General features: G+C 57.4%; 103 protein-coding genes, 3 tRNA genes and 1 rRNA gene (1 of these 107 running past the window's edge). 39 read left to right on the top strand and 68 right to left on the bottom strand.

Features of this window, described 5'->3' with window-relative positions; genetic code table 11:
• Window positions 1-1,080, bottom strand: the 5' portion of a protein-coding gene (gene gyrA / locus FO268_RS17375) for a DNA gyrase subunit A (protein WP_150994503.1). Its footprint begins 1,554 nt before the window's first position; only the first 1,080 of its 2,634 coding nucleotides appear in the window; the start codon lies at window positions 1,078-1,080; the stop codon falls past the left edge of the window.
• 127 nt (window positions 1,081-1,207) lie between these two features.
• Window positions 1,208-2,062: a formyltetrahydrofolate deformylase gene (gene purU / locus FO268_RS17370; RefSeq protein WP_150994502.1), complete on the bottom strand. Its 855-nt coding sequence runs from the start codon at window positions 2,060-2,062 to the stop codon at window positions 1,208-1,210.
• 174 nt (window positions 2,063-2,236) lie between these two features.
• Here purU and ggt point away from each other — a divergent pair, with 174 nt between their 5' ends.
• Both ggt and FO268_RS17360 read left to right on the top strand, forming a co-directional pair.
• Window positions 2,237-3,934: a gamma-glutamyltransferase gene (gene ggt, locus FO268_RS17365; RefSeq protein ID WP_191966990.1), complete on the top strand. Its 1,698-nt coding sequence runs from the start codon at window positions 2,237-2,239 to the stop codon at window positions 3,932-3,934.
• A 13-nt stretch (window positions 3,935-3,947) separates the two neighbouring features.
• Window positions 3,948-4,196, top strand: coding sequence for a YkoF family thiamine/hydroxymethylpyrimidine-binding protein (locus FO268_RS17360; RefSeq protein ID WP_150994500.1), 249 nt, complete (start codon window positions 3,948-3,950; stop codon window positions 4,194-4,196).
• Between the two features lie 38 nt (window positions 4,197-4,234).
• On the opposite strand, the gene FO268_RS17355 is transcribed toward FO268_RS17360, so the two are convergent.
• The 8 genes from FO268_RS17355 to FO268_RS17320 form a co-directional block, all read right to left on the bottom strand.
• The gene (locus FO268_RS17355) at window positions 4,235-4,606 is read right to left on the bottom strand and encodes a YidH family protein (protein WP_150994499.1); all 372 of its coding nucleotides are present in this window, start codon (window positions 4,604-4,606) and stop codon (window positions 4,235-4,237) included.
• Between the two features lie 11 nt (window positions 4,607-4,617).
• Window positions 4,618-6,201: a PQQ-dependent sugar dehydrogenase gene (locus FO268_RS17350; protein ID WP_150994498.1), complete on the bottom strand. Its 1,584-nt coding sequence runs from the start codon at window positions 6,199-6,201 to the stop codon at window positions 4,618-4,620.
• The gene (gene yghU, locus FO268_RS17345) at window positions 6,201-7,079 is read right to left on the bottom strand and encodes a glutathione-dependent disulfide-bond oxidoreductase (RefSeq protein WP_150994497.1); all 879 of its coding nucleotides are present in this window, start codon (window positions 7,077-7,079) and stop codon (window positions 6,201-6,203) included. The genes FO268_RS17350 and yghU overlap by 1 nt, the downstream gene beginning before the upstream one ends.
• Window positions 7,080-7,122: 43 nt before the next feature.
• Window positions 7,123-7,452: a hypothetical protein gene (locus FO268_RS17340; protein WP_150994496.1), complete on the bottom strand. Its 330-nt coding sequence runs from the start codon at window positions 7,450-7,452 to the stop codon at window positions 7,123-7,125.
• A gap of 25 nt (window positions 7,453-7,477) precedes the next feature.
• Window positions 7,478-9,655: an OsmC domain/YcaO domain-containing protein gene (locus tag FO268_RS17335; RefSeq protein ID WP_150994495.1), complete on the bottom strand. Its 2,178-nt coding sequence runs from the start codon at window positions 9,653-9,655 to the stop codon at window positions 7,478-7,480.
• A 127-nt stretch (window positions 9,656-9,782) separates the two neighbouring features.
• On the bottom strand, window positions 9,783-11,216 hold the full coding sequence (locus tag FO268_RS17330) for an AsmA family protein (RefSeq protein WP_150994494.1): 1,434 nt from the start codon (window positions 11,214-11,216) through the stop codon (window positions 9,783-9,785).
• 96 nt (window positions 11,217-11,312) lie between these two features.
• Window positions 11,313-11,690 carry a nuclear transport factor 2-like protein gene (locus tag FO268_RS17325; protein ID WP_150994493.1) on the bottom strand — a complete coding sequence of 126 codons (378 nt, stop codon included), beginning with the start codon at window positions 11,688-11,690 and terminating at the stop codon, window positions 11,313-11,315.
• A 168-nt stretch (window positions 11,691-11,858) separates the two neighbouring features.
• Window positions 11,859-12,893 carry a GlxA family transcriptional regulator gene (locus FO268_RS17320; RefSeq protein ID WP_202336678.1) on the bottom strand — a complete coding sequence of 345 codons (1,035 nt, stop codon included), beginning with the start codon at window positions 12,891-12,893 and terminating at the stop codon, window positions 11,859-11,861.
• Window positions 12,894-13,052: 159 nt separating this feature from the next.
• On the opposite strand from FO268_RS17320, the gene FO268_RS17315 reads away from it, so the two are divergent.
• Both FO268_RS17315 and FO268_RS17310 read left to right on the top strand, forming a co-directional pair.
• A complete protein-coding gene (locus tag FO268_RS17315) occupies window positions 13,053-14,153 on the top strand; it encodes a class I SAM-dependent methyltransferase (protein ID WP_202336676.1) in 1,101 nt (366 codons plus the stop codon).
• On the top strand, window positions 14,150-14,911 hold the full coding sequence (locus FO268_RS17310; RefSeq protein ID WP_150994491.1) for a methyltransferase family protein: 762 nt from the start codon (window positions 14,150-14,152) through the stop codon (window positions 14,909-14,911). The genes FO268_RS17315 and FO268_RS17310 overlap by 4 nt, the downstream gene beginning before the upstream one ends.
• A 163-nt stretch (window positions 14,912-15,074) precedes the next feature.
• On the opposite strand, the gene FO268_RS17305 is transcribed toward FO268_RS17310, so the two are convergent.
• Both FO268_RS17305 and FO268_RS17300 read right to left on the bottom strand, forming a co-directional pair.
• Entirely contained in the window at window positions 15,075-15,563 is a 489-nt protein-coding gene (locus FO268_RS17305; RefSeq protein ID WP_150994490.1) for a GNAT family N-acetyltransferase, read from the bottom strand.
• A 115-nt stretch (window positions 15,564-15,678) separates the two neighbouring features.
• On the bottom strand, window positions 15,679-16,032 hold the full coding sequence (locus FO268_RS17300) for a hypothetical protein (protein WP_150994489.1): 354 nt from the start codon (window positions 16,030-16,032) through the stop codon (window positions 15,679-15,681).
• 110 nt (window positions 16,033-16,142) lie between these two features.
• Here FO268_RS17300 and FO268_RS17295 point away from each other — a divergent pair, with 110 nt between their 5' ends.
• The gene (locus tag FO268_RS17295) at window positions 16,143-16,334 is read left to right on the top strand and encodes a hypothetical protein (RefSeq protein WP_225316819.1); all 192 of its coding nucleotides are present in this window, start codon (window positions 16,143-16,145) and stop codon (window positions 16,332-16,334) included.
• 62 nt (window positions 16,335-16,396) lie between these two features.
• Here FO268_RS17295 and FO268_RS17290 read toward each other — a convergent pair whose 3' ends face one another.
• From FO268_RS17290 to FO268_RS17280, 3 genes are all read right to left on the bottom strand, one after another.
• The gene (locus FO268_RS17290; RefSeq protein WP_150994488.1) at window positions 16,397-16,945 is read right to left on the bottom strand and encodes a type 1 glutamine amidotransferase domain-containing protein; all 549 of its coding nucleotides are present in this window, start codon (window positions 16,943-16,945) and stop codon (window positions 16,397-16,399) included.
• A gap of 58 nt (window positions 16,946-17,003) precedes the next feature.
• The gene (locus tag FO268_RS17285; RefSeq protein WP_150994487.1) at window positions 17,004-17,444 is read right to left on the bottom strand and encodes a hemerythrin domain-containing protein; all 441 of its coding nucleotides are present in this window, start codon (window positions 17,442-17,444) and stop codon (window positions 17,004-17,006) included.
• Between the two features lie 163 nt (window positions 17,445-17,607).
• A complete protein-coding gene (locus FO268_RS17280; RefSeq protein ID WP_150994486.1) occupies window positions 17,608-17,955 on the bottom strand; it encodes a 4a-hydroxytetrahydrobiopterin dehydratase in 348 nt (115 codons plus the stop codon).
• Between the two features lie 127 nt (window positions 17,956-18,082).
• Between FO268_RS17280 and imuA the strand changes: the two genes are divergently transcribed.
• The 3 genes from imuA to FO268_RS17265 are packed head-to-tail and all read left to right on the top strand — an operon-like array spanning window position 18,083 to window position 23,320.
• On the top strand, window positions 18,083-18,772 hold the full coding sequence (imuA, locus tag FO268_RS17275) for a translesion DNA synthesis-associated protein ImuA (protein WP_150994485.1): 690 nt from the start codon (window positions 18,083-18,085) through the stop codon (window positions 18,770-18,772).
• Between the two features lie 7 nt (window positions 18,773-18,779).
• Window positions 18,780-20,198, top strand: a complete 1,419-nt coding sequence (locus FO268_RS17270; protein ID WP_150994484.1) for a Y-family DNA polymerase — start codon at window positions 18,780-18,782, stop codon at window positions 20,196-20,198.
• A complete protein-coding gene (locus FO268_RS17265) occupies window positions 20,198-23,320 on the top strand; it encodes an error-prone DNA polymerase (RefSeq protein ID WP_150994483.1) in 3,123 nt (1,040 codons plus the stop codon). Before FO268_RS17270 ends, FO268_RS17265 begins: the two co-directional genes overlap by 1 nt.
• 265 nt (window positions 23,321-23,585) lie before the next feature.
• On the opposite strand, the gene FO268_RS17260 is transcribed toward FO268_RS17265, so the two are convergent.
• The 4 genes from FO268_RS17260 to dbpA all read right to left on the bottom strand — a co-directional run bounded on the left by FO268_RS17260 (window position 23,586) and on the right by dbpA (window position 28,602).
• Entirely contained in the window at window positions 23,586-24,908 is a 1,323-nt protein-coding gene (locus tag FO268_RS17260; RefSeq protein ID WP_150994482.1) for a sodium ion-translocating decarboxylase subunit beta, read from the bottom strand.
• Between the two features lie 13 nt (window positions 24,909-24,921).
• Complete coding sequence (gene oadA / locus FO268_RS17255) at window positions 24,922-26,715, bottom strand: sodium-extruding oxaloacetate decarboxylase subunit alpha (protein WP_150994481.1); 1,794 nt, start codon at window positions 26,713-26,715, stop codon at window positions 24,922-24,924.
• A 42-nt stretch (window positions 26,716-26,757) separates the two neighbouring features.
• A complete protein-coding gene (locus FO268_RS17250; protein ID WP_150994480.1) occupies window positions 26,758-27,015 on the bottom strand; it encodes an OadG family protein in 258 nt (85 codons plus the stop codon).
• Between the two features lie 213 nt (window positions 27,016-27,228).
• On the bottom strand, window positions 27,229-28,602 hold the full coding sequence (gene dbpA / locus FO268_RS17245; protein WP_150994479.1) for an ATP-dependent RNA helicase DbpA: 1,374 nt from the start codon (window positions 28,600-28,602) through the stop codon (window positions 27,229-27,231).
• Between the two features lie 103 nt (window positions 28,603-28,705).
• Here dbpA and FO268_RS17240 point away from each other — a divergent pair, with 103 nt between their 5' ends.
• A complete protein-coding gene (locus tag FO268_RS17240; protein WP_150994478.1) occupies window positions 28,706-29,242 on the top strand; it encodes a DUF2058 domain-containing protein in 537 nt (178 codons plus the stop codon).
• 247 nt (window positions 29,243-29,489) lie between these two features.
• Window positions 29,490-31,346, top strand: a complete 1,857-nt coding sequence (locus tag FO268_RS17235) for a methyl-accepting chemotaxis protein (protein ID WP_150994477.1) — start codon at window positions 29,490-29,492, stop codon at window positions 31,344-31,346.
• A gap of 54 nt (window positions 31,347-31,400) precedes the next feature.
• Here FO268_RS17235 and FO268_RS17230 read toward each other — a convergent pair whose 3' ends face one another.
• From FO268_RS17230 to alaS, 7 genes are all read right to left on the bottom strand, one after another.
• Window positions 31,401-32,852, bottom strand: a complete 1,452-nt coding sequence (locus tag FO268_RS17230) for an alpha/beta hydrolase (RefSeq protein ID WP_150994476.1) — start codon at window positions 32,850-32,852, stop codon at window positions 31,401-31,403.
• Between the two features lie 360 nt (window positions 32,853-33,212).
• A tRNA-Arg gene (locus FO268_RS17225) sits at window positions 33,213-33,289 on the bottom strand.
• 212 nt (window positions 33,290-33,501) lie between these two features.
• A tRNA-Arg gene (locus FO268_RS17220) sits at window positions 33,502-33,578 on the bottom strand.
• 50 nt (window positions 33,579-33,628) lie between these two features.
• Window positions 33,629-33,718, bottom strand: a tRNA-Ser gene (locus FO268_RS17215).
• A 126-nt stretch (window positions 33,719-33,844) separates the two neighbouring features.
• The gene (gene csrA / locus FO268_RS17210; protein ID WP_135956501.1) at window positions 33,845-34,042 is read right to left on the bottom strand and encodes a carbon storage regulator CsrA; all 198 of its coding nucleotides are present in this window, start codon (window positions 34,040-34,042) and stop codon (window positions 33,845-33,847) included.
• 187 nt (window positions 34,043-34,229) lie between these two features.
• A complete protein-coding gene (locus FO268_RS17205; protein WP_150994475.1) occupies window positions 34,230-35,465 on the bottom strand; it encodes an aspartate kinase in 1,236 nt (411 codons plus the stop codon).
• Between the two features lie 103 nt (window positions 35,466-35,568).
• Complete coding sequence (gene alaS, locus FO268_RS17200; protein ID WP_150994474.1) at window positions 35,569-38,199, bottom strand: alanine--tRNA ligase; 2,631 nt, start codon at window positions 38,197-38,199, stop codon at window positions 35,569-35,571.
• A gap of 131 nt (window positions 38,200-38,330) precedes the next feature.
• Between alaS and FO268_RS17195 the strand changes: the two genes are divergently transcribed.
• Window positions 38,331-38,867, top strand: coding sequence for an RDD family protein (locus FO268_RS17195; RefSeq protein ID WP_150994473.1), 537 nt, complete (start codon window positions 38,331-38,333; stop codon window positions 38,865-38,867).
• Here the strand turns inward: FO268_RS17195 and lptG are convergent, their stop codons facing one another.
• Together lptG and lptF are read right to left on the bottom strand one after the other, a co-directional pair.
• Window positions 38,868-39,929 (bottom strand): LPS export ABC transporter permease LptG, encoded by a 1,062-nt coding sequence (lptG, locus tag FO268_RS17190; RefSeq protein ID WP_150994472.1) that lies wholly within the window; start codon window positions 39,927-39,929, stop codon window positions 38,868-38,870. It abuts the gene before it with no gap.
• Window positions 39,922-41,025, bottom strand: coding sequence for an LPS export ABC transporter permease LptF (lptF, locus tag FO268_RS17185; protein ID WP_150994471.1), 1,104 nt, complete (start codon window positions 41,023-41,025; stop codon window positions 39,922-39,924). The genes lptG and lptF overlap by 8 nt, the downstream gene beginning before the upstream one ends.
• 220 nt (window positions 41,026-41,245) lie before the next feature.
• Here lptF and FO268_RS17180 point away from each other — a divergent pair, with 220 nt between their 5' ends.
• The 4 genes from FO268_RS17180 to FO268_RS17165 all read left to right on the top strand — a co-directional run bounded on the left by FO268_RS17180 (window position 41,246) and on the right by FO268_RS17165 (window position 47,479).
• Window positions 41,246-42,739, top strand: coding sequence for a leucyl aminopeptidase (locus FO268_RS17180; protein ID WP_150994470.1), 1,494 nt, complete (start codon window positions 41,246-41,248; stop codon window positions 42,737-42,739).
• Complete coding sequence (locus FO268_RS17175; protein ID WP_150994469.1) at window positions 42,726-43,199, top strand: DNA polymerase III subunit chi; 474 nt, start codon at window positions 42,726-42,728, stop codon at window positions 43,197-43,199. Before FO268_RS17180 ends, FO268_RS17175 begins: the two co-directional genes overlap by 14 nt.
• A 454-nt stretch (window positions 43,200-43,653) precedes the next feature.
• Window positions 43,654-46,524 carry a valine--tRNA ligase gene (locus FO268_RS17170; protein ID WP_150994468.1) on the top strand — a complete coding sequence of 957 codons (2,871 nt, stop codon included), beginning with the start codon at window positions 43,654-43,656 and terminating at the stop codon, window positions 46,522-46,524.
• Between the two features lie 4 nt (window positions 46,525-46,528).
• Entirely contained in the window at window positions 46,529-47,479 is a 951-nt protein-coding gene (locus FO268_RS17165) for a ketopantoate reductase family protein (RefSeq protein ID WP_150994467.1), read from the top strand.
• A 1-nt stretch (window position 47,480) separates the two neighbouring features.
• On the opposite strand, the gene FO268_RS17160 is transcribed toward FO268_RS17165, so the two are convergent.
• The 4 genes from FO268_RS17160 to FO268_RS17145 all read right to left on the bottom strand — a co-directional run bounded on the left by FO268_RS17160 (window position 47,481) and on the right by FO268_RS17145 (window position 53,550).
• A complete protein-coding gene (locus FO268_RS17160) occupies window positions 47,481-49,511 on the bottom strand; it encodes a methyl-accepting chemotaxis protein (protein WP_150994466.1) in 2,031 nt (676 codons plus the stop codon).
• A gap of 125 nt (window positions 49,512-49,636) precedes the next feature.
• Entirely contained in the window at window positions 49,637-50,524 is an 888-nt protein-coding gene (gene ampE / locus FO268_RS17155; protein WP_150994465.1) for a regulatory signaling modulator protein AmpE, read from the bottom strand.
• Complete coding sequence (ampD, locus tag FO268_RS17150; protein WP_191966989.1) at window positions 50,524-51,072, bottom strand: 1,6-anhydro-N-acetylmuramyl-L-alanine amidase AmpD; 549 nt, start codon at window positions 51,070-51,072, stop codon at window positions 50,524-50,526. Before ampD ends, ampE begins: the two co-directional genes overlap by 1 nt.
• 189 nt (window positions 51,073-51,261) lie before the next feature.
• Window positions 51,262-53,550, bottom strand: coding sequence for a DUF1631 domain-containing protein (locus tag FO268_RS17145; RefSeq protein WP_150994463.1), 2,289 nt, complete (start codon window positions 53,548-53,550; stop codon window positions 51,262-51,264).
• Between the two features lie 225 nt (window positions 53,551-53,775).
• Here FO268_RS17145 and nadC point away from each other — a divergent pair, with 225 nt between their 5' ends.
• Window positions 53,776-54,624 (top strand): carboxylating nicotinate-nucleotide diphosphorylase, encoded by an 849-nt coding sequence (gene nadC / locus FO268_RS17140; RefSeq protein WP_150994462.1) that lies wholly within the window; start codon window positions 53,776-53,778, stop codon window positions 54,622-54,624.
• Between the two features lie 4 nt (window positions 54,625-54,628).
• Here the strand turns inward: nadC and FO268_RS17135 are convergent, their stop codons facing one another.
• Genes FO268_RS17135 through FO268_RS17115 form a run of 5 tightly spaced genes read right to left on the bottom strand, consistent with a single transcriptional unit; the run spans window position 54,629 to window position 58,392 of the window.
• Window positions 54,629-54,967: a YqcC family protein gene (locus tag FO268_RS17135; protein ID WP_150994461.1), complete on the bottom strand. Its 339-nt coding sequence runs from the start codon at window positions 54,965-54,967 to the stop codon at window positions 54,629-54,631.
• Between the two features lie 9 nt (window positions 54,968-54,976).
• Window positions 54,977-55,774 (bottom strand): ParA family protein, encoded by a 798-nt coding sequence (locus FO268_RS17130; RefSeq protein WP_150994460.1) that lies wholly within the window; start codon window positions 55,772-55,774, stop codon window positions 54,977-54,979.
• Window positions 55,775-55,810: 36 nt separating this feature from the next.
• Window positions 55,811-56,509 (bottom strand): DnaA regulatory inactivator Hda, encoded by a 699-nt coding sequence (gene hda / locus FO268_RS17125; RefSeq protein WP_150994459.1) that lies wholly within the window; start codon window positions 56,507-56,509, stop codon window positions 55,811-55,813.
• A complete protein-coding gene (locus FO268_RS17120) occupies window positions 56,506-57,066 on the bottom strand; it encodes a CDP-alcohol phosphatidyltransferase family protein (protein ID WP_150994458.1) in 561 nt (186 codons plus the stop codon). The genes hda and FO268_RS17120 overlap by 4 nt, the downstream gene beginning before the upstream one ends.
• A 33-nt stretch (window positions 57,067-57,099) precedes the next feature.
• Window positions 57,100-58,392 (bottom strand): DUF2066 domain-containing protein, encoded by a 1,293-nt coding sequence (locus FO268_RS17115; RefSeq protein ID WP_150994457.1) that lies wholly within the window; start codon window positions 58,390-58,392, stop codon window positions 57,100-57,102.
• Window positions 58,393-58,614: 222 nt separating this feature from the next.
• Here FO268_RS17115 and purM point away from each other — a divergent pair, with 222 nt between their 5' ends.
• The 3 genes from purM (at window position 58,615) to FO268_RS17100 (ending at window position 61,188) form a co-directional block, all read left to right on the top strand.
• Complete coding sequence (gene purM, locus FO268_RS17110) at window positions 58,615-59,679, top strand: phosphoribosylformylglycinamidine cyclo-ligase (RefSeq protein ID WP_150994456.1); 1,065 nt, start codon at window positions 58,615-58,617, stop codon at window positions 59,677-59,679.
• Complete coding sequence (gene purN / locus FO268_RS17105) at window positions 59,676-60,359, top strand: phosphoribosylglycinamide formyltransferase (RefSeq protein WP_150994455.1); 684 nt, start codon at window positions 59,676-59,678, stop codon at window positions 60,357-60,359. Before purM ends, purN begins: the two co-directional genes overlap by 4 nt.
• An 85-nt stretch (window positions 60,360-60,444) precedes the next feature.
• Entirely contained in the window at window positions 60,445-61,188 is a 744-nt protein-coding gene (locus tag FO268_RS17100; protein WP_150994454.1) for a DUF3108 domain-containing protein, read from the top strand.
• A 5-nt stretch (window positions 61,189-61,193) separates the two neighbouring features.
• Here the strand turns inward: FO268_RS17100 and FO268_RS17095 are convergent, their stop codons facing one another.
• The 4 genes from FO268_RS17095 to apbC all read right to left on the bottom strand — a co-directional run bounded on the left by FO268_RS17095 (window position 61,194) and on the right by apbC (window position 65,097).
• Window positions 61,194-62,471, bottom strand: coding sequence for a valine--pyruvate transaminase (locus FO268_RS17095; RefSeq protein WP_150994453.1), 1,278 nt, complete (start codon window positions 62,469-62,471; stop codon window positions 61,194-61,196).
• Between the two features lie 69 nt (window positions 62,472-62,540).
• On the bottom strand, window positions 62,541-63,140 hold the full coding sequence (locus FO268_RS17090; protein WP_150994452.1) for a YjaG family protein: 600 nt from the start codon (window positions 63,138-63,140) through the stop codon (window positions 62,541-62,543).
• Window positions 63,141-63,168: 28 nt separating this feature from the next.
• A complete protein-coding gene (gene dcd / locus FO268_RS17085; RefSeq protein WP_027831667.1) occupies window positions 63,169-63,735 on the bottom strand; it encodes a dCTP deaminase in 567 nt (188 codons plus the stop codon).
• Between the two features lie 261 nt (window positions 63,736-63,996).
• Window positions 63,997-65,097 carry an iron-sulfur cluster carrier protein ApbC gene (gene apbC / locus FO268_RS17080; protein ID WP_150994451.1) on the bottom strand — a complete coding sequence of 367 codons (1,101 nt, stop codon included), beginning with the start codon at window positions 65,095-65,097 and terminating at the stop codon, window positions 63,997-63,999.
• Between the two features lie 163 nt (window positions 65,098-65,260).
• Between apbC and metG the strand changes: the two genes are divergently transcribed.
• Genes metG through nth form a run of 8 tightly spaced genes read left to right on the top strand, consistent with a single transcriptional unit; the run spans window position 65,261 to window position 73,512 of the window.
• Window positions 65,261-67,294 (top strand): methionine--tRNA ligase, encoded by a 2,034-nt coding sequence (gene metG, locus FO268_RS17075; protein ID WP_150994450.1) that lies wholly within the window; start codon window positions 65,261-65,263, stop codon window positions 67,292-67,294.
• Window positions 67,295-67,306: 12 nt separating this feature from the next.
• Window positions 67,307-67,888 carry an electron transport complex subunit RsxA gene (gene rsxA / locus FO268_RS17070; RefSeq protein WP_027831664.1) on the top strand — a complete coding sequence of 194 codons (582 nt, stop codon included), beginning with the start codon at window positions 67,307-67,309 and terminating at the stop codon, window positions 67,886-67,888.
• A gap of 15 nt (window positions 67,889-67,903) precedes the next feature.
• Entirely contained in the window at window positions 67,904-68,482 is a 579-nt protein-coding gene (gene rsxB, locus FO268_RS17065; RefSeq protein ID WP_150994449.1) for an electron transport complex subunit RsxB, read from the top strand.
• Complete coding sequence (rsxC, locus tag FO268_RS17060; protein ID WP_150994448.1) at window positions 68,482-70,326, top strand: electron transport complex subunit RsxC; 1,845 nt, start codon at window positions 68,482-68,484, stop codon at window positions 70,324-70,326. Before rsxB ends, rsxC begins: the two co-directional genes overlap by 1 nt.
• A gap of 19 nt (window positions 70,327-70,345) precedes the next feature.
• Entirely contained in the window at window positions 70,346-71,398 is a 1,053-nt protein-coding gene (gene rsxD, locus FO268_RS17055) for an electron transport complex subunit RsxD (protein ID WP_150994447.1), read from the top strand.
• 3 nt (window positions 71,399-71,401) lie between these two features.
• Window positions 71,402-72,103 (top strand): electron transport complex subunit RsxG, encoded by a 702-nt coding sequence (rsxG, locus tag FO268_RS17050; protein WP_150994446.1) that lies wholly within the window; start codon window positions 71,402-71,404, stop codon window positions 72,101-72,103.
• 1 nt (window position 72,104) lies between these two features.
• Window positions 72,105-72,815 (top strand): electron transport complex subunit E, encoded by a 711-nt coding sequence (locus FO268_RS17045; protein ID WP_150994445.1) that lies wholly within the window; start codon window positions 72,105-72,107, stop codon window positions 72,813-72,815.
• 55 nt (window positions 72,816-72,870) lie between these two features.
• A complete protein-coding gene (gene nth, locus FO268_RS17040) occupies window positions 72,871-73,512 on the top strand; it encodes an endonuclease III (RefSeq protein ID WP_150994444.1) in 642 nt (213 codons plus the stop codon).
• A gap of 41 nt (window positions 73,513-73,553) precedes the next feature.
• On the opposite strand, the gene FO268_RS17035 is transcribed toward nth, so the two are convergent.
• The 17 genes from FO268_RS17035 to FO268_RS16955 all read right to left on the bottom strand — a co-directional run bounded on the left by FO268_RS17035 (window position 73,554) and on the right by FO268_RS16955 (window position 92,445).
• Window positions 73,554-74,129 (bottom strand): chalcone isomerase family protein, encoded by a 576-nt coding sequence (locus FO268_RS17035; protein ID WP_150994443.1) that lies wholly within the window; start codon window positions 74,127-74,129, stop codon window positions 73,554-73,556.
• Window positions 74,130-74,324: 195 nt separating this feature from the next.
• Window positions 74,325-75,326 (bottom strand): RNA polymerase sigma factor RpoS, encoded by a 1,002-nt coding sequence (rpoS, locus tag FO268_RS17030; protein WP_150994442.1) that lies wholly within the window; start codon window positions 75,324-75,326, stop codon window positions 74,325-74,327.
• Window positions 75,327-75,517: 191 nt separating this feature from the next.
• Entirely contained in the window at window positions 75,518-76,318 is an 801-nt protein-coding gene (locus FO268_RS17025) for a peptidoglycan DD-metalloendopeptidase family protein (RefSeq protein WP_191966984.1), read from the bottom strand.
• A 342-nt stretch (window positions 76,319-76,660) separates the two neighbouring features.
• Entirely contained in the window at window positions 76,661-77,551 is an 891-nt protein-coding gene (locus FO268_RS17020; protein WP_225316828.1) for a DUF368 domain-containing protein, read from the bottom strand.
• Between the two features lie 74 nt (window positions 77,552-77,625).
• Window positions 77,626-78,282 carry a protein-L-isoaspartate(D-aspartate) O-methyltransferase gene (locus FO268_RS17015; protein WP_150994440.1) on the bottom strand — a complete coding sequence of 219 codons (657 nt, stop codon included), beginning with the start codon at window positions 78,280-78,282 and terminating at the stop codon, window positions 77,626-77,628.
• On the bottom strand, window positions 78,282-79,046 hold the full coding sequence (gene surE, locus FO268_RS17010; protein ID WP_150994439.1) for a 5'/3'-nucleotidase SurE: 765 nt from the start codon (window positions 79,044-79,046) through the stop codon (window positions 78,282-78,284). Before surE ends, FO268_RS17015 begins: the two co-directional genes overlap by 1 nt.
• Window positions 79,047-79,154: 108 nt before the next feature.
• A complete protein-coding gene (truD, locus tag FO268_RS17005; RefSeq protein WP_191966983.1) occupies window positions 79,155-80,243 on the bottom strand; it encodes a tRNA pseudouridine(13) synthase TruD in 1,089 nt (362 codons plus the stop codon).
• Entirely contained in the window at window positions 80,240-80,719 is a 480-nt protein-coding gene (gene ispF / locus FO268_RS17000) for a 2-C-methyl-D-erythritol 2,4-cyclodiphosphate synthase (protein WP_150994438.1), read from the bottom strand. The genes truD and ispF overlap by 4 nt, the downstream gene beginning before the upstream one ends.
• A gap of 4 nt (window positions 80,720-80,723) precedes the next feature.
• On the bottom strand, window positions 80,724-81,422 hold the full coding sequence (gene ispD, locus FO268_RS16995; protein ID WP_150994437.1) for a 2-C-methyl-D-erythritol 4-phosphate cytidylyltransferase: 699 nt from the start codon (window positions 81,420-81,422) through the stop codon (window positions 80,724-80,726).
• 38 nt (window positions 81,423-81,460) lie between these two features.
• A complete protein-coding gene (locus tag FO268_RS16990; protein ID WP_150994436.1) occupies window positions 81,461-81,733 on the bottom strand; it encodes a septum formation initiator family protein in 273 nt (90 codons plus the stop codon).
• Window positions 81,734-81,920: 187 nt separating this feature from the next.
• On the bottom strand, window positions 81,921-83,216 hold the full coding sequence (gene eno / locus FO268_RS16985; protein WP_150994435.1) for a phosphopyruvate hydratase: 1,296 nt from the start codon (window positions 83,214-83,216) through the stop codon (window positions 81,921-81,923).
• 182 nt (window positions 83,217-83,398) lie between these two features.
• Window positions 83,399-84,244 carry a 3-deoxy-8-phosphooctulonate synthase gene (gene kdsA, locus FO268_RS16980; RefSeq protein ID WP_150994434.1) on the bottom strand — a complete coding sequence of 282 codons (846 nt, stop codon included), beginning with the start codon at window positions 84,242-84,244 and terminating at the stop codon, window positions 83,399-83,401.
• Window positions 84,245-84,246: 2 nt separating this feature from the next.
• Window positions 84,247-85,875, bottom strand: a complete 1,629-nt coding sequence (locus FO268_RS16975; protein ID WP_150994433.1) for a CTP synthase — start codon at window positions 85,873-85,875, stop codon at window positions 84,247-84,249.
• Between the two features lie 88 nt (window positions 85,876-85,963).
• Window positions 85,964-87,325, bottom strand: coding sequence for a tRNA lysidine(34) synthetase TilS (gene tilS, locus FO268_RS16970; protein ID WP_150994432.1), 1,362 nt, complete (start codon window positions 87,323-87,325; stop codon window positions 85,964-85,966).
• Window positions 87,309-88,262, bottom strand: coding sequence for an acetyl-CoA carboxylase carboxyl transferase subunit alpha (gene accA / locus FO268_RS16965; protein ID WP_150994431.1), 954 nt, complete (start codon window positions 88,260-88,262; stop codon window positions 87,309-87,311). Before accA ends, tilS begins: the two co-directional genes overlap by 17 nt.
• 176 nt (window positions 88,263-88,438) lie before the next feature.
• A complete protein-coding gene (dnaE, locus tag FO268_RS16960) occupies window positions 88,439-91,921 on the bottom strand; it encodes a DNA polymerase III subunit alpha (RefSeq protein ID WP_150994430.1) in 3,483 nt (1,160 codons plus the stop codon).
• Between the two features lie 44 nt (window positions 91,922-91,965).
• Window positions 91,966-92,445: a TlpA family protein disulfide reductase gene (locus FO268_RS16955; protein ID WP_225316814.1), complete on the bottom strand. Its 480-nt coding sequence runs from the start codon at window positions 92,443-92,445 to the stop codon at window positions 91,966-91,968.
• A gap of 72 nt (window positions 92,446-92,517) precedes the next feature.
• Here FO268_RS16955 and arsC point away from each other — a divergent pair, with 72 nt between their 5' ends.
• Genes arsC through FO268_RS16935 form a run of 4 tightly spaced genes read left to right on the top strand, consistent with a single transcriptional unit; the run spans window position 92,518 to window position 95,705 of the window.
• Window positions 92,518-92,871 (top strand): arsenate reductase (glutaredoxin), encoded by a 354-nt coding sequence (gene arsC / locus FO268_RS16950; protein ID WP_150994428.1) that lies wholly within the window; start codon window positions 92,518-92,520, stop codon window positions 92,869-92,871.
• Window positions 92,872-92,884: 13 nt separating this feature from the next.
• Complete coding sequence (gene wrbA, locus FO268_RS16945) at window positions 92,885-93,490, top strand: NAD(P)H:quinone oxidoreductase (protein ID WP_150994427.1); 606 nt, start codon at window positions 92,885-92,887, stop codon at window positions 93,488-93,490.
• A 29-nt stretch (window positions 93,491-93,519) separates the two neighbouring features.
• Complete coding sequence (locus tag FO268_RS16940; protein WP_150994426.1) at window positions 93,520-93,888, top strand: DUF2069 domain-containing protein; 369 nt, start codon at window positions 93,520-93,522, stop codon at window positions 93,886-93,888.
• 14 nt (window positions 93,889-93,902) lie between these two features.
• Entirely contained in the window at window positions 93,903-95,705 is a 1,803-nt protein-coding gene (locus FO268_RS16935; RefSeq protein WP_150994425.1) for a GspE/PulE family protein, read from the top strand.
• A gap of 13 nt (window positions 95,706-95,718) precedes the next feature.
• Here FO268_RS16935 and FO268_RS16930 read toward each other — a convergent pair whose 3' ends face one another.
• The 9 genes from FO268_RS16930 to smrA form a co-directional block, all read right to left on the bottom strand.
• On the bottom strand, window positions 95,719-96,768 hold the full coding sequence (locus FO268_RS16930; protein ID WP_225316812.1) for a DUF3080 family protein: 1,050 nt from the start codon (window positions 96,766-96,768) through the stop codon (window positions 95,719-95,721).
• Window positions 96,769-96,818: 50 nt separating this feature from the next.
• Window positions 96,819-97,511: an acireductone synthase gene (gene mtnC, locus FO268_RS16925; protein ID WP_150994424.1), complete on the bottom strand. Its 693-nt coding sequence runs from the start codon at window positions 97,509-97,511 to the stop codon at window positions 96,819-96,821.
• Complete coding sequence (locus FO268_RS16920; RefSeq protein WP_150994423.1) at window positions 97,508-98,068, bottom strand: 1,2-dihydroxy-3-keto-5-methylthiopentene dioxygenase; 561 nt, start codon at window positions 98,066-98,068, stop codon at window positions 97,508-97,510. Before FO268_RS16920 ends, mtnC begins: the two co-directional genes overlap by 4 nt.
• Entirely contained in the window at window positions 98,065-98,691 is a 627-nt protein-coding gene (locus tag FO268_RS16915) for a methylthioribulose 1-phosphate dehydratase (protein ID WP_150994422.1), read from the bottom strand. The genes FO268_RS16920 and FO268_RS16915 overlap by 4 nt, the downstream gene beginning before the upstream one ends.
• A 47-nt stretch (window positions 98,692-98,738) precedes the next feature.
• Window positions 98,739-99,710 (bottom strand): XdhC family protein, encoded by a 972-nt coding sequence (locus FO268_RS16910; RefSeq protein ID WP_150994421.1) that lies wholly within the window; start codon window positions 99,708-99,710, stop codon window positions 98,739-98,741.
• A 7-nt stretch (window positions 99,711-99,717) separates the two neighbouring features.
• Window positions 99,718-101,922 carry a xanthine dehydrogenase family protein molybdopterin-binding subunit gene (locus FO268_RS16905; RefSeq protein ID WP_150994420.1) on the bottom strand — a complete coding sequence of 735 codons (2,205 nt, stop codon included), beginning with the start codon at window positions 101,920-101,922 and terminating at the stop codon, window positions 99,718-99,720.
• Window position 101,923: 1 nt separating this feature from the next.
• Entirely contained in the window at window positions 101,924-102,409 is a 486-nt protein-coding gene (locus tag FO268_RS16900) for a (2Fe-2S)-binding protein (RefSeq protein ID WP_150994419.1), read from the bottom strand.
• Window positions 102,410-102,480: 71 nt separating this feature from the next.
• Entirely contained in the window at window positions 102,481-102,672 is a 192-nt protein-coding gene (locus FO268_RS16895; RefSeq protein ID WP_150994418.1) for a hypothetical protein, read from the bottom strand.
• 42 nt (window positions 102,673-102,714) lie between these two features.
• Window positions 102,715-103,293, bottom strand: coding sequence for a DNA endonuclease SmrA (gene smrA, locus FO268_RS16890; RefSeq protein WP_150994417.1), 579 nt, complete (start codon window positions 103,291-103,293; stop codon window positions 102,715-102,717).
• 183 nt (window positions 103,294-103,476) lie between these two features.
• Here smrA and FO268_RS16885 point away from each other — a divergent pair, with 183 nt between their 5' ends.
• From FO268_RS16885 to FO268_RS16850, 8 genes are all read left to right on the top strand, one after another.
• Window positions 103,477-105,393 carry a putative nucleotidyltransferase substrate binding domain-containing protein gene (locus FO268_RS16885; protein ID WP_150994416.1) on the top strand — a complete coding sequence of 639 codons (1,917 nt, stop codon included), beginning with the start codon at window positions 103,477-103,479 and terminating at the stop codon, window positions 105,391-105,393.
• A 17-nt stretch (window positions 105,394-105,410) separates the two neighbouring features.
• Entirely contained in the window at window positions 105,411-106,121 is a 711-nt protein-coding gene (locus tag FO268_RS16880) for a 3'-5' exonuclease (protein WP_150994415.1), read from the top strand.
• 209 nt (window positions 106,122-106,330) lie between these two features.
• Window positions 106,331-106,594: a DUF4212 domain-containing protein gene (locus tag FO268_RS16875; protein ID WP_007154785.1), complete on the top strand. Its 264-nt coding sequence runs from the start codon at window positions 106,331-106,333 to the stop codon at window positions 106,592-106,594.
• A 6-nt stretch (window positions 106,595-106,600) separates the two neighbouring features.
• Window positions 106,601-108,370 (top strand): sodium:solute symporter family protein, encoded by a 1,770-nt coding sequence (locus FO268_RS16870; RefSeq protein ID WP_150994414.1) that lies wholly within the window; start codon window positions 106,601-106,603, stop codon window positions 108,368-108,370.
• A gap of 97 nt (window positions 108,371-108,467) precedes the next feature.
• A complete protein-coding gene (locus FO268_RS16865; RefSeq protein ID WP_150994413.1) occupies window positions 108,468-108,974 on the top strand; it encodes a hypothetical protein in 507 nt (168 codons plus the stop codon).
• Window positions 108,975-109,026: 52 nt separating this feature from the next.
• Window positions 109,027-112,545 (top strand): hybrid sensor histidine kinase/response regulator, encoded by a 3,519-nt coding sequence (locus FO268_RS16860; protein WP_150994412.1) that lies wholly within the window; start codon window positions 109,027-109,029, stop codon window positions 112,543-112,545.
• Window positions 112,542-114,185, top strand: coding sequence for a tetratricopeptide repeat-containing response regulator (locus FO268_RS16855; protein ID WP_150994411.1), 1,644 nt, complete (start codon window positions 112,542-112,544; stop codon window positions 114,183-114,185). The genes FO268_RS16860 and FO268_RS16855 overlap by 4 nt, the downstream gene beginning before the upstream one ends.
• On the top strand, window positions 114,182-114,898 hold the full coding sequence (locus FO268_RS16850; RefSeq protein ID WP_150994410.1) for a sensor histidine kinase: 717 nt from the start codon (window positions 114,182-114,184) through the stop codon (window positions 114,896-114,898). Before FO268_RS16855 ends, FO268_RS16850 begins: the two co-directional genes overlap by 4 nt.
• A 252-nt stretch (window positions 114,899-115,150) precedes the next feature.
• On the opposite strand, the gene rrf is transcribed toward FO268_RS16850, so the two are convergent.
• Window positions 115,151-115,266: ribosomal RNA gene (gene rrf, locus FO268_RS16845) — 5S ribosomal RNA — on the bottom strand.
• Window positions 115,267-115,343 lie beyond the last annotated feature (77 nt).

Genomic DNA, 115,343 nt, shown 5'->3' with positions numbered 1-115,343 from the left:
TTCCCGACGGTGGCGCACAAATGCGTCCAGCATCTGCTTCAGGTTCAGGATCTTCGGCTCGCCGTTGATCAGGGCAACCATGTTGATGCCGAATACCGTCTGCAGCTGGGTATGCGTGAACAGGTTGTTGACGATCACGTCCGGGTTTTCCCCGCGACGCAGCTCTATCACCACCCGGATGCCTTCCTTGTTGGATTCATCCCGCAGCTCGGTAATACCTTCCAGGCGCTTCTCTTTAACCAGCTCCGCAATCTTCTCAATCAGCCGGGCCTTGTTCAGCTGGTAAGGCAGCTCGGTAATAATGATGGCGTCGCGGTTGGTTTTCTTGTCGTGCTCGATTTCATGGCGGGCACGAATATAGATGCGCCCACGGCCGGTGCGGTAAGCCTCAACAATGCCGGCGCGGCCGTTGATAATACCCTCGGTGGGGAAGTCCGGCCCCGGAATGTGCTCCATCAGCTCGTCAATGGTCATGTCCGGGTTGTCGATCAGCGCCAGGCAGCCATTCACGATTTCCGTGAGGTTATGGGGCGGAATATTGGTTGCCATGCCCACGGCAATACCGGAGGAGCCGTTGACCAGCAGGTTCGGAACCCGGGTGGGCAGTACTTCCGGGATCTGCTCGGTGCCGTCGTAGTTGGGGACGAAATCCACCGTTTCCTTTTCCAGATCCGCCAGCAGGGAGTGGGCAATCTTCTCCATGCGGATCTCGGTGTAACGCATGGCAGCCGCGTTGTCACCATCAATGGAACCGAAGTTACCCTGGCCATCCACCAGCGGATACCGCAGGGAGAAAGGCTGGGCCATACGGACAATAGTGTCGTAAACAGCGGAATCGCCATGGGGATGGTATTTACCGATAACGTCACCCACCACACGGGCGGACTTCTTGTAAGACTTGTTCCAGTCGTTGTTCAGCTCGGACATGGCGAACAATACGCGGCGATGCACCGGCTTGAGGCCATCCCGCACGTCCGGAAGCGCCCGCCCGACGATAACGCTCATGGCGTAATCGAGGTAGGACTGTTTCAGCTCGTCTTCAATATTTACCGGCAGGATCTCTTTGGCTAACTCACCCATCGAGAAAGGTTCCTTTGCATTTGCTGGAAGTCGTTTCAGGGCCCTTCAGAGCACCCCATAGTTATTCTTTAACAAGCGGCCAATACTACCACATTCAACCCTTTAGCGGGGCATATGGCAGTGTCCGTCAGTCAAAAACCACGGTCTTGTTTTCGTAGGTGATCACACGGTCTTCAATGTGTGCCCTCAGTCCCCGGGACAGGGCATTTTTCTCCACATCCTTGCCCAGGCGCACCATATCCTCAATCGAGTCACTGTGGCTGATGCGGATGACCTCCTGCTCGATAATGGGGCCCTCATCCAGATCCTGCGTCACGTAGTGGCAGGTGGCACCTATCAGCTTCACACCCCGGCTGTAGGCCTGGTGGTAGGGTCGCGCGCCTGCGAAGGACGGCAGGAAGCTGTGGTGGATATTGATCACCTTGCCTGCGTATTTTTCGCACAGGCTTGCGGGCAATATTTGCATGTACCGGGCCAGAACAACCACATCGGCCTCGTAGCCTTCAATCAGGCCATCCACTTCGCCAAAGGCTTCGTCGCGGTTGGTCTTGTCCACAGGGATATGGTGATAGGGTATTTCGTGCCATTCCACCATGCGCCTGAGGTCTTCATGGTTGGAGATAACAGCAACAATCTCGGCATTGATTTCCTTGCTGTGCCAGCGATGAAGCAGGTCCGCCACGCAGTGGGATTCCTTGCTGCACATAAGGATGACTTTCTTGGGCCGGGCCGAATCAGCAATATGCCAGTTCATATCGAACTCGCGGGCGATGGGCTCAAAAGCGATGCGGAACTGCTCAAGCCCGAACGGAATCGAGTCGGCCTTGATTTCATGCCGCATGAAGAACCAGCCTGTCTGGGTATCCGAGTGGTGGCTCGCCTCGGTAATCCAGCCATTGTAGGTCGACAAAAAATTACTGACCTTGGCAACGATTCCCACCCGGTCCGGGCAGGAAATCACAAGACGATAGGTATGCTCCATGGAAGCCTTTCCTTAATCTGATCCGGGAAAGTGGGTGTGCAGGTTCACACCCTTAAAAATGACCGGCTATGATAGCCTATCTGAGCATCAGAAACGAGGCGCACTGACATGGACAGACACCCCCTACAGGTACGTATGAGAAATGCCGTGCCGGGCCGTTCACTGGCCGCAAAAATGATCGTTACCCTTGTATTGCTTTTACCCCTGCAACCGGCTGGAGCCGATGCCATTCTCGAGGGCGAAAGGCACCATCCGGTCAAAGCAAAGAACGGAATGGTCGCTACCAGCCACACACTGGCCACTGAAGTTGCGCTGGACGTTCTCAGAAACGGCGGCAATGCGATAGACGCGGCTGTCACGGCCGGCTTTGCCCTGGCGGTCACCCAACCTCGCTCCGGTAATATTGGCGGGGGCGGTTTCATGCTCTATGCGCCGGGAAACGGTGATGCCGTTGAAGCCATCGACTACCGGGAGAAGGCACCAGCCGCGGCTACGGAAACGATGTTCCAGAATGAAGATGGCGAGGTGGTGCCAGACCGCAGCCGGTTCACCCACAAGGCAGCCGGGGTGCCCGGCACCGTCGCCGGTCTTGCCATGGCCCTGGAACGGCATGGCACGCTTTCCCTGAAACAGGCGTTGGCACCAGCAATAAAGCTGGCACGGGAAGGCTTTATAGTACCCGACCGCTTTACAGAAGGCCTGGAGCAGGCCCGTGAGCGGCTGCAGCGATGGCCCGCCACCCGTGAAACTTTCTACAAAGAGGATGGTGAGGCCTGGCAGCCGGGCGAACGCTTCCGGCAACCGGAACTGGCAGAGACCCTGCAGCGCATTGCCGACCAGGGTATCGAGGATTTCTATGAGGGCAAAACTGCCCAACTCATCGTGGAGGAAATGAACCGCCACGACGGCCTGATCACACTGGACGACCTGAAAAATTATCAGCCCCGGGTTCGCCAGCCCGTTCATGGCAGCTACCGGGGTCACGACATTTATTCCATGTCGCCGCCCTCCTCCGGTGGCATCCACATCGTGCAGATCCTTAATATCCTTGAGGGTTACCCACTCGCAGACTTTGGCCACAATTCCGCCGCCAGCATCCACCATATGGCTGAAGCCATGAAACTTGCGTATGCCGACCGTGCCGAGTTTCTGGGCGATACGGATTTCGTGGACGTTCCCCTGCAAGGGCTGACCAGCAAAGCGTATGGCGAGTCTTTACGAAAAACCATCGACCCGGACAAAGCCCGCCCTTCGTCCGACATCGGCGCCGGCAACCCGGGCGCCTATGAAAGCCCGGAAACCACCCACTTTTCTATTGTCGACCGCTGGGGCAATGCGGTTTCCAACACCTACACCATTAACTTCAGCTACGGTTCCGGCATTACGGTGGCCGGCGCAGGCTTCCTGCTGAACAATGAAATGGACGATTTCAGCGCCAAGCCTGGTGAACCGAACGCCTATGGGCTGATCGGTGGCGAAGCCAACAAAGTGGAACCGGACAAACGCATGCTGAGTTCCATGTCACCAACTATTATCAGGCGGGATGGCAAGAATTACCTGGTGACGGGCAGCCCCGGTGGCTCGCGGATCATCACCACCACCTTGCAGGTTGTACTCAACGTAATTGACCATAATATGAACATACAGTCTGCGGTCAGTGCGCCGAGGGTTCACCATCAGTGGCTGCCCGATGAGATACGCATCGAGCAGGGGATCAGCCCCGACACCGTGCAACTGCTGGAAGACAAAGGCCACAAGGTGGTAACGGGTAGCGCAATGGGCGCTATCCAGAGCATACTGATCGACAGTGACGGAACCCTGTACGGCGGTGCGGACCCGCGCCGCAGCACATCGTCAGCCATGGGTTACTGACCCGGGAGGTTTTATGTATCTATCAGTGCAATTGAGTTGCTATCCGCTCGCCGACGACTATAAGCCACCCATTCGGGCACTTATTAAGCGGCTGGAGAAAAGCGGCCTGGAGGTTCACCCCGGACGTATGAGCACGGAAATATTCGGGGAGTACGATGAGGTGATGCGTGTGCTTTCAGACACCATGAAATGGTCGTTCGAGGAGTACGGAAAAGCGGTATTTGTGGCCAAGATCATGGAAGGTGACCGCAGGCCTCGATAATTATACTTCCGCAGAAAAGGCCGTGGGTGACGTGCGCCCTACCCGCGGCCAATAAACAGCGCGCCTACCAGGACAAGCCCCAGAAATGCCACAACCATATTGACCGCAAGCCCCCAACGGAATCCATACCCGGCGGGAAATTCGGCAGGGCTCAGAGTGCGTAACAGGGCACGGAACTGGCGCGAGGACCACACCGCAGCAAAGGCCCCAAGCAGTATAAACAGGATACCAATCCAGAACCCCAACATGGCATTCATCACGCCCACGCTATCCGGCGCCAGCACATGCAGAAGCAGGCCCGCACGTTCAATCAGGAAGCCGAATGCAATGAACGACAGGCTGGTGCGGTTCCAGGCCAGTAAGGTACGTTCGGCGGCAAACAGAACTCTTGGGTCTTTCAGATCAGACATGGGATTCCTTTCTACTCTGGCGTTACTCTCAAAACACGACCATCGGCGCTGTCGGTGAGCAGATAAACGGCACCCTCCGGGCCGACTCGCACATCCCGGATGCGCTCGTCCAGCTTGCCAAACAGAGTACCAACCTCTTTTGCCTGACCGCTTTCCAGGCTTACACGATGCACCTGCCTGGTTACCAACCCGCCTACCAGCAAGTCGCCCTGCCACCGGGGGAACAGATTACCACGGTAAAGAGCCATACCTGACGGTGCTATGGACGGCGTCCAGTGCAACAGGGGTGGCTCAATACCCTCACGTTCTTCAAACGGACTTACCCGGGCACCCGTATAATCCAGTCCGTGGGTAGTAATGGGCCAGCCATAGTTGGCACCCGGGCGAATCACATTGATTTCGTCGCCGCCACGGGGACCATGCTCGTGGGCAATGAGACGGTCCTGTTCCTGATCATAGATCAGGCCCTGCACATTGCGATGGCCATAGCTGTAGATTTCTCCCCGATAGACATCACTGCCGGCATACGGGTTGTCCTCCGGCACAGTGCCGTCGGGGTTCAGCCGGACAATGCTGCCAATGTGGTTTTCACGCCGCTGGGCGTCTTCCCGGTAATCAAAGCCATCGCCCAGGGTGAGCACCAGCGTATTGTCCGGTAGCCAGGCCAGGCGCGCCCCGTAATGGGCATTACCTGCTTTGGCCGGCTGCACCCGGAAAATTTCGCTCACATTGTCCAGGCCTTGCTCGCCAAGCTCGCCCCTGGCCAGGCAAGTATGATTGGCCTGCACGGTTCCGCAGGCATAGCTCAGATAAATCTGGCGGCTCTGCTCGAAATCCCTGGCAGGTAACACCTCGAACAGGCCGGCCTGAGCAGACGCAAATACTTCCGGCACTCCATCAAGCGCATCCGGTAGCAATTTGCCTTCGGCTGTAATCACTCGCAGCCTCCCTGGCCGCTCGGTCACAAGCATTCGGCCATCAGGCAGAAAGGCCAGCGACCAGGGATGCTCAAGTCCCTGCGCCACAGTCTTTATTTCGTAACCGGGCTGTTCCTCTGCCATAGCATCTGACTCTGGCAGTGCCAGGCTGCCAGCCACCGTAAGCGCCATCACCGCCATGGTTGGGTACCCCCCGGTCCGCCGCGTCGGGCGGCCACCCAGTGCAGCAAACAGCCAGCCGGAAATTGCCGCTGTCACAAGCATGGCCAATAAACCTCCGGTCGACCGTGTGGCGGCGATCAGTGTGGGCATGGGAGCCAGGGTATCCACAATCTTCAGTGTCACCCAAAGCCCCACCGCCGCAGCAAGCGGGTACAACCATGCGCGGCGCAGGTTACCGGCCAGCCTGGCCACCAGCGAAGCGACACCCAGGGAGAACAGGAGGCTGACGCCAAAAAGAATGGCATAAAGAGGAGCGAAATTGACGAGGTCCTGAATACTGGTTTCCAGCCGTGTTCCCATGGTGATCCCAACCTCCAGAGCTTCAAGAGCCTGCAGGTTGAAGTGAGTCTGCACGAGGCTACCCAGCACAGAGCCCACCACAAGCGCGATCACAAAAGCGAGAACCACTTTCCACCAGCTGACAGACGCCGCCATTATTTCTCTCCGGAAGGCTCCAGCTTGTCCTGGGTGCGCAGCTCAAAGTCACTGGCATCGTGCCGTTCGTGCAACTGCTTGCTCTCGTCACCCCAGGTGCGGTTGACCATCAGCCCGCGCTTCACGGCCGGGCGTGCACCGACTTCATCGGCCCAGCGCACGACGTTTGTGTAGGTGTGGGCTTCAAGGAATTCCGCCGCTTCGTAGACCTTGTTCTTCACCAGTGCGCCGTACCAGGGCCAGATCGCCATATCGGCGATGGTATATTCATCCCCTGCGATGTAACGGTTATCGGCCAGCTGACGGTCCAACACATCCAGTTGCCGTTTCACTTCCATGGTGTAACGGTTAATCGGGTACTCATACCTTTCCGGCGCATAGGCGTAGAAATGACCAAACCCGCCACCGAGGAAAGGTGCGCTGCCCATCTGCCAGAATAACCAGTTCATGGTTTCCGTGCGGGCAACGATATCCGTTGGCAGGAATTCACCAAACTTCTCCGCCAGATAAAGGAGAATAGATCCGGACTCGAATACCCGCACGGCAGGCTGATGGGTGTGGTCCATCATGGCCGGAATCTTGGAGTTAGGATTTGCTTTTACAAACCCACTGCCAAACTGCTCTCCCTCGGTAATGCGGATCGGCCAGGCATCGTACTCCGCTTCCCTGATGCCCTTCTCCAGCAATTCCTCGAACATAATGGTGGCTTTCACGCCATTGGGGGTTGCCAGGGAATACACCTGGAACGGGTGCTTCCCCACTGGCAGTTCCCTCTCGTGGGTGGCCCCGGCAATCGGCCGGTTGATTTTGGAGAAAGCTCCACCGCTCTCTGCGTCCCACTTCCAGACTTTCGGCGGCGTGTAGGTATCGTCGGTCATTCAATCATCCTCACCTTTTTGGGGGCTGCGAGTTTCAAACCATTCAGGAACCGGGCAAACAAACTTCTCTGCTGCGGGAAGTCAGCCTGTCCCATTTCCCTTTGTTGTTATTACGGACAGTTTTCAGGTAGCGGCTCACATCGGAAAAATGCGTGTCAGTCGCGCCCATTTTCCTGGCCTCGTCACCATGGGTGTCTGACATGAATACCAGAGCTTTATAGTCATCACCCTTTTCGGTGAGCGAGTCACCCAGCAGAGCCAGGTGGCTTGCGCAGAATATGTGCATGTTGCGCTTGTCGTAATCCACTTCCTGGGCCCAGCCGTTAAGGCTGAATACCGCCAGCAGCGTCGACACGATCATCGTTTTCTTCATAAAGACTGACTCCGAAGAATGCGTTCTACCTCGCTGCACGGGCCGCGTGCAGTTTCTTGTAGCTTTCGATCAGGCGCAGGTGCTTATCCAGACCTTCCAGTTGCATGTTGGTGGGCGTCAAACCATGGAAGCGAACACTGCCATCGACCGAGCCTACCACGGCTGCCATGGTTTCCTCACCAAACATACGCTGGAGGTTGACCAGATAGTCATCGAGCTCCAGCTCGTCATCCAGGGTAATTTCCAGCACTGCGTTTACCGCCCGGTAGAACAGATTGCGCTCCACGGTGTTGTCGTTGAACTGCAGGAACGCCTCCACCCTTTCGAGAGCGTCCTCGTGCTGCTGCAGAGCCAGGTAGATAAGCAGCTTGAGTTCCAGAATGGTCAGTTGTCCCCAGACCGTATTTTCGTCGAACTCGATACCGATCAGGGTAATGATGTCCGTATAGTCATCCATCTGGCTTTCTTCCAGGCGCTCCACCAGAGCCGCCAGCTGATCGTCACTCAGGGAGTGAAGGTTCAGGATATCTTCCCGGTAGTCCAGAGCCTTGTTGGTGTTATCCCAGATCAGATCATCGGCGGGGTAAACCTCGGAATACCCGGGTACAAGAATACGGCATACCGGCGCGCCCAGTTCTTCGTGGACCGCGACATAGACCTCTTTTCCCATATCCTTGAGGATATTGAACAGGCAGGCTGCCTCTTCCTGGTTGGAGCCCGAGAAATCCCACTCGCAGAAATCGTAATCCGATTTCGCGCTGAAGAAACGCCAGGAGACCACGCCGGTGGAATCAATAAAGTGTTCCACAAAGTTGTTGGGTTCGGTCACCGCAAGGCTATTGAACGTCGGCGGAGGCACATCATTCAGGCCCTCGAAGCTCCGTCCCTGCAGCAATTCGGTGAGACTACGCTCCAGAGCCACTTCCAGGCTGGGGTGTGCGCCGAAGGACGCAAACACGCCACCGGTGCGCGGATTCATCAGAGTGACGCACATCACCGGGAACTGGCCACCCAGGGATGCGTCCTTGACCAGGGTGGGGAAGCCCTGCGCTTCCAGCGCTTCCACACCTTCGAGGATGTCCGGGTATTTCTCCAGTACCTCCCGGGGCACATCCGGAAGAGCTATCTCTTCTTCAATAATCTGCTTCTTCACCGCGCGCTCGAAGATCTCCGACAGGCACTGTACCTGGGCTTCATGCAGCGTATTCCCCGCACTCATGCCGTTGCTGAGATACAGGTTTTCAATCAGGTTCGATGGGAAATAAACCACCTCACCGTCTGACTGACGTACGAACGGGAGGGAGACAATCCCACGCTCAGTCTTGCCGGAGTTGGTATCGATGAGATTGGAACCATACAACTCACCATCCGGGTTGTAGATGGCCAGGCAGTGGTCGTCGAGAATGCCTTCAGGCAGCTCGTCATCCGGGCCAGGCTTGAACCAGCGCTCGTTCGGGTAGTGAACAAATTCGCTGTTGGCGATTTCTTCCCCGAAAAACTGATCGTTGTAGAAGAAGTTGCAGTTCAGCCGCTCGATGAATTCGCCCAGTGCGGAACAAAGCGCGCTCTCCTTGGTGGCGCCCTTGCCGTTGGTAAAACACATGGGCGAGGCCGCATCGCGAATATGCAGTGACCACACATGGGGCACAATGTTGCGCCAGGAGGCAATCTCGATCTTCATACCCAGATTCTCAAGGATCCGGGTCATGTTGGCGATCGTCTGCTCCAGTGGAAGATCCTTGCCTTCGATATAAGTGCTTGCGCCGCCCTCCGGTCTGGTCATCAACAAAGCCTGGGCATCTGACCCCAGGTTTTCGACAGGTTCAATCTCGAACGTCGGGCCGGTTTGCACCACCTTCTTGACCGTACAGCGGTCAATGGAGCGAAGGATGCCCTGCCTGTCCTTGTCGGAAATGTCTTCGGGCAGCTCTACCTGAATCTTGAAGATCTGGTTGTAGCGGTTTTCAGGGTCCACGATATTGTTCTGGGACAGACGGATATTCTCGGTGGGGATATCCCGTGCCAGGCAGTAGACGCGAACAAAGTAAGCCGCACACAGAGCCGAGGATGCCAAAAAATAATCGAAGGGACTGGGTGCCGACCCGTCGCCCTTGTAGCGGATAGGCTGGTCGGTAACGACGGTGAAATCGTCAAACTTGGCTTCAAGTCTGAGGTTGTCGAGAAAGTTGACGTTGATTTCCATGACGAAGTATCCGGATTGGAGAATTTTGACGAGCCGTAGCCTTGGATGGCGGCCATTATCCAGTTTTTGATGCCCTTCGTCTCGGTCAGTAACTCTCCCGGTACTGCATGCGCACCTTATTTCAGCATCAAGGATGTTCAACGGATCCGGCGTAGAAAGTTTCGCACTCCTCGTTCGTAATGGCCTGCACTCCACGCTCGACCAGGTCAAGCATCGGTCCTGTCACAGCCACCAGAACGTTGGGACGCTCAATCTCGGGTTCGTGGAATGGGCCAGTGATCTGTTGTTCAACCACGGCACAGCCTTCAGAGTCGACGACGGCCACACGCAAATCCTTGAAGCTGTAATTGCTGAAGCTCAGGGCACCGCTCAGGGCGAGGCGGTTTTCAGGTGTGCGGAAGGCCACATCGCTCGCCTGCGCCACGCCATCCTCAATGGTCCATTCCGAGACCATCTGATCAATGGTGGTGCTGCCCCCACTGCCTTCCAGTAAGCCTGTAAATTCATAGCCTCGGGTAACAACAAGACCTACCGGCCCGGCGAGGAAAATGGCACCAACATCAATCAGGTTAAAGCGCTGGGTGTCGGTATAGTCCTCCAGCTCATCATCCAGATCAAACCCATCAAAGCTGAGTTCTCCGGAGCTCAAATCCAGCCTGCCGCTGGCGCTTTGCCGGAGTTCCTGCCAGCTGCTGCCTTTCGCATTCAGAGCCAGATCAAGGTCGATTTTGCCGGCAGCGACCTGATCCGGATTCAGCATGCTCATGAACGCGCCAAAATCGAATCCCGTAAGTTTGTTTTCAAGCTGGATGGCAGGCGTCTGAGACGAAACATCAACTTCTGCCCGCCCCGAGAGCTTCCCCTCCAAGGCCTGTGCAGTCACCGGATCCAGCTCGAAAACACCCTTTTCGCCACGCGCTGTCACCGACAGTTCGGACATACTGAAGCGCTCCTGACTAACCGCATGGCACTGCAACTCGCCCCCGGCAGCAAGCGTTTCAAGCACTTGCGCCAGCTCACCACCCTTATGGCGGATATTGCGCAGGTCCAGATTGCACTTCTCCCCCTGCCATTTCATCTCCGTGGTCTGATCACGATAGGTAAGCTGGGCGTCAGAGACCCGCAACCGTTGCAGCGTAAGTTCGTTGAGCTCCCCGGGTTGAGGCTTGTAGACGTTAAATTCACCGGACGGGGTACGTTCAACCAACAGTTCCGGCCGTTTGATGTGAAGGTCAGTCGGGTGTATGTCGCCAACCAGCAGGCGGGAGGCAGAAAACCCTACTCTGACGCTTTCAGCGGTGGCCACTACCTGCCCGTCCCGGCTCACTTCGAGACCCGGGATGGTGACGCTCGGCCCCTGAACAATGCCGAACTGCAGCGCCTGGCCGATTTCCACATCCAGGCCAAGGGTTTCGGTAAGCTCCGCTTCAAGCCGCTTTCTGGCCTGCTCAGTATCAACCAGCCACCACAGTGCCAACGTTGCTACCACGGCCAGCGCGGCCACCACCAAGACAACCACAAGTCCGATTCGTAATCGTCTTTCCCTCACTCCGCCAACCATAGTAGAGCCTCTTCCACCGTTCTCTTTTCAGATGAGCATAGCTCCGGCGTTATGGGTCGGCAACACAGCTCCGTTGGCGTTTCGCTGTTGGAGGGTTCAGCTGGCTGAAGGCAGGTTGCCTCCCAGCATGTTTTCAACCACTGCTGCGTTATAGAAGGCTTCAACGGTCTGTATTTTGTCGTTCCGGACACGAAACCAGACTGCCAGCCGCACGTCTCCAATCGGTTCAAAGTTGGTCCGGTAGTCCAGCACCGCGAATACATGCTCCCCTTCCGCACTGAGTTGACGGAGGATCAGATCTTTCTGAATAGCGGCCATACCGAACTGGTAAGACAACATGTCGTCCGGCCGAAGGAAGCGCATATTCGGTCCCACGTACTCGAATCCCTCATCAACCAACAAGGCCTTTGCCTCTTCAAAGCGTTGGGCATGGATATCAGCAATAAACTGCGCCACGATGTCTTTTGGCTGCATGAAAAGCTCCGCTTACAAGATGGGAAGGTTTGAATGCCTCTATGGCGTCTCTGCCATAGAAAAATGGCCTACTGAACTCACCTGTATACCAAAAATCGGGCGATGACAAATAAGTTTAGGTCACTATTTCCCGGCACCCTGGTTCATCTATCAGGTCGGGTCCAATAGCTACAAGCGACCCAGGCCCCCGAATTTTCTCCGGTACTGGGCAGGCGTAAGGCCAACTCGCTGCCGGAATTTACGGCTGAAAAAGGCCGCATCCTGATAACCCACCATCTCTGCGACAACCTCCACAGATACGTTGCTGGTCTCCAGAATCTGCTTGGCCTCTTCAAGCCGGAGGGTTAACACGTACTCGATGGGCGCCATACCGGTTGCCTGCCGGAACCGGCGAGTGAAGGAACGCTCACTCAGCCCACTCAGTGCCATCATCCCCGCCACCGGCGAAGACCGATCATAATGGTGGGCAACCCACTGCTGGCAGCGGGCAATAACCGCATCATCCGACTGCCTCTGGTGACTGACGGAAGCAAAGGGTTGCTGCCCGGTTTGATGCCACTCAATCAGGTGAACCTTGGCAACCCGAACGGCCTCAGCCTGGCTGCAGAACCTGGCTATCAGATACAGCCCGAGATCCATCCACGAGGTGCCGCCTCCGGACATGATAAGTCGTTGGCCAATGCCGGAGGCAACCAAGGCTCTCTCCGGATGCATCCGCACTCCGGGGTAGCGCCTTGCCATGAATTCGCAGAAGCCCCAATGTGTAGTGGCATCCTCGCCGGCCAGCAACCCCGCCTCTCCAAGTAGAACCGCGCCCGTACAGGCGGTCGCTATCAATCCGCCCTTCCGCCAGTATTCTTTCAGCCACCGGGTTTCCCTGGCAAAGAGTTCCCCGGGGCCGGCAAGGGGGTCGAACACCACCTCCAGAATACAGATCGCATCGGGACAATAATGCTCGTCCAGGGTTTTTGTCGGCCTGATCCAGCCTCCGTTCGCCAATTCCATCGGTTCGCCATCCCATGAAACAATGGAGGCATCAATCAACCCCTTCCCCGGTACCCCCTGCATCAGGAAGTCCCAATCCCGTCCCGCGGAGCCCAGTAGTTCCTGCATGCCATAGATCGGTGAGGCCGTTGCCTGGGGAACGGCAAGTATGCCCACCTCAACGGGCCTGCGGCTCAAATCCGGGGTTTTATCTGACACTCTGTGCTCTCCCTTACAGCCCCGATCATAAGACCTTCCCCCAACAATGGCCACCTGGCCGATTCGACCATTAATTGACAGTTTTCGCGCAAGGGTCCGGGCGCCAAACCGTTCAACATAGACGTGCATCAACCAGACAATCCTTAACAGGGAGAACGAATGATGAACGCACCAGTCTCGGCACCGACCTCGGCTCGCAGCCCTGAGCTGTTCGGGGAACACTTCGCTCAAATGTTAAACCATGCTGCCATCGTGGCCATGACGTCTCTCGGTCACCGGCTTGGGCTGTTTGACACCCTGGCCAGCTTGCCACCATCCACCAGCCACCAAATATCTGACGCCAGCGGACTGAACGAGCGATACATCAGGGAATGGCTATCAGTAATGGTCACCGGCGGAATCATTGATTATCAACCCACCCCTAAAACCTTCTCGCTGGACTCTGCTCATGCAGCCTGTCTGACCCGCAGCGCCAGCCCCGACAACCTGGCGGTAACAGCCCGCTTCATTCCTCTGATCAGCAGCATGGAAACAGCTCTTATGACTTGCTTCCGCACTGGCGAAGGGCTGCCCTACAACGCCTATCCGTGCTTTCATGAAGTCATGGCGGAAGACAGCCACCAGACCGTGGTGAGCGCCCTGTTCAATCACATACTCCCACTGGCGCCCGGACTGCAGGAGCGTCTTGAGCGCGGCATATCGGTGCTTGACGCAGGGTGCGGACGAGGGCTGGCTCTGCTGGCTCTGGCACAGGCGTTTCCTAACAGCCGGTTTACCGGCTATGACTTGTGTGAGGAGGCCTTCGAACCGACCCGGGAGAAAGCCCGTGCCAGGAGGCTGACCAATCTGTTTTTTGACGCCCGGGACCTTCGGAACTTCCGCGACCCGGCCAGCTACGACCTGATTACCTCTTTTGATGCAGTTCATGATCAGGCGGATCCCGCAGCCCTCTTACGGGGTATTTCGGAAGCATTACGTCCCGGTGGAATGTACCTGATGCAGGACATTGCTGGCTCCAGCTTCCTGGAGAACAACCTTGAGCACCCCCTCGGCCCACTGCTCTACACCATATCCTGCGCCCACTGCACACCGGTTTCACTCGCCCAGGGCGGGCCGGGACTAGGCACCCTATGGGGCGAAGAAAAAGCTGAACTGATGCTTCGCCAGGCAGGCTTTCATCATATTGAGTCCCATCGGCTGGAGCACGATCCCTTTAATGTTTACTTCATCGCTCGCAACGAAGAGGGCAAGACGCCATGAAAAACATTTTCTTCGGGCTTTATGCCCTGGCCGCCTATGGCATTGGCTTTGCCTCATTGCTGGCATTGATGGCTTTCCTGCTGAACCTGACGCCCTGGGGTATCGACGGGGGTGCACCCGCCGATTCGCTGCTTGCAGTTGGTGCCAACAGCCTGCTTCTTGGCGGCTATTTTGCACTACATTCCATAATGGCGCGGCCTGCTTTCAAGGAGCGCTGGACAGCGATCGTGCCACAACCACTGGAACGCAGCACCTACGTTCTGGTATCCGGCTTGACCCTGGGAGCCCTGATAACCCTCTGGCACCCTTTGCCCGGAATAATATGGAAGACAGAAACTGCCAGCCTGGCGGGCCTGTTTTATGGACTACATGCTATGGGTTGGACGGTAATGGTGTTGGCCACCTTCAACATAAACCACTTTGACTTTTTTGGGCTCGGCCCTGTCTGGCGGTTTATTCGCCGCCAACCGAACCGTGAGACTCCTTTCTCAGCACGCTATCTTTACGGATTAATACGCCACCCAATCAGCCTTGGCTGGATGATAGTGTTCTGGGCGACTCCTGAAATGACCGTCGGCCACGCGTTAATGGCTATTCTGGCCACAAGCTACATTCTGGTGATCACTCCGCGGGAAGAAAAAGATCTGGAACAGGCTATTGGCCAACCCTATCGCGATTACCAGAAACAGGTGCCGGCATTTGTACCTTTGCGCCGTGCTGGCCCGAGGGAATCAACTTCCAGAAAAGCCGGGGCCTGATACGACCGCAAATTCAGGCCTTCACGGCCGACAACTACTTCGATTGGTTATGCAGGTTCAGCGGAGGGGCCATTACCTGGTCAACTTCCTCCTCTGAACTTACATTGTGCGCCAGACTGAATCCAGCGAAGCCTTCGGGAACTCCAATCCATGATCGTGTTTTTTACGCACCTTGATCCACAGCTTGGTGGCGAAGATCAAATGCGTAGAACTTGGTTTCAGGCACCGGATTGTGGAAGTAGGGCTCAATTTCAGTAAACCCCATTCTCTCGTACAAGGCTTGGGCTTTTCTCGTGGGAGGTACTGCGTCCAAAACGAGCCGGCTATAGCCTAAGCTCTTGAGCTTTAGAAAGAGGTTTTCCATAAGCGACCGACCGATACCTTTCCCTTGCTGGTCCGGACGGACGTACAGGCGTTTTACCTCTGCTGTATGCTCGTCAATTCTCCTGAAGCCAACACCTCCTGCAACGCAAGAACCTACCATTGCGAACGTGTATTGCCCGCTTGGCAAAGAAAAGAGTGCTTCAAGATTGGCCATCTCTCCCTCAAAATCCTGATAAGAGAGGTCAATGCCGAGCCAATCAGCGTACTCATGAATTAGCCGTCGGAGTTCCCTGCTATCCGAGGGAAAGCACACATCTCTGATTACCATCGACTACTCCCTGTCTTCGATTAGCGCTTAAGCTTGCAGCATGCCCGCCTACGGAATGGAGGTGAAGCCGCAGTGCGGTAGGCCTCGCGCGCCTGTTCTTGTTAACAGTGTCCACTTACCCCAACGGCAGAAGACTTGCCCCACACCAAAAGCAATTTCGTCGTGTTTTCTTAACTTGCCGCCCGCAATCCGGACAATCTGCCCCCATGACAGGGTCATATTTCCCGTCCTCCCTGCCATCTCGGAGATCAATTTGCGTCATTTTCTCTTTGAGCTTCGCTTCCGAAAAGCCTGTAGCCCGCTCTAACTCTTCAAATAACGCATGGCAGAGTAAAGACAGCCGATCTACTTTTTCTTCAAGATCTTTGATTGAGCGGAGTGCGGTTTTGGCGTCTATTTGTGCATCGCCACTTTTTCTTCGATTTTGTGCTATTTCCAGGTGTTGGAAAGCATCCCAAAAACGAGACATCTTTGATCTCCCTATCAGTTAACGAATGATATGGACTCCCCTGCTCCCACGGCATCCATGTGCCACATTGAAGGTGTCGACCTCTTCAATCAAAAGCAGGAGGAGTCATCGTGAATGTTACAACCATCGGTATCGATCTGCCGAAAACTGTGTTCAGTATTCATGGCACCGACCACCACGGCAAGGTCGTGGTTCGCAAACGACTGAATCGACCCAAGCTGTTGCCGTTTTTCGCCCAATTAGCTCCTTACCTGATTGGCACGGAAACCTGCTCGGGCGCTCACTACTGCTATCAGCGCTAACAGTTCCTGGGCTTTTGGTTTGAGGCCGCTGGAGGCCAACTTCAGACAGCCCCCACTCACGGTTATCCGGCGGCCGGCGACAGCGCCTCGATGATGGCGGCGCAAAAGTCGTCCAGGTCATCCGGAACTCGGCTGGTAATCAAACCATTGTCATTGTGTACTGGCTCGTCAACCCAGGTTCCGCCGGCGTTTTGAATATCGGTTTTCAGACTGGGGAACGACGTCAGTGTGCGGCCGCGAACCTTATCCGCTTCGATTAGCGTCCAGGGGGCATGGCAGATGGCGGCCACCAGTTTATGCTTGTTGCAGAATTGCTTGATTAACGAAACCGCAGCTTCGCCCGTTCTCAGTTCGTCCGGATTTGCGACACCCCCAGGCAGAATCAGCGCATCGTAGTCGTTCGCATCGGTGTTTGCTGCCGTTTTGTCCACCGGAAAGGTGTGCGCTTTATCCAGGTGGTGGTAACCCTGAATTTCACCTTCTTTCAGCGAAATAAGATGCAGCTCTGCACCTGCGCCCTGGAGATCTTTCCAAGGACGAGTCAATTCGATTTGTTCAACACCATTTGTCGCAAGAAACGCGATTTTCTTTCCATTTAGCGGCGCACTCATATACATCCTCCTTCTGTTTCAACGTTCGCATGCTTTCTTTGCGGCGTTTGCTTCATACTCAGGGAGACGTTCGTTTCTCCATCTCGCGCCGGTAATCCGATCCTAGCGAGGTTTTCTCGTTTTCTCCGAGCACCTTGCCGGCGCTGGGAAACACTTCCTGCTCTTCTTCTTCGAGATGATGCAGTAACTTATGGGCAAGATTTTTTGCGTGAGCAAGCCAGGCTGACGAATCCTGCCCGGTACCGGATACGGCTTCAATCAACTCATCAAGCTCGTGATGCTCGGCAACGCTGTGCCGGGCCTTTTCTTGAGTGGCATCAAACTGCATCAAGGGCACGTAGAAATACCTCTCCTCTGCCAGCGCATGGTCCTCGAGCTGCTTTTTCAGGTTCAAAAACAAGCGATCACGCTCATCAGTGGCGCCACTGGTTGCGAGTAGCTGATCGACTAGCTCTCGTTGCCTGTCATGGTCTGCCCGAAGCTCCTCAAAAATAGTCATCTCAGATATCCTTTCTCAAGCTGAATTAAGCCCTGCCATCCGGCGGGCGGCTCTGACCAACGAAACTCTTATCCGGTCGATATTTATTTGCTACGCCGCTAATGCCTCATTGGTTCAACACCGATGACGACAGTCGAAAGCACTTCCCTGAAGATGGGTTGAATCACTGCATCTCTTCGTAGGCTGCATCGGTTCGTGCCGCCATGATGTAATCGTTTTTGTGCAGGCCACCGATCTTGTGGGTCCACCAGCGTACCGTCACTTTGCCGTATTCCAACAGGATGGCGGGATGGTGGTTCTCGGCTTCGGCCAGGTCGCCCACCTTGTTGGTAAACGCCTGCGCCTGGGCGAAGTTCTTGAGTTTGAACACTCGCTGTAGCTGTTCTTCTCCATCCAGTTCAACAACCTGCCAGTCTGGCACCTCTTTTCCCAAGGCCTGTTTTTCCTCAGCAGTCACTCTTGGTGCGTCTGCACTGCAGGCTTCGCAGTTCTGTTTCGTCAACTCACTCATTTTCCACCTCCCTGGTTGATGGGTGTACTACAAGCGTGGGTGGGTTCCAGCAGATTATCAACCCGGTCCTTGAAATCGGCCGCCTTTCAGAATACTGTATATTTAAACAGTATATTGAGAGTTTTCCATGAGCGAGATTCTGAACACGCTGATGCAGGATGCCCGTGTCTGGCAGGGGCACCAGCATATCCGCACCAATCAGTCGGCAGAGCCAACCGGTTACCAGATGCTGGACAACCAGCTCGGGGGCATCGGCTGGCCCAGGGGCGCATTGAGCGAGTGTTTGCTGAATGCGCCAGGCATCGGGGAATTGCAGCTGTTATTGCCTTTAATGCAACGGCTGTCTCACAGTGGCAAAACTGTATTCTGGATAAACCCGCCCCACACCCCGTACGCGCCCGCCTTCGCTCGGGAGGGGGTCAACCTGGATCAGGTGATACTCATCCACACCGAAGACGAGGGCGACCTCCTGTGGACACTGGAAAACTGTCTGCGCTCTCCGGTAACCGGCCTGGTCATGGTCTGGCCCGGGAAACTGGCCGCCCGGGAAATACGGCGCCTGCAACTGGCAGCCGAGGCCGGCAGCAATGTGTGTGTGCTGTTCCGTGAACGCCGCTACGCCGAACAGAATTCCCCGGCGGCCCTGCGCCTGGAACTGGCTCCCGGAGAGCATCAGGATCTCAGGGTGAATGTGCTGAAACGCCGCGGCAGCTGGCCGGGGCAATGCTGTTCGCTGGCAATGCACCACCGGGCCGATCTGGCTTTCCAGGAGGCACCCCGGATAGTACAGGGCCCCTGGTCTGGCCAGGCCGGGTAAGGTCATCATGCTCTGGTTGTACCTGCACTTCCCTCACCTGTTGCTGGACCATATTCGCCGTTCCCGTGAAAACGAGGGGGCGTTGGCCGTAGTGGAAGGCTCCGGCCAGAAAGTCATCCAGGCCTGCCCGAAAGCGCGGGCTCAGGGGGTGCGGGCTGGCATGCGCCTGAAAACTGCCATCAGCCTAGTGCCGGAGCTCGGTATGGTAAGGGCAGACCACCAACAGGAAGCGCGGATCCTCGAAGACCAGGCACGCTGGCTGTACCGTTATGCGGCCCATATCGTACTGGTGCCCCCTGATGGCCTGCTAGCGGAAGTAGGCAGCCTGCAGCGGCTTTACGGAGGGCTGCCCGCCGTCTGGCAGACTGTAGAGCAGGGGCTGAACGAACGCCAGCTTAACGCCTGGATTGGTATCGGCCATACACCTCTCTCGGCCCGGCTGATTGCCCGCACGGGCAAGGGTGAATGCACGGCAGACAAGGGCCATATTCTGCGTGCGCTGGGGCAGATGTCCCTGATGGCGGCAGAGTTTGAGGACAAAACCCGTACCCGGCTACAACGTATCGGCCTGAACACCCTTGGGGAGGTGCTTGCCCTACCCTCCAATGAGTTGGCCCGCCGCCTTTCGCCGGAAACCCTGGCCTATGTCCAGAAAATCCAGGGGAACCGGGCAGACCCCAAAACGCCCTGGCATCCCCCTCACTACTTTCGCCAGCAGATAGACTTTGTACAGGAAGTTGAACAGTCCCAGGGCCTGCTGTTTTCCCTCCAACGCATTCTCTCTGAACTGGAGGAAGACCTGTGCTGGCGCCAGCAGGATACCGACAGCCTGCTGCTGGTTCTGCAGCACCGGCACGAAGAACCTACCCGCCTGCGGGTTCGTACCTCCGGCCCGGAGCACCGCTCTGAAACGTTCCTGAACCTGATTCGCTTGCGGCTTGAGCAGCAGCCGCTGAGAGCGCCGGTGTTATCGCTGGTACTGTCGATCAGGCGGTTCCTGGGGCGGGAAGCCGGCGCTGGCCGGGATCTTCTGGGTGAAACCCAGGATCTGAATGAAGCCTGGCATACCCTGATCAGCCGTTTGCAGGCACGGCTTGGCGAGGCCGCCCTGCAGCAGTTATCGCCACAGGCGGATCACCGGCCGGAGCGGGCGTGGTCTGCCTCCGAAGTGCTGCGCAGGCCTGGCACCCGGCTGCCGGATTACACCCAACTGCCCCGTCGTCCGTTATGGTTGCTCAGGGGCCCGCAACCGCTTACCGCAGCCCCGTCCCGATGGTTCTCGGGGCCGGAACGTATCAGCGGTGGCTGGTGGGATGGCCAGAGGGTTCACAGGGATTATTACATTGCGCAACTGGACAGCGGCCAGCTCGCCTGGGTATTCAGGGATGTGCGGGATGGCTGGTTCGTCCACGGATGGTTCGGTTGATGAGCGAGTTTATCTACGCAGAGCTGTTCTGCTTCAGCAATTTTACCTTTCTGACCGGGGCTTCTCACCCTCAGGAACTGGCAGAGCGCGCTTTGGAAATGGGCTATTCCGCCCTGGCAATCACTGACGCCTGTTCGGTAGCCGGTATTCCCCGGGCCTGGGCCGCACTGAAAGACAGTCCGGTAAAGCTGATTACCGGCAGTTGGTTTGAACTGGAAGATGCCCCGCCTGGCGCTACCGTTCCCCGTTTTATTCTGCTGGCCCGCACCCGCAAAGGGTATGGACAGCTCTGCCAGTTAATCACCACCGGGCGGCGGCGGGCTGAAAAAGGCCAATACCAGCTATTTTTCCGGGACATTGAAACCCACACTCTGGATGACTGCCTGTGCCTGTGGCTGCCCCCCTCACCTGGCGAGGCGGATGCCGATCAGGCCCTGGCCTGTGGTGAATGGCTGCAGCGCCTGTTTGACCCTGCCCTGTGGATAGCCACCACCCGCACCCTTGAGGCCGGGGAAGAACTGCAACTGGCCCGTGTACGCTGGCTGGCTGACCACATACGGTGCCCGGTGGTTGCCACCGGCGAAGTGCACATGCACACCCGCGATCGTCAGCCCTTGCAAGATGTGCTCACTGCCCTGCGCAACCACACCACCCTGGAGAATGCCGGCCACTGCCTGTTCCAGAACGGCGAGCGCTACCTGCGGCCATTGCCGGTCCTGCAACGTCTGTTTCCCGCCACCTGGCTGCGGGAGACCCTGGTTATTGCCCAACAATGCACCTTCGAGCCCGGCAGCCTGCGTTATGAATACCCGCCAGACCTGGTACCGGAAGGAGAATCCCCGGCGGCCTATCTGAAACGGCTGACCCGCGAAGGCGAACGCCGGCGATACCCCGACGGCACACCATTAAGTGTTCAGGGCCTGATCCGCAAAGAGCTGGCCCTGATCTCGGAGATGGCATACGAGCACTACTTCCTCACCATTCAGGATATTGTTGCCTTTGCCCGCAGCAAAGGCATCCTCTGCCAGGGGCGGGGCTCCGCCGCCAACTCCGCCGTGTGTTACTGCCTGGGCATCACCGAGGTGAACCCGGCACGGGTGGAATTACTGTTCGAGCGCTTCATCTCCAAAGACCGTGACGAGCCACCAGACATCGACGTGGACTTTGAGCATGAACGACGGGAAGAGGTCATCCAGTACATTTACCGGCGCTATAGCCGCGAACGGGCCGCCCTGGCAGCCACTGTGATCCGCTACCGGCCACGCAGTGCCATTCGCGATGTGGGCAAGGCCCTGGGCTTTGACCCGGCCATGGTGGAACAGCTGCTGGAAGGCATCGACTGGCGGGACAAGGCCAGCAACTGGCGCCAGCAGATTCTCGACAAACACCTCACCCGCAACCCGAAAGTGGCTGACCAGTTCTTTTCCCTGGTGAATACCCTGCTCGGCTTCCCGCGCCACCTGTCCCAGCATGTGGGAGGGTTTGTCATCAGCGCGGGCCCGCTGGCCGAACTTGTACCGGTAGAAAACGCCGCCATGGCCGACCGGACCGTCATACAGTGGGACAAGGACGACCTGGAAAGCCTGGGCCTGATGAAAGTGGACGTACTTGCCCTCGGCATGCTGACAGCGATTCGCAAGGCCCTGGCCCTGATCAGTGAGGAAAAGGGCGCCCCCTTTACCATGCAGGATATTCCCCAGGAAGACCCGGCCACCTACGCCATGCTGCAGAAAGGCGACAGTATCGGTGTCTTCCAGGTGGAATCCCGCGCCCAGATCAATATGCTGCCGCGCCTGAAACCGACCACCTATTACGACCTGGTGATCGAAGTTGCCATTGTCCGCCCCGGCCCCATCCAGGGCGATATGGTGCACCCCTACCTGCGCCGTAAACATGGGCTGGAACCGGTGGACTACCCCAACGACGCCGTACGCAAAGTCCTTGAGCGCACCCTGGGTGTGCCCATTTTTCAGGAACAGGTGATCAAACTGGCCATGGTGGCCGCTGGTTTCTCCGCCGGGGAGGCCGACCAGCTCCGCCGCGCCATGGCCGCCTGGAAGTCCCACGGCGACCTGACCCCCTTTCGGGACAAGCTCATCAACGGCATGCTCGAAAGAGGTCACGATGCCGATTTTGCCGAACGACTGTACCTTCAGATCTGCGGCTTTGGCGGCTACGGTTTCCCGGAATCCCACGCCGCCAGTTTTGCGTTGCTGGTGTATGTGTCCTCGTGGATAAAGCGCCACTACCCTGCAGCTTTCTACTGCGCACTGCTCAACAGCCAGCCCATGGGCTTCTACTCGCCCTCCCAGCTGGTTCAGGACGCCCGCCGCCATAACGTCACCGTACTGCCACCGGATGTAAATCACAGCCAGTGGGACCACACCCTCGAAGGCCCTGATCGCCATCTACGCCTGGGCCTGAGGTTGATACAGGGTTTGTCCACCAGCGGTGGTGAGCAGCTTTGCCGGCTTCGCCCCCAACAGGGTTACCGAACCACCGCCGAACTCCGCCGCCTGGCCGGGCTGAACCAGCGGGATATGGAACTCCTGGCCGGCGCCAACGCCATGCCCGACTTCACCGCCAACCGTCATCAGGCCTACTGGCACCTCCTCGGCCACGAACAACCCGCTAAACTCTTTGCCGCTGACACAAGCGCGGAATACCTGCCGGACACCACCTGTGTACACCTGCCCGAACCCACGGAAGGCCAGAACGTACTCGCCGACTACGCCAGCCAGGGCCTTACCCTGCAGCGCCACCCTCTGGCGCTGCTCCGCGAACAGGGCCACCTGAAATTCTGCCTCAGCGCCGAACAGCTCAAGGCCATCCAACCGGGCCGCCCTGTCCAGGTGGCCGGCCTGGTCACCGGCCGCCAACGCCCCGGCTCAGCCTCCGGTGTAACCTTCGTTACCCTGGAGGATGAAACCGGCAACGTGAATGTGGTGGTGTGGCTGGAAACAGCGCGTCGACAGCGAAAGCCGCTGATAACGGCGCGGTTGTTACATGTGAAGGGTGTGTTGGAGCGTGAGGGGGATATTGTTCATGTGATGGCGGGAAGGTTGTCGGATTTGAGCCACTTGATTGAGGCTTTGCCGGTTAGTTCGCGGGATTTTCATTGATTTTGTCGGATTACGCCTTCGGCTAATCCGACCTACGGGAGAGAAAAGAAGCATTGAGCGATAACTGTGAAGCTTGCAGAGCCGGTGTGGGGCCTCCTTTCAGGAATGTCTCCGGCCAAGGACGGCCGGAGTCAAGCGCACATGGATGTGCTCGTAGCGTTTCCTGAAAGGAGGCCCCACACCGGCTCACCCCCCCAGTCCACAGGCTACAAAACGAGAAAACCCCGCACGAAGCGGGGTCTCCTTATTCACTAAAGTGAAACGATCAGCCCAGAAGCTTGATCATTACACCCGCAGCCACCGCAGAGCCGATAACGCCGGCCACGTTCGGGCCCATGGCGTGCATCAGCAGGAAGTTATGCGGATTGGCCTCAAGACCAACCTTGTTGGACACCCGTGCTGCCATCGGCACCGCGGATACACCCGCGGAACCGATCAGCGGGTTGATGGGCTCTTTTACGAAGGCATTCATCAGCTTCGCCATCAGAACACCACACGCCGTACCAACACCGAAGGCCACAATACCCAGCCCCAGGATGCCCAGAGTCTGGCCATCCAGGAACTTGTCCGCCATCAGCTTGGAGCCAACCGACAGCCCCAGGAAAATGGTCACGATATTGATAAGTGCGTTCTGGGCAGTGTCGCTCAGACGCTCAACCACGCCACACTCCCGCATGAGGTTACCAAAGCAGAACATACCCAGCAGCGGAGCGGCATCGGGCAGGAACAGTGCAACAGCAACCAGCACTACGATCGGGAATACGATCTTTTCTTTCTTGGTGACCGGGCGCAGCTGAGACATCTTGATGGCCCGCTCTTTCTGCGTTGTCAGCGCCTTCATGATTGGCGGCTGAATCATCGGAACCAGCGCCATGTAAGCGTAGGCTGAAACCGCGATCGCACCAATCAGGTGGGGAGCCAGTACGCTGGACACATAGATGGATGTGGGGCCGTCCGCACCACCGATGATACCAATGGCAGCGGCTTCCAGAATGGTGAAGTCAAGAATGCCCAACCAGTCCAGCAGAGCAGCGCCCAGCACCGTACCAAAGATACCGAACTGGGCAGCAGCGCCCAGCAGCAATGTCTTCGGGTTCGCCAGCAGCGGGCCAAAGTCCGTCATCGCACCTACACCCATGAAGATCAGCAACGGGCCAACGGTGCTGCCAATAACAATGGTGTAGAAGTTGTAGAGCATGCCGTTGCCATAGCCGTAGTCAGACGCAATGGCATTAGCCGCGCTAACGGTAGAATACCCTGCATCCTTGAAGGCGAGCTTGAACGCCTCTTTTACCTCAGGGGTCACAGCCTGCCCCGCCTGATAGCCAACATCCAGAGTGCTGGCCAGAGCGGCCAGGACTTCTGGCTTGGCAAAATGAAGAGCATTCTCAGCCGCAGACAGGGCAAGCCCTGCCTCCGGAATATTCGCCAGAATGCCACCGAAGCCAATCGGCACCAGCAGCAAAGGCTCGAACTTCTTGCGAATCGCAAGATACAGAAGCAGCAGGCCGATGACGATCATCACCACCTGGCCAATTTCTATGTTGAACAGGCCACTGCCCGTCCACAACGTCATTAATTTATCCATGGAATGCTGGCCCTTATGCGATTGTCAGCATTTCATCATCAACGGCAACGGCATCACCGACCTTGATGAAGACTTCGCCGATGGTACCGGCCTTGGGTGCACGCACCTCGGTTTCCATTTTCATGGCTTCGAGGATAATCAGCACATCGCCTTCTTCAACAGCGTCACCCGGAGAAACCAGTACCTTGAAGATGTTGCCACCCAACGGTGCCGGAACCGGCTCGCCACCGCCGGCAGGAGCTGGCGCAGATGGGGAAGCCGCAGGCGCCGATGCGCCGGCACCGCCCTTGCCTTCAATCTGGCTGATTTCCCCACCTTCGTTAACGGCTACGACATACTCCTTGCCGTTAACTTCCACGGTATAGGTTTCGGGCCCGCCCTTCTTCGCAGGGGCCGCGGCTACATCTTCCTTGGTCGGAACCGGTTCGAACGCATCCGGGTTACCGCGGTTCTCAAGGAACTTGAGACCAATCTGCGGGAACAGGGCGTAGGTGAGAACGTCATCCACTTCCTGCTCGGCCAGCTTAATGTCTTTCTCTTTCGCGATATTCCTGAGCTCTTCGGTCAGCTTGTCCATTTCCGGCTCGATCAGGTCGGCCGGACGGCACGTCACTGGCTCCTTTCCGTCCAGTACACGCTCCTGCAGTTCCTTGTTCATTGGCGCCGGTGCAGCACCGTACTCGCCCTTGAGAATCGCGGAGGTTTCCTTGGAGATGGACTTGTAACGCTCACCGGTCAGTACGTTCAGTACCGCCTGGGTGCCGACGATCTGAGACGTCGGTGTTACCAGCGGGATGAAGCCCAGATCTTCACGTACCTTGGGAATTTCATCCAGAACCTGGTCGAATTTGTCGGCCGCGTTCTGCTCTTTGAGCTGATTTTCCATGTTGGTCAGCATGCCCCCCGGAACCTGAGCAATCAGGATTCGGGAATCGGTGCCCCTGAGGCTGCCTTCAAATCTGGCATACTTCTTACGCACTTCACGGAAGTAACTGGCAATCTCTTCAAGCAGGTTCAGATCGAGGCCTGTGTCACGATCGGTTCCTTCCAGAATCGCAACCACCGCTTCGGTGGGTGAATGACCATAGGTCATGCTCATAGAGGAGATGGCAGTATCCACGTTATCGATGCCGGCTTCCGCTGCCTTGATGGCGGTTGCGGTAGACATACCGGTCGTGGCGTGGCACTGCATGTGAATCGGGATATCCAGCTCTTTCTTCAGACGGCTGACCAGGTCAAAAGCAACATAAGGCTTGAGAATGCCGGCCATGTCCTTGATGGCGATGGAGTCCGCGCCCATGTCCGCGACTTCCTTCGCCAGCTCTACCCACATTTCGATGGTGTGCACCGGGCTGGTGGTATATGCAATGGTGCCCTGGGCGTGCTTGCCGGTCTTACGAACGGCCTTGATGGCGCGATCCAGGTTACGGGGGTCGTTCATCGCATCGAAAATACGGAACACATCTACGCCGTTTTCGGCAGCGCGCTCACAGAAACGATCCACCACGTCATCCGCATAATGCCGGTAGCCCAGCAGGTTCTGGCCGCGCAGAAGCATTTGCTGTTGAGTATTGGGCATGGCTTTTTTCAGCTCACGGATGCGCTCCCACGGGTCCTCGCCCAGATAGCGGATACAGGAGTCAAAGGTAGCTCCACCCCAGGATTCCAGAGACCAGAAGCCTACTTTGTCCAGCTTCTCGGCGATGGGCAGCATATCGTCAAGCCGCATGCGGGTGGCCAGCAGGGACTGGTGGGCGTCACGCAGAATAACGTCCGTAATCCCCAGCGGTTTCTTTGTGTCAGTCATCGTGTCAGCCTTCTGTTTAAAGGTTCTAATCTGTCTGCCAGGTCACTTCTTGTGGCGTGACCGGTATTGTGCAATCGCTTTTTTAATAGCTTCAGCGGTGTCAGGATCGACTGGCGACGGCGCTGAGGGCTTTGCACGTGAATTACGGGCCGGAGTGGCAGGTTCAGGCTCAGCTGGACCAAACCGGAGCACCAGTTTTGACATGAGCAGGGTTGCAAACACCAGGATGATCAGGAATGCGAAAACAAACCCCATGCCTGCGACCATCAGATCGATGGCTTGTGACATCAGCTCATTCATAACGAATAGCTACCTGTATTGAGTTGTTGATTTTCCCGAGCTGCCTGTTATCCAGTGAAGAACCTCCAAGGGCAGGCCAATTCGGGGGGCAAAATCCCGCGTAATTTACCGTTTTCCGACCCACTGAGCAACCTAATTGCAGGTTTCAATAGGTGGTTTCCGAGCACCCTGGCCCATAGTGACGGGCCTCAGGCAGGTAAAACTGATTCTCATTCATGCATAACGTACACGCATTTTACGCCCCTTTATGCGACCTTGTTCCAGCCTTTTCAGGGCTGTGGCCGCTGATTCCTTTTCAACCGCCACAAAACACTGGAAATCAAACAGGTCTATCTTCCCCACCACTTTGCCCGGAAGCCCGGCCTCACCGGTTATCGCGCCCAGAACATCGCCCGGCCTGACCTTGTCTTTTCGGCCACCTGCAATACACAGTGTTCTCATAGCGGGCTCGGCGGGCTTCAAAGGCGTGGCCAAGAGGTCTGGAGTGCTTCCCCACTCCACCGGCTGCTGGCGCCCGGCCTCCAGGCGGTTGATCTTGTGCGCCTGCGCCGGTGTGCAGAATGTCACGGCCAGCCCCTGCTCTCCCGCGCGCCCCGTCCTTCCAACCCGGTGGGTATGCACTTCCGGATCCCGGGCAGGCTCTACATTGACCACCAACGGCAGCGACTTGATATCAAGCCCACGGGCGGCAACATCAGTCGCAACCAGTACAGAACAGCTCTGATTGCCAAAGCGCACGAGCACACTGTCACGGTCTCGCTGCTCCAGGTCTCCGTGCAGAGGCAAGGCCGCAAATCCCAGGCCATTCAGTTCACTGGCCACCTCATCGCACTGCTGCTTACGGGTGCAGAAGGCAATACACGATGCAGGCTGATGCAGCGACAACAACGCAGCCAGTGCCTGAACCTGCTGCCCCGGCGCAATTTCATAGAAGCGCTCGGTGATGTCAGACTCAAGAGACTGGCTGTCGATTCTCACATCCACCGGATTGCTCTGGTACTGTTCACTGAGCTTGCGGATATTCTCCGGCCAGGTGGCGGAAAACATCAGCGTCTGCCTTTTTGTCGGCGCCTGACTGATGATGTCCTCAACCGCCTCCTGAAAGCCCATATCCAGCATCCGGTCTGCTTCATCCAGAACCAGAGTTGTAAGCTGGTCCAGCTTTAACGTCCCTTTGCACAGATGATCCTGAATCCGCCCCGGGGTTCCAACCACAATGTGAGCGCCATGACTGAGCGAACCGATCTGAGGGCCAATGGATACCCCGCCACATAGCGACAGGATTTTTACGTTATCCCTCGCCACAGCCAGTTCCCGCAAGGATTTGGCCACCTGGTCCGCCAGTTCCCGCGTGGGGCAAAGCACCAGTCCCTGGACCTGGAACCGGCGCGGGTTCAGCTTCTCCACCAGCGGAATACCGAAAGCAGCCGTCTTGCCACTGCCGGTCTGAGCCATGGCGATCAGGTCGCTGCCCCTTAGCGCGGGAGGCAAGGCGCCGATCTGGATGGGGGTCGGGCTTTCAAAGCCAAGTCTCGACAGGTTTTCGAGCATTGGCCGGGAAAGACCCAGCTCACTGAATGACGGCATAAAAATTCCTGGAATAGCAATAGAGGGTGGGTTCGACCGGGAGCATTCCGGGCGTATACTGCAAGCAGTTTACCAGAAATAGCAAACCGCCACGGAGCATTGAATGCCATCACTACAGGATCAGCTTTTAAAGGCCGGCCTGGCCGATGAGAAAAAGGCCAAGGCCATCCGCCACGAGAAACACAAAAAGCGCAAGCAACAGCCCAAAGGCACTGTCGAGGTCAATGAAGCTGAAGCCCGCGCCCGTCAGGCCCGGGAAGAGAAAGCCGAGCGGGACCGGCAACTGAACCTTCAGCGCCAGAAAGAAGCCGAGAAAAAGGCCGTCCAGGCCCAGATCCGGCAACTGGTGGAAACCAACCGACTCGATCGGTCCAGGGGTGAAACTTCCTACCAGTTCGTACACGAGAAGAAGATCAAGAAGATCTTCGTGGACGACACAATGGTTGACCAGCTGTCCCGCGGCCGGCTGGCCATCGTGTTTGTGAACGAAGCCTATGAAGTTGTTGCAGAGGGTGTGGCGCGGAAAATCATGGAGCGGGACGAGCGTGCTGTTGTTGTCCTTCATGACCGCAAGAGAGATGACGCCGGGGATGATGACCCCTATGCAGGTTATGAGATCCCGGATGACCTGATGTGGTGAACAATCAATCTCGTTCTGATAGCGATTACATCCTACAATCCGAGATTCCGTATCAGGTCAAAAACCCGCAGTAATCTTCTGTAACTGTAAAGTTCTGGAATATAGGGCCGTAAACCGACTTAATATATATCAAATAACAACCACCTTTGATCCTCACTGCGTATCAGGAAAGCCTGCCGGCCTTTGACTCGGGCGCACGGATCAAAAGGTGGAGTCGGTAAAACCTATCCTCCAGAGAATACTAACAATGCGCATTCCAGAGCTTTTCACCAACATGACCATCCGCACCAGATTGGCGGGCGGCTTTACCATCTTGCTGTTACTGACCATTCTGGTGGGGGTCGTTGGTGACCAGGCTCTGGACAGCTTTAGCCAGAGATCAAGTATCGTTGCGATGCTCGGGCAGGTGAACACCAGCCTTACGGAAGCACGCGTAGAAGAAAAAAACTTTCTTCTGACAGGCGAAGCTGACGCTGTCACGCAAACCCGGGCTCAGGGTGACCGTGTTCTTGAACTGACCAATGACATCAAACCGCTGGTGGCCAATACCGAAGACCTAGACAGCCTGGGCCGCATCCAGTCAGACGTAAAGCAGTATCAGCGATTGATGGGAGAGGTCGAGAAAAACATCAGTGAACGGGATGAGGCCCTGGAACGTCTGGAGACCGCCGCGCGTATCTTCGGCTCCTCCCTGAAGGCCCATAGCTCCCTGTTTTTCGCCTCTGCAATGTTTGAGGACATGCGTCGCTCGGAACGCAAGTTTCTTATCGAGAGCGACGAAGCCAGCGTCAAGGCCTACCTCGACGACGCGAAGCGAATACAGGCCCCACTGAAATCCGCCGGCCTCAGCGATGAAGAAAAGGCCGGGATCAACCAGGCACTGACCACCTACGTCAATAATTTCCAGACGGTGGTAACACTGACCGACTCCGGGAATCGGCTCTCAGACGAAATGGTCAGTACTGCCCGAGATGCCATCGCAGCAGCAGACCGACTGCGAATACGGCAGGCTGAAAAAATGGAATCTGAGCGCCAGCAGGCCTCCGGACTGATCATCGGCGCCACCGGGATCGCCCTGGCCCTCGGTATACTGATGGCTTATATGATTACCCGTGCCATCGTCGCCCCGATCAATCAGGCAGTTGCAGCAGCATCAGAGGTTGCGTCCGGCAATTTGACGGTCGATATCCACGCTACCGGAACCAATGAAATCGGCCGCCTGATGGCAGCCCTCGCCACTATGGTGACCAGCCTGCGGGAGCTGGTCAGGAGCATCGAATCCGGTGCGTCCAACATCGCGGCTTCGGCAGAAGAGCTCTCAACCGTCACCAACCAGGCCAGCGATGGCATCAATCGCCAGAAACAGGAAACGGATCAGGTCGCGACGGCCATGAATGAAATGACAGCCACGGTTGCCGAAATTGCAAAAAGCGCCGAGCAAGCCCTTGAAGTGGCAACGGATGCTGCCAGCCAGGCAACCGATGGTGAACGCGAGGTGAGAGAAACCGTCGACCAGGTCACCAGTCTCGCCAGAGAAGTCAGCCAGAGCATGGAAACGATTGAGGGACTGCAGAATGAAACGGCAAACATAGGAACGGTCCTGGACGTGATCAAGTCTGTTGCCGAGCAAACGAACCTGCTGGCATTGAACGCAGCCATCGAGGCCGCCAGAGCCGGCGAGCAAGGCCGGGGATTCGCTGTGGTGGCCGATGAAGTCCGCTCACTGGCCCAGCGCACCCAGACCTCCGCCCAGGAAATCGAAACGCTGGTAACCGCACTCCAGACCAGTGCGGGCAATTCAGTGTCCGCAATGAAATCCAGCACTACCATGGCCTCGAACACGCTGGAACGGGCAACGGCAACAGGCAAGACCATAGAGCGTATCGCCCGGGCCGTTGAAGACAGCAAGCAGTACAACAATCAGATCGCTACCGCCGCGGAGCAACAGACCTCGGTGGCCGAAGAGATCAGCCAGAACATCACACGCATCCGGGACGTAACAGACCAGTCCGCAGCCTCGGCAAACCAGACTGCCAGCTCCAGCAACGAACTGGCCAGGCTTGGCAGCGAGCTTCAGAGCCTCGTTTCCCGCTTCAGGTTGTGAAGCGCCCGCTACGATCGTAGAGGGCGCTTCAGCAACACCTTGGTGACTGTCCGTTTATTCGCACTGCGGGAGATTATCACGCCCGCTGGACAGCTCATCATTGGTGTAGGCACAGCCATACTGCTCATCAGCCACGACTGCCGGGTCCAGCACTTCGTCGCCACCGGGCTTGGTACCGGAATTCACCCAGGTCACCAGGTCCACGAGCGCGGTGGAGAACTCGGTGCGCGAGAAGCCACAGTGGTTCGGATCACGGATCGCCCGCTGGACCAGCATGTCCTCACTGCCATGGGTCTCGGCCGCCTCACGATAGAGCTGCTGATGCACGAACGGTACGAAAAAATCACCCAGCGTATGCATGGTCAGTACCGGTACATCGAAGTCACCCTGAACCAGAGGTAGCCAGCGGACGCTGTCGTCACGAACAGGGTTGACACCCTTGTCCGCCTGGAAGCGCCCAACCTTCGCCGTAAATGCCCGTTCCTGGCCGGTAACGCGCTTACCCTCTGTCCAGCGATAGATACGGTCGGTATTGTCGTAAATCTCATTGGCCAGGATACCGGTTACCGTCCCGTCGCGGCCCCCAGTGCCCAAAACAGCGCCGTGCCATGTCGGGTTTTGGAAGCCCTCGTCAAATATTGGCCGGTCTCCACCGGTCAGATTCATCGCAATGTCCTTCAGACGCTGGCCAGCCTCATTCTTCGGCACAAAAGTGGGTGCACCCCCGTCGAACTCGAACAGATTGAACAGCGCCTCGCCAACATACTCCTGGAAGCCTTCATAAGGCCTGTGACCGAACCCACCAAGCTCCCTGACCACGCGGGGATAATCGCCGAGCCATTGGAACTGGTTCTGTTCCGCCTGACACAATGGCAGGGCCCCCTCGTAAGCAACCGGATAGCGGGCTGTTTCCAGCGTTTCGCGTTCAACGGCGGCAGCTGCCGTATGGCCACCCATTGAAACGCCCGCAATAAGGTACTGGCCGGGGTCGCTATACCCCACACTCCAGTCCCGCTCGAGATAATCTGTCAGTTCCAGCGCCAGGCGGTTGGTATCCTCGATGGCTGCGCGAACGTCGTAAAAGTTGGCCGAGTAAGACGACGCCGCCCAGGCATAGCCGAGAGCCAGGGCCGTATTCCGGAACGCGAGATTGGGCACCTCACGCGTCACCGTCTGACCCTGGCCACGGAAACCATGGGTATACATGATCACACCACCGTTCCAGTTTTCAGGGAACTCGGCGGTGTAGGAAGCGGGCCCCTGAATACCTTCGTAGACTCCCCAGTACGCTGTCGCACCCGAGAGAGCTGTGAAGGCCAGCTCGGCGTTTTCCTGAACCTGGAAAATCCGGCTGTCATGCTCCCGGACCAGCTCAGTCAGGCCCTTGCCTATTCCCTGTCCCTGGGCCCTGCCCTGGTCCGATGCCTTGGCGAAGCCAGTGGCCGGGGCTGTGAGCGCTACGGCAGTGGCGCAAGACAGTGCTAGGAGGTTTTTGCTCAACGTCATATTTTTGCTCCTGATTATTGTTGTTGATGGCACCTTTGTTCTGCTTGGCGAAACTGTATTTCTAAAACCAGCGCTTTATAACATAGGAGCAATCAGGAGATGACGCAATTAACGGAAGGGGATCAGAAAACAAAAAACCCCGCTCAAGGGCGGGGTTTTTTGTTTGATATGGCGCGGCTCGGAGGATTATTCGGGCCTCTGGCCCTCACCCCTTCGGGGTCGTCGTCGCGCTGCTCCGACGTTCCTCAACCCACTCCGTGGGTTTCGGTCGAACCTCTTTCGGTTCAAATCCTCCCAGCTATACATAGCAAAACGCCTCAGTCTGTGGGATTCACAAACTGAGGCGCTTTGGTCTTGATATGGCGCGGCTGGGAGGATTCGAACCTCCGACCGCCTGGTTCGTAGCCAGGTACTCTATCCAGCTGAGCTACAGCCGCTTGAAACTCAACATCCCCACCGGCATCGCGATCAGCCTATTGGGAGGATTATTCGGGCCTTCGGCCCTCACCCCTTCGGGGCCGCCGTCGCTGCGCTCCGGCGTTCCTCAGCACACTTCGTGTGCTTCGGTCGAACCTCTTTCGGTTCAAATCCCGTCTGACTTAAGAGCAAGTCTCTGGTAACGGGTACACGAAAGTAAGCTCTAAATAAGTGGCGCGGCTGGGAGGATTCGAACCTCCGACCGCCTGGTTCGTAGCCAGGTACTCTATCCAGCTGAGCTACAGCCGCGCATCGCAATATCTCAATTCAGACCGTTCTCTTTCATCTCCCAAAAGAAATGGCGGAGAGGGAGGGATTCGAACCCTCGGTACGATTGCTCGTACGGTTCCTTAGCAGGGAACTGGTTTCAGCCACTCACCCACCTCTCCTTAAGAACGGGGCGTATACTACCATAAATTTTCTGATTTCATAGGGTTGACACGAGTTTTTTCAAACCCCGCTCCCTCGGGTACAAAAAAGCCGTCCGGGTTTCCCTCGAACGGCCTTTTTTTCGCTCAGCTGTTGCCAGGCTCTGGCTCTTCAGAGTCTTTCTCACTCTGAATGCGCTGATAGATTTCTTCGCGATGTACCGCCACTTCTTTAGGGGCATTCACACCAATTCGCACCTGGTTCCCCTTTACCCCAAGCACGGTTACGGTGATGTCGTCACCGACCATCAGGGTTTCGCCAACTCGGCGGGTCAAAATCAACATGTCCTTTACTCCCTTATCCAGAGCTACCTGTTCCGAAAAATGTATATACTGCTTACTTTTATAGTGGGATCACTTGCCGATCAAAAGACGCATAATCACTTATACGCACTTCTCAAGCCCGAAGTCTGCAAATGATGCCCTTTTTATCGAAAACCCGAGCAAAGCGGCATATATCGCCCGCTGGCTATCAGGCTTCCTCTATTCCGGGCTTATCCAGCTCGAACGCACTATGAAGCGCCCGAACCGCTAGCTCAAGGTATTTTTCGTCAATAACCACAGAAATCTTAATCTCGGACGTCGAAATCATCAGAATATTGATGCCCTCATTAGACAGCGCCGCAAACATTTTAGTTGCAACACCGGCGTGAGAGCGCATGCCCACACCCACAATGCTCACCTTGGCGATCTTGCTGTCGCCACTGACTTCACGGGCCCCGAGCTCATCGGATACTTTCTGAAGGACACCCTGGGCGCGCTTGAAGTCATTGCGGTGCACTGTAAAGGTGAAATCCGTTCGGTTATCCGCGCCGACGTTCTGAACAATCATGTCGACTTCTATATTGGCATCACTGATCGGCTGCAGAATACGCAAGGCGCTGCCCGGTGTATCCGGCACGCCGGAAATCGTCAGCTTGGCTTCGTCACGGTTAAAGGCTATGCCGGAGACGACCGGTTGTTCCATGGCGTTATCATCCTCAAGAGTAATCAGGGTACCTTCACCTTCCTGGAAGCTGGAAAGCACCCTTAAAGGAACATTGTATTTACCTGCAAATTCCACCGCGCGAATCTGAAGAACTTTCGAGCCAAGGCTCGCCATTTCAATCATTTCTTCAAAAGTGATCCGTTCAAGCCGGCGTGCGCTGTCGACCACCCGCGGATCGGTAGTATAAACACCATCCACATCAGTGTAGATCTGACATTCGTCTGCCTTCAATGCGGCAGCAAGGGCAACGGCGGTGGTATCTGACCCACCACGGCCCAGGGTGGTAATGCTGCCATTCTCATCAATGCCCTGGAAGCCTGCAACTACAACCACACGGCCGGCGTTGAGGTCTTCCCTCATGCGCTGCTCATCGATCTGCCTGATACGCGCCTTGGTATGGCTGCTGTCAGTCAGAATCCGCACCTGCCCGCCAGTATAGGAGCGAGCATCGCAGCCACGCTTCTGCAGCGCCATGGCCAAAAGGGCAATAGTGACCTGCTCGCCGGTAGAGACAAGAACATCCATTTCCCGGGGTGTAGGCTCTTCCATAATCTCACTGGCCAGACCAATCAGGCGATTGGTCTCACCACTCATGGCTGACACCACAACCACCACGTCGTGCCCTTCGTTACGAAAACGGCTGACTTTTTCAGCAACCGCTTCAATCCGTTCGGTGGTGCCTACGGATGTACCCCCAAATTTCTGAACCAAGAGCGCCATTGTTTTCCCGATACCAAACGTGGACAAATGGCAGGACAGGGTCCTGCCTGAGACGATCAAACGGGCGGGATTATAAACGCACGCCCATTTTTGAAACAGTTATCTACGCAATATTTTTCTCAACCCAGGCAGGAACTCCGGAGAGAGCCTCCGCCAGTTTTGACGGATCATTACCGCCCCCCTGAGCCATATCCGGGCGCCCGCCACCCTTGCCATCGACCTGTGCTGCCAGATGCTTCATCAGGTCGCCGGCTTTGATCCTGCCGGTAGCCGACTTGGTCACACCAGCCACCAGGGTAACCTTGCCATCCTCGACACTGGCGAGCACTACTACGCCCTCACCCAGTTTGTTCTTGAGCTGGTCTGCGGTTTCCATCAGCGCCTTGCGATCGGCACCTTCCATTTCCGAGGCAACCACTTTCAGCCCTCCAACCTCCACAGCAGAACTGGCCAGGTCGGTTCCGGCGGAGCTTGCCAGCTTCGCCTGCAGAGCACTGATCTCTTTCTCCAACTGGCGGTTGCGGTCCAGGGTCTGCTGAACCTTCTCCACCAGCGACTCACGGGAGCCCTTTACCAGCTTGGCTGCTTCGCGCAATGTTTTCTCGGTTTCCTCAACCCATTCCAGGGCGCCAAAACCGGTCACCGCTTCAATCCGGCGAACGCCGGAGGAAATACCACTTTCCGAAGTGATGCGGAACAGGCCGATGTCACCGGTACGCGCCACGTGAGTACCACCACAGAGCTCCACAGAATAAGCGTCAGAGCCCATACTCAGCACCCGCACGGTATCACCGTATTTCTCACCGAACAGTGCCATGGCCCCCTTCGCCTGAGCCTGCTCCATATCGGTGATTTCGGTCTGAACCGCGGTGTTGTCCAGAATCTGCTCGTTTACCTGGTGCTCGATCTCCCGCAACTGTTCGGGCGTAACCGGCTCAAAATGGGAGAAGTCAAAACGCAGCTTGTCGGGGTCCACCAGCGAGCCTTTCTGCGTTACGTGCTCGCCCAGCACCTTACGAAGAGCAGCATGCATCAGGTGAGTTGCCGAGTGGTTTTTCTTGGTTCGTTCACGACGGGCATGATCAATGCGGGCATCCACTTCCAGGCCGGGAAACAGCTCGCCTTCAATCACCGTGCCTATGTGAAGATGATTACTGCCTTCCTTCTGGGTATCAGTCACCTTGAAACGGCCACCACTCCAGGTCAGCAGCCCGGTATCGCCCACCTGGCCGCCGGATTCAGCGTAGAACGGCGTGCGTTCCAGTACCACCACGGCCTCGTCGCCAGCCTGGGCATTCTTCTCCTTGCCGTCGACGATGACAGTCCGGATGGTTTCGTGGCCATCAATCTGCTCGTACCCGGTAAATTCTGTGGAACCTTCAATGGACAGCCCGCCGGCATTGTAGTCTATACCGAACTTGCTGGCCGCACGGGCGCGCTCACGCTGGCGTTCCATCGCCTTTTCATAGCCTTCGTAGTCCAGGGTCAGGCCACGCTCGCGGGCGATATCGTTGGTCAGGTCCACTGGAAAACCAAAAGTGTCATAGAGCGTAAAGATGGTTTCGCCCGGAATCTCGGAGCCCTTCAGCTCTGCTATGTCCTGTTCCAGCAGGCGCAGCCCCTTATCGAGCGTTTTGGCAAACTGCTCCTCTTCCTGCAGCAGTACTTTTTCAATCTGCTTGCGACTGCTGACCAATTGCGGATACGCGCCGCCCATCAGTTCAACCAGGGCACCGGTCAGCTTATAGAAGAACGGCTGGGTGGCACCGAGTTTGTTGCCGTGGCGGGCGGCCCGGCGGATGATTCGGCGCAATACGAAACCACGGCCTTCATTGGACGGCATCACGCCATCGGAAATCAGGAAGGCACAGGAGCGGATATGATCTGCCACCACCCGCAGTGAGGCCTCGGTGGTCTCCACGCCGCCGAGAATGTCGGAAGCTGCATTCAGCAGGTCCTGCATCAGATCGATTTCGTAGTTGCTGTGGACCCCCTGCAGCACCGCCGTGATGCGCTCAAGCCCCATACCGGTGTCTACCGAGGGCTTGGGCAGCGGCAGCATTTCGCCGTCCGCCTGGCGGTTGTACTGCATGAACACCACGTTCCAGATCTCGATGTAGCGGTCACCGTCTTCTTCCGGGCTACCGGGAGGGCCGCCAGCCACATCCGGGCCGTGGTCAAAGAAGATCTCGGTACAGGGGCCGCAGGGGCCGGTATCGCCCATCTGCCAGAAGTTGTCCGATGCGTAGGGGGCGCCCTTGTTGTCCCCAATGCGCACAATGCGGTCAGCCGGAACGCCAATTTCCTGGTTCCATATATCAAACGCTTCGTCATCAGAGGCATATATGGTGACCCACAGCTTTTCTTTCGGCAGCCTCAGCCAGTCGTCACCGGTCAGGAAAGTCCAGGCAAAGTTGATGGCTTCACGCTTGAAGTAGTCACCGAAACTGAAGTTGCCCAGCATCTCGAAAAAGGTGTGGTGGCGCGCGGTGTAACCCACGTTCTCCAGGTCGTTGTGCTTACCGCCGGCCCGAACGCACTTCTGCGAGGTGGTCGCCCGGGTGTAGTCGCGCTCTTCACGGCCAAGGAACACGTCCTTGAACTGGTTCATTCCCGCGTTGGTAAACAGCAATGTCGGATCGTCCGCCGGCACCAGCGAACTGCTTGGTACGATGGTATGGCCCTGCTGTTTGAAGTAATCGAGAAATGCCTGTCGCAACTCTGCGGTTTTCATAGCCCTTTGATACCCTTGTATAAACCCGTGCGGGGTCCACGTTTAAAGACACATACTTACATGCGCGTGCAAATCCGCTACTCTAGCACACGCCGACAACAGGAAAAACGTGAAACATCACAGGAGACGCCATGCCCCGCCGCTTTCATACCGACGAGGAACTGTTACCCCCCGCCGCGTTCATCAAGCGACTCATGGCTGTGATTTACGATGCACTGATCAGCGTTGCGGTGCTGCTGGTGACCACCTGGGCGTATACGCTTGTGGCAGGCTGGATGACCGGCTGGGACAAGTACGAGGAAATGGCGGAAGCGGGTACTATCGGAGCAGATCCGGTACTGACGTTTGTGCTCTTCCTGGCCCTGTACCTGTTTTTCGGTTATTTCTGGACCAGAAACGGCCAGACGCTGGGCATGCAGGTGTGGCGCATTCGCATTGAAAATCTCGATGGAACGTCCGTTTCCTGGACGCAGGCACTGAAACGCTACACAGCGGCAGCCGCGATTCTGTTCGTGGCCCTGCTGGGCGCCTACTATCTGAACGCCGCCACCCTGTTCGTCACTATCCCGGCAATTATCGCGCTGTTCTATCCCATCAACGGTCTGTCTCTGACCGACCGCGCTTCCGGCAGCATCGTTGCAACGGTGCCGAAAGAACCAAAGAAATAGCTACCCTGCCCGCCTCATCAGCGCCGCGCCCACTACCGCGTTGATGGCAATCGGCAGAACAATGGCCAGCACCGGATTGAAACCGAACACCAGGCTCATGGGCCCCAGAAGGTCCTGCATATATTTGAACAACAAACCAACAATAAGGCCGGTAAACACGCGGAATCCCATAGTCACGGATCTCAGCGGGCCGAATACGAACGAGATCGCCACCAATACCATCACCGCCGTGCCCAATGGCATCAGTACTTTCTTCCAGAACGCCAGCCAGTAGTTGGCGGCGTTCAACCCCTGCTCACCCAGATAGCGGGCATAGGTATATAGGCCGGAGATGGACAGGTCCTCCGGTTTCACGATCAACACACTGAGCACATCCGGAGACAAACCGGTTTCCCATCGCAGCGCCTGTTGCTTTTCCTGTGTGGTCCTGTCTTCACTCAGAGTGGTGGTGGTGACATTTTCCAGCAGCCAGTGATCGCCCTGATAAATGCCGCGTTCGGCGAAGCTGACAGACACCAGCCAGCGGTCTTCATCGAAACGAAACAGCGATATGCCATGCAGCATCCCATTCGGCTGGACGGCGTTAAGGTGCATGAAGACCTCGCCTTCCCGATGCCAGATGCCTGATGCCGACGCCACATTCTCGCCCGCTCCCTGTGCCATGGCCTTCTGGCTCTGGGCCAGCCGTTCCGCCGGGGGCGCCACGTATTCACCGATCAGCACGCCGATCAGGACGATCACCAGTGCCGGCTTCATAGCCGACCACACAATACGTTTCAGAGAGACGCCGGCGGCGCGAATAACCGTCAGCTCAGAAGAGCTCGCCATGGCGCCGAGCCCCACCAGGCATCCCATGAATGCGCCAAGGGGTAAATAGTCATAGATGCGGCGGGGCAGAGTCATGAATACAAACCACAGGGCCTGCAGCATCTGGTAATCATTCTCGGCGTCGTCCAGCTCGGCAATAAACGCAAAAATCAGGTCCAGAGACAACACCACCAGCATCACCAGGAACATGGCGCCGCCTACCGTACTCATCACATAACGGTCGATCTTACGCACGGGCGTGACCCTCCCGTATCAGGCGTCGCCGATACAGCCAGGCGGGGCCAAATTGCAGCCATAGCCCGAGCAGCAGGAAGATGGCGTGCACCCAGAGCAGGCCGACCCACTCCGGAACCTTTCCGTTTTCAAGGGCGTCACGAGCGACAATAAGCAGGCCAAGGTAGGTGATGTAAACCAGCATCGCAGGAAGCAGATGAAAAAACCGCCCCTGGCGTGGATTGACGCGGCTGAGCCGCACGGCCAGCAAGGTTACAATTGGCACAATCAGCGGCAGGGTAAACCGCCAGTGCAGCATGGCACGGTGCTCCGGGTTGTCGGAGGCCATGAGATCGAGGGTACTCAGTCCCTCATCGAGCTCTTTTTCCCGGGCGTTGCCGCTGCGAATCTTCAGTCCGTAGGCATCAAAGCCGGTCACATCGTAATCAAGGCGGCCGGGAACACCCTCGAAGCGGGCCCCCTCTTCGAGTATCAGAAACCGGCTGCCGGTCTCATCATCAACCAGCTGGGAGCCTTCCCGGGCGGTAACAATCGAGAGACCTTCACCATTCTGCTGGTACTCGGCAATGAAAACCCCCTCAAGCCGTCGCTTATCGTCACTCAACCCTTCTGTATAGGTAACACGCCCACCGGATGACAGCGACTGGAAACGGCCGGGGGCGAGCATTTCAAACTCTGTTGCCTGGCGCTGCTCATTGAAGATTGCTTCTACCTGTTTCATACCCCAGGGCGATACATAAAGGCTCATGGCGCCCACGGTCAGCATCACCGGAATACTGCCAATCAGGGTCTTACCCAGCAGCTGCTTGTCGCTGATACCACAGGCAGACAGCACCGTCATTTCGCTTTCCAGATACATGCGCCCGTAGGCCAACAGGATGCCAATGAAAAAGCCCAGCGGCAGGATCAGCTCCAGAAATCCGGGAAAGCGGTAGGCCATAATCTGGAACAGAACATCGCCGGCCAGTTCCCCGGCAGCGGCATCGGCCAGATACTTGATAAACCGGCCGCTCATGAACACCATCAGCAGAATGCCGGAAACGGCAAGCATGCTGATAATTACCTGGCGGGTTAGGTAGCGGAAAACGATGCTCAATTCGGTCTCTCAGAGCCGGATGCGACCGGAGTCGATGGAAATCAGGATTCGCCGTATTCTAAGTAACCTTGGGGCTGAATGACAGACCACGGGTTTAACAAAGACGTTAACAACCTGTCAGCGCTTGATAATTTCACCCCAAACCCCAATGCTATAAGCATTCGGACAAGGAACCCGACATCGGGTCTGTCCTTCAACAGAACAACCAACGGGAGTTGCCATGAATTTTACCCTGAGCAGTAAGCCCATTTCCGATACCAAAGCGGACTGCCTTGTTGTTGCTGTGCCGGAAAAAGGCGATTGGCCCGCCTCTACCACACAGGCAAACGAAGTCCTGGGCGGACTGATCAAGACCCTGCATAAAAACGGGGACGCCACCGGTAAAAACGCAACCACCCTGCAAGTCCCGCTGGATGGCTTGCCCTGGGCCCGACTTCTGGTGGTCGGCACAGGAGCGGACAAGGACCGCACCCCTGCCAACTATCGCAAGGCGCTGATCGCCATGGCCGGCCAGATCAAAGATGGCCCGTCCAAACATGTACTGGTGGGTCTGGGAGACACTCTCGTAACCGGTGACGAAGCCATCAGTTCGGAAGCGGCACGGCTGAATCTTATTGGCCGCACTTTGGAAGAGCAGCTCTACCGTTTCAGCGAATTCAAGAGCGAAAAACCGTCAGACCGCAAACTGGCAAAAGTCACGGTTGCCGCCTCCGGCACCGGGAAGACACTGAAAGATGCCTTCAACCTTGGCCTTGCCACCGGCCGCGGCATGAATTTTACCCGCGATCTGGGCAATACGCCGCCGAACATCTGCCACCCCACCTGGCTGGCTGAACAGGCCGAAAAGCTGGCGAAAGAAAACGACGGTATCAAGACCGAGGTGCTGGACGAAAAGCAGATGAAGAAGCTGGGCATGCACAGCCTGCTGTCCGTCTCTGCCGGAAGCGCTCAGCCCGCAAAGCTGATTGTGATGGAATACCGGGGCGGCAAGCCAAAAGACAAACCCTACGTTCTGGTGGGTAAAGGCATCACCTTTGATACCGGTGGCATCAGCCTCAAGCCCGGCGAAGGTATGGATGAAATGAAGTACGACATGGGAGGCGCCGCCGCCGTCTTCGGTGCCATGAAAACCATTGCCGAAACCAAACCGAAGATCAACGTGGTCGCGGTGATCGCCGCCGCGGAGAATATGCCCAGCGGCACCGCAACCCGCCCGGGCGACATTGTTACGTCCATGTCCGGCCAGACCATCGAGATTCTCAACACTGACGCCGAAGGCCGTCTGGTGCTGTGCGACGCCCTCACCTACGTCAAGAAGTTTGACCCGGAAGTGGTTGTCGACATGGCCACCCTCACCGGTGCCTGCATCATTGCACTGGGCAACCATGCTACCGGCCTTCTGAGTAACAACGACGAGCTGGCCAACGACCTGCTGGCCGCGGGTGAACGCGCGGGTGACCGTGCCTGGCGCCTGCCCCTGTGGGACGAATACCAGAGCCAGCTCGACAGCAACTTCGCCGACATGCAGAACATCGGCGGCCGCCCGGCCGGCACCATCACCGCTGCGTGCTTCCTGTCCCGGTTCACCAAGGACTACCGCTGGGCCCACCTGGACATCGCCGGCACCGCCTGGAACTCCGGCAAGGCCAAAGGCTCTACCGGCCGTCCGGTACCCATGCTGGTCGACTACCTGATGTCCCATGCCGGAAAGTAATGCCGGCGCCCGGGATGACCGGAACCAGTCCTACTGGTTCCACATCCTCGCCCAGAACACCCCTGCTGCCCGCAACCTCCACACTGCAAAACTGGTGGCCAAGGCCCGGCAGCAGGGCGACCGCGTGGGCATCGTTTGCGACACCATGCAGCACGCCCAGGAGCTGGACGATCTGCTCTGGAACTTCAGCCCTGACGCCTTCATACCCCACAGCATCGTCCCCGACTCCGCCACCACCTGCACCGATCCCGTCGGCATACTGCTTTGCCCGCCGGTTGCCGAAGACTGGGATACGGTCATCATCCTCTCGGCCACGCTGCCGGCGGATGCAGACCGGTTCAAACGGTTGGCGCTGGTTGCCCATAATGATGAAACGGTTCTGACACAGGCACGATCTCACTTTAAGCAACTGCGTACGCTGGGGATTGAGCCTCGGGTTCATGATCAGAGGAAGCGGTGATTTTGAGCCTCTTGTAGGACTGCTGGCTTGGGGGAGGAGCGGGGTGGTGGTATTTATTTCCCTTGGGAAAAGAACTCGCTGCGCTCGGACACCTTTTCCTGGCGGGAAATAAATACCACCACCCCACTCTTACTAGCCAGGCGGGTCTCTCTAAAACGGCGCAAGGTCTGTCTCTGGTTTGTCTGCTGGCCCGGGAAGATAAAACAGACTCACAATCAAACCCAGGTAAAACCATTGAACACCGCCGAGACAACTCGGACTCCATAAGGGTATGGGGGTGGTTTGAATTTCAGGCGAGAAAAGGTGTCTGAGCGCAGCGAGTTCTTTTCCCGCCTGAAATTCAAACCACCCCCGTACCCCTCCCCCATGGTTCGCCGAGAACCCAAGGAGCATGTATAATCGATCGCCTCGAATTTCCCTTGCGAATCAACCAAACGGTCACCAGAAGAAACCCATGGAAAAAACCTACCAGCCAGAAAACATCGAGCGCCAGTGGTACGAAAACTGGGAATCCAAAGGGTACTTCCGCCCCCGTTCAGAAAAGGCGGAAGGGGGCGAAAGCGAATCATTCAGCATTGCCATCCCGCCGCCCAATGTCACCGGCAGCCTGCACATGGGCCACGCGTTCCAGCACACCATCATGGACACGCTCACCCGCTTCAAGCGCATGCAGGGCCGCAACACCCTCTGGCAGGTAGGCAGTGACCACGCCGGCATCGCCACGCAAATGGTGGTCGAGCGTAAACTGGCGGCCGAAGAAGACATGACCCGCTACGACCTGGGCCGGGAAGAGTTCATCAAGCGCATCTGGGACTGGAAAGAGCACTCCGGTGGCACTATCACCGGACAGATGCGCCGCCTGGGTAACTCCGTGGACTGGGACCACGAACGTTTCACCATGGACGACGGCTTCTACAAGGCCGTTCAGGAAGTGTTCATTCGCCTTTACGATGAAGGCCTGGTCTACCGTGGCAAGCGTCTGGTCAACTGGGACCCGAAGCTGCACACCGCCATTTCCGACCTGGAAGTGGAGAACAAGGAGGAAAAGGGCTTTTTCTGGCACCTGCGTTATCCATTGGCGGACGGCGAGAAAACAAAGGATGGCAAGAACTACCTTGTTGTCGCCACCACTCGCCCCGAAACCATGCTGGGTGATACGGCCGTGGCCGTTCACCCGGACGACGAGCGTTACCAGCATCTGGTGGGCAAGTTCGTGGACCTGCCCCTGGTAGGCCGCCGCATTCCCATTGTTGCGGATACCCATGCAGATCCCGAGAAAGGCAGCGGCTGCGTCAAGATCACCCCGGCCCATGACTTTAACGACTACGCCGTGGGCAAGCGCAATAACCTGGTAATGATCAATGTCATGACCCAGGATGCCTGCATTCGTGATGTAGCCGAAGTGGTCAACCCCGACGGCAGCGAGAACACAGATGTGGACGGCAGCCTGCCTGCCGCCTACGCCGGGCTCACCCGTGAGGAAGCCCGCAAACAGGTTGTGGCGGACATGGATGCAGAAGGCCTGGTTGAGGAAGTGGAAGACCACGTGCTGAGTGTGCCCCGTGGTGACCGTTCCGGCCTGATTATTGAGCCGATGCTGACCGATCAGTGGTTTGCAGACGCCAAGACCCTGGCAAAGCCCGCCATTGAAGCCGTAGAAGACGGTCGCATCCAGTTCGTGCCCAAACAGTACGAGAATATGTACTTCTCCTGGATGCGTGACATCCAGGACTGGTGTATTTCCCGCCAGCTCTGGTGGGGCCACCGTATTCCCGCCTGGTACGATGCCGAGGGTAATATCTACGTCGGCCGCAGCGAGGACGAAGTTCGCCAGAAGCATAACCTGGCCGCTGACGTGGCACTGAACCAGGATGAAGACGTGCTGGACACCTGGTTCAGCTCCGCCCTCTGGACCTTCGGCACCCTGGGCTGGCCGGAAATTACCGAGCGCCTGAAAACCTTCCATCCTACCGATGTGCTGGTGACCGGTTTTGACATCATCTTCTTCTGGGTCGCCCGGATGATCATGATGACCATGCACTTCATGAAGAACGAAGACGGCACCCCCCAGGTGCCCTTCAAGACCGTGTACGTGACCGGCCTGATCCGCGATGAACATGGCGACAAGATGTCCAAGTCCAAGGGCAACGTCATCGACCCGCTGGATATGATCGATGGTATTGAGCTCAATGACCTGCTGGAAAAGCGTACCGGCAACCTGATGCAGCCCAAGCTGGCCGAGAAAATCGCCAAACGCACGAAGAAGGAATTCCCGGAAGGCATTACCGCCCACGGCACTGACGCCCTGCGCTTCACCCTGGCGGCTATGGCCACCACCGGCCGTGACATCAACTGGGACATGAAGCGCCTGGAAGGTTACCGCAACTTCTGCAACAAGCTTTGGAACGCCGCTCGATATGTGTTGATGAACACCGAAGGGGAAGACTGCGGCGTCAATGACGAACCGGTGGCACTGTCCCTGGCTGACCGCTGGATCATCAGTGAACTCCAGAGCTGCGAGCAGGACGTGATCCGTCACCTTGACCAGTATCGTTTCGATCTGGCGGCTTACGCCCTGTACGAGTTCATCTGGAACGAATACTGCGATTGGTACCTGGAACTGTCCAAGCCGGCCCTGAATGACGACACGGCCAGTGCGGAAGCGAAACGTGGCACCCGTCGCACACTGGTGCGCGTGCTTGAGGCAGTCCTGCGCCTGGCGCATCCGATCATGCCGTTTATTACCGAAGAAATCTGGCAGCGCATTGCACCTCTGGCAGGGAAAACCGGGGACAGCATCATGCTGCAGCCCTTCCCTGAACCCGACATGAGCAAGCAGGATGCCACCATTGCCGCCGATATCGAATGGCTGAAAGGCGTCATTGTTGCCGTACGGAATATCCGAGGCGAAATGAACATCTCCCCCGCGAAGGCCATCCCGGTTCTGCTGCGCGGGCAGGACCCGCAGGACAAGCGCCGACTGGACGAAAACCGCCAGTTCCTGGCATCCCTGGCCAAGCTGGAAAGCGTGGAGTGGTTCACCGACGGCGAAGCGCCCATGTCTGCTACCCAACTGGTTGGCGAGATGGAAGTCTTGGTCCCCATGGCCGGCCTGATCGACAAGGACGCCGAGCTCAAGCGCCTGGACAAGGAACTTGAGCGTCTGCAGAAAGAAGTGGGCCGACTCGAAGGCAAGCTCGGCAATGAAAAGTTCACCGCCAAGGCGCCGGCTGACGTGGTGGAAAAAGAGAAAGAGAAGCTTCGGGATGCCCAGGGCAGCATGAACCGTCTGACCGAACAGCGGACCGCCATCGAGGCCATGTAAACCGATGAGCCGGTACGGGGCAAACCATCTGCTCCCCGGGAATGGCTTTATTGCCATTCTCGGGGCCGGTTCCCTCGGCCAGTTATGGGCGGGGTATCTGCCAACAGGTAAGGTGGCGTTTCTACCTCGTCGTAACACAACGGTTGATACCGGTGCCGAGACACTAAGCTACAGACTTCAGCGGTATGATGGCTCAGCCCTGCCTGTAACCGTTCCCTGGCTGGAGAGCTCCGCAAACCCTCCATCTATGCTATTGGTCACCACCAAAGCCGGTGACACTCTTGAGGCCCTTCAATCCACACTGGCCGCCCTGCCCCGGGACATCCCCGTTGTGCTGTTTCAGAACGGTATGGGCAGCCAGCAGGCTGTCGCAGAGCGGTGGCCCCATCGCCCTGTCCTTGCCGCCACCACCACCGAAGGCGCCAATCGTCCGGGGCCAGGCCAGACGGTACACGCCGGCAAGGGAGAAACTTGGGTGGGCCCGCTCACTGGTAACGCAAAACCACTGTTAGCAGCGGTTGTGCAAACCCTCACTACCAGCGGCCTTACGGTCCACCCGGAAACCAATATCGAGCAGAGGCTGTGGGACAAGCTGGTGATCAATGCCGGCATCAATGCCTTTACGGCACTTCTCGATTGCTGCAACGGGAACATATTGACGCATCCCTTCTACCTGGAATACATCGATACGCTATGTCAGGAAATCGCCGCGGTTCTAACGGCGGAGGGCTGCCGACCGTTGACGCGCGAGGCCATTCGGGGGCGCATTGAGACGGTGGCCAGAGGCACATCAGAGAACACCTCTTCCATGCTTGGCGACCGGCGACAGGGCAGGACCACCGAAATCGATTTCATCAACGGTTATATTGCGCGCCGGGGTCAGGCACACGGAATCGATGTATCCGTGAACCAGATGCTGACGCAACAGGTGCACCAGCTGTTGCCCCACCCCTGAATCAGACCTTGAATGCTTCCACAAGGCGCTGTAACGAGGCCGTCAGTTGGGACATTTCGCGGGAGGAAGCCAGTGTCTCCTCAGCATTATCGGCGGTTTTGTGGCCCAGCACGCTGATTTGCTCGACATTGGTGTTCACATTTTTCGCAACCGCAGACTGCTCTTCCGCTGCCTGTGCTATCTGATGACTCATATCCACGATAGTCGAGATTCCCTCGGCTATCCGGTCCAGAGCCTCGGTGACCTCTGAAGATTTTCTGACAGTGGTTTCGGTCACGTCATGGCTGTTGGTCATAGCTGCGACAGCCTCTTTGACGCCGCTTTGCAGGCGGGAAATCATGCCTTCGATTTCTTCCGTGGACTTATGGGTGCGCTGGGACAATGACCGCACTTCGTCTGCGACCACGGCAAACCCGCGGCCCTGCTCTCCGGCCCGGGCCGCTTCAATGGCAGCATTCAGGGCCAACAGATTGGTCTGTTCGGCAATCGCCTTGATTTCCACCAACACCTGACTGATGTTGTCACTGTCTGCATTTACCCGGTTGATCACCTCCACCGCACCGGAAATTTCGGTGGCAAGGCGGTTAATGGTGGCCACGGTGTCGGCGACCACTTCCCGTCCTTTTTCAGTGTCCTGCTCGGCAGTACCGGCACTATCAGAGACCCGGTGGGCACTTTCGGTGACTTCGTTGACCGCTTCCACCATCTGGCTCATGGCCTCATTGATCTGGCCAGATTCTTCCATCTGACGAGCGACAGCCTCACTGTTTGCAGCTGCCGTGTCATTAACCCGCGTTGCTTGCTGATCCACATCCGAGGTGGTACTGCTGACCGACCGGATCAGCTCGGCAATACGGTCCGTCATGCTGTTGAACTCGGTCGTGAGTTCACCCAGCTCATCACGATTATCCAGCTCGATATGGGCCGTCATATCACCCGCCGCCACGCTCCGAGCAGCCTGACTGAAGCGGTTGATAGCCGTACGCACCGACATGAAAAAGCCGATATAGAGATACACCACCACCAACAGCACAATAACAAGAGCAGCGATAATAAACTGCCGTTGCCGGATCTCGCCTTCCAGACGCTCGTTCAGATTATTGCCAACCACGTCAAAAATACCGGCGGCGAAGGCCTCATAGTGGGCGAGCTGGCTTTCGACCGTATTGTTGAAATCCTGCCATGGCAACTCCAGCCGCATTGGCGTAATCACATTCGCATCAAGCTCGTTACGGATACTGGTCAGGCTTCCCTCGATGCCCTGCACCGCATTATCAGTATTCTTTGTCAAGGTAGGTGATGCGTCGATTGCCACAGCAAGCGAGGGGCCAAGAAGCGATGAGCGATTGGTCAGTTGGTCGTAGATTTCATTCAGCACATCACTGAGACCGTAACCTACCTGCCCTTCCAGAAGTGCAAAGATGCCAAAGGAGCGGGCCCGACCGATAATGCTTTCGGCATCCGGCAAAGCTTCGCGCACCAGTCCGAGCAACAAAAGATTTTCACGTGACGCATCCTGGCCCAGGCCAGAAATTTCGATGGTGGCGGAGAGCATCGCACGGACTTTGTGTACGAACTCCTGATAGTACTTGAACTGAGGGTCGATGTTGCCCTGATAGCTATCGGTTGATTTCAGCGTCTGCCAGTCTTCCTGCAACAGGGCAACCTGCTCGGCCCAGTTTCCGGAGGTGTCGAACTGTGCGTCTGCATCTGCCAGTTCTTCGAGGATGCTGTCAATCCTGCTGGCTGCTTCATCAGACCTGGAAAGCAGCTCGTTGTCATCCTTGGTTTTTCCGGGTGCACGAAAATCACGATACTCAAGCGACGCCTGGAGGAGTGCATCAACTTTTTCCAGCTGCTCGAGGCCTTCGACCCCCCTGGTCATGGTTTCTACAGACCGGTTCAGTTCACTGATCACCAGCCAGGAAAGGGCAACGATAGGCAGCAAAAACAGAACACTGATCAGACTGAACTTGTAAAACATCGGCAGCCGGTTCATCAGCGACACTGCAGGCTTGATAAGCTGGTTCACGTACACCCCCACTCAAGGCGTCGAAAGAATGAAGCTTTATTCTATTTGTTTATATTGTCGACTAAAGTACATCAAACTTGAGTGTTTTTCGGCGTATAAATGTAATTTTTGTTAAAACATCAACGCTATAGGACGCCAGCAATCACCAGCAGAGCCATTACGCAGATCCAGACCAGCATGCTGCGGTTAAGCAGATCCCTGATGGCGTCCAGACTGCGTCGGCCATAATCCGCCCATTCGTCAGGATGAATCTGAGCAAACCGTGCGGGGTCCAGCGCATAGCCGGTCAACGCACCATTCGCCGCTGCCATCAGAACCTGATGCGTTTTCAATGTAATACCGACGAGAGCACGCTTGCCTTCATTCATCCAGCCCGCAAGATCGCCGGCCACACCGAAGGTCACCGAGAGCAAACGAGAGGGCAACCAGTTCAACACCTCGGCCAGCACCGCAAAGCCAGGCCTGGCTGCCGCCTGGGGCCAATGGTCGCGCAGCGCAATAACTCCCCGTGCGAAAAAGGCCACCGCCGGGCCGCCCACCACATACCAGAAGGCAATCATGAAAAATCGTTCGAAGATGTTAACCAGCAAGGTACGCGACAATATCAGGTGCATCTCATCCGGGGAGGTGGCCGCTCCACGCTTTCTAGCGGGAAGGCTATCCTTGACGTGGTGCCAGGCCCCCTGCATGTCACCCCTGGCCCACGATTCACTATAGGCTTCCAGTGTCGAACGCCAGCCAGGGGCGCCCATCAGCATGACAAGGAGCACGAATTCCAGCGGGTAGGTCGCCACTCTCCAGCCCAGCACCCCCAGATACCCATCGGCCACCGCGAGCAATACTGCTGGTACACCAATAATGAGCAGCCCTTTCCATTTGCCGGCTTCTCTTCCGGCAGGAGATCCACCGCATGCATGAAAGGCCTTACGCCAGAAGGAATCTCCTGACCAGGCATTTGCCGCATCCAGCTTGCGCCGGGTCAGGTACGCGAGCAGAAACACAACCAGAGTCATCAGCTACTCCCCTCTGCCCACTGCCCGGCAGCCAGCATCTGCCGGAAACGGGGCCAGTCAAACGCCGGGCCCGGGTCGGTCTTCCGGCCGGGCGCAATATCACTGTGACCGGTTATTCTCTCCATGGTGATTTCGGGCCAGGCCGTCATGATGAGCCGTGACAGGTCTACCAGCGTCTGGTACTGGGCGTCCGTATAGGGGATGTCGTCTGCGCCTTCCAGCTCAATACCTATCGAGAAGTCGTTGCACTCTTCCTCCCCGCGAAAGCAGGACCGGCCCGCGTGCCATGCCCTGTCCAACAGGCTGACAAACTGTACCGGTGCCCCGTCACGGTGGATCAGCAAATGCGAGGACACCTTCATCCCGGCAATGGCCTCAAAGTAGGGGTGCTCGCAGGCATCAAGCTGGTTGCAGAAAAACCGTTCGATGGCATTACCACCAAACTGCCCCGGGGGCAGGCTGATATTGTGAACCACCAGCAGGGAAATGGAGGCACCGTCAGGTCGTGGCCCGAAATTTGGTGACGGGCACCATCTTGCCTGGCTTATACGCCCGGTTCGGCGTAGCCCGGGGGCCGGATTTTCTGAGGAATCGGATGAATAGTGGGAAGCGTTTTGATCAGACAATGTATTTCCAGCAAGCCGACGGCGGAGAGGTCACAACCCTCCGCCTTTGTTACGTTTGTGCCTGTGATTGAAGCACAAAGCTGCGCGCCTTGCTATCCAGTCAGCCGCCAGTCAGTCCTTGCGACTGCTGCGCAGGTTGTCGATGATGGACTCCAGAGCGCGGTCGAAAATCAGGCCATCGTCGAGCATGGTAATTTCTTCAGCGGCCAGGGCTGCCGCCAGGTCTTCACGCCGGTACTCCGCCACTTTAGCGCCACTGCGATTGACGAAAATGTATTTGCCTGTCGCCTTGATGAACGCGGCGAGCTTGCAGCGAGTCTTGCTACCGTCACGAATCAGTTCAATCCAGGAGCCGACACGAAGGCTGTCCGCCCGCCCCAGCCACTGTGGGTCGAGGCCATTGTCGGCTACTGGCTCTTCTACAGGAGTCGCAACAGGCTCAACACGCTGCACTGGTTGCGGGTCCTCCTGTGGCTGGACGACCGGTTCTGCTTTTTTTGCCTCTTGCGGTGCAACGGCCGGGGGGTCAACCTCGGGCGTGCGAGTCTGTACTGTCTCCGCAGTTGGCGTCGGGCGCCGTGACGTAGTCACCAGGCGCTGGAACACATCGACATGGGCCAGTTCAAGATCGCGAATGGCGGCATCGGTTGCGAACGGATCCCAGGCTATTTCCTGTAATGCCGATCTCAATCCGTCGACGATGCCGGGAATTGCCCTCAGTAACTCACTGCGCGTACCCTCTTCAACCGGTCTCGGATCGACACTCCACACCAGTTGACAAGTCAACGCAGACGCAGCCTGCCAGCGCTTACTGTCTTCACCTTCGCGCAGCACAATCCACTGCAGGTACTTGGACCAGGCCTCGTTAAGCAACGTCACTACCTGCGGCGGCAGGTCACGCCCAGTCATTTGTTCACTCAGCAAGGTTTCGGTGGCTTTTGAAGCCCTTTCCTGCTTGGCCCGGCCCTCTTCCGCATCACGGAGACGCTGCTCCACAAGCTCCCTGCGACGGCGATCCAGGTCCATGAAATGGCCGAAATCGCTGAGCAACTCGCTGAATATTTCCACGTTATCGGTGAATTCATTCAGAACTCGATCAACGACGGATTCAATCTTCTCCCGCAAGGGGTCGCGCTGCCCTGCCTTTTTCTCAGTCCAGCCGATAGCTGACATGGCAAGCTCGTTGAGTAACTTTCTTACCGGATGCCCGCCGCGGTTGAAGAAATTCTTGTCACTGAGGGCCACCTTCAAAACCGGAATCTGCAAACGCCCGATCACTGCTTTCATGACGGGGTGAAGCTGTCGGTCCTCAAGGATGAAATCGAATAGCATGGAAACCAGATTGATAACATCGCTGTCCACCTGGCCTGCATTAAGCCTGCCACCGGTTTCGGCCCGAAAAACCGGCTGCAGCTGCTGGGACAAAGGCACCACTTCACCCTGGCCCCAGTGCACAGACTGCGCCTGAATGTCATTAAGACGCGTCATCAGAGTACTGGTATCCAGCAACCCTGCCCCTCCAGAGGGCATACCGCCAGCCTCGCCCTGCCCCTGGTGGAGCAGCGCACTGAGTTCGGAGAAGGTGGCACGCACGTCGTGCGCCGGCGCAGTCATCGGCCCCGTTGGCTCTTCCGCCTGACGCGCCGACGAGGCAGCCCCGCTTTGGCCAGGGCTGAGTGCGGATCTGCCCGCGGGTGAACGACCACCAACGGGAGGACGCCGCATGTCTGGCAATACCCCCTCTGCAATCAGTGTCTTGTTGGCATCTCTGTAGACATCACCCAGAATGCCCACGAGCAGACGATCAAACAGTTTCAGCACCACCAGCTTGGCGCGAATATCAATTTCCAGGTCTGTACAGGCTTCTGCGACACCGCCGCAGATGACTTCCGGGCTTAATGGCATCTGGCTGTCATCAAGTTTTGCAGAAGGGACCAGGTGGGACACCCGGACGTTCAGTAATCTGATGGCTTCGGCGTGCTGGTTGCGCAGCTTGTTGATGAGGTTGTCGATGGCGACCTGCTGCTCCAGATCGGAGTGGTCAACCAGCGCCAGTGAATCCTGGTCAACTTCATCGAGAGTGCCGGTGCCACCACCCGGCCTGAAGGACCCAATCTCATTAAAAGCGCGACTGACGTATTGCAGTACCGACACTGTCATGTTCTTACGGCGTAACCGGAGTTCCCGCATTGCGTCAAAATAGGCGGTTTGGTCCTGATTGGTGCCAGCCTTGTCCGCCAGTTCGAAAAGTGCGTCGTCAGCCCTGTCGAAAAAACCGGACATCACCGCCTTCAGTGACTGACCAGACACGTCACGCAAGCGCACCAGAGAACCCGGGAGGGAAAACCTGTCCGGCAATTTCTGGGATTTAAGACTGACAACCTTGTTATCCTGCGCCATTCGGCTACTCCGGACGGTGACTGGAGACGTGTGTTATTACACATCTTAGGCCTTACCCGCGTCACCTTGTGTCAGAATTTGTCACCTTTTGTGTTTAAGTGATCGCCGTCACATTTCAACATTCTGGCTCACTACCGTTTGGCGAAAACCCGGCCGGGCTTTAGAATCATTCCCCCTGGCCACTGGCATTCCACAGACCCCAATAGAACCACCGGAAATCCGACCATGATCCCAACTGAACTGCTTCGCCAGTCCCGTATCGAAAGTGTCGCCCAAAGCCTCCGGGAAGATATCGGAGACGGCGATATCACCGCCATGCTGATACCTGAACATCGAATCAGTCGCGGGCAGGTCATCACCCGTGAAACGGCAATCATTTCAGGGCGAGCCTGGGTTGAAGAGGTGTTCCGGCAGGTGGACCCGCGGGTCACCCTGACGTGGGCGGTCAGTGACGGGGACGAAGTTAGCGCTGATCAGTTACTGTTCACCATGGAAGGTCCCGCCCGCAGCCTGCTTACTGCCGAACGGGCAGGGCTCAACTGGCTACAGATGCTGTCCGGCGTTGCCACCACGTGCGCCGGATATGCGAGGCGCGTCGCCCATACCGGCGTCCAGCTGCTCGATACCCGAAAAACCCTTCCCGGCCTGCGGCTGGCCCAGAAATACGCTGTGACGTGTGGGGGCTGCCATAACCATCGCATCGGCCTGTGGGATGCGTTCCTTATCAAGGAAAACCACATTGCCGCCTGCGGCTCGATTGCCAATGCGGTTACCGAAGCACGCCGCATTGCCCCCGGCCGCCCCGTCGAGGTAGAAACCGAAAACTCCGACGAACTGGAGCAGGCTCTTGCGGCTGGTGCAGACGTCATCATGCTGGACGAGTTTTCACTGGATGAGATGCGCAAGGCGGTTGCCCGCACCGCCGGCACAGCGAAGCTGGAAGCGTCCGGCGGCATCACCAATGACACACTGGTGCCGGTAGCGGAAACCGGAGTGGACTATATTTCTATCGGGGCACTGACAAAGGATGTGCGGGCCGTCGACCTGTCCATGCGTCTGGATGCCGCCGGCTGAACCCTCAGGACTGCCCGGAAAGCAGACGGTCCATCTCCGCGAGCTCACGGATCAGACCCTGGCCGGGCTCGCTCCTGCCCCGGAAGTGCTCCTCGGCCATAGGAGCCATTCCCGACACTTCCGGTAATGCATGCCCGCTTTCGATCATTACCTTCATGCGGTAAATGAACACAAACTGGAGCCACTGGGTAAACTCAAGGGTGTCCACTGCAAAAGGCTTTGTGCTTTGCAGTGCCTCTTCAGGCGGAGGATCGGGCTCCCAGGCTCCGATTCGCCGTAACTCTATCTCTATCTGCAGCAGGCTGTCCGCCACCCGGGCGGTATGGTCAGACTGTCTTGCCATGATTCACTCTCAATCGGCCAGTGGTTCCAGTTCGACGGTTTCTCCATGAAGCACCCGGTACAGATCTTCATACTGCCGCGTTAGTGGATGTTTGGGTGCCATATGTATCAATGGTTGGCGACACTGATGGGATTCTTTCATCTTCACCGAGCTGGACAGCCTAACAGGCAGCACCGGGAGCCCTTCGTCCATCAATTCGCGTACCAGCTTCTTGGGCAGACTGGCGCGTGGCTGAAACTGATTGGCAACAATACCTTCCACCACCAGATTTTCATTATGGTCTTCCTGCAACTCCTGAATTTCATGGAGAATGCTGTAGAGGGCCTGGCGGGAGAAGTCGTCACAATCAAAGGGAATGAGGCAGCGATCGGCAGCGATCAGGGCCGAACGGGTGTAAAAGTTCAGTGCAGGCGCCGTATCGATGTAAATCTCGTCGAAGGATTCCCCCAGTTTCTTGAGCGCTTCCCTCAACTTGTAGATCTTGTGCTTGGCTTCCAGCTTGCGTTCCAGAAAGTCCAGTTCGGGACTGGAAGGCATCACAAAGAGGTTGTCAAAAGGCGACGCGTGCACAAACTCGTCCGCACGGCGGTTAAACACGGTGAAGGCCACTGTCTGTTCCAGGTAGTCCGAGACTGTGTCCCTGATTTCTCCTGCCGGCTTGCCGAGCAGATAATGGGTTGAGTTTCCCTGGGGGTCGAGATCGACGACCAGCGTGCGCTTACCCCTGGCTGCACTGATGGCCGCCAGGTTGCAGGTGATACTGGATTTGCCAACACCACCTTTCTGATTGAACACTACTCGTCTCATGTTATGCCTCTGACCTTTTCCCTGTATTTTTTCGTTCTACCACCCCATCACCGACTTCACGAAGGGTATCGTCAGCCGCCGTTGGGCGCGCAGTGAGTTTTCATCGAGCCGATCCAGCATCGCCAGCAGATCGGCAAGCTTACGCGGCGCGCGCCTGAGAATGAATGCCGCCACGTCATCGCCAAGAACCAGTCCTCGCTGCTCGGCCCTGGCCATCAGGATCCGGAGCCGGTCATCGTCACGATTTATGCCCAGCTGAATCGTCAGACCGTGGCGTAATCGCGACACCAGATCCGGCAACAGGAACGGCAGCTCTCCTGGCACTTCAGAAAGACTGACAACCATCAGGCTGCCCCGATCATTAACCCGATTGTACAGATGGAAGACCGCCTCTTCCCAGCTTTCCAGGCCGGCAATGAGATCCAGATCATCCAGGCAGATAACCGACTGGTTTTCCAGCCCTGCCAGCGCCTCGGGTCCGAACGGCAACAACTCCTCAACGCTGACGCACACGGCACTCTGCCGCCGCTGTTCAGCAAGGTGGCACACAGCCTGAAGGAGGTGGCTCTTGCCGGTGTCGGCATCGCCACAAACCGCAATCACCGGCACCGGAACAGGTTGCTCGCAGGCCCCTCTCAGGCGTGTTGCGGCGGCTGCATTCCTATCGCCGTGAAAGTTGTCGAACCGGGCGTCATCACGCAGTTTAACCCCCAGTACCAGTTGCGAAGCACTCACTGACTCTTGACCCTCCAGGCCTTCAGACTCCAGACGGCGATATAATGGGCCCCACTGAACAGGGCCGAAGCCGCAACCGCCAGAATACCAGCATCAATAACCCACGGCTGCATCGGCAAGTCCGCCAGCAGAATGATTATCGCGAGGGCAACCAGAATCTGGATCAGGGTGTTGATTTTACCGGGGATACTGGGCTGGAGATCAAATCTGCCAATGCAGTAATGGAAAGCCAGCCCACCGCAGACAATCAGGACGTCCCTGCCCACCACCAGCCAGAGCAGCCAGTACGGCAAGACCCCGGTCAGGGTAAGCATAAGATAAGCCGAAATCAGTAAAGCCTTGTCGGCCAGAGGGTCGGCAATGGCACCAATCCGGGTTCGCCAGTCAAAATGGCGGGCAAGAAAACCGTCGAACGCATCGGTGGCAGCCGCCACAAAGAATATGACCAACGCAAACCGGTATTCCTTGGCCAGAAGAGCGGCGGCAAACGGGGCGATCATTACTATCCGCAAAAACGTCAGGGCGTTGGGGATCCAGCGCCAGCGATGCGTCATCATGACACGCCTCCCTCTCCTTGCAGCACCCGGTAATTACCCTCCGCTTTCCGAATCAACAACCGAGGCAGGCTGCCAGCGATAATGCAGCACCTGATAGAGCGACTCGAAAGCCTGCTCCGACTCCTCCTGGTCAACCAGTAGCGGCTGATAAACAAACAAAGGGTTGGCAGACGTACTGGCCGTTTCTGCGCTGTCCTCTGCCAGCGCAACACCGCCTTCCGGTGCGGGCAGAACGGGCTCGACACCCTTTTGTTCACCGGAATCATTGTCGTCACCGGAAGGCATACGGGACACCTCTGCATCAGACAGGGGCACCAGGCGCGGGTCAAGGGCAATGTACTGTTTCAGCTGTTCCATTTCCCCGGAAAACACCACCCGCAGCTTCAACTGGTCCTGCCGGGCCTGGGTAGCACCCGCTTCCGTTACCGGAGACAGGCTCTTGAGCGCACCACTCACGCGGGCATAGTCCTGCAGGTTGGTCACACCATGTACCACAATGTCCACCTGCGGCGCCTCGTCCACATCACTGCCGGCAACCGCATATCGATCCGCAAACATTTCGGCCCAGCGTCCGATAAGCCTGGACGCCAGCTCTTCTCTGGTATCAGCTGTCACTGACTGTTCCGTGCTGTCCAGCCCCATGCCTTCAAACACCCATCCTGCACGCCACTGGGAGCCAGACCGCCTGACACGTACCAGGGACATCAGATCGTGCTCAAGGTCTGCCGAGGCGCGCCGGACACTGGAGGTAAACTGCCCCCAGATATCGGACAGCAGTTCACGGTCCTGACGGTAATCAGCCGGAGGCAGGCTCACAGGCAGCCCCCGGTCGACCGCGGCTTCCTGAAATATCCGACGCCACTCATCGCTTCCGCTGCTTTCCTCGCCATCAGCATGAACGAGGGCGCGACGCCCCCCGTCTTCCACCGCAATCCACGCCAGGGTCAACGGCCGGTTTGCGCCCCAGACCGGAGCGTCGACTGAAGCGAGCGCGCTATTGACGCCGACAGCACCAAAGGACATGCGCAGACGGTGCTGATTCCGGTCCGAACGCAGAAACTGATAGGACTGCAGCAGGGACTCGGCATCGTCCAGCAACGCCTTTACACCTTCATTATCAAGCACTTCACGGGTGCCGGACACGCGCACGAAAACCCGGCTTAACCCGTCCGCGTAACCCTGTGCAAGGTCTCCCGGTTGCGAGCTTGCCACTGGCACTTCAACCGAATAGAGCCCGGTAACCGTCACGGCGGCCGCCGGTGCCGCCAACAGCGCCAGAAGACAGAATACCCGCACTGACCGACGGATTATCTGCGCTACCTGCATCGAGATTTTTCCTGAGTCTGGCATGAAACACCCTGCAATTCGTCCGAATGGCGCATAGGATACACCAAGCCCCGTGGTGTGAGTAGCTAAGGGGGATTGCAGAAAGTCAATCCAGCCCGCTAACGCCGACACGACGGCAAACTTGGCAATTGCATTTGGAGCGCCACTCCGCACCTGTTAAAATCCGCGGCCTGACCCACTGTCCAAACGGTTAAGCACACCATGAGCGAACAGAAGCCCTCCCTCACCTATCGTGATGCAGGCGTTGATATCGACGCAGGAAACGAACTCGTCAACCGCATAAAGAACACGGCTGCACGCACGCGCCGCCCGGAGGTTCTGGGCGGGCTCGGCGGCTTTGGTGCGATGGTTGCCATCCCCCAGGGTTATCATGAGCCGGTTCTGGTGTCTGGCACCGACGGAGTTGGCACCAAGCTCAGACTTGCCATGCAACTGCAGAGACATGACACCATTGGTATCGACCTTGTCGCCATGTGCGTTAACGATCTGGTTGTGGGTGGCGCGGAGCCCTTGTTCTTCCTCGACTACTATGCAACCGGCAAGCTGAATGTGGATGTGGCCGCTCAGGTAGTAGAGGGCATCGGCAGAGGCTGCGAACAGGCAGGCTGCTCCCTGGTGGGCGGAGAGACTGCCGAGATGCCGGGCATGTATGAAGGCGACGATTACGACCTGGCCGGCTTCTGCGTGGGTGTGGCGGAGCGCAGTGAGATCATCGACGGCAGCCGCGTGCAGGCCGGCGATTCATTGCTGGCACTGGGATCATCCGGCCCCCACTCCAATGGCTACTCGCTCATCCGCAAAATTCTGGAGGTCAGCAACGCCAACCTTGACCAGGATATGGGTGACATCACCCTCGCAGATGCTCTGATGGCCCCGACCCGGATTTATGTCAAGAACCTGCTGCAACTGGCCCGCGAAGTGGACATTCGCGCCCTTTCTCACATCACCGGTGGCGGTCTGCCGGAAAACATTCCCCGGGTCCTCCCTGACGGCCTGGTTGCTGCAATCGACACCGACAGCTGGAAGCTGCCCCCCGTTTTCCAGTGGCTGAAAGACGCCGGCGGAGTCGCTACGGAAGAAATGTACCGTACCTTCAATTGTGGCGTGGGCATGGTGGTCTGCGTTCCGGCCAATCAGCGTGAGCTGGCGCTGGATACCCTCAACGCACTGGGGGAGAAGGTCTGGCAGATTGGTGTGATTGAGACAGCGGACGACCCCGCCGCCTCAGCTTCCGTTCGCTACGTCCCGGGGCTCCTGTCGGCATGAAGGCAGATTCAGTAACTGCACCTCGTATTCTGGTTCTGGCTTCAGGCAGCGGCACCAATCTTCAGGCGCTGATTGACGCCAGCCGCGAGCGTGATTTTCCGGGCCAGATCGTCGCCGTCGGCTGCAACCGGCCCAAGGCATTTGCTCTCGAGCGCGCTGCCCAGGCGAACATCAAGACATTCACCGTGGACCATACCCACTACGGATCCCGTGAGGAGTTCGACGGCGCGCTAATGGCAGAGATTCGCCGCCATAACCCGGACCTGATCGTGCTGGCAGGCTTCATGCGTATTCTGACCACAGATTTTGTGCAGGCTTTACGGGGCACCCTGCTGAACGTTCATCCCTCGCTGCTGCCAAAGTACACCGGCCTGAATACGCATCAGCGCGCGCTGGAGGCAGGAGAGAAGATTCATGGCGTATCCATCCACTTTGTTACCGAAGAACTGGATGGCGGCCCCATTATCGCCCAGGCAGAAGTCAACGTGGCCCCGGACGATACTCCGGAGACCCTTGCCGAGAAGATTCAACAGAAAGAACACGTGCTGTATCCCATTGTTGTCCGCTGGTTCTGCGAAGGCCGCATTCAACTTGGCTCCGACTACGTGATTTTCGATGGCCAGCCTCTGCACGCTCCGCTGGTACTTCCAGACGACAGAGCTACAGCGACAGCTGAGTGACTTTATCGTCATCTCCGGGAGTATTCAGGCACGTTAGACTGTCCAGAGGCAGGTACCCTTGCCATTGTGCAACCGGAGAAGTCCTATGCCCCTGAAACACAGCTTTGCAGCCTTGCCCGTTCTACTGGCCGCGCTGCTGCTTTCCGGCGCTGCCTTCGCCCAGCCTTCGGAGGAAGGCCCGGAGCAGATGCCCCTCCATCCCATGGAGCTCAGCTATAACGCCTCCATGGATAAAGGCATTTCTCTCAGTGGCAGCGCCCGTCGTATTCTGGAACAAAGGGACGACGGCACCTGGCGTTTCCGCACCGATGTGGATTCCTTTATCGCCGATATCGACGAATCCCTGATCTTCCGTTGGGAGAACAATCAGGTGGTGCCCCTGCGTTACCGTTACGAACTCTCAGGTTTCCTGATCAAGAACAGGAAGGAAGCAATCGACTTTGACTGGGACAACATGGTGGTTAGTGGTCACCACGAGGGAGACAGGTTTTCGCTGGACCTGGAGGAAGGCACTCTCGACCCGATGGGCTATCAACTGCAACTGAGCCAGGACATCAAGGCCGGCAAACGTGAGATGGAATACCGTGTGGTCGACAAGGGCGACTACGACACAGACCGGTTCGCTGTCGTTGACGAAGAATTCCTGAGAGCCAATGGCGAGCAAATCATGACCCTCAAGGCCCAGAAAGTCCGCGACAGTGACAGCAAACGGCAGTCACTGATGTGGTTCGCTCCGGAGCGTAACCATCTGCTGATCCGGTTCCTGCAGGTGGAGCCGGATGGCAGTGAGTATGAACTCATTCTCAACGAGGCCACAGTCAATCACTAGACAGCTCAGCGCCGGGGACTGACGGCGGCCCAGACCGCTTTCACTTCCTCAGCGATAATGCGCAACCCTTCCGCAACCCGCTCATCCTCCTGTGAGTAGGTAACCCGCAGGCATTCGTGGCGATGACGCCACTCCTCATCCGGCAACCCCGGGAAAAAGTAGTGCCCGGACACCACCAGTACACCCCGCTCTTTCAACCGCTGATAGAGCTCAAGGCTGGTAATCGGCAGATCAGGGAACCATAACCACAGGAACATGGCGCCCTCGGGTTTGTGGACATACCAGCGGCAACTGTCTTCGCCCATGGCGCTACGGAACACGGCGACCGCCCGTTCCATCTTGGCCTTGTAGAATGGGCAGACCACATCGCGGCTGAGCGACAGGATTTCCCCCGAGCGCACCAGAGGCTCAGCCAGCATGGCGCCAAAGCTGCCCGTGGCGAGGTTCATGATGGCATTAATGCTCGACAATGCCTTGATCACGGGCTCCGCCGCGATAACAATACCGGTGCGCACCGCGGGCAGGCCGAACTTCGACAGGCTGAGGCACAGGATAACCTGCTCGTTCCAGTGCGGCGTTGCATCCACAAACAGAAGATTCGGGAAAGGTGTGCCATAGGCCCCATCCACAATCAGTGGAATATTGTGCTGGCGCGCCATGATTTCCAGCCGGGCCAGTTCGTCATCCGTTACCACGTTACCGGTTGGATTGGTGGGGCGAGAAACACAAATGGCGCCGGTTTCGCCGGTGACTTCAACCGCATCAAAATCCACGCGATATTTGAACTCATGGGCATCGGTAAAGGAAATATCCGGTTGCACGGCGTGGAACAGGCCGGGTTCGATGCCAGCATCGGCGTAACCGATATATTCCGGCGCCAGGGGCAGCAGGATGTGTTTGCGCATTCCCTCACCATAATCGCCGCCGAACATATTGAACAACATGAAGAACGCCGCCTGACTGCCGTTCGTAAGGGCGATGTTCTCAGGCTTCAGCCCCCAACCGTACTCCCGGTTCAGCAGCTCCGCCAACGACGCAATGAACTGCTTCTCGCCCTGGGGCGGATCATAAATTCCCACTAACCGCCGCGTGTCACCCTCATTCCGCGCCATGTCCGCCAGAATCTGCTGAACCCGCTCCTGGATTTCCGGAATATGGCCGGGATTGCCTCCGCCCATCATGATCATGTCATCGCCGGAGGCCAGTGCATTACCAAGGTCATCCATCAGTGAGGTGATGCCCGCATCCGCGGTGAATTTTCGACCGAACGAAGAGAGTTTCATGGTGTTTGTCTGTACCGGTTAAAAGCGGGTTGTAATCCCAGTGTAGGACAGAGCCGGCGCCACCGCCGGTCAGTCGTTAAGGGATATGCCGAGGTTACTCACGCCCTCGTTGGCGGCATCCTCCCGGATGCGCTCCACAAACTGGCTGGTGGGAGTGCGCTGGCGCTTCAGAGCAAGAATCAGCTCACGCTGGAAGACTTTGTCTTCTTTCATCAGCGGGTGCTGCTCCAACAGCCGTACCAGTTCGTCTTCGTCCAGATCCTCCCCTTCCGACAGCTCGATAAAGTTCATTACCGTGGCCGTGGCCATCTGGGAGGCATCCGTTGCGCGATGCTTGCCCGGGTTCAAGCGGTTCAACAGCGCCTGCTCGAGCAGCTGGCAGAAATCGAAAGCCGGATAGACCCCATAGGCGTCGTAGGCATCCACATCCGGTGACAGGGCTTCCAGTTTGGCCAACAGCTGGGGAATGGCCGCTTCGGACGCGTCCTTTTGCAGCATTTCCCAGCCCAGATCGAGCAACTGCCGCATTTTTGCACCGGTTTTCAGCTCAACTGCATCCGCAAACAGGGCGTAATTGGGAAAGGAGCGCTCCGCGAGGGCCATCAGGAAGGTGAATTCCCGCCAGCCCTGCAGTTGTGATACCGCTTTCAGAAACTGATTGGCATTCACTGTGGATGTCTCCTGGGGCTAAAGCCACTCATGTCCGCGGCAGGGTCACACCTGTCTGCCCGAAGTACTTCCCTCCCCGGTCTTTATAGCTGGTTTCGCAGATTTCGTCAGACTCGAAGAACAGCATCTGGGCAACGCCTTCATTGGCGTAGATTTTGGCCGGCAGATTGGTGGTGTTGGAAAACTCCAGAGTCACCTGCCCTTCCCATTCCGGCTCCAGCGGCGTGACATTGACGATGATGCCGCAACGCGCGTAGGTGGACTTACCCAGACAGATGGTCAATACACTGCGGGGGATACGGAAGTATTCCACGGTACGGGCCAGTGCGAAGGAATTGGGCGGGATGATGCAAACGTCGCCCGTGTAATTCACAAAGCTGTTTTCGTCGAAGTTCTTCGGGTCCACGGTGGCGGAGTGGACGTTGGTGAAGATTTTGAACTCGTTGCTGCAGCGCACGTCGTAACCGTAGCTGGAGGTGCCGTAGGAGATGACGCGGCCTTTTTCGGACTCACGGACCTGATCATACTCGAAGGGTTCGATCATGCCGTGTTCCTGGGACATCCTGCGGATCCAGCGATCGGATTTGATGCTCATGGGTGGTGTCTCGTATCCATAAAAAAGAGAGGCGGTAGTTTACCTGTTCACTTAATGACTGTCGAAGCCTTGCCTGCTAATTTTGACCGGGCCCGGACTTGCAAAATTGGGGGCTGCGGCTGCGAAGAGGACGGGTTTGAAACACGCCGTTAATACGTCCATGTAGGCTTGAGAAAAACATCCATGTTTTTCACAGTTTCAAACCCATCCTCTCCGCAGCCGCGATCTGACAGCTTGCGGGGACCTGTCCGTTCTCGTCGATCAGTGCTCGGTTACAGAAACGCTGGAGATCGAGCCCGTCAGGTTTCTTTCACGGGTGGAAAGTTCCGCGCCTACCCTTCGGGCGATGTCCTTGTAGCGTCTGGCCACTTCCGAGTCCGGTTCTGCCACAACAGAGGGGGTACCGCTGTCGGTCTGTTCGCGGATGGTCATGTGCAATGGGAGCTGGCCCAGCAACGTAGTGTCGTATTCTTCGGCGATGCGTTCGCCGCCGCCGTGGCCGAAGAGGGGCTCTTCGTGACCGCAGTTGCTGCAGATGTGGACGCTCATATTTTCCACCACGCCCAATACCGGGATTTCCACCTTGCGGAACATTTCAATGCCTTTCTTGCCGTCCAGCAGGGCGATGTCCTGGGGCGTGGTCACAATGACCGCACCGGTGACCGGGACTTTCTGGGCGATGGTGAGCTGGATGTCGCCAGTGCCTGGGGGCATGTCCAGTATCAGGTAGTCCAGTTCGTTCCAGAGAGTCTGCTGCAGTAACTGCATGACGGCGCCGCTGACCATGGGCCCGCGCCAGACCATGGGGGTTTTGTCGGTGACCACGAAGGCCATGGAGTTGGCCTGCAGGCCGTGGGCCTCCATGGGCACGAAGTATTTGTTCTCACGGGTTTCCGGGCGTTTTCCTTCGGGTACACCCAGCATCATACCGATGCTGGGGCCGTAGATGTCGGCATCCAGGATGCCGACGCGGGCGCCTTCGGCATGCAGCGCCAGGGCCAGGTTGACGGCGGTGGTGGATTTGCCCACACCGCCCTTGCCGGAGGCGACGGCGATAATGTTTTTCACACCGGGGACGGACTGGATGTCTTTCTGACCTTTGTGGGAGTGGATTCGCTGGCCAACATGAACATCCACGGTCTCGACGCCGTCAACATCGTCCAGGGCATTGGTGAGCAGCTCTTTCAGAGCGCCGGCAATCCCTTTCGACGGGTATGGCAGCTCGATCATGGCTGTCACCTTGCCGTTGTCATCCGTTGTCAGGGATTTCACGGCACCGAGCTCGTAAAGGTCCTTGCCGAGGTACGGGTCGCGGTACTGTTTTACGGCGGTTTCCAGTGCGTGCTGTGAAATCTGTGCCATCGGAGTCTCCGGATAAAGCGCTGAAAGCAGGTGTTTCGGGTGAAAAAACTTTGCTTGGAAGGTATCATCTGTGCCCGTTTCTGGCCATAAGGAGTTTTGACCCTGAACATGGCCGGCAAACGTGAACGCCCAACTCCTGACGAATGAAGGTTCGGACCAAAACATGACGCAAGCGAGTTCAAAGCAACAGCGCGATATTCTGGTAACCAGCGCCCTGCCGTATGCCAATGGCCCCATCCATCTCGGCCATCTGCTGGAATACATTCAGACCGATATCTGGGTGCGCTATCAGAAAATGCGTGGCCAGAACTGCTACTACGTCTGTGCTGACGACGCCCACGGTACCGCGATCATGCTGCGTGCCGAGCGGGAGGGCATTTCGTCCGAGAATCTGATTGATCGTATACGGGAGGAGCACCAGGAAGATTTCGGTGGTTTCCATATCCGCTTCGACAACTATTACACCACCCATTCCGAAGAAAACCGTCAGTTCTCGGAATATATCTACCGCCAGTTGCAGGAAAACGGCCACATCGCTACCCGCAAGATCACCCAGGCGTACGATCCTGAAAAGAACATGTTCCTGGCGGACCGCTTCATCAAGGGCACCTGCCCCAAGTGCAAGACCGAGGACCAGTACGGCGACAACTGTGAGGCCTGCGGTGCCACCTACACCCCGGCGGAGCTGATCAACCCCCGCTCGGCGGTTTCCGGTGCTACCCCCGTTGAGAAGGAGTCGGAACACTACTTCTTCCGGCTGCCGGAATTCGCGGACTTTCTCGCCAACTGGACCCGAAGTGGCACCCTGCAACCCCAGGTCGCCAACAAGTTGGCCGAATGGCTGGATGCCGGCCTTCAGGAGTGGGATATCAGCCGCGATGCGCCCTACTTCGGTTTCGAGATTCCGGATGCACCGGGCAAGTATTTCTATGTCTGGCTCGACGCTCCCATCGGCTACCTGGCCAGCTTCAAGAATCTGTGCAACCGGGAAGGCATTGATTTCGAGCATTTCTGGAAAGCGGATTCCACCGCCGAGGTGTATCACTTCATCGGCAAGGACATCATCAACTTCCACGCCCTGTTCTGGCCATCCATGCTCCACAGTGCCGGTTTCCGCACCCCGACTGCGGTCTGGGCTCATGGTTTTGTGACGGTCAATGGCAAGAAGATGTCCAAGTCCCGCGGCACCTTTATCATGGCCCGCACCTATCTGGACCACCTGAACCCGGAGTACCTGCGCTATTACTTTGCCGCCAAGCTCACCGGCAGTGTCGATGACATGGACCTGAACCTGGAAGACTTCGCTGCGCGGGTCAACTCAGACCTGGTGGGCAAGGTGGTGAACATTGCCAGCCGCAGTGCCGGGTTTATCACCAAGCGTTTCGATGGCCAGCTTGGAACCGTTACCGAGCACGACAAGCTGAAAGAGTTTATTGACGCCGGCACAGAAATTGCCGATTTCTACGAGGCCCGGGAATTTGGCCGCGCCATGCGTCGCATCATGGAACTGGCGGATATCGCCAACCAGTATGTGAACGACGAGCAGCCCTGGGTGATTGCCAAACAGGAAGGCCAGGACGAAAACCTGCAGGCCATCTGCACCAACGCCATCAACATGTTTCAGTTGCTGATGACCTACCTGGCTCCGGTACTTCCGGAAACCGCCAGGGCTTCGGAGGCATTCCTGAATGCCCCGCTGGACTGGAACCAGCGTGCACATCGGCTTGAAAACCACGGCATCAACAAATTCAAGCCGCTGATGAACCGCGTGGACATGGCACAGATCGAAAAAATGCTGGACGCCTCCAAGGAGGAATTGCCTGCTGCGACGGGACAGAAGGCGCCGGAAGCCAATCTTGAGCCGATCGCCGATGAGATAGAATTCGGGGATTTCGCAAAAGTGGACCTCCGGGTAGTAAAAATTGTCAAAGCAGAGCATGTTGAAGGTGCAGACAAGCTTCTTCGTCTCACACTTGACGTAGGGCATGGCGAACGCAACGTGTTTGCTGGTATCAAGTCTGCTTACAAGCCGGAGGAACTGGAGGGGCGACTGACCGTGATGGTTGCCAACCTCAAGCCCCGGAAAATGAAGTTCGGCATGTCCGAAGGCATGGTGCTGGCAGCCGGCCCCGGGGGTAAGGAGATTTTCATTCTTTCCCCTGATTCGGGCGCCACCCCCGGCATGCGGATTATGTAATGGTGCGGGCTGATGACTGAGTATCTGCTGATCCTGGTCAGTACCATACTGGTGAATAATTTTGTGCTGGTTCAGTTTCTGGGGCTGTGCCCTTTCATGGGCGTGTCCGGAAAACTGGAAACGGCCATGGGTATGTCGCTGGCCACCACGTTCGTGCTGACTCTTGCCTCGGTCTGCAGCTACCTGGCCTATACCTACCTTCTGGAGCCGCTGGACCTGGCATTTTTGCGAACCATTACGTTTATTCTGGTCATTGCCGTGGTAGTACAGTTCACGGAAATGGTGGTTCGCAAGACCAGCCCCCTGCTCTACCGGGTACTGGGCATCTTCCTGCCACTGATCACCACCAATTGTGCGGTTCTGGGCGTTGCCCTGCTCAACATCAACAAAAACAACAACTTCGTTGAATCTGTCCTGTACGGTTTCGGTGCCGCTGCCGGTTTTTCCCTGGTACTGGTGCTCTTCGCCGCCATGCGGGAGCGCATCGCCGTAGCGGATGTGCCGGTCGCCTTCCGGGGTGCGGCCATAGGCATGGTAACCGCCGGGTTGATGTCACTGGCTTTCCTGGGCTTTACCGGCCTGGTCAGCGTCTGACGGAGCGTTTGAGTTATGTGGACGAGCATACTGATTGCGGTAGTGGTTCTGCTCGCGCTCGCCGTCGTCTTTGGCGGCCTGTTGGGATTCGCCTCCGAGCGCTTCCGGGTGGAAGGTAACCCGCTCGTCGACCAGATCGATTCCCTGTTGCCCCAGACCCAATGCGGGCAGTGTGGCTTCCCCGGCTGTCGCCCCTACGCCGAATCCATTGCCAATGGCGATGCCATCAACAAGTGCCCTCCCGGTGGCGAAACCACCATCAAGGCCCTGGCGGACCTCCTGGATGTTGAGCCCCAGCCACTGGATGCGGAGCACGGTGTAGAGCAGGCCAAACGCGTCGCGATTATCCGTGAAGACGAATGCATCGGCTGCACCAAGTGCATCCAGGCATGCCCCGTGGATGCCATTCTGGGCGCCGCCAAGCATATGCATACGGTCATTGAGAGTGAGTGCACCGGTTGTGACCTTTGCGTTGAGCCCTGCCCGGTGGACTGCATAGACATGGTAACGGTAGAACCGGACATCCGCGCCTGGACCTGGACACCCCCGAAATCCGGCGTGATTGCCACGGACCGCCAGGGGGCCAGCGCCTGATGACACAGCTTTGGGACTTCTCTGGCGGCATCCATCCTGCCGAGAACAAGCACATCTCCACCACGCAGCCCATCAAGAAGGCAGGGGTTCCTCCGCTACTGGTACTGCCGCTGCAACAACACATCGGTGAGCCAGCCGAGCCCTGCGTCGCCATCGGTGAGCGGGTACTGAAGGGCCAGAAGGTCGCCGACGTTACTGGCGGCATGGGTGTGCCGGTCCATGCCCCCACCTCCGGCACCATCGAATCCATCAGCCTGCAACCCGTTCCTCACCCTTCGGGTATGAGTGACTGGTGTATCACACTGCGACCGGACGGCCAGGATGAATGGATAACCCTCAGCCCAATCGCCAGCTATCGCGAACAGGATCGGGAAACGGTACTGGACCTGATCCGGGAGGCGGGAATTTCAGGCATGGGGGGCGCCGGTTTTCCCACCAATATAAAGCTGCGCCCACCCAAGGATCGCAAAGTAAACACGCTGATTCTGAACGGCGCCGAATGCGAGCCCTACATCACCGCTGACGACATGGCCATGAGGGAGAAAGCGGACGAAATTCTTGCCGGATTGCGCATCATGGCCTGGATCCTGCGCCCGGAACGTTGCGTTATTGCCGTCGAAGATAACAAACCGGAGGCCATTGCGGCTTTGAAGAAGGCGGCAGACGGCACCCAGACGGAAATTGCCGTCATACCCACCAAATACCCCTCCGGCGGTGAAAAACAGCTTATCCAGATCCTCACCGGGATGGAGGTGCCCAGCGGCGGTATCCCGGCGGACATCGGCGTCATGTGCCAAAACGTGGGCACGGCCATCGCCGTGTCGGCTGCGATTTTCCGGGGGGAGCCGCTGATCTCCCGCATCACCACGGTGACCGGCCAGGCTGTCACCAATCCCGGTAATTTTGAAGTGTTGATCGGCACCCCGATCGATTACCTGCTGTCCCGGGGCGGACTGGACGAAAATGCACTCCACCGACTAGTGCTGGGCGGCCCGATGATGGGTTACACACTGGAAACACCCGCCGTGCCGGTGGTAAAAACCACCAACTGTGTGATTGCGGCCACAGAGAAAGAACTGCCCGACCCGGCACCAGAGCAGCCCTGCATCCGTTGCGGCGCCTGCGCCGAGGCCTGCCCGATGGAACTGCTGCCGCAGCAACTGTTCTGGTACTCCAAAGCAGGAGAGCTCGACAAGGCCGAGCACCTGAATCTGTTCGACTGTATCGAGTGTGGCATCTGCTCCTATGTATGCCCCAGTTCCATCCCGCTGGTGCAGTATTACCGTGCCGCCAAGGGCGAAATCCGGGTTCAGCAGGCCGAGCAGCTGAAAGCCGACCGGGCCCGTGAACGCTTTGAGGCCCGCCAGGCCAGACTGGAACGTGAACAACAGGAAAAAGAACAGCGGCGCAAGGAACGGGCAAAGGCAGCTGCCGAGGCTCAGGCCAGGAAACAGGCCGAAGCTGAACAGGCTGAAACGCCTGATGGCCCCGCCCAGCCCGCCAGTGAGCGTGCGGCCAAGGCAGCTCAGGTTCAGGAAGCGCTGGCACGCAAGAAAGCAAAGGCCGGACAGCCTGAGACGGCGCCCAGCAAAGCTCCGGAAGAGCCGGCGAGCGAACCGGCACCGGATATCGAGGCCCTGGAGAAACAGCTCAGCCAGGCGATCGCCAAGCTCAACACCATGCAAAGCATGCTGGATGACGCAAAAGCCGAAAATGCGGACAACGTCGATAAGCTGGAGCGGGCCGTCACCAAGAATCACGACCGGGTAAAACGGGCGGAAGAAGCTCTCGCTGAAGCTCAACGCACCGTGAACGCCACAGAAGCTCAAACGACTGACTCATGATGAACAGGCCCCAACGCTAATGGCACTTGCGCAACAATCCTCACCCCACGCCCGCAATGCCCGCTCAACCTCACAGGTGATGCTTTGGGTGATCCTGGCTGCCCTGCCCGGCCTGCTGGCTCAGACCCTGTTCTTTGGCTGGGGCAACCTGATCAACGTGGTGTGGTGCATCTCTGTGGCTCTGGCGGCCGAAGCCGTGATCCTGAAGCTTCGCAAGCGCCCTGTGGTCTTCTTTCTGAAAGACAATACCGCGGCGGTCACCGGCCTTTTACTGGGTCTTTCCCTGCCACAGTTCGCCCCCTGGTGGGTATCTGCAGTAGCAGTCATTGCAGCCATTGTCATGGCCAAGCAGCTCTATGGTGGTCTGGGCGCCAATCCATTCAACCCGGCCATGGTGGGCTATGCCCTGGTGCTGATTTCGTTCCCGGTGGCCATGACCACCAACTGGGCCCAGCCGGGTCTGCTGTGGGAGACCGCTCCTGGATTCGGGGAAACGCTCGGAATGATTGCCTCCGGCCAGCAAACGGCCGTGGATGCCTTCACCATGGCCACACCCCTGGATGAATACAAACACAAGATTGCCAGCCACACCGCAACAGAAGTGCTGGCACACCCCACGTTTGGCGAGGGTATCGCGCGAGGCTGGGAGTGGGTCAATGCCGCGTTTCTGACCGGGGGTCTGATACTGATCGGCTTGAAAATCATTACCTGGCATATTCCGGTCAGCATGCTGGCAGGCCTGGCTCTGATGAGCCTTGCCTTCGGCAGCAATGCTGACCAGTATGCACCGCTTTCCCTACACCTGCTGGCCGGGGGCACCATGCTGGGTGCTTTTTTTATTGCCACAGACCCGGTATCTTCTGCCTCCAGCCATCACGGCAAACTGATCTATGGCGCCTGCATCGGCATTCTGATCTATCTGATCCGCACCTGGGGAGCTTATCCGGACGCTGTCGCCTTCAGTGTTCTGCTTATGAACTTTGCAGTGCCGTTTATCGACCATTACACGCCACCGCGCACCTACGGGCATCACAAGCCCCGGCGTGGCGTTCCCGGCAAGAGTCAGGGGTAAATCATGGCGGCACTCGCACAGTCAATCCGTCGTAATGCCATCGGCCTCGGCCTGTTTGCCATTGTTACCGGTGGGACCATCGCCGTTACCCAGGTAATGACAGCCGAACGCATCAAAGAACAGGCCGCCCAGGCAGAGGCAAAAGCCCTGTTCGAAATCATACCGGAGGATCAGCACGACAATAATCTGTTAACTGATACCGTGGAGTTGCCTGCCGATGACAGATTCAACACCGGGGAGCCGGTGACTGCCTGGGTGGCCCGCAGCAACGAGAAGCCTACCGGCCTGATCATGCCGGTGGTGGCACCGGACGGTTATTCCGGCGCCATCCACCTGCTGGTGGGCATCAACCTCCAGGGCAAAGTGCTGGGCGTGCGAGTGACCAGCCACAGGGAAACTCCCGGCCTTGGGGACCGGATAGAAACCAAGAAGTCCGACTGGATCCATTCGTTCACTGGCCGTTCCATCCGGGATCCCGAACCCAGGCGCTGGAATGTCAGGAAGAACGGGGGTGTGTTCGACCAGTTTACCGGGGCCACCATCACCCCAAGGGCTGTGGTGAAAGCGGTGCAAAAGTCCCTGATCTATTTCCGCAAACATCGTAACGACATTCGCAACATCCTGAACGAGCCGGCCTCACCGCGGAGCAAACCACTGACTCCGGAAGAGATCGCCGGCCAGGCACCCGAACAGGAGCACTCGTGACATGGCGACCAAATCCAGCCCAGAAATAATCCGTGATGGCTTGTGGACCAACAATCCTGCCCTGGTCCAGGTACTGGGGCTTTGCCCCCTGCTGGCCGTGACAAGCACGGTCGTTAACGCCATCGGCCTGGGCCTGGCCACCCTGATGGTGCTGATGGGATCGAACCTGGCGGTTTCCCTGATCCGTAATTTTGTTAGCGACTCGGTTCGCCTGCCGGCCTTCGTGATGATTATCGCCTCCTTCGTAACCTGTGCAGAACTGCTGATGCAGGCCTACACCTACGAGCTGTACCAGATTCTGGGTATTTTTATCCCGTTGATAGTAACCAACTGCGCCATTCTGGGCCGGGCCGATGCCTTCGCCTCCAAAAATCCGCCCCTGCCGGCTTTGCTGGACGGCGCCATGATGGGTATCGGGTTTTTGGTGGTATTGCTTGCCCTGGGCGCCATGCGGGAACTCATCGGCCAGGGCACCCTGTTTACAGATATGGACCTGCTTTTGGGGCCCATGGCCGCTGACTGGGGTTTCCAGCCGCTGGAACAGTATCCGGACGTATTGTTCATGGTGTTGCCACCGGGAGCCTTCGTCGGCCTGGGGCTGCTTATTGCTCTCAAGAACGGCATCGACAATCACCTCAAGGCCCGCCGCAAGGCCGCTGAGCCAATAGTGGCAGGCAGTAAGCGGGTGCGGGTGACCGGGCATGTTTCATGATCTCTCTTCATCACCCCGATCAGCCCGAGCCCTTCTTTCAGACTGCGGATTGCCCATGAACAAGGAAAAACGTACCGAAATCTTTACCCGTCTCCGGCAGGCCAACCCCACGCCTACCACCGAGCTGAACTACGCCAGCCCGTTCGAGCTGCTAATCGCGGTGATCCTTTCAGCCCAAGCCACAGATGTTGGGGTGAACAAGGCAACGGCAAAACTATACCCGGTTGCCAATACGCCAGAGGAAATCCTGGCACTGGGGGTGGACGGGCTGAAGGAATACATAAAAACCATCGGGCTTTATAACAGCAAAGCCGAAAATGTCATCAAGACCTGCCTCGCCCTGATCGAAAAACACGGGGGTGAGGTTCCTGATAATCGGGAAGACCTTGAAGCGCTGCCGGGAGTAGGACGCAAAACCGCCAATGTGGTTCTGAACACCGCTTTCGGGCAGCCCGCCATGGCAGTGGATACACATATTTTCCGGGTCTCGAACCGCACCGGCATTGCCCCGGGCAAGAACGTCCTGGAAGTGGAAAAGCGCCTGATGCGGGTAGTGCCGAAGGAGTTCCTGCTCGATGCCCATCACTGGCTGATCCTACACGGTCGTTATACCTGTACAGCGCGGAAGCCCAAATGTGGCGCATGCATTATCGAGGATCTTTGCGAGTTCAAACAGAAAAGAGACTACATGGAGTAATACCGGTTTCCCCTCAGGGAAACCGGCACATAATCGGGCGCTTACCGCTGGCCCAGCATTTTCTCTTTCAGGTCTTCCTGGGCTGGCTCCTCCGAGAGCCAGATACCAAACAGCGCCTTCTTGAACTCCAGGTCACCGATAGTGCCGCGCTCGTCTCCATTCTTCAGCACACGCACCCCCTCGCCTGGCAGGTAAACCAGATCGAATACGTCGCCATCTTTGATTTCTTCAGAGAACACATCGAGGAAGGTATCGACGTCGTCCTGAATCGCAGACAGATCACCGCCGGTCGAGTTTTCAAACCCTTCCATGGTGGCTGACTTCATCTTGTCGCTGGTGATCATCCCGGAAATGATATGCAGGGTGATCGCCTGGGGCTCGTCCGCATTGATGATGGCCTGGCCGTCATCGATGGTCTCGGGCACGTAAAGACCCCCGATGTAGAGGTCCATAAACCACTTGGAACGGGTGCCCGCACCGTTAAGCTTGAGTTCGGTATCCATGGCCGAATAGGTATCCGGCAGGTCCACACCTTCCACCGTCAGGGCAGTAGCCGGGGCTGACAGCGCTGCGGTCAGTAGCAATGAGGCAAATCCTGTTGATAGGGCCTTTTTCATCGTCCTTTCCTTATTGAATCGTTATTATTGAATGTCTTATTACTATTTGCCGGAGTTCGACACCCTTATCCCCCTCCGGTCACGCAAGTTTAACAGGGAGCAAACGGGCGCTTACGCCGGCTGGTTCTCATTTGGCAACGCAAAAAAAACCGGCCCGCGAGTGGCGGGCCGGTTTATTGGGCCACAGAGAACCTGTTACTTGAAGAGCATGGTTCCCGACAGGCCTTCTTTTTCCAGGATTTCCCGAAGCCTGCGAAGCGCTTCAACCTGGATCTGACGCACCCGTTCACGTGTCAGGCCAATCTCCTGGCCTACTTCTTCAAGAGTGCTTATGGGATACCCTCTCAATCCAAAGCGGCGGGAGAGAACCTCCTGCTGCTTGTCGCTCAGTTGGTCGATCCATTTTTCCACACAGGAACACATGTTGTTGTCCTGCAGCAGATCAGCGGGGTCTGAGGCGCCCTCGTCCGCAACGGTGTCCAGCAGGGACTTCTCACCACCGCTACCAATGGGGGTATCCATGGAGGCTACGCGCTCATTCAGCCCCAGCATCCGTTTTACATCGGAAACCGGCTTGTCCACCATCTTTGCAATTTCTTCGGCAGACGGTTCGTGGTCCAGCTTCTGTGTCAGCTCCCTGGCCGCACGCAGATATAGATTCAGCTCTTTGACCACGTGGATGGGAAGGCGAATGGTACGGGTCTGATTCATGATCGCCCGCTCGATGGTCTGGCGAATCCACCAGGTGGCATAGGTAGAGAAGCGGAAGCCGCGTTCCGGATCAAACTTCTCAACCGCCCGGATCAGACCCAGATTACCTTCCTCGATCAGGTCCAGCAGTGTCAGGCCGCGGTTAACGTAACGACGGGCGATCTTGACCACCAGCCGCAAGTTGCTCTCTATCATCCGCTTCCGACCGGATTCCTCACCTTTGCGGGCCAACCGTGAAAAATAGACTTCTTCTTCCGGCGTAAGAAGGGGAGAAAAACCGATTTCGTTGAGGTAAAGCTGAGTGGCGTCCAGTTGCTTCTGACTGGTGAAATAACGACCCTGGGCCGGAATATCGTCTTCGGTTTCAACCGCTCCGACTTCCGCGGTCTCTTTTTCGTCTACTTTATCTTCTGCTAACAGCTGCTCATCGGCATCCTCGACGTCGGATACACGATCGATAATGAGTTCTTCATGCTCTGCTGACATAACTCTTGCCCCGCCTTTCAATGATCCTGGATATTCGCCCACGTTTTCTTTTTATTGCGAGCGCCTGCTGTTATTCGATTTCTTGTTCAGGACATTTATTGCTAGCTCACGGCGATGATAAAACGCCGAATCTTGTTTTTAGTGTTGATTATCTCTGCCACCAGCTACAGGTTTTTTGTCGCAAGTCCGTCTCATCGGGATGGGAGGTAGTGCGCAGGGTCAACAGGGTTGCCATTCTTCCGTATTTCAAAGTGCAACCTGGGTCGATCCGTGCCGCTGGTTCCCAGTTCAGCGATGACCTGTCCGGCTTTTACATCCTCCCCTTCCTGCACCAGAATCTTCCGGTTGTGTGCGTAAGCACTCAAATAGTGCTCGTTGTGGTTCACTATGATCAGGTTGCCGTAGCCAAGTAATCCGCTGCCGGCATAGACGACATTACCACTTGCCGCAGCCCTTACAGAGTCCCCTTCTTTTCCAGCAATATCAATACCTTTATTGACTTTCCCGGACGTTGAATAACCTGCAATTACGGTGCCAACGTGAGGCCAGCGCCAGTTGATGCTGGCGACAGTCTGGGTCTGCCCCGTTAACGGCGACGACCTGTCCGGAGCTTTCGAGACCGCCGGCCTGGGTTCTGGCTGTGGTGGCCGCTGGCGAGAAACACTGGGGGCAGACCGCTTTTTCGAGGATGATGCCGCCGCGCTGCCACTCCCCCGATTGTCTCCGGCAGATGTGACATTTCCGCGAACATCCAGCCTGAGCACCTGCCCCGCCTTGATGTTAAAAGGCGGGGCCATCCCATTGGCATCGCCGAGCTCCCGGTAGTCCCGGCCATATCGCCAGGCAATGCTGTAGAGAGTCTCACCGGGCTTGACCACATGCCGCCCCCAATACACCGGCGGGTTGTAGATATCGTCCCGGTAAAGGGCCTGGGTGTTGCAGCCATTGAGCAGAAAGGGAACCAGCACCAGACTGAGCAGCCACAAAAGCAAGTAGCGCCGGTGCTGGCGCTTTTTTAAACACGGAGAAACAGGGGCACCGGAGGGGAGCCGCGGGAGAACTGCCTTTGCAGCGATAATAAACCCACGCACTGATCTGAAAAGAATAAAAATATGCCCGTTATCAAAAATTCGTATAAAAAATACGGCGCTTTATAAAGTGTTCCAAGTAACCCGCTAATTTATTGCACATTTTTGACAGGAAACCAAGTTACCCACTTGTTGTATTTGTTACCGGTCGAAACACCCCTGGTGAGCAAAAAGTAACACTTCGTCTCGATCGGCCTGTGAACGACCTCACAAAACTGACCTGAATTCGGCGGTTGTAAGTGACCTTCAGGCAGCCCTTTTCGTGCCAGCCCATTCCACCAGCAATACCAACAACAGACCTACTGCCGCACAGAAGACCGCCAGTAGCAGCTGAGGATCCTGGCCTGTTATTTCAGCATAGCCCAACGGGCTGATGCTCGCCTCGTTGAGCGGCACCTGCTCGCCTGCGCTATTGGTCCGCCAGGTTAGTGTTTCCTTCCAGGGCCAGACCTTGTTCAACGCCCCCACCATAAACCCCGTAAGCAGAGCCAGAACCGGATCGTGAAAATGCCTGAACGCCCAGGTGATGAGCCTGGCGACCGACAGCAGCCCCAGAAGGCACCCGCCAGCAAAGATGACCAGCGTTCCGAGATCCAACGCGCGTATGGCTTCCAATACCGGTACGTACATACCCAGAATGACCAGGATAAAGCTGCCTGAAATGCCAGGAAGTATCATGGCACAAATGGCGAGGGCACCTGCCCCAAAAAAGATCATGGAAGAAGGCGCAAGCTCGCTGGCCGGTAGCGTAGTCACCCACCAGGCGAATAGCGCTCCGGCAAGAAACGGCACGACGAGTGATGGCACGTAGTGACGAACCTGGCGGCCAACATGCCAGACAGAAGCCACAATCAGGCCGAAGAAAAAACTCCAGATGAGAATTGGGTATTCGGTGAGGATAAAACTGATGGCGGACGCCAGTGTCGCGATACTGACAATAACGCCCGTCAGCAGGCTCAGCAGGAAAGTGCCATCGCAGGCCAGCCATAATGCCTTGAACTGGCCTCGGGGCAGATGCCTGAAAACCGCCTGTGGGGTCGCCCCGATCGCATCCAGCAGGCGGAAATAGATACCGGTGATGAAGGCGATGGTGCCCCCGGATACACCGGGGACAATATCCGCAGCACCCATTGCCATACCACGGAGAAACACCGCAAAAGGATGATGGGAACGCCGCGTCTCAACGCAATCCTGTGCCTGGAGCTCCGATGTCACCGCACAACCCCGCCGAGCAAGGGGACAAAACGAACCGGTTCAATATCGGTGGTTTCAAACCGGTCACCGTGCCGGACCATTTCAACCAGCATCTGGGTCCCTTCGCCAATCGGAGCGACAATCACGCCACCGTCCGCCAGCTGCTCCTTGAGCTCCGGAGGAATCTCCCGCGGCGCGGCAGTCACGATGATACCGTCAAACGGGCCCTGATCCGGCCAGCCCATACCGCCGTCGGCATGCTTGAGCATGACGTTCCTCAGGCCAAGCTGGCGTAGCCGGTCCCGCGCCCTGTCCTGGAGCGGCTTGATTCGCTCCACGCTGAATACCTGGTCCACCAGCCGGGCCAGAATCGCCGTCTGGTAGCCCGAGCCGGTTCCCAGCTCAAGGACCTTGCGCGGCTTGTGCCGCAGCAATGCTTCGGTCATTCGCGCCACAATGTAAGGCTGGGAGAGGGTCTGGCTATAACCGATGGGCAAGGATGTATCTTCGTAGGCCCGATGGGCCAGAGCTTCATCCAGGAAAATATGACGCGGGGTATCAGACATCGCCTGCAGTACTTGCTCGTCTGTGATACCGGCCTCCCTCAACCGCTGTATCAACCGCATGCGGGTTCTGCGCGACGTCATGCCAATACCATCAATTTCTGCAACCATCAGTACCCCTCCCGTTCCGACAGCAGCCCTATCCACTCTCGCAGCGGGGAAAGCACTTCGTGCCTGGTCATATCGACATGGACGGGGGTAATGGACACATAGTTCTCGCGGACTGCATTGAAATCGGTACCCGGGCCCGCGTCACTGCCTTCGCCGGCAGCGCCGATCCAGTACCGTGCCTTGCCCCGCGGGCAGGTCATCGGAACCGCGCCCTCGGCCCGGTCACGATGGCCCAGACGGGTAACACGAAAACCTGCAATCTCTTCCCAGGGTACATCGGGAACATTCACATTGAGGATACACCGGGGCCCAAGGGCAAGAGGGTCTTTGCTTTCCAGCAATATCCGGACAACCCGGGCCGCCGTTTCATAGTGAAAACGTCCCTCGTTGACGAGTGACACTGCAATGGCCGGTAACCCCAGATTCCGTCCCTCTGTAGCAGCGGCCACCGTTCCGGAGTAGATAATGTCATCCCCGAGATTGGCGTGGGTATTGATGCCCGATACCACCCGGTCAAACGGCTCCTCGAAGAGGCCATTTACCCCGAGATGAACACAGTCCGTGGGGGTGCCATCAACCGAACGAAAACCGTTCGGGTGATCTTCAACCGTCAATGGGCGGTTCAACGTTAACGCATTGCTGGCACCGCTGTGGTCACGGTCCGGCGCTACGACTTCAAGATCTCCCAAACCGACAAGCCCGTCGTAAAGAGCCTGCAGTCCGGGTGAATGAACGCCATCATCATTGGACAACAGAATTCGCACAATTTTCTCCGCTAGCCTTGAATACCTGCCTCCACCTCGCCTATCCGGAAAGTGGTGCCGGGTATTTTGTTGTCGGGGTCTTGTGCCCCTTTTTTGAATCGGGAAGCGTCAGCCCTGTCCCGTCTCCCTGGTGGCATCCGTTATCTCGAACACGTCGCTCAGCATGGTTGTCGCATATTGCCCGGGCGCGAGCCGGAATTTCAGCAGTAACTGGTCACCACCCTGCCATTGCCAGTCCAACGCTTCCGGGACCATTCTCAATGGTCGGCGTTCCGGCTTCATGCGGGTTGTTGCAAACACCGCCTCCAGCCCCGGGTGTCTGGAGACCGCCGTTCGTTCAATTTCGCCCTGGACCGATACCGCATCCGTGCCACCGTCGCCCCACAGGGGGCCGGTGACCATTATATCCTGATTGTCACCGGTTCCGGGTTCGCCTTCCTGTGGCACTAGCCAGGTTCCATTCTGCACCCTGTAAGCCAGCACTTCGTTGAACAACCAGGAGCGCGCTGCCGAAAAGTACAATACGTTTTTACTGTCGCCACTGCCAGAGGTTGACCGCCCTCTGCCCCGCTTTTTGGCATTGCGCGAGCCACGACGATTCAGCTTTGACGAATCCATGGCCAGAGCCCGGTCCAGGTTGGCCCCGTTATGGCCAAACCGCTGAGGTCCGAAATAGTTTGGACAACCCTGATCGCGCACTCGAGTCAGTGCCTGGTCAACGGCATCCGGGGCTCCCCTCACTTCTTTCAGCACGAGCTCGAAGTAATTACCCCGGTGGTCGCCACGGCGAAGCTTTCGGGCCCGGCGATGGTGTTCGAGGACACGCCAACTCTTCGCCACTTCTTCAAGGAACGCGGTATCTTCTTCCTCCTGGCCAGGCCGGTAAACACTGAACCATTGACGGGTGACAGCATGGCGGTCCTTGAGCCCGCAAAAACCTACATCAAAATGGCGACAGCCAGAGAGAGTGGCCAGTTGGCGCGCAACGTAATCGGTGTTATCGCCTCTTTTTTCCAGACGGATGCAAAGGTGCTCGCCACCGGCCACCAGATCCTCCAATGGCGGCAATTCTTCATCCACAAAAAAGTCTTCGGGGGCGCACTTGAGTAGAGCACTGGCCACTCGCTCCCCACCAGAAGTGGGCCAGTCGAGGCGCCAATCAGTACTCACCGGAGCAGTATCCGTGGCGTCGGTCATGAGGATGTCGCTTCAAGCAGACAAATGGCGTGGCAGGCAATGCCTTCCCCACGGCCGGTAAACCCCAGTTTCTCGGTAGTGGTTGCCTTGACGCTGACCCTGCTGGCCGGGATGGCAAGGTCCTCGGCAATATTGAGCCGCATGGCTTCAATATGGGGGGCCATTCTCGGTGCCTGCGCAATGATGGTGGCATCCACATTGCCAACCTCAAAGCCCTCGTCTGAAAGGCGTTCCAGAACCCTGCGGAGGAGGTCCCGGCTATCGGCTCCTGCCCACTCCTCACTGGTGTCTGGAAACATATGGCCAATGTCTCCCAATGCCGCGGCGCCTAGCAATGCGTCCGCAAGGGCATGCAGCAATACGTCGCCATCGGAGTGCGCCCTGAGGCCCTGGTTGAAGGGTATACAGACACCGCCAAGGATCACCTGGTCACCCTCGCAAAATGCATGAACGTCAAAGCCTTGCCCGATTCGCATAGTGTTACTTCCTTTTCAAGATAAAACCGGCGAGGGCCAGATCGGCGGGTACGGTAATCTTTATGTTATCTGGTCGCCCCTCGACGATACAGGGTCTCTGCCCTGCAAACTCGATCGCGGAGGCCTCATCGGTTACCGGATACCCGGAATCAATGGCACTCTCCAATGCCTGCTTCAGCGCAAGGAAACGAAACATCTGCGGAGTCAGGGCGCGCCAGAGATCGCGACGATCTACCGTTGCTTCAACCTCGCAACTTCCTGGCCCGGTGCGTTTAAGGGTATCGGCCACCGGCGTTGCCAACAAGCCTCCCACGGGATGGCCCTTCAGATCTGCTAACAAACGCGCGAGATCGTCGGCATGAAGACAGGGGCGTGCGGCGTCGTGGACCAGAACCCAGTCGTCGTCATTGGCGCGGCCGGACAACGCATCCAGGGCGGCCAGTACGGACTCTGCACGCTCTGCCCCACCAATACAGGTCCGGATACGGCGATCCTTGCTGGCTTCGGTTTCCGGCCACCACCGGTCGTTGGGCCCTGTAGCTACCATGCAACCGGCGAAGGCTGCGTTATCCAGTAAACGGGAGAGTGTAATATCGATGATAAAACGCTGGTCCAGCCGAAGGTACTGTTTGGGACAGTCAGCCTTCATTCGCTGGCCAGAGCCTGCAGCGGGAACGATCAGCCAGTAGCGGGGTTTACTCATGAACGTGGTCGGCTTTGGAAAGTCAGACTGGGGGCTGCTTACTGCTCAACCACCAGGAAGAAGGTTTCATCGTTACGGATCAGTCCCAAATTCATTCGCGCCCGCTCTTCTACCGCACCCTTCTCTCCACGAAGATTGCGAACCTCGGCATACAGGCGCTCATTACGGATAGCGAGCTCGGCATTTTCTTCGCGCTGCTCGGCAATAGAGTTCTCCAGCCCCCATACCTGGGCAAAACTGCCCTCCCCAACCCACAGGCGCACCTGTAGCAGGAGAATAAGAATAATCATGATGGACCAGAGCAACTTCATTGCGAATTCCGTTTACGATGCAACAATCGGACAGTAAGTATAGACCTTAGTGTAGTTTAGCAACAAGTTCTGCTAACCAACTGTACAAAAAGGCCATCATGCTTCTCAGCTTGAGAACCACAATGGCCTTTTCCGGTCTGTTACCCATCAGCGGCCTGGCCGCCAGGTAACCAGGGCAAACGGGCGATCAGCCCTGCCCTTTGATCTCACTCAGGCCGCGATAGGGAGCACTGCCATCCAGCGCTTCCTCGATACGAAGCAACTGGTTGTATTTGGCAACCCGGTCAGAGCGGCACAGGGAACCGGTCTTGATCTGGCCAGCGCACGTAGCCACGGCCAGGTCCGCAATAGTAGTGTCCTCGGTTTCCCCGGAACGGTGCGAGATGACCGCTGTGTAGCCTGCATCCTGGGCCATCTTGATGGCGTCCAGAGTTTCACTCAGGCTACCGATCTGATTGAACTTGATCAGGATGGAGTTGGCAATGCTCTTGTCGATACCCTGCTTGAGGATTTTGGTATTGGTAACGAACAGGTCATCACCCACGAGTTGAACCTTGCTACCCAGTTTCTCGGTAAGCACTTTCCAGCCGTCCCAGTCGCTCTCGTCCATGCCGTCTTCGATGGAGACAATCGGGTATCGTTCGCACAGTCCTGCCAGGTAATCGGCAAAGCCGGCAGAGTCAAAGGATTTGCCTTCACCTGACAGCTGGTACTGGCCATCCTTGTAGAACTCGGAAGACGCACAGTCCAGAGCCAGGGTCACATCGGTACCCAGCTTGTAACCGGCCTTCTCAACCGCTTCCTGGATAACAGCAAGTGCCGCTTCATTGGACGGCAGGTTAGGCGCAAAGCCACCTTCATCACCCACTGCAGTGTTCAGACCCTGAGCCTTCAGCACTTTCTTCAGGCTGTGGAAAATCTCTGCACCAACACGTAGCGCCTCAGCAAAGCTCTTGGCCGCCACCGGCTGAACCATGAACTCCTGAATATCAACGTTGTTGTCGGCATGCTCGCCGCCATTGAGGATGTTCATCATCGGCACCGGCATGCTGTACTTGCCGGAGGTGCCATTCAGGTCTGCAATGTGCGCGTACAGCGGTTTGCCCAGTGACGCAGCAGCGGCCTTGGCGGCGGCCAGGGAAACAGCCAGAATCGCGTTCGCGCCGAGATTGGCTTTGTTCTCAGTGCCATCCAGCTCCAGCATGATGTTGTCGAGAGCGCGCTGATCGGCTGCATCTTTACCAATGAGGGCATCGCGGATTTTGGTATTCACCGCTTCAACTGCTTTTAAAACACCTTTGCCGAGGTAACGGCTGGCATCCTTGTCCCGAAGCTCCAGAGCTTCACGGGAACCAGTGGAAGCTCCAGAGGGTGCACATGCAGTACCCAGCGTTCCATCTTCGAGGACAACGTCTGCTTCCACCGTAGGATTCCCACGGGAATCCAGTACTTCGCGGCCTTTAATATTGGCAATCTTGGTCATTCTTTCCTTTCTCCAAGTTTGATTTCAAAGTTGGGAGTAAGAGCGAGCGGGAACGGCCCTACGAAAAGCGCTACGAGCACATCCATGTGCGCTTGGGCTCCGCCATCCATGGCTCCGCACATTTTCGTAGGGCCGTTCCCGCTCACTCCCATAGTCCTTCTTGAACGCAAAAAAACCGCCGATCAGGCGGTATCAAGAGGTTTAAAACTTTTTACAAGATCGTCCACAGCTTTTACCCGCTGTAGGAATGGCTCTAACTGACTAAGCCGCAGCGCACAAGGACCGTCGCACTTGGCGTTATCCGGATCGGGATGGGCCTCCAGGAACAGACCCGCAAGACCCTGGGACATTCCGGCCAACGCCAAATCGGTCACCTGCGCACGACGACCGCCTGCGGAATCGGCACGCCCGCCCGGCATCTGCAGTGAATGGGTCACATCAAACATCACCGGCACATTCATCGACTTCATGATGCCGAAGCCCAGCATATCCACGACCAGATTGTTGTAGCCAAAGCTGCTGCCCCGCTCGCACAGGATCACCTTGTCGTTACCGGCCTCTTCGCACTTCTTGATGATGTGCTTCATTTCCTGAGGCGCGAGAAACTGGGCCTTTTTGATATTGATGACGGCGCCGGTCTGGGCCATGGCCACCACCAGATCGGTCTGGCGGCTCAGAAAGGCAGGCAACTGGATAATGTCGCAGACTTCCGCCGCGGGGGCGGCCTGCGCAGGCTCGTGCACATCAGAAATGATGGGGACGCCGAACTTGCTTTTAATGTCTGCCAGCATTTGGAGGCCTTTGTCCAGGCCCGGACCACGGAACGAGTGCACCGAAGAACGGTTGGCCTTGTCGAAGGACGCCTTGAACACATAAGGGATACCGAGCTTGCTGGTAGCCTCGACATACGCCGCGGCCACATCCATGGCCATGTCCGGGGATTCCAGCACGTTCATGCCGCCAAACAGCACAAACGGCTTGTCGTTGGAGACCTGGATTCCGGAGACGTTGACCGTACTCTGCGCCATGATCAGGATTCCTTTTTACGGGCCAGGGCTGCCTCTACAAAGCCCTTGAACAGCGGATGGCCGTCCCTGGGAGTGGAGGTGAACTCGGGGTGGAACTGGCAGGCGACAAACCACGGATGATCGGGTACTTCCACCACTTCAACCAGTTTGCCGTCCGTTGAGCGGCCGGAAATTCTCAGGCCCGCGCCTTCCAGTTGGGGAAGGAAATGGTTGTTCACCTCGAAACGATGGCGGTGGCGCTCACGAATGGTCTTGCGGCCGTAACAATTGGCAATGGTGGAGCCTTCTGTTACCACGCAGTCCTGGGCGCCCAGACGCATGGTGCCGCCCAGATCAGACGCTTCAGTACGCTCTTCTTTCTCACCGCTGGCGTCCAGCCATTCGGTAATCAGGCCCACTACCGGCTCCGGGGTGTGCTCACGGAACTCGGTGCTGTGGGCATCTTTCAGACCGGCCACATTGCGTGCGTATTCGATAACGGCCACTTGCATACCCAGACAGATGCCCAGGTAAGGCACCTTGTTTTCCCGGGCATACTGCACCGTGCGGATCTTGCCTTCCACGCCACGCTCGCCAAAGCCACCGGGAACCAGGATGGCATCGGCACTGTCGAGTGCACCGGTGCCGTCGCGCTCGATGTCTTCGGAGTCGATGTAGTTCATCCGGACCTTGGTGCGGGTTTTGATACCGGCGTGGAGCAGGGATTCAATCAGCGACTTGTAGGCGTCCAGCAGCTCCATGTACTTGCCAACCATGGCGATGGTGACTTCGTGGTCGGGATTCATCAGGGATTCGACCACCGCGTCCCATTCGCCGAGATCGGCCGGGCTGGCGTCAATACCGAATCGCTCGATGACCAGCTGGTCCAGGCCGAATTCGTGGAGCATGCGCGGAATGGCATAGATGGACTTCGCGTCCTGCAGCGGGATGACCGCTCGCTCTTCCACGTTGGTGAACAGCGCAATCTTGCGGCGTGAGCTGGCATCCACTTCGTGCTCGGAACGGCACAGCAGGATATCCGGCTGCAGGCCGATGGAGCGCATTTCCTTCACCGAGTGCTGGGTGGGCTTGGTCTTGATCTCACCAGCGGTGGCAATGTATGGAACCAGGGTAAGGTGCATGAACAGCGCGCGCTGGGGGCCCACTTCCACCTTCAACTGACGACACGCCTCGAGGAACGGCAGGGATTCGATGTCACCCACTGTGCCGCCGATCTCGATCATGGCTACATCGGCACCGGAAGCTCCCTCGACCACACGACGCTTGATCTCGTCGGTAATGTGGGGAATCACCTGAACCGTGCCGCCAAGATAGTCACCGCGGCGCTCCTTACGAATGACTTCCTCGTAAACGCGGCCGGTGGTGAAGTTGTTCCTGCGTGACATTGGCGTGCGAATGAATCGCTCGTAGTGCCCCAGGTCAAGATCGGTTTCCGCGCCATCTTCGGTGACAAAAACCTCACCGTGCTGGAACGGGCTCATGGTGCCGGGGTCCACGTTGATGTACGGGTCCAGCTTGAGAATAGTGACCTTCAGGCCGCGTGCCTCAAGGATCGCGGCCAGAGAGGCCGATGCGATACCTTTCCCCAAGGAGGACACGACACCGCCGGTGACGAAAATATAACGCGTCATGCAGATTCCGTGATTTGTCTGGTTCGGTGAAGGAGGGAGATTGTCATCTCAAGATGGGACGCCAGACTACCAGAAAGGCATCACCTTCTCAATTACATTCCCGCTCCACAACAATGCGCCAGCCACTGGCCGGGGCCTCTCCACAGTATTTGCCGGAAAGCCACACATCGCCAGCCCCGACCACCTCTTCAGTGCCGTCCTTTACCTCCAGAAACAGCGGTAGCCGCGCTCTTTCCCAGGGTGGAATATTCTGTTCCTGGAGCCAGTTCTTGAGGGACTTAGAGGGTCCGTCAGGAGCGGGCCGAAGACGTTCGCCCCCGACCCTCGTAGATATCCGTATATCCGGCGCGGGCATTTCAGGATCCGCTGTTGCCACAAGTCGCAGCCGCCACTCTCCCCATACCTGCTCCTGGCCCGGAACCAAAGGCAACTTGACCGACGGCAACACCGGACGTTCACCAACCAGATAGAGCTCGCCCTTGAAGCGGCGTATGGCATAGCCATTACCACGCAGCTCCGGGGCTCCGTCCGGAGGTGCATTGAGCAGGTCCGAGATTACCCGGGGCCAGTCAATGATTGATGGGGGAACGTAGCGGTTATGGTTGATCCACCAACGAACCAGATTTTTCTGTTCCGGCGCAGCAAGCTGCCCCAGCGCGTTGACCTCAAGCGTTCCCTGGCCGGTAGCGCATTGCTGGAAGCGGATTTCTGCAAGCTTTCCGGCCAACTCATCAGCCTCACGACAGGAACGTGCAGTATGTGCAACACGACTGACCAGAGACGGCCAGCGGGCCTTAAGAAGTGGCATGATGGACTGCCGGAGGAAATTGCGGTCAAACCGCTCATCGGTGTTGCTGGGGTCGTCCACCCAGTGGATGCCTTTCTTCATTGCCCAGGCCTCCAGATCACTACGCGAGAAGTCAAGCAATGGCCGGTACAGTCTTCCGTTTCCCAATGGACGGGACCGGGGCATACCCCCCAGCCCGGCGGTGCCAGTGCCCCGCAGTAACCTGAACAGCACCGTCTCAGCCTGATCATCACCGTGGTGGGCCATCAACAACAGTCCGCCAGTATCCAGAATGTCTTCGAAGACCTTATAACGGGCATTCCTCGCCGCTTCCTCAATTCCTCCGCTAGCGCCACTGTCGCCGCTTTCACGACCATTAACGACCACGCGACGAACCTCGAGAGGCACACCCAGCTCGCTGCACAGCTTCTGGCAGAATTTCTCAGTGTGATCGGCGTTGGCCTGTAATTGATGATTCACATGCACCGCCGATAACTGGCCGGTATGGGCATACAGCCAGGCAGCCACATGGAGAAGCAGAACAGAATCCATTCCGCCGCTCAGTGCGATCCATAGGCGTGAATGGGGAGGGAGGTTCCTGACCGGGGCACAAAGCGCCTCCGGCCAGTCAGATCCGGAGCCGGCGTTACCGGCCCGTGTCATATCGGGTCAGCCGCTCATAGCGACGGGAAACCAGTTCATCCAGTGGCAGACGACCGAGTTCGGTGATGCCCTTGCTCAGGGTTGCGCGCAGGGATTCCGCCATTTTTTCCGGATTGCGATGAGCGCCGCCAAGCGGCTCGGTAATCACGTTGTCCGCCAGGCCCAGATCTTTCAGGCGCTCCGCGGTAACACCCATGGCCTCGGCGGCCTGAGACGCGTACTCCGCACTTTTCCAGAGAATCGAGGCACAGCCTTCCGGCGAAATAACGGCATAGGTGGAATACTGCAGCATGTTGAGCTGATCGCAGACGCCGATGGCGAGAGCACCGCCAGAGCCGCCCTCACCCACCACGGTTGAGATGATCGGGGTTTTCAGGCGAGACATCACTGCCAGATTGAAAGCAATGGCTTCACTCTGGCCGCGCTCCTCGGCACCGATACCGGGATAGGCGCCAGGGGTATCAATAAACGTCAGGATAGGCATGCGGAATCGCTCGGCCATTTCCATCAACCGCAGGGCCTTACGGTAGCCCTCTGGGCGGGGCATGCCGAAATTGCGCTTTACCTTGTCGCGCACTTCACGGCCTTTCTGGTGGCCAATTACCATTACCGGCTGGCCTTCCAGGCGGGCTGTACCGCCAACAATGGCCTGGTCATCGGCGTAACGACGATCACCGTGCAGCTCGTCGAAATCGTCGAAGATCATCTCAACGTAATCGAGGGTGTAGGGCCTGCGTGGATGACGAGCCAGTCGTGATACATCCCAGGGCTTGAGGTCCGAGAAGATGCTTTCGGTCAGGCTTACACTCTTTTTGCGTAGCCGGCTGATCTCGTCGGTAATGTTAATGTCAGTGTCGTTACCCACCATGCGAAGCTCTTCAATTTTGGCTTCAAGGTCGGCAATAGGCTGTTCGAAATCCAGATAGTTAGGGTTCATGATGTTCCATCATTTGCTTGCAAGGCGCGAATGTAAGTCGCCAAACCAGAATTTTGGACAAAGATAGCAGCGCCCGGGCCATGGCTAAAGCGTACCTTGGTATGAGTCCGCTTTCTGACAAAACCGTAATGTTTCAGCGCCTTCGCCGCGCCCGGGATAAACCTTGCCGGACATTATCAATCATAGACCAGTTCTACCGACTGGTCGCCCACCAGATATTTCAGCTCCAGCAAAAGGTCGTCATCCGGCTGAACGCGCCAGGAGTCACCCAGTTCGATACGGGTACTGGCATTATCACTGCTGTATTCGATCCACACCGGGCTGCCTTCACAGCGGAAGGGCCGCAAGGTGGAGTCCAGTTTGTCGAGCAGGCCGTTCTGCAGCTGGTCGGAGTGGATAGCCAGCTTGAGCCCGCGACTGAACTGTTGCCGCGCCGTGCCCACGTCCATCACCGAGTTCACCCGCATTTTCATCTGGCCGGAGTAATCATCGTGGCTGACCTGCCCCTCAACCACAATCACCTGGTCTGACTGCAGCAACTCCCGGTTTTCGAAAAATGCTTCAGAGAACAGGGTTGCCTCTATGCGGGCACTGCGATCGTCCAGAGTGATAAAGGCCATGGTGGAGCCCGTACGGGTTTTCATTGAGCGTTGAGCCACTACCAGGCCAGCAACGCGTTGGGGCTGCCGCGCAGGCTTGAGGTCGGCAATTGAAGAGCGCACAAACCGTCGAACCTCTTTTTCGTATTCATCGAAGGGGTGGCCGGTCAGGTAAATCCCGAGGGTATCCTTCTCCCCTTTCAGGCGCTGTTTCTTTGGCCATTCCCGTACATCTGCCACATCAGAATATGGGTCGCCATCCTCACCGCCCATGAGCATTTCGCCGAACATATCCGTCATACCTGCGGATTCGTTGCGGGACTGTTGGCCGGCCTGTTGAATGGCCTTATCAATGCTTGCCATCAGCTGTGCACGCCCGGCGCCCAGCTTGTCCATGGCACCAGAACGAATCAGCGCCTCCATGGCCCGCTTGTTCACTTTCTTCAGGTCCACGCGGCGGCAGAAATCAAATATGTCCTGGTAGGGCTCACCATCTGCGCGCCCGGCCTGGATGCTGCCAATCGGGCCCTCGCCCAGGCCCTTGATGGCGCCCAGGCCGTAAATAATGGCGCCATCCTCGTTCACCGTGAAGGTGTATTCAGAGCGGCTGACATCGGGCACCAGAAGTTCCAGCCCCATGCTCCGGCATTCTTCAACCAGCGTGACCACCTTGTCGGTGTTCTGCATGTCCGCGGTAAGCACCGCCGCCATGAACTCAGCAGGATAATGAGCCTTTAGCCAGAGCGTCTGGTAGGAAACCAGGGCATAGGCAGCGGAGTGGGATTTGTTGAAACCGTAGCCGGCGAACTTTTCTACGAGGTCAAAGATGTTTTCCGCCAGCGTCTTGTCGATGCCATTTTTTTCGCACCCGTCCAGGAAAAACTGTTTCTGCTTGGCCATCTCCTCGGGCTTTTTCTTGCCCATGGCCCGACGCAGCATGTCGGCGTTACCAAGGGTATAGCCCGCCATGACCTGGGCAATCTGCATGACCTGCTCCTGGTAAAGGATAACCCCGTAGGTGGGCTCAAGAACCGGCTTCAGGCCATCGTATTGATAGTCCGGGTGCGGAAACGACATGGGCTGGCGACCATGTTTACGATCGATAAAGTCGTCTACCATGCCTGACTGCAACGGCCCGGGCCGGAACAGAGCCACCAATGCGATCATGTCTTCCAGAGAATCCGGCTGCAGGCGGCGGATCAGATCTTTCATGCCCCGGGATTCCAGCTGGAACACCGCGGTGGTTTCAGCTTTCTTCAGCATGTCAAAGGACGGCACATCGTCCAGCGGGATCTCGTTGATATCCAGAGGTGGCAGCCCGCGCTTTTCCCGACGCGGATTGATCATCTTCAGGGCCCAGTCGATGATGGTAAGGGTCCGCAACCCCAGGAAGTCGAACTTCACCAGGCCGGCGTCCTCTACGTCACCCTTGTCGAACTGGGTCACCAGGCTGCCGCCCTCGTCGTCGCAGTACAGGGGCGAAAAGTCGGTGATCTTGGTGGGCGCGATAACCACACCACCTGCGTGCTTACCGGCATTACGGCAGACACCCTCCAGCTTGAGCGCCATCTCCCAGATTTCCTGGGCTTCCTCGTCGTTCTCGAGAAACTCTACCAGCTGCGGCTCCTGCTCCAGCGCCTTTTCCAGGGTCATGCCCGGCTCAAAGGGAATCATCTTGGACAGCTTGTCCGCCAGCCCGTAGGACTTCCCCTGAACCCGGGCCACATCGCGAACCACCGCCTTGGCCGCCATGGTACCGAAGGTGATAATCTGCGAGACCGCTTCCCGGCCGTATTTCTCCGCCACATAGGCGATCACCCGGTCACGGCCCTCCATACAGAAGTCGACGTCGAAGTCGGGCATGGAGACCCGTTCCGGGTTCAGGAAGCGCTCGAACAGCAGGTCGTACTCAAGAGGGTCGAGATCGGTAATCAACTGGGCGTAGGCCACCAGGGAGCCGGCACCGGAACCCCGGCCCGGGCCCACCGGCACGCCGTTATTCTTGGCCCATTTGATGAAGTCCATAACGATCAGGAAGTAACCCGGGAAGCCCATCTGTGTGATGATATCGAGCTCGAAGTTCAGCCGTGTGTAATAGGCTTCACGCTTCGTGTCGTACTCCGGGTCGTCCTTGCTCAGGGTCTTTGCCAGCCGCTCTTCCAGGCCCTCTTCCGAGACCTTGCGGAAGTACTCATCGATGGTCATGCCATCAGGGATGGGATAGTTCGGCAGAAAATACTCGCCCATTCGTACCTGAACCGAACAGCGTCGGGCGATCTCCACAGTATTTTCCACTGCCTCGGGAATGTCCGAAAACAGCTCTATCATTTCTTCCGCACTGCGTAGGTACTGCTGGTCACTGAAGCGGCGGTCCCGACGGGGGTCATCAAGGGTACGACTTTCACCGATGCAGACCCGCGCCTCGTGGGCCTCAAAGTCTTCCGCGTGGAGGAAGTGAACGTCGTTGGTGGCCACTACCGGGCAGGAAAGAGTTTCCGCCAGCTCCACGTTCAGATGCAGGCAGTCTTCGTCACCGGGTCTTCCGGTACGCTGCAGTTCCAGGTAATACGACTCGGGGTAAAGCTTCATCCAGTATTCGGCACGCTGCCGGGCAAGATCCAGCTTGCCGGCCATCAACGCCTTGCCAACATCACCCATCCGCGCGCCTGACAGTGCAATAAGCCCTGCTGACCGGCTTTCGAGCCACTTGCGCTGAATAATGGGCTTGCCGAAGCGCTGACCCTCGGTGTAGCCCTGAGAGACTATTTCGGTAAGATTCAGGTAACCATCTTTATCCCGCGCCAGCAGGGTCAGCCGGAAAGGGTTGTCGGGCTCTTCCGGGTTTTCTATCCAGAGATCCGCACCAATGACGGGTTTTACCCCGGCTCCCATGGCGGCTTTGTAGAACCGCACCAGGGAACACATGTTGGACTGCTCGGTCAGGCCAACCGCTGGCATACCCAGCTCGGCCACCCGACTGATCAGCGGCTTCACCCGCACCAGCCCATCTACCATGGAATATTCGGAGTGCACGCGGAGGTGGACAAAAGTCTGTGACATAGCGCCGGGGTATTCCTGCTTGTTGATTCCGGATCGGGGCGGGTTCAGCGCCCGATCAGTGCTTTGATGTCTTCTTCGGTCTGAGGGCCGAATCGGGCTTCCACCAGATCTCCGTCAGGGTCGATAACGAAGGTTGCCGGCAAGGCGACCGGGGTATTCCAGCCAAGCTCAGGGCCAGGGTCCTCGTTCAGCATGCCGTAACTGATGCCCATTTTATTACCCAAGTCGATCAGTTGCTGGCCCCGGATGTCATCGAAGTTCACGCCCAGAACCACAATGGAACTCGACCTGTCGAGGTCGTTCAATTCCGGGATTTCTTCCAGGCAGGGCTTGCACCACTCTGCCCAGTAGTTGACCAGCACCCAGTGGCCGCGCAGAGTTTCCCATTGCAGCACCGTGCCGTCCGGCTTCTCAAAATCCGGGTTCTGGCATCCCGCCAGCATCAACAAGGCAAGTATAATACCGATTCCGCGTGCTCCGCTGGAAGAACGAGCCACGGCAAGGTGCTCGGCAGGGTATTGCACAGGGTGGCCTCCTGTTAGACTACGGCGCTCGTACATACTTGCAGTTTACCTGACCTGGAAAGAGGGAGAACCATGACAGAACCGACCCGAATTTTCCACAACCCACGCTGCTCAAAATCCCGGCAAACCCTTGAACTCCTTCGAGAACAGGGTGTTGAACCAGAAATTATACGCTACCTGGAAACGCCACCGACAGAGCAGATCCTGGAACAGATCCTCCAGGCTCTCGATATCGGCCCCAGGGACCTGATGAGGACCGGGGAAAAGGAATACAGGGAACAAGGTCTGGATGATCCGGAGCTTGATCGGGAGGCCCTGGTCAAAGCCATGGTGGCAACTCCGAAACTGATCGAACGCCCCATCGTTATCAGGGGTAACAAGGTAGCCCTGGGCCGACCGCCCGAGAACGTCCTCAATATTCTTTGAACGGAGACAGGTAATGGCTGCCGAGGCCCCTTACATTCTGGTGCTGTACTACAGCCGCACCGGCCAGACCGCAGAAATGGCCACGCAGATCGCCCGGGGCGTCTCCCGGGTAACGGGCATTGAAGCCAGAATTCGCACCGTCCCGGGCGTATCGCCAGATACAGAAGCTTCGCTGCCGGCGGTCCCGGACACTGGGGCCCCCTACGCCAACAAGGACGACCTGGCGAACTGCGCGGGCCTGGCCATTGGCAGCCCGACCCGCTTCGGAAACATGGCCGCGCCGCTGAAGTACTTTCTCGACAGTACCGGAGACCTCTGGCTGAACGGAGCCCTGACCGGAAAACCTGCCGGTGCCTTTACTTCAACCGGCAGCCTGCACGGCGGACAGGAAAGCACTCTGCTGACCATGATGGTGCCGCTTTTGCATCACGGCATGGTGCTATGCGGGGTGCCCTACTCGGAGAACGCCCTGAACGAGACCTCTTCCGGCGGCACACCCTATGGCCCTTCCCACTGGGCAGGCACCGGAGAGCAGCAGGCGGTGACTGAACATGAGAAAACCATCTGCCAGACATTCGGTGAACGTCTCGCCCGGATCGCCGTAAAACTTATTGAGTGATCGACCACCCCTCAACAACGGAACCCTGAATGCTTCACAACCCGAAAGCACGCATCACAGCCCGACTGACCATTGCGCTTTATCTTGCAACCCTGGTGACTCTGGTAGTAACTACGTTTTATCCGGTTCAAACCGAGGGTGTCTCGGTAACCCTGATGCTCAGCATCAAACTCCTCCCACTTCTGGCCTTTGTGGTGCCAGTATTCCGAGGCCATAACCGGGGGTATATCTGGCTTAGCTTTGTGGTTATTTTCTACTTCACCCGTTACGTGGTCTCTGCCTGGCTCAGCGAGGGGGCAATCGCCCCCATCATACTGACGGTGCTCACATTCCTGCTGTTTACAGTAGCCATGGTCCACCTTAAGGTGAATCGTTCACAGCCGGTTTCAGAAACCTGACAGGAAACACCCCCATGGCCGACAGTACCCATCCACCCGCGCCCCATAGAAGCACGCTGACCCTGAGGGATATCTGTACCGCCCTGGTAACCAGTGGCGAGATTTCCCAGGAAGACGCGGAGCGGGTTCTTTCAGCCAACATCAGCGCCTTCACCGGCAGTAGCGGGCCCGCCAGCCAGCGCCACCCGCTGGAACTGGTTGCCAAGTCAGACCTGGAGAGCCAGAAAACCGGGCGCAACCTGGATCTGGAAAAGCTCACGCAGTGGCTGGCCGACTGGGCAGAACAGCCCTACTACCACATTGATCCCCTGAAGATAGATACTCCGGCCATTGCACGGGTGATGTCCTATGCCTTTGCCCAGCGCCACGGCATTCTTGCGGTAGAGATCGGCCAGGATGAAGTTCTGGTCGCAAGCAGCGAACCCTTCAAGAGCGACTGGGAAAGCAACCTGCGCCAGGCCGTTGGCAAGGACATTCGGCGGGTGGTGGCCAACCCCGATGACATTCGCCGATATACAGTCGAGTTTTATCAACTGGCGAGTTCTGTCAGCAAGGCCGGCGGCAACAAATCCGCCAACCCCGCCGGTGCCCAGAACTTCGAGCAACTGCTGGATCTGGGCGCCAGCGAAAACCCCGATGCCAACGACCAGCACGTGGTCAAGATCGTCGACTGGCTGCTGCAATACGCCTTTGATCAGCGTGCGTCCGACATCCACATAGAGCCACGGCGAAACGTTACCCAGGTGCGCTTCCGTATTGATGGCGTGCTGCATAACGTGTACGAATTTCCCGATCAGGTCGGGGTGGCGGTCACCAGCCGGCTGAAAATCCTTGGCCGGTTGAACGTGGCGGAAAAACGCCGCCCCCAGGATGGCCGCATCAAAACCCGCAAGCCGGACAACAGTGAAGTAGAGTTGCGCCTCGCCACCATGCCCACCGCGTTCGGCGAGAAAATGGTGATGAGGATCTTCGACCCGGAAGTGCTGCTAAAATCCTACGAACAACTGGGCTTTTCAAAGGAAGACCGGGAGCGTTGGCAGGGTATTACCGATCGCCCCCATGGCATTGTGCTGGTCACCGGCCCCACCGGTTCCGGCAAGACCACCACCCTGTATTCCACCCTCAAACAGCTGGCAACTCCCGAGGTGAATATCTGTACCATCGAGGATCCGATCGAGATGGTAGAGCCGGCCTTCAACCAGATGCAGGTGCAGACCAATATTGAGCTGACCTTTGCTTCAGGCGTGAGAGCCCTGTTGCGACAGGACCCGGACATCATCATGATTGGCGAGATCCGTGACCTGGAGACCGCCGAAATGGCCGTACAGGCCGCGCTGACCGGTCACCTGGTGCTGTCGACACTGCACACCAACGACGCCCCCAGCGCCATTACCCGATTGATGGAGCTCGGCATTCCCCCGTATCTGATTCGTGCCACCGTACTGGGCGTGATGGCCCAGCGCCTGACCAGAACACTTTGCCCCCACTGCAAGGAACCGGGGCCGGTGGACGAGCAGGCCTGGCAAAGCCTGACAAGGCCCTGGAAGGCAACCGCCCCGAAGCAAGTCTATCACCCGGTTGGCTGCCTGGAATGCCGCAACACCGGCTATTATGGCCGCGCGGGGGTGTATGAAATCATGCAGCTCTCCGGCAACCTGATCCGGCAGATCACCGAACAGTGCGAACTGGAGCAACTCAGGGTGGACGCCTACAAGAACGGCATGAAATCCTTGCGACTCAGCGGCGCTCAGAAAGTGTCAGCCGGTTCTACCACGGTCGAGGAAATTCTGCGGGTAACCCCCGAAAGCCAGCGTTGAATCGCTTCGCAGTTCATGACTCCGCGGAAACGCCGCACTGGCCGAGAAGCTGCTGCCAGCGACGATCGTGAGCTTCAACGGCGCCATCCAGTTGCTGCCAGAGGCTTTGTGCAGTATCGCTCGTCAGGTGACGTCGATACCATTCCCGGAAGGCGTCCGGCATGGTATCGGACTGCTGGGTGGCCAGTTTCTCAAGCGGTTCGATCAGTGCTTTGCGGGCCTGTCCGACGCTGGCCAGATAGGCCTCAACGCCGCCGTTATAGCTGCCTTCGTAGGTTTCTCTAAGCGCTGCCGCCGGTTGGCGAGCTCCCTCTTCCGGGCACAGAGGATCGGTTTCAATCCGCTCCACCAGCAGCGCTGTGGCATCGTCAAGCCGCGTGGTCAGCAATCGCACGCTGTTCAGTAGCTGGCCCGCTCGGTGCTCTGCCTGCCAGCGCTGATGCACTTCGCCCACGTAATCCAGTGGCTCGTCAAAGTTACCGGTCAACAGGCCTGCCACTGTCTGATTCAGTTGCCGCACCCCTGCTGCCAGCTCGTCGACAAGAGTCGCCCCGCCCTCCCGGGGATAGTATCCCTGCGAGAGCGTAAACAGTTTTTCAATCTCCTCCACGCCCCAGGTTGCGTTCCATACGGCAACAGCCAGCGTTTCCGACTTGCTCTCGATAGCCCCTTCCAGCTCTTCCTTAACACCCTCACGCTCGGCCTCCGGGAGGCAGTCCTGAGCCGCGCGGATAAAACGGGTTTCATAGCGCAATTGATTCAGCGGCTGCATTACACGACCCATGATGGAATTTCGCTCTCCAACCACGTATTGCAGCTCACAGCCATAGAGAGATAGGAAATCCAGAATCCCCATATCCAGATCAGGCAGGTTCAGTACGCGCTCACGCCGGCGGGGTATTTGTGCCACCGGATCAATCCCGGACAACTCAGGGCTCAGCTCCAGCGCGCCAGCCAGCTCGGCGACATACTCATCCATCCATCCGCGAACGCCGGAGTCCGGCGCGCAGCCAGCAAGGGTGAGGCAAAATAGCGGGGCAATCAGGGTTCGTCTTTCAGGCACAGAACCTCCTGCTCACATGATTTTTGAGAGAAGAAGGCACACAGGGCGGGTCAGCGCTTCAGCAGAAACCGGTCAACGTCGGCAAAATCCCGGGCCACCGGCCGTTCCGTTTCCGGGATATCACCATCGCGGATCAGCCAGACGGTTTGCATGCCGGCGCTTTCAGCGGCTTTCAGCTCCGCCTCGACATCCGAGAGAAACAACACAGTCCGGGGCTCCACACCAAGCTCGTTCAGAATGTTGCCGTAAGACTCCGGCTCTTTCTTGCCCCCAATACGGGTATCGAAGTAGCCGGAAAAGAACGGTGTCAGGTCCCCTGCCTCGCTGAATCCGAATATCAGCTTCTGTGCCTTCACGGAACCGGAGGAGTATACGAACAGGCGAAATCCCCGATCATGCCAGCGCTGAAGGTATTCAGCTGCATCCTCATACACGTGGCCACGAAAGGCGCCCTGCTGGTAGCCCTGCTCCCAGAGCATTCCCTGCAGAGCCTTCAACGGTGTTTCCTTGCGATCTTCGCGAATCCACGTATCCAGCACCTCGACAAGCCCTTCGATGTCATCCCTGGCGACCCCGGAGATCTCTGCAACAGCATCCAGTTGCTCCTGGATTTCAGTAGTGTCGGCCTCGCCTTCCCGCACAAAATCAGCCATGTACTTTGCCGAATAGGGAAACAGTACATCATGGACGAAGGAAATCGAACTGGTGGTGCCTTCGATGTCAGTAAGAATAACGCGGATCATCCCGCCACTCCTGCCAGGCTTTCGTAGCGCGGTAACCGGCCGGCAATGTCTTCACCGGTAAAGTCCGCAACCCAGCCCTCCGGGTTAGTGAACAGGCGGATGCATGTGAATGCGGGCTCCGGCCCCATATCAAACCAATGGCGCGTGCCATCCGGTACGCTGATGAGGTCATTCTTCTGGCACAGAACCGCGTATACCTGATCCCCGAAATGCAGGTAAAAAAGCCCCTGGCCGCGAACGAAGAAGCGTACCTCATCTTCACTGTGCACATGCTCATCCAGAAATTTCTTGCGAAACGCCTCTTTCTGGGGATTGTCCGGGTTCAGGCTGATCACATCCGCGGCCTGAAAGCCACACTCGTCCTTGAGTGCCTGGATCTCTCCTGCGTACGCTTCGAGGATGTCGTCCGGTGAGGCTTCCGCAGGCAGGTCCCGGGTGGGCCATTGCTCGAACCGCACACCGTGTTCTGCCAGAAGGTTGGCAATCTTGCCGGCGTCTTCGGTGACCACACGTGGGGATTCGGGCGCACTCTGGTCAAAAATACTCAAGGTTGTCATCGGCGGACCCTCATGGTTTCAAGCTCACATTCAAACAGAAATTCAAAGGCTTCAACATGGCGCAGGCAGTCTGCCATGGTCCTGCCCCAGGTATAAAGGCCATGCCCGCGAATCAGGTAACCGGGCTGTTCGGGATGTTGCCGGAACCATTCGCCGGTTTGCTGCGCCAGCGCAGGAATGTCCTGGGTGTTGTCGAACACCGGCACAGTCAGGTGCGACTCGTGGGTATCAACGCCCGAAAAAGCCTTCTGCAGTTCGTAGCCCTGCAATGTCAACGGTTCTCCGGCCGGTAGCAGGCGGCTCAGTACTGTTGCCTTTACCGAATGGGTATGCAGCACCGCCCCCACATCGGGGAAGGTCTGATACAGAACCGTGTGCAGTTGTGTTTCAGCAGACGAACGGGCGTTACTCTGAACAGCCTTTCCATCCAGGCCCACCACCATCACATCGCCGGCGACCAGTTGGCCTTTGTGGCGACCAGAGACGGTAACAGCAATGTGTTCATCATCGATTCGCGCCGAATAGTTACTGCTGGTGGCTGGAGACCAACCCTGGCTGTAGAGAAAATGGCCGGCATCGATAATGGCTTGCGCGGCAATGGCGTAGCGGGTTACGTCAAACAAAAGGCACCTCGGAACAGACACGCCGGTTCAGCGCTTGATGGCTTCCATTATAAGGATGGGCGGGCCACCCGCAAATGGTGACGTACGGCGATCAGGTCCGCAACCACGGAAACGGCGATCTCGGCAGGGGTCTTGCTGGGAATGTTGATGCCGATGGGCGCCCTCAGCCTGGCCAGTTGTTCTTCCGCCACTCCCAGCGATGCCAGCCTTTCCCGGCGCTCGGCGGAGGTTCGGGCCGAGCCCATGGCGCCAACGTAAGAAGCGCCGGAGTTCAAAGCCGCCAGCAGCGCCATGTCATCTACCCTGGGGTCATGGGCCAGGGCCAGAACGCCTGCCCAGGGATCATTGAAGGAGCGGCTGACCAGATCATCCGGCAGTGCCTGGACCAGTGGCAGGCCGGCGTGGCTCCAGCCTTCTGAAAAGGTTGGTCGGGGCTCGCAGAGAGTGACGGAAAAATCGGCTGCCCTGGCGAATTCTGCCACGTAGCGAGCCACTTCACCCGCGCCAACCAGTAACAGCCGGAACTCGGGCATCAGCCCGTGTCGCAAAACCTGCTCATCCATTGTGATCCCGGTTTGCCGGGTGTCTGCCAGCTCACACCGGGCGATACCGGATTCGAGGGAAACAATTCGGACAATCGGATTCCGTGCTTTAAGTGCCTCCAACACCGTTTCAACATGGGGCAAGTCCCGTTCGGGCCACAGGGGTTCCACAAGCAGGCGAATGCTGCCACCGCAGGGCAGCCGGAACTGGTCCCGGTCGTGGTCGGAGATGCCATAGTCGATGAACCGGGGAGTTTCCGGCCCGTCCGCAACGCAGCGGTTCAGCAAATCCTCCTCCAGGCAACCACCGGACACCGAACCGGACCAGTCGCCATCGCTACTGACTGCCAGCCAGGATCCCGCGGGCCTGGGAGAAGACCCCCAGGTTTCAGTGATGGTACACAACCACACCCGCTTTCCGGCCAGCAGCCAGCCCCGGACGTCGTTAAAAACGGACTCATGGGCGCCAATGGCCATCCGGTCGTTACACCTGCGCTTTCAGGGGAAGCCTGCGCTGACGCTTGCCAGTCAGGGCAAACAGCGCATTACCCAGCGCCGGAATCACTGGCGGAACACCAGGCTCGCCAACGCCCGTTGGCGCCTCGTCGCTCTCAACAATCTCGACAACCACTTCCGGGCGCTGGTCGTGCCGCATCAACGGGTAATCGTGGAAGTTGCTCTGCTGGACCTGCCCGTCCCTGAAGGTAATATCACCATAAAGTGCCGCTGTCAGGCCGAAAATCACACCACCCTCGATCTGGTCCCGCACAATGTCCGGGTTGACCACCTGACCACAGTCGACCGCGCAGACCACCTTGTGCACCCGGATTTCCCCGGCCTCGACACTGGCTTCGACCACCTGGGCCACGTAAGTGCCGAAACTACGGAACAGGGCGATCCCGCGCGCCCGGCCTTCCGGGGCGGCATCTTCCCATTGGGACAGTCTGACCGCACGGTCCAGTACTTCCAGGTGTCTGGGCTCGTGGTCAATCAGCGAGCGCCTGAACTGATATGGATCTTGCCCTAACTCGTAGGCAAGCTCATCCATAAAGGTTTCGACCGCAAAACCATTATGGGAAAAACCCACTGACCGCCACCAGGAGACCGGCACTCCAGGATCTGTGTGGGTGTGGCGGATATCAAGATTCGGTACCCGGTAGGGATACTCGATGGCGCCTTCGATGGCGGAGTGATCTTTTGGCGTGGCTATTCCTTCGGCCATTAGCCCTACCCGCCCCAGAGTGTTGTAGAGAAACTTTGGGGCCCAGGGATACTGTGCGGGCGCCGCATTGCGCACATACCAGTCCAGTATCTGGGGGCCGACAATCTGGTGGTGCCAGCCGGTAAGCTGACCACCGCTCACACTGGCCTGCATACGATGCAGCATGGCCGGGCGATACAGATCGTGGCGGGTATCTTCCTCCCGCGACCAGATCAGCTTGACCGGCTTGCCCACCTTGAACGCCACGGCCGAAGCTTCCTCAATGTAATCATTGGTCAACCGACGTCCGAAACCGCCGCCCAGGAAGGTAGTATGGATGGTCACATCGTCCGGCGAGAGATCGGTTACCCTGGCGGCCGCAATACGGCCAAGATCCGGTGCCTGGGTTGGTGCCCAGACTTCAATTCCGTTGTTCCGGTACCAGGCGGTGGCATTCATCGGCTCCAGCGTGGCGTGGGCCAGATAGGGCTGCTCGTAACTGGCGTCAACCAGGCGTTCAGCGCTTTCAACCGCATCGCCGTAGGCGCCCTCGCTGCGTTCGCTTTCGCCCGGGTCTTCGTCAGCAGCCTTGTGATAGGAAGAAAATACCTGGTCATTCGACAGACTCAGGGCGTCACTGTTGTCCCATTCAATGGTCAGCGCGTCCTGGGCCTTGCGAGCCCGCCAGTATTTGTCCGCCACTACTGCAACCCCCCGCTCGATTTCGAACACATCCAGCACGCCGGGCATTTTGCGGGTAGCGGAATCATCAAAGGAGCGGACACGGGCGCCATAACGCGGTGGGCGGGAAACCACCGCATAAACCATCCCCTCCAGTTCCACATCAATGCCGTAGATCGGTGCGCCAGTGGATTTGGCTTCGGCATCGAGGCGGCCCCGGTTCTTGCCGATGTATTTCCATTCATTCCGGGGTTTCAGAGCAGGCTCTCCGGGAACCTTCTGCTTCGCCGCCAGCTCCACCAGCTTGCCGTAGGACAGGCTCTGGCTGCCGTCCGGATGCACTACCCGGCCGTCAGCCGCCCGGCACTCTTCCGGGGGGACGTCCCATACGCTGGAAGCAGCGTTGATCAGCATGATGCGGGCAGAGGCCCCGGCTACCCTTAATGGCTGCCAACTGGTCGCTATGCTGGTACTTCCGCCCGTCAGCTGCAGCTTGTAGAGAGGGTTGCGGTACTCCGCGGCCACCGGAGCAAATCTGGGTTGTATAGAGGCGGGAGCCACTTCGAGCTCCTCTGCAATCAGAGTGGTGAGGCCGGTATAGGTACCTTGCCCCATTTCCACCCGGGCGAGGGTGAAATAAACCTTGTCGTCGGTGGTCAGTTCCAGCCAGGCATCGGGCTTCCAGTCGCCACTTTTTTCATCGTAACCGGTCTGTATCCCGGCACAGCCTGGCAATGACAGGGAAAGCACCAGCCCGCCGGAAGCGCCCACCGTCACCTTGAGGAAATCACGTCGGTTGAGGGTCATATCACGCCTCTTCCTGGCTGGAGTGGTCGGCGCGGCTTTCAACCACGGACTCGACTGCGGCAACAATGCGGGAATAAGTACCACAACGGCACAGGTTACCGCTTACCGCCGCGACAATGTCTTCACGGGAAGGAGACCGGTTGTTCTGCAGCAAATGAGCAGCGCTCATGATCTGACCAGACTGGCAGTAACCGCACTGGGGGACCCCGTGCTCTACCCAGGCCCGCTGCAGAGGATGCAAAGCTCCGTCGGCCGCCAGCCCTTCTATAGTAACCACCTCGGCGCCCTCTGCCATTTCCACCGGGGTGGAACAGGAACGCACCGGCTGGCCATTCAAATGCACGGTACAGGCGCCACACAGGCCCATGCCGCAGCCGAACTTGGTGCCCTTGAGCCCGAGTTCATCGCGGACCACCCACAACAGCGGGGTGTCATTTTCAACCTCAAGGGTCCGCTCTCTGCCATTCACAGTCAGGCGCACGGCCATGGATACTCTCCCGTATTCACCGGAGCCACGGCCCCGGCTGAGTTTTTATTGTTTCTTCAGCCGGAACGGCCTTACTTGACGACGTCCTCACCGTCCTTGTCGGTCCAGATCTTTCGTTCGCCGGTTGGCATTTTACCCTCGGAGTCCCAGACTTCACGGTCCGTTGTCGCCTCTTTGACCTTGCCCTCATCATTCCAGATAACACGGTCCTTGCACCCGGCCAATGCCCCTGCCACGAAAAGTACCAACATCAGTTGCTTCACTCTTACCTCCGGACCGATTCTATCGGTTTTGGCTGATTAACCTCAGGCACCGTGAATTTCACGGTTGCGTTGCTTGTCACGGTCGCCCTTGCGAACCATGACGTATACGGCACCGGTACCGCCATGGCGCTTCTGGGCGGAATGAAATGCCAGCACATCCTCCAGCTCCGGCAGCCATTTGGCGATGTAGCTCTTGAGCTGGGCGATGCCATCCGGGTTACGCTCACCCTTGCCGTGCAGGATGATAACGGATCGCAGCCCATAGCGGACACAGTCGCCGATAAAGCCGAACACCTCTCTGCGGGCCTCCTCGACCGTCATTCGGTGCAGGTCCAGGCGTGCTTCAATCGGATACTGCCCCAGCCGTAGTTTGCGGAACACCCCGTGCTGCACACCGGGACGCTGCCAGCACAGCACATCATGCGCTGTCAGTGGTTCCACCATGTCAGCTGTCAGCGGGTTACGGTCTTTCAGCGGCTGGTCCATGGCTGATCGCTGCCGCTCGAGGTGTCCCGGGGTCAGTTCCTTTGGAGATTTCACGTCGGCCTTGTTGGGCTTCCGGATGCGACGGACGTCCTTCATCTCCTCCAGAAAGCTCAGGCGCTCATCTTTCGTCGTCATGTCGATATCATTTTCAGTCGGGTTGGTAGGACTTTACCACCGGCCTCCCCCATCATAAAGAAGCGCCGGCGGCCCCCACCCACCAGGGTGTTAATTATTGACTATCCGACGAAAATCTTAGCGCCTGCAAGCCATCAGTTAGTCTACACTTCAGGCTCATAACAACGACAACGGAGCGCGTTTATGACCGCCGCACCCCAGGACAGCGAACGCCCCCAGAATACCCGCGCCATTATGACTTTTCTGCGTGAGCATTCGCCATTTTCAAACATGGATGACGCGCATCTGGCCCATTTTGCCGAACACGCCTCCCTGCGATTCTACGCTGACGACGATGTCGTGCTTTCGCCGGAAGACGGTCCGGTGAAACGATTCTACATCGTCAAACAGGGGCGTATTCGCGGTGAACGCTCCCGTGACAAGGACGGAGAAACGGAAACAACGTTTGAAATCAGTCAGGGCGAGTGCTTTCCCCTCGCCGCTCTGATCGGTGAACGCCCTACCCGCACCCTACATCGTGCCTCCGGGGACACCTTCTGCCTCAGCATTGAACACGATACGTTTGTCATGCTGTTCTCACAGAGCGACCCTTTCCGGGATTTCTGTCTGCGGGGCGTAAGCAGCCTTCTCGATCAGGTGAACCAGCGAATCCAGAGCGGAGCCATGGCCTCAATCGGTGGCAGCAGCTCGCTGGACACGCCATTGGAACGATACGCCATTCGCAATCCTATTGTGTGCTCACCTGACCTGCCGGTCCGTAAGGCCGTCGCACGCATGCACGAGAACAATGTGGGCAGCATTGTAATAACGGATGACGAGCGACACCCCACAGGTATCTTTACCCTGAGGGACCTGCGCACTATGGTGGCTGAAGAGAAAGGCCCGCTGGACACGCCCATCGGCCAGGTAATGACCAAGAATCCGTGCTGCCTGACCGCCGAGGCCGATGCATTTGAGGCGGCCATGCTTATGGCGGAGCACCATTTCGCGCACATTTGTGTGGTTGATGATGAAAACCGTCTGATCGGCATGGTCTCTGAAAGAGACCTGTTTTCCCTGCAGCGTGTGGACCTCGTGAATCTTGCGCGCACAATCGGCACAGCCAGCCACCTCCGTACTCTGGTCAGCCTGAGAACAAATGTCTCCAGGCTTGTCGACGCCATGCTTGCCCACGGTGCGGATTCTGGCCAGGTGGTAAAGATCATTACCACCCTGAACGATGTCACCGTGCGCCGGGTACTGGAATTGAACATAAAGAAGAACGACCCGGGCATCCCTTTCACCTGGCTGACGTTCGGTAGTGAAGGTCGCCAGGAACAGACCCTGCTGACGGATCAGGACAACGGCATTCTGTTCGAAACGCCAGAGGGAATGACCGAAGACCAGGTGCGCGAGAAGCTGCTGCCCTTTGCCAACACCGTCAACAAGGAACTGGCAGAATGCGGCTTTACGCTGTGCAAGGGAAATATCATGGCGAGCAACCCGAAACTGTGCCTGAGCGGCCGCGAATGGGACGACTGGTTTATTCGGTTTATCGACGCCTCCACGCCGCAGAACCTGGTGTATTCATCCATATTCCTGGATATGCGGGCCGTATTCGGGCCTACCGAACCGCTGGATGCCCTCCTGGACAAGGTTCTCGCGCGCATTCGCAAGAATGCCCTGTTCCAGAAAATGCTGGCGGGCAATGCCATCACCCGCAAACCCCCGCTGACCATGTTCCGCAACTTCCGCTACGCCCCGGATGGCAAGAAACACAATCTTGACCTCAAACGTCAGGGCCTGGCGCCGTTTGTAGAGGCCGTGCGGGTATTTGCCCTTGCCAATGGAGTTGGCGAGGCCAATACGCTGGAACGAATGCGCAAGCTGGCCGACAAAGGCGTCTTCGACCCCAAGGATGCCAATGCCTGGCAGGAGGCCTACAGCCTTATTCAGGCCATTCGCATGCGTGCCCACCAGGAAATGCTGGAACGGGATGAACCCCTGAGCAACTACATCAACCCGGACGACCTCAACCCGCTGGACCGGCGAATTCTTCGGGAATCGTTCCGTCAGGCCCAGCGCTTGCAGCAGAAGCTGGAAGTGACCTATCAACTCTGACCCCCGGGCCGACCGTTATGCTGGAGCAGATCAAAGACTGGATTGAACGGCTCAGGGCCGGCAGCACCGGCGGGCCCGACCGCGAGCACCTGCCAACGCCGAAAACCGCCGGACACCAGCGCCTGTCTGACTGCAGGCTGATTGTACTTGACCTCGAAACCACCGGCCTCAACGCCGCAAAAGACGAGGTTATAGCCATCGGAGCCGTGGCTATCCATAAAAACGCCATAGCCATGGGTGACCAGTTCGACCTCATCCTCCGACGACCAGAACTGGACATCAGTGAGACCGTTCTGATTCATGGTATCGGCCCCGAAGCCCTGACCCGGGGCCATGAGACCGAAGACGCACTGCTACACCTGCTGGAATGGATGAACGGCGACCCGATCCTCGCCTACCATTCCGCCTTTGACCAGAAGTTCCTTGAAAAAGCGCTCAAAAATACCCTGGGGTATACCCAGCCCCACACCTGGATTGACGTGGCCGAGATGCTACCGGCCTTCTTTCCCGATGCGAAAACCGGTGGCCGGGGCCTGGACAACTGGGCCGATTTTTTCGGCCTTGAGGTCAGTGCCCGACACCACGCCGCCGCCGACGCCCTCGCCACTGCGGAATTGACCCTTGCCGTTATCAACCGAGCTCACAAAAACGACGTCGCCACCTTGCAGGACCTCAACGACAAACTAAAGTACTACCGGCGTCTTCAAAACATGCATCGGCCAGGTTAGAAACCCTCAAGCTGTGTCGCGTTTGCGGACATTTTGGTAGGCAAATAACTGAGAATTAGACCTTTTGCCAATATCTATATATCGCTTGACGGGTAAAGTCGGAGAGGACAACAAGTCGGAGAAGAACTATATGAATAATAATTTCTCTACAACAAACACGTCACAGAAAACCCACCCAACCCCCACAACAACAAAACAGGAGTGATCCTATGTCAGGTCATGACTACGATGCTGTGAATTACTGGAAGGCGAACCTTCGCCTGATATTCGGGAGCCTGATCGTCTGGGCCCTGGTATCTTATGGCTTCGCCATACTACTTCGTCCCATGCTCGCCGGAATTCCTATTGGCGGAACCGACCTCGGTTTCTGGTTCGCCCAACAGGGTTCGATTCTTACCTTCATCGCGCTGATTTTTCATTACGCATGGCGTATGAACAAGCTCGATGAAAAATTCGACGTGCATGAGGAGTAAGTTCGAATGGATCAGTTTATAATCAACCTGTTATTCGTAGGCGGTTCATTCGCCCTCTATATCGGCATCGCCATCTGGGCGAAGGCCGGTAGCACAAGTGATTTCTACGTCGCGGGTGGCGGCGTTCATCCAATCACCAACGGTGCGGCGATCGGTGCTGACTGGATGTCCGCAGCATCCTTTATCTCCATGGCGGGCCTGATTGCCGCCGGTGGTTATGCCAACTCAACCTTCCTGATGGGCTGGACCGGCGGTTACGTGCTGCTGGCGATGCTGCTCGCGCCTTACCTGCGTAAGTTTGGCAAGTTCACGGTTCCCGAGTTCATCGGCGATCGTTTCTACAGCAGAAATGCGCGGTTTGTGGCTGTTGCCTGTCTGATTGTAGCGTCAGTGACCTACGTAATCGGCCAGATGGCTGGTGCCGGTGTAGCCTTCTCCCGCTTCCTGGAAGTAGACTCCACCATGGGTCTGATCATCGCAGCGGTGGTAATCTTCATCTACGCGGTACTCGGTGGTATGAAAGGCATCACCTATACCCAGGTGGCCCAGTACTGCGTACTGATCGTTGCGTACACCATTCCTGCGGTGTTCATCTCGCTGCAACTGACTGGCAACGCACTGCCTCCCCTTGGCCTGTTCTCTACCCACGTAGAGTCTGGTGTACCACTGCTGGAGAAGCTGGACCAGATCATTACCGAACTGGGTTTCCGGGACTACACGGCAGACGTGGACAATAAACTGAACATGGTTCTGTTTACCCTGTCACTGATGATCGGTACAGCCGGTCTGCCACACGTTATCATCCGCTTCTTCACCGTTCCCAAGGTTGCCGACGCACGCTGGTCCGCAGGCTGGGCCCTGGTGTTCATCGCCCTGCTGTACCTGACTGCGCCTGCAGTTGCGTCCATGGCTCGACTGAACCTGATGACCACCATCTATCCGGATGGAGTCGAAGGCCAGGCCATTGAATATGATGAGCGGCCACAGTGGATTCAGGAGTGGGAAGTAACCGGCCTGATCCAGTTCGAAGACAAGAACAACGACGGTCGCATCCAGTTCTACAACGATGGTAATGCAGAGTTCGCAGACGAAGCCGAAGCTCGTGGTTGGGAAGGTAACGAATTCACCTACAACAACGATATTCTGGTACTGGCGAACCCCGAGATTGCCAACCTGCCAGGCTGGGTTATCGGCCTGATAGCAGCTGGCGGCCTCGCGGCGGCACTGTCGACGGCAGCGGGTCTGTTGTTGGCAATATCGTCTGCGGTCAGTCACGACCTGATCAAAGGCGGCTTCAAACCCGACATCTCAGAGAAAGGGGAACTGCTGGCCGCACGTATCTCCATGGCCGTTGCCATCGTGCTGGCGACCTACCTTGGCGCCAACCCTCCAGGGTTCGCGGCACAGGTGGTAGCTCTGGCCTTCGGTATCGCTGCAGCCTCACTGTTCCCGGCGCTGATGATGGGTATCTTCTTCAAGCGCATTAACAATGTGGGCGCCATCTCGGGAATGTTGGCTGGCCTGGGTGCTACCCTGGTCTACATCTTCATCTTCCTCGGCTGGTTCTTCATTCCGGGAACCAACAACCTGGCCAACACTCCGGACAACTGGCTGCTGGGCATTTCCCCGCTGTCGTTCGGCGCAGTTGGTGCAATCATCAACTTTGCGGTAGCCTTTGCGGTCTCTCATGCGACCGAAGAGCCGCCCGTTGAGATTCAGGAACTGGTCGAAAGCGTCCGTTACCCACGCGGTTCCGGCAAAGCTACTGACCACTAAGCAACACATCAGCCAACGACAGATGAAAATCTGACAGGCTGAACCTGAACGGGCTTCCTCCTTGGGGAAGCCCGTTTTTTTTCGAGGAAACAATCTTATGTTCTGGACTTTTGTGGCGACAGTATTCTGTGGTCTCGGCGCCGCCGGTATCGCCCTCGGCATACGTGCTATCACCCGAAAAAAGGCGCCCAAGTGGATTATTCCGGTATTTGCCGGCGCGGGTATGCTTGGTTACCTGATATACATGGAGTACACCTGGTTTGAACTCAAGCAAACACAGCTCCCGGAAGAAGCCATCGTGGTCAGTACCGAGGAATATGGCGCGCCCTGGCGACCCTGGGCCTATGTGGTCCCGCAGGTAACGGCATTTACCGTTCTGGATACCAACAGCGTTACCCGGGATAACCCGGAGCAGAATATCGTCCGATTCAGTCTTTACCGCTTCGAACAGTCCTACACCGACGCGGTGTCGCAAAAAATGTATCTGCTAAACTGTGACACTCGTGAACTGGTCCCCCTCAAAAGCGAAACGGGTCTGGATACCAGTGCACTACGAACATTGTCCGACGACGACCAATTGCTGGAGCTTGCCTGCGACCGGTAGTGCCGTGTACCGGGCCTGACGTCTGTTCATCGTATTTTGGGAAAGCCTCTTTATGCTCAGCGGCTGGCTATTAGTCCTCATATCGATCACCTACATCTCGCTGCTGTTTGCCATAGCATGGGCAGGTGACCGACATCCCGGGCTGTATCGCCGGCGCTGGGCACGAACCCATGTCTATGCCCTGTCACTTGCGGTCTATTTCACCTCATGGACCTTCTACGGCGCGGTGGGGCGTGCTACCCAGGAAGGGCTGGGCTTCCTCCCCATCTACCTGGGCCCTTTGCTGGTGTTCGTGTTTGGCGCCCCTCTGCTGCGTCGTATCATCTTCATCAGTAAGCGCAACAACAGTACCTCCATCGCCGACTTCATTGCTTCGCGGTATGGCAAGTCCCAGTCGTTGGCGGCCATGGTTGCCATTTTCGCGCTTATTGGCAGCGTCCCCTATATTGCGCTTCAGTTAAAAGCCATCTCCATGGGCTTTACCGTGCTCTCGGACTCCGGAACAGCCCACACCGAGCTGAGCACAGCCGCCTGGAACGACTCTGCCTGGTACATCACCGTGGTACTGGCGGTGTTTACCGTGCTGTTTGGCACGCGGCACCTGGAGTCCACGGAACACCATCGCGGCATGATCCAGGCCGTTGCCTTCGAATCGCTGATCAAGATCGTTGCCTTCGTGGCGGTCGGGCTGTTTGTTGGTTATGGCCTCTACGGTGGTTTCGGAGATCTTCTGAACAATGTCCGTGAAGCCGGGCTGGTGGGCACCCTGACCACGGATGGCATCGAGGCGCCAGCCTTTATAACGCAGACACTGGTGGCCATGCTGGCCATTATCTGCCTGCCACGGCAGTTTCACGTCATGGTCGTCGAGAACACCGACCACCGGGATTTCGAGACTGCCCGTTGGGCCATGCCCATCTACCTGATCATCGCCAGTGCCTTTGTACTGCCTATTGCAGCGGCCGGACTTCTGTCACCGGAGGTCAGTTCCTCGGACCCGGACATACTGATTCTCAACCTGCCTATTGCTGCCGGCGAACAATGGCTCGCCATACTGGCCTTCCTTGGCGGTGGTTCAGCCGCAGCTGCAATGGTGATTGTCTGTTCTGTGGCCATCGCCACCATGGTCAGCAACGAAATCATCATGCCTGCCCTGCTGAAATTCTTCCGACCGGGCATGAATAAACGCACGGATCTGAGCTATCTGCTGCTCAGTATTCGCCGCGTGGCCATCTTTGTCGTTCTGTTTACTGCCTACGGCTTTTATCGCATGGCCGGGGAAGACTACAGCCTCACGGCATTCGGGCTCCTGTCGTTCGCTGCAGCGGCCCAGTTTGGCCCTGCCCTGGTAGGGGGCATCCTCTGGCGACGAGGCAACCACACGGGCGCGGTGTGGGGGCTGGGCCTCGGCTTCCTTATGTGGTGTTACACACTGTTGCTGCCGGCACTGGCTTCAACCGGCTGGCTAAGCGACACGTTGATCGAACAGGGTATCTGGGGCATTAACTGGACCAGACCGACGGCCCTGTTCGGCTCCGAGCTGGACGAGATCAGCCATGGCATCATCTGGAGCCTTGGCATAAACACCATCACCTACATCGTGTTGTCCATGCTCACCCGTCAACGGGTGCGAGAGAAGATCCAGATTGCCTCGTTCTTCCATGACCCCCAGCCAAAAGCGGAAACGCCCCAGCAACAGAGCTGGCAGGGCGAGATCCTCACCTCCGACCTCCAGGCCATTGCTGACCGCTTCATGGGAGAGGAGCGCGCGGAGGCGATATTCCGCAATTACGAGCGCCGCAATGCCATTCGCCTGCACATTCACCGCCCCGCTTCGTCGCATCTGATGAAGTTTGTCGAGCGCCAGCTGGCCTCGGTCATCGGTGCATCCACGGCCAGGGTCGTCCTTGAGTCAACCCTGACTGGCCGGGACATGCAGATTGAGGATGTAGTCAGCATTGTCGATGAAGCCTCCCAGGCCATGACATTCAGCCGGGAACTTCTGCAATCCGCCATTGAAAACATCAGCCTGGGGGTTTCGGTGGTGAATCACCAGCAACAACTAGTGGTGTGGAACCAGCGCTACCTCGAGCAATTCAACTACCCCTCCGGTTTTGTCCGGGTCGGCAGGCCCGTGGAAGATCTGATGCGCTATAACCTGACCAATGCCAACCTGCCGGCACGACGCATTGACGATATTATTACCGACCGTTGCAATCGCATGCGTGAAGGACTTCCCATGTCCTATGAACGGCAGCGGCCTGACGGCACGGTGCTGCGCATTGATGGCAGCCCGATCCCCGGCGGAGGCTATGTCACCACCTTCCAGGACATCACCGCCATGCGCCGCACCGAGCAGGCGCTCAAGGAAACCAACATCTACCTGGAGCAACGGGTCAAGGAACGCACCCAGGAATTGCAGGTCATCAATGAGCAAATGCTCAAAGCCAAGTCCGTGGCTGAACAGGCGAACCAGAGCAAAACCCGCTTCCTGGCTTCCGCCAGTCACGATCTGCTTCAGCCCTTGAATGCTGCGCGTCTGTTCACGTCAGCCCTTGCCGGCAAAGCCCGGGACCCGGAAATGAGTGAACTGGTGGAGCATATCGACAGCTCCCTCGGTGCGGCCGAAGAAATCATCAGCACCCTGCTGGACATATCCAAACTGGACGCGGGCGCGCTGGAGCCGGATATCGGCGTATTTCCAGTCAATGAGATCATGCGCCACCTGGCCACAGATTTCTCTGCCATTTCCAAGGATCAGGGGCTGGATCTACACGTCGTGCCCAGCAGCGCCTGGGTGCGCTCCGACTCCAAACTGCTTAGGCGGGTGATCCAGAACTTCCTCTCCAATGCCATACGATATACCCCCCGGGGAAAGATCCTGCTGGGCTGTCGCCGCCTGAAGGGCTATATCCGCATTGAAGTCTGGGACACCGGCCCGGGTATCCCGGATGACCAGCTCACTCATATCTTTGAAGAATTTCGCCGCTTCCAGCAGGGCCGGGACAAAAAGGGACTGGGTCTGGGGTTGGCCATCGTTGACCGTATCTGCGGCATGCTCAACCACCCGGTAAATGTCCGCTCCGTACAGGGGCTGGGAAGCGTGTTCAGCGTTACCGTACCGGTCGCCCCACCGGAGCCAAGCGAGCACAATGCCGCTCGGCCCGCACCGGCATCTCGGCGAGTCTCCAGCCTGGGAGGGCTGCACGTGCTGTGTATCGACAACGACCCGGCCATCCTCCATGGCATGAGCGCCCTGCTCGACAACTGGCAGTGTGACGTCACCACTGCCGAAAGCCTCGAGGATGCGCGCTACAAGCTGAACGGCACCGAACCGGACATCATCCTGGCGGATTATCAACTCGATGATAACCGTAATGGTCTCGATGCGATGGACTCATTGAGAGAAGAGGCAACCAATGATATACCTGGCATACTTATTACCGGCTACATGGCTCCGGAAGTAAGGGAAGATGCCATTGCCAGGGGTTATCAGATTCTTTACAAACCTGTTAAACCGGCAGCCCTCCGGGCCGTGGTCAACAAGTTACTCAAACAGAAGCGCCCATGACAGATTCGACAGAGACCGCCATCGGTAATACCTTTGCAAAACTCAGTTATCTGGTTGTCGATGACTTTGAAAATTTTCGCCTTTCCATGAGGCAGATGTTGCGAAGTTGCGGTGCAGACAAAATCGAGCTGCTACCCAATGCCTCCACCGCCATCCAGTACTGCTCCTACAACCATGTGGATGTGGTGCTGTGTGACTACAACCTGGGTGACGGCAAAAACGGCCAGCATATTCTGGAGGAGTTGCGACACAAAAAACTTCTGAAGCGCTCGTCGCTATTCCTGCTGGTAACCGCTGAAACGTCCAAGGAGATGGTCATGGGCGCAAGGGAATACCAGCCTGATGCCTACCTGACCAAACCCATCAACCGGGCCATGCTGGAAAAACGGCTGAGCGGGCTGCTGGCGCAACGGAACGCCCTGCTTCCCATCAATCGGGAAATTGACCGTGAAAATTTTCCGGAAGCCATTTCCTTGTGCTTGCAGACTCTACCTGCAAAACCGCGTTACAAAACCTGGCTGATGAAAACCCTTGCAGACCTTTATTATCGGGTAGGTGATTTCACCCACGCCCTGAAAATTTATGACGATGTGCTGGCCCAACGGGACCTTTCATGGGCCAGGCTCGGACGCGGAAAAATTCTGGTGGCCAACCAGAACTACGATGATGCCGTGACCACCCTGAAGGAACTGGTTTCCAAGCACCCTGATTACATGGAAGCCTATGACCTGCTGGCTGAAGCACTGGAAAAACAAGGGCGCCCCACACAGGCACAGCAGATTCTGGAGAAGGCCGCCGAGCATTCCCCTAACGCACTGTTACGGCACAAACACTTGGCTGAACTGGCGGCTTCCAACCAGGACATATCCACAGCGTCTGACGCATGGCGCCAAACAGTCAGTTTGGGGACCTACTCCATTCACGACAGCTCCGAGCATTACCTGGCGCTGGGCCAGTCACTGTCGGATCTCAGCGAAGGTGATACGTCCGACGAAGGCTCCACCCATGCCGACGAAGCCCTCACCATCCTGCGACGTATGGAGAAACGCTTCGCTGATCAGGAAGATATCAAAGTCCGGAGCCGCATTGTGCAATCCCGGGTTCATGCCGGTCAGGGCAGACTGAACGAAGCCCAGAAGGCCATCGAAAGTGTTGCAGACGAACTGGGCGATCCCGAGCTCATGGATCCGGAAGCAGGCCTGGACTATGCCAAGACATTGTTCAGACTAGGGCAGGATGAAGAAGCGAAAAACCTGCTGACAACCCTGGCCAACCGCTTTCATGACAATCCGGCATTACTGCAGAAAATTGAGAACCTGCTTGATGAACCCGTTGGATTCCGGCAGAAACTGCAGGCCAGGTCCCTGAATCGGGATGGTATCAAGGCGTTTGAAGCTGGAAAGCTTGATGAGGCGGTCGCCACCTTCAGCCAGGCCCTTGAAATAGTCCCCTCCCACGCCTCGCTCAACCTTAATCTGGTTCAGGTGCTGATGAAAAAGTACCAGCAAACCCCGGACGACCGCGATCTGTTGAAACGCTGCGAAAAATACCTCGCCAAACTCTCGGGTCTGCCTGAGCAGCACCGGCAGTATCGTCGCCTGATGTCCTTGCGCAAAAAACTGAAAGGAATGATGTCATGAGCACCAACAACCACGACACCCCTGTCGAATTCCGGGAGGCTCAAAGTATTGATTTCTCGATGGTATTGGCATCAGCTGTTCACGACATGAAGAACTCCCTGGGGATGCTTCTGAACTCTCTGGATGAGTTGCGCCAGGAGCAGGAGCAGTCTATCGGAGAGTCCTCACGCTTCAATACCCTGCAGTACGAAGCTGAGCGAATGCACAATGATCTGGTTCAACTGCTTGGTATCTACCGGCTCGGTGAAAACAACCTGTCGGCGCACATTGAAGAACAATTTGTCCCCGACTTTCTTTCCGAGCATATGGCGCGCCACACACCGCTTCTCGACGGCCTCGGTATCGAATTGACAATAGAGGCTGACGACATTAATGGGTTCTTTGATGAAGACCTGCTGACCGGGGTGCTGAACAACACCATTAACAACGCCATTCGCTACACCAAGACCAAGATCAAGCTGACCGCGTCGGAACAACAGGGTTTTCTGGTCATTGGCGTAGAGGATGATGGGGAGGGTTACCCGGAGAGTATGCAGCACAGTGGGACACCGAGCTTCAAATCTCTGGACTTCAAGAGTGGGAGTACCAGCCTCGGCTTATTCTTTGCGTCGTCTGTTGCGCAGTTGCATAGCGAAGGAGACCGGACCGGGTCTATTCGGCTGCATAATGGGGGCAGTTTAGGGGGTGGGGTGTTTGAGATCTGGCTGCCCTGATCCTTTTCCTTCAGGCAATAAAAAACCCCGGCAGCTGACGCTGTCGGGGTTTTTGGTATTAAGAGCCTGACGATGACCTACTTTGCTCGCGCTGCCGCGCTCGGCCCTTCGGGCCCGCCGTCGCAGGGCTCCGGCGTCCTGCGCTTGCCTGCGGCAAGCTTGTCACATGGAGCCTGTGTAGTGCACAGCAGGGCCTCGATCCAAAATAAAAAAGCCCCAACATCAAAGATGCTGGGGCTGTTTTATTTAGGAGCCTGACGATGACCTACTCTCACATGGGCAGAAGCCACACTACCATCGGCGCTGGTCTGTTTCACTGCTGAGTTCGGGATGGGATCAGGTGGTTCCAGACCGCTATGGTCGTCAGGCAAAACGGTTGATCACTGGGTGGACGAGATAGGACTGTGATGTTGATTTCGTTGCGTTATCCGCAATTGTCTTGGGT

This window comes from Marinobacter denitrificans (assembly GCF_008795955.1).
Classification (GTDB): domain Bacteria; phylum Pseudomonadota; class Gammaproteobacteria; order Pseudomonadales; family Oleiphilaceae; genus Marinobacter; species Marinobacter denitrificans.
This window is presented reverse-complemented; position numbering and strand designations above follow the sequence as displayed.

What these genes read in the sequence shown, in the direction of transcription:
- FO268_RS17045 (WP_150994445.1), top strand. Translation starts at nt 72,105, where the DNA reads ATGGCGACCAAATCCAGCCCAGAAATAATCCGTGATGGCTTGTGGACC.
- purU (WP_150994502.1), bottom strand. Translation starts at nt 2,062, where the DNA reads ATGGAGCATACCTATCGTCTTGTGATTTCCTGCCCGGACCGGGTGGGA.
- FO268_RS16875 (WP_007154785.1), top strand. Translation starts at nt 106,331, where the DNA reads ATGTCAGGTCATGACTACGATGCTGTGAATTACTGGAAGGCGAACCTT.
- dnaE (WP_150994430.1), bottom strand. Translation starts at nt 91,921, where the DNA reads ATGTCACAGACTTTTGTCCACCTCCGCGTGCACTCCGAATATTCCATG.
- FO268_RS16850 (WP_150994410.1), top strand. Translation starts at nt 114,182, where the DNA reads ATGAGCACCAACAACCACGACACCCCTGTCGAATTCCGGGAGGCTCAA.
- FO268_RS16900 (WP_150994419.1), bottom strand. Translation starts at nt 102,409, where the DNA reads ATGGCCGTGCGCCTGACTGTGAATGGCAGAGAGCGGACCCTTGAGGTT.
- FO268_RS17300 (WP_150994489.1), bottom strand. Translation starts at nt 16,032, where the DNA reads ATGTCTCGTTTTTGGGATGCTTTCCAACACCTGGAAATAGCACAAAAT.
- FO268_RS17130 (WP_150994460.1), bottom strand. Translation starts at nt 55,774, where the DNA reads ATGAGACGAGTAGTGTTCAATCAGAAAGGTGGTGTTGGCAAATCCAGT.
- FO268_RS17270 (WP_150994484.1), top strand. Translation starts at nt 18,780, where the DNA reads ATGCTCTGGTTGTACCTGCACTTCCCTCACCTGTTGCTGGACCATATT.
- FO268_RS17290 (WP_150994488.1), bottom strand. Translation starts at nt 16,945, where the DNA reads ATGAGTGCGCCGCTAAATGGAAAGAAAATCGCGTTTCTTGCGACAAAT.
- FO268_RS17235 (WP_150994477.1), top strand. Translation starts at nt 29,490, where the DNA reads ATGCGCATTCCAGAGCTTTTCACCAACATGACCATCCGCACCAGATTG.
- FO268_RS17095 (WP_150994453.1), bottom strand. Translation starts at nt 62,471, where the DNA reads ATGAAACTCTCTTCGTTCGGTCGAAAATTCACCGCGGATGCGGGCATC.
- FO268_RS17100 (WP_150994454.1), top strand. Translation starts at nt 60,445, where the DNA reads ATGCCCCTGAAACACAGCTTTGCAGCCTTGCCCGTTCTACTGGCCGCG.
- FO268_RS17180 (WP_150994470.1), top strand. Translation starts at nt 41,246, where the DNA reads ATGAATTTTACCCTGAGCAGTAAGCCCATTTCCGATACCAAAGCGGAC.
- FO268_RS16870 (WP_150994414.1), top strand. Translation starts at nt 106,601, where the DNA reads ATGGATCAGTTTATAATCAACCTGTTATTCGTAGGCGGTTCATTCGCC.
- kdsA (WP_150994434.1), bottom strand. Translation starts at nt 84,244, where the DNA reads ATGGCGCAGAGTACGGTCAACGTCTCCGGAATCCAGGTCTCCAACGAC.
- FO268_RS17135 (WP_150994461.1), bottom strand. Translation starts at nt 54,967, where the DNA reads ATGGCAAGACAGTCTGACCATACCGCCCGGGTGGCGGACAGCCTGCTG.
- metG (WP_150994450.1), top strand. Translation starts at nt 65,261, where the DNA reads ATGACGCAAGCGAGTTCAAAGCAACAGCGCGATATTCTGGTAACCAGC.
- FO268_RS16910 (WP_150994421.1), bottom strand. Translation starts at nt 99,710, where the DNA reads ATGGCCATTGGCGCCCATGAGTCCGTTTTTAACGACGTCCGGGGCTGG.
- purM (WP_150994456.1), top strand. Translation starts at nt 58,615, where the DNA reads ATGAGCGAACAGAAGCCCTCCCTCACCTATCGTGATGCAGGCGTTGAT.
- ampE (WP_150994465.1), bottom strand. Translation starts at nt 50,524, where the DNA reads ATGACTCTGGTTGTGTTTCTGCTCGCGTACCTGACCCGGCGCAAGCTG.
- FO268_RS17360 (WP_150994500.1), top strand. Translation starts at nt 3,948, where the DNA reads ATGTATCTATCAGTGCAATTGAGTTGCTATCCGCTCGCCGACGACTAT.
- FO268_RS17240 (WP_150994478.1), top strand. Translation starts at nt 28,706, where the DNA reads ATGCCATCACTACAGGATCAGCTTTTAAAGGCCGGCCTGGCCGATGAG.
- oadA (WP_150994481.1), bottom strand. Translation starts at nt 26,715, where the DNA reads ATGACTGACACAAAGAAACCGCTGGGGATTACGGACGTTATTCTGCGT.
- FO268_RS16990 (WP_150994436.1), bottom strand. Translation starts at nt 81,733, where the DNA reads ATGAAGTTGCTCTGGTCCATCATGATTATTCTTATTCTCCTGCTACAG.
- FO268_RS17260 (WP_150994482.1), bottom strand. Translation starts at nt 24,908, where the DNA reads ATGGATAAATTAATGACGTTGTGGACGGGCAGTGGCCTGTTCAACATA.
- FO268_RS17165 (WP_150994467.1), top strand. Translation starts at nt 46,529, where the DNA reads ATGAGCCGGTACGGGGCAAACCATCTGCTCCCCGGGAATGGCTTTATT.
- FO268_RS17145 (WP_150994463.1), bottom strand. Translation starts at nt 53,550, where the DNA reads ATGGCGCAGGATAACAAGGTTGTCAGTCTTAAATCCCAGAAATTGCCG.
- rsxA (WP_027831664.1), top strand. Translation starts at nt 67,307, where the DNA reads ATGACTGAGTATCTGCTGATCCTGGTCAGTACCATACTGGTGAATAAT.
- FO268_RS16940 (WP_150994426.1), top strand. Translation starts at nt 93,520, where the DNA reads ATGCTTCACAACCCGAAAGCACGCATCACAGCCCGACTGACCATTGCG.
- FO268_RS16975 (WP_150994433.1), bottom strand. Translation starts at nt 85,875, where the DNA reads ATGACGCGTTATATTTTCGTCACCGGCGGTGTCGTGTCCTCCTTGGGG.
- FO268_RS17035 (WP_150994443.1), bottom strand. Translation starts at nt 74,129, where the DNA reads ATGAAAAAGGCCCTATCAACAGGATTTGCCTCATTGCTACTGACCGCA.
- FO268_RS17330 (WP_150994494.1), bottom strand. Translation starts at nt 11,216, where the DNA reads ATGGTTGGCGGAGTGAGGGAAAGACGATTACGAATCGGACTTGTGGTT.
- FO268_RS17175 (WP_150994469.1), top strand. Translation starts at nt 42,726, where the DNA reads ATGCCGGAAAGTAATGCCGGCGCCCGGGATGACCGGAACCAGTCCTAC.
- FO268_RS16905 (WP_150994420.1), bottom strand. Translation starts at nt 101,922, where the DNA reads ATGACCCTCAACCGACGTGATTTCCTCAAGGTGACGGTGGGCGCTTCC.
- rpoS (WP_150994442.1), bottom strand. Translation starts at nt 75,326, where the DNA reads ATGTCAGCAGAGCATGAAGAACTCATTATCGATCGTGTATCCGACGTC.
- FO268_RS17115 (WP_150994457.1), bottom strand. Translation starts at nt 58,392, where the DNA reads ATGCAGGTAGCGCAGATAATCCGTCGGTCAGTGCGGGTATTCTGTCTT.
- FO268_RS17310 (WP_150994491.1), top strand. Translation starts at nt 14,150, where the DNA reads ATGAAAAACATTTTCTTCGGGCTTTATGCCCTGGCCGCCTATGGCATT.
- arsC (WP_150994428.1), top strand. Translation starts at nt 92,518, where the DNA reads ATGACAGAACCGACCCGAATTTTCCACAACCCACGCTGCTCAAAATCC.
- csrA (WP_135956501.1), bottom strand. Translation starts at nt 34,042, where the DNA reads ATGTTGATTTTGACCCGCCGAGTTGGCGAAACCCTGATGGTCGGTGAC.
- alaS (WP_150994474.1), bottom strand. Translation starts at nt 38,199, where the DNA reads ATGAAAACCGCAGAGTTGCGACAGGCATTTCTCGATTACTTCAAACAG.
- FO268_RS17230 (WP_150994476.1), bottom strand. Translation starts at nt 32,852, where the DNA reads ATGACGTTGAGCAAAAACCTCCTAGCACTGTCTTGCGCCACTGCCGTA.
- FO268_RS17285 (WP_150994487.1), bottom strand. Translation starts at nt 17,444, where the DNA reads ATGACTATTTTTGAGGAGCTTCGGGCAGACCATGACAGGCAACGAGAG.
- ggt (WP_191966990.1), top strand. Translation starts at nt 2,237, where the DNA reads ATGATCGTTACCCTTGTATTGCTTTTACCCCTGCAACCGGCTGGAGCC.
- FO268_RS17355 (WP_150994499.1), bottom strand. Translation starts at nt 4,606, where the DNA reads ATGTCTGATCTGAAAGACCCAAGAGTTCTGTTTGCCGCCGAACGTACC.
- rsxB (WP_150994449.1), top strand. Translation starts at nt 67,904, where the DNA reads ATGTGGACGAGCATACTGATTGCGGTAGTGGTTCTGCTCGCGCTCGCC.
- FO268_RS16935 (WP_150994425.1), top strand. Translation starts at nt 93,903, where the DNA reads ATGGCCGACAGTACCCATCCACCCGCGCCCCATAGAAGCACGCTGACC.
- imuA (WP_150994485.1), top strand. Translation starts at nt 18,083, where the DNA reads ATGAGCGAGATTCTGAACACGCTGATGCAGGATGCCCGTGTCTGGCAG.
- FO268_RS16880 (WP_150994415.1), top strand. Translation starts at nt 105,411, where the DNA reads ATGCTGGAGCAGATCAAAGACTGGATTGAACGGCTCAGGGCCGGCAGC.
- FO268_RS17195 (WP_150994473.1), top strand. Translation starts at nt 38,331, where the DNA reads ATGCCCCGCCGCTTTCATACCGACGAGGAACTGTTACCCCCCGCCGCG.
- FO268_RS16865 (WP_150994413.1), top strand. Translation starts at nt 108,468, where the DNA reads ATGTTCTGGACTTTTGTGGCGACAGTATTCTGTGGTCTCGGCGCCGCC.
- nth (WP_150994444.1), top strand. Translation starts at nt 72,871, where the DNA reads ATGAACAAGGAAAAACGTACCGAAATCTTTACCCGTCTCCGGCAGGCC.
- dbpA (WP_150994479.1), bottom strand. Translation starts at nt 28,602, where the DNA reads ATGCCGTCATTCAGTGAGCTGGGTCTTTCCCGGCCAATGCTCGAAAAC.
- FO268_RS17325 (WP_150994493.1), bottom strand. Translation starts at nt 11,690, where the DNA reads ATGCAGCCAAAAGACATCGTGGCGCAGTTTATTGCTGATATCCATGCC.
- FO268_RS17120 (WP_150994458.1), bottom strand. Translation starts at nt 57,066, where the DNA reads ATGATGACGCATCGCTGGCGCTGGATCCCCAACGCCCTGACGTTTTTG.
- accA (WP_150994431.1), bottom strand. Translation starts at nt 88,262, where the DNA reads ATGAACCCTAACTATCTGGATTTCGAACAGCCTATTGCCGACCTTGAA.
- rsxC (WP_150994448.1), top strand. Translation starts at nt 68,482, where the DNA reads ATGACACAGCTTTGGGACTTCTCTGGCGGCATCCATCCTGCCGAGAAC.
- FO268_RS17020 (WP_225316828.1), bottom strand. Translation starts at nt 77,551, where the DNA reads ATGGCAATGGGTGCTGCGGATATTGTCCCCGGTGTATCCGGGGGCACC.
- rsxD (WP_150994447.1), top strand. Translation starts at nt 70,346, where the DNA reads ATGGCACTTGCGCAACAATCCTCACCCCACGCCCGCAATGCCCGCTCA.
- smrA (WP_150994417.1), bottom strand. Translation starts at nt 103,293, where the DNA reads ATGACGACGAAAGATGAGCGCCTGAGCTTTCTGGAGGAGATGAAGGAC.
- FO268_RS16860 (WP_150994412.1), top strand. Translation starts at nt 109,027, where the DNA reads ATGCTCAGCGGCTGGCTATTAGTCCTCATATCGATCACCTACATCTCG.
- FO268_RS16885 (WP_150994416.1), top strand. Translation starts at nt 103,477, where the DNA reads ATGACCGCCGCACCCCAGGACAGCGAACGCCCCCAGAATACCCGCGCC.
- yghU (WP_150994497.1), bottom strand. Translation starts at nt 7,079, where the DNA reads ATGACCGACGATACCTACACGCCGCCGAAAGTCTGGAAGTGGGACGCA.
- apbC (WP_150994451.1), bottom strand. Translation starts at nt 65,097, where the DNA reads ATGGCACAGATTTCACAGCACGCACTGGAAACCGCCGTAAAACAGTAC.
- mtnC (WP_150994424.1), bottom strand. Translation starts at nt 97,511, where the DNA reads ATGATCCGCGTTATTCTTACTGACATCGAAGGCACCACCAGTTCGATT.
- dcd (WP_027831667.1), bottom strand. Translation starts at nt 63,735, where the DNA reads ATGAGCATCAAATCCGATCGCTGGATCCGCAGGATGTCCCAGGAACAC.
- ispF (WP_150994438.1), bottom strand. Translation starts at nt 80,719, where the DNA reads ATGCGAATCGGGCAAGGCTTTGACGTTCATGCATTTTGCGAGGGTGAC.
- FO268_RS17305 (WP_150994490.1), bottom strand. Translation starts at nt 15,563, where the DNA reads ATGGTAATCAGAGATGTGTGCTTTCCCTCGGATAGCAGGGAACTCCGA.
- FO268_RS17340 (WP_150994496.1), bottom strand. Translation starts at nt 7,452, where the DNA reads ATGAAGAAAACGATGATCGTGTCGACGCTGCTGGCGGTATTCAGCCTT.
- FO268_RS17280 (WP_150994486.1), bottom strand. Translation starts at nt 17,955, where the DNA reads ATGAGTGAGTTGACGAAACAGAACTGCGAAGCCTGCAGTGCAGACGCA.
- FO268_RS17205 (WP_150994475.1), bottom strand. Translation starts at nt 35,465, where the DNA reads ATGGCGCTCTTGGTTCAGAAATTTGGGGGTACATCCGTAGGCACCACC.
- eno (WP_150994435.1), bottom strand. Translation starts at nt 83,216, where the DNA reads ATGACCAAGATTGCCAATATTAAAGGCCGCGAAGTACTGGATTCCCGT.
- wrbA (WP_150994427.1), top strand. Translation starts at nt 92,885, where the DNA reads ATGGCTGCCGAGGCCCCTTACATTCTGGTGCTGTACTACAGCCGCACC.
- FO268_RS17350 (WP_150994498.1), bottom strand. Translation starts at nt 6,201, where the DNA reads ATGGCGGCGTCTGTCAGCTGGTGGAAAGTGGTTCTCGCTTTTGTGATC.
- ispD (WP_150994437.1), bottom strand. Translation starts at nt 81,422, where the DNA reads ATGAGTAAACCCCGCTACTGGCTGATCGTTCCCGCTGCAGGCTCTGGC.
- tilS (WP_150994432.1), bottom strand. Translation starts at nt 87,325, where the DNA reads ATGACACGGGCCGGTAACGCCGGCTCCGGATCTGACTGGCCGGAGGCG.
- nadC (WP_150994462.1), top strand. Translation starts at nt 53,776, where the DNA reads ATGATCCCAACTGAACTGCTTCGCCAGTCCCGTATCGAAAGTGTCGCC.
- purN (WP_150994455.1), top strand. Translation starts at nt 59,676, where the DNA reads ATGAAGGCAGATTCAGTAACTGCACCTCGTATTCTGGTTCTGGCTTCA.
- truD (WP_191966983.1), bottom strand. Translation starts at nt 80,243, where the DNA reads ATGACCGACGCCACGGATACTGCTCCGGTGAGTACTGATTGGCGCCTC.
- FO268_RS17015 (WP_150994440.1), bottom strand. Translation starts at nt 78,282, where the DNA reads ATGGTTGCAGAAATTGATGGTATTGGCATGACGTCGCGCAGAACCCGC.
- FO268_RS16920 (WP_150994423.1), bottom strand. Translation starts at nt 98,068, where the DNA reads ATGACAACCTTGAGTATTTTTGACCAGAGTGCGCCCGAATCCCCACGT.
- rsxG (WP_150994446.1), top strand. Translation starts at nt 71,402, where the DNA reads ATGGCGGCACTCGCACAGTCAATCCGTCGTAATGCCATCGGCCTCGGC.
- FO268_RS16855 (WP_150994411.1), top strand. Translation starts at nt 112,542, where the DNA reads ATGACAGATTCGACAGAGACCGCCATCGGTAATACCTTTGCAAAACTC.
- FO268_RS17335 (WP_150994495.1), bottom strand. Translation starts at nt 9,655, where the DNA reads ATGGAAATCAACGTCAACTTTCTCGACAACCTCAGACTTGAAGCCAAG.
- FO268_RS17315 (WP_202336676.1), top strand. Translation starts at nt 13,053, where the DNA reads ATGATGAACGCACCAGTCTCGGCACCGACCTCGGCTCGCAGCCCTGAG.
- FO268_RS17170 (WP_150994468.1), top strand. Translation starts at nt 43,654, where the DNA reads ATGGAAAAAACCTACCAGCCAGAAAACATCGAGCGCCAGTGGTACGAA.
- FO268_RS17250 (WP_150994480.1), bottom strand. Translation starts at nt 27,015, where the DNA reads ATGAATGAGCTGATGTCACAAGCCATCGATCTGATGGTCGCAGGCATG.
- FO268_RS17265 (WP_150994483.1), top strand. Translation starts at nt 20,198, where the DNA reads ATGAGCGAGTTTATCTACGCAGAGCTGTTCTGCTTCAGCAATTTTACC.